Source organism: Pseudomonas sp. 51_B, assembly GCF_017491595.1.
Lineage (GTDB): Bacteria > Pseudomonadota > Gammaproteobacteria > Pseudomonadales > Pseudomonadaceae > Aquipseudomonas > Aquipseudomonas promysalinigenes.
The window spans coordinates 1-113,739 of the sequence record NZ_JAFGYW010000009.1; the positions used below are offsets into that span (position 1 = coordinate 1).

Annotated in this window: 105 protein-coding genes and 1 rRNA gene; 55 read left to right on the forward strand and 51 right to left on the reverse strand. The window is 61.8% G+C overall.

The annotated features are described in order from the left end of the window. From rrf to J5M56_RS12360, 7 genes are all read left to right on the forward strand, one after another. A 5S ribosomal RNA gene (rrf, locus tag J5M56_RS12330) occupies positions 1-101 on the forward strand; the annotation flags it as partial. Between the two features lie 130 nt (positions 102-231). After that, positions 232-3,696, forward strand: a complete 3,465-nt coding sequence (gene recC, locus J5M56_RS12335) for an exodeoxyribonuclease V subunit gamma (RefSeq protein WP_186477389.1) — start codon at positions 232-234, stop codon at positions 3,694-3,696. After that, positions 3,693-7,367 (forward strand): exodeoxyribonuclease V subunit beta, encoded by a 3,675-nt coding sequence (gene recB / locus J5M56_RS12340; protein WP_207937007.1) that lies wholly within the window; start codon positions 3,693-3,695, stop codon positions 7,365-7,367. Before recC ends, recB begins: the two co-directional genes overlap by 4 nt. Continuing rightward, positions 7,364-9,439, forward strand: a complete 2,076-nt coding sequence (gene recD, locus J5M56_RS12345; protein ID WP_186477391.1) for an exodeoxyribonuclease V subunit alpha — start codon at positions 7,364-7,366, stop codon at positions 9,437-9,439. Before recB ends, recD begins: the two co-directional genes overlap by 4 nt. Before the next feature lie 96 nt (positions 9,440-9,535). Then, positions 9,536-10,102, forward strand: a complete 567-nt coding sequence (locus J5M56_RS12350) for a YfiR family protein (RefSeq protein ID WP_207937009.1) — start codon at positions 9,536-9,538, stop codon at positions 10,100-10,102. Positions 10,103-10,113: 11 nt separating this feature from the next. Next, complete coding sequence (locus tag J5M56_RS12355; RefSeq protein WP_207937092.1) at positions 10,114-11,385, forward strand: diguanylate cyclase; 1,272 nt, start codon at positions 10,114-10,116, stop codon at positions 11,383-11,385. Positions 11,386-11,388: 3 nt separating this feature from the next. Continuing rightward, entirely contained in the window at positions 11,389-11,880 is a 492-nt protein-coding gene (locus J5M56_RS12360; protein WP_060478487.1) for an OmpA family protein, read from the forward strand. 30 nt (positions 11,881-11,910) lie between these two features. On the opposite strand, the gene J5M56_RS12365 is transcribed toward J5M56_RS12360, so the two are convergent. Beyond that, on the reverse strand, positions 11,911-12,855 hold the full coding sequence (locus J5M56_RS12365) for a LysR family transcriptional regulator (protein WP_186477393.1): 945 nt from the start codon (positions 12,853-12,855) through the stop codon (positions 11,911-11,913). Positions 12,856-12,987: 132 nt separating this feature from the next. Between J5M56_RS12365 and J5M56_RS12370 the strand changes: the two genes are divergently transcribed. Next, positions 12,988-14,514, forward strand: a complete 1,527-nt coding sequence (locus J5M56_RS12370; protein WP_207937011.1) for a CoA-acylating methylmalonate-semialdehyde dehydrogenase — start codon at positions 12,988-12,990, stop codon at positions 14,512-14,514. A 10-nt stretch (positions 14,515-14,524) separates the two neighbouring features. Continuing rightward, positions 14,525-15,415, forward strand: a complete 891-nt coding sequence (mmsB, locus tag J5M56_RS12375) for a 3-hydroxyisobutyrate dehydrogenase (protein ID WP_207937012.1) — start codon at positions 14,525-14,527, stop codon at positions 15,413-15,415. A 480-nt stretch (positions 15,416-15,895) separates the two neighbouring features. Here mmsB and J5M56_RS12380 read toward each other — a convergent pair whose 3' ends face one another. The 4 genes from J5M56_RS12380 to J5M56_RS12395 all read right to left on the reverse strand — a co-directional run bounded on the left by J5M56_RS12380 (position 15,896) and on the right by J5M56_RS12395 (position 19,050). After that, positions 15,896-16,873 (reverse strand): hypothetical protein, encoded by a 978-nt coding sequence (locus tag J5M56_RS12380; RefSeq protein ID WP_207937013.1) that lies wholly within the window; start codon positions 16,871-16,873, stop codon positions 15,896-15,898. Between the two features lie 10 nt (positions 16,874-16,883). Next, entirely contained in the window at positions 16,884-17,378 is a 495-nt protein-coding gene (locus J5M56_RS12385) for a type VI secretion system tube protein Hcp (RefSeq protein WP_256250630.1), read from the reverse strand. 284 nt (positions 17,379-17,662) lie between these two features. Continuing rightward, positions 17,663-18,007, reverse strand: coding sequence for a cupin domain-containing protein (locus J5M56_RS12390; RefSeq protein WP_186477398.1), 345 nt, complete (start codon positions 18,005-18,007; stop codon positions 17,663-17,665). Positions 18,008-18,165: 158 nt separating this feature from the next. Then, a complete protein-coding gene (locus J5M56_RS12395; RefSeq protein WP_186477399.1) occupies positions 18,166-19,050 on the reverse strand; it encodes a LysR substrate-binding domain-containing protein in 885 nt (294 codons plus the stop codon). A 78-nt stretch (positions 19,051-19,128) separates the two neighbouring features. Between J5M56_RS12395 and J5M56_RS12400 the strand changes: the two genes are divergently transcribed. Then, positions 19,129-19,893, forward strand: a complete 765-nt coding sequence (locus J5M56_RS12400) for a sulfite exporter TauE/SafE family protein (RefSeq protein ID WP_207937014.1) — start codon at positions 19,129-19,131, stop codon at positions 19,891-19,893. Here J5M56_RS12400 and J5M56_RS12405 read toward each other — a convergent pair. Next, entirely contained in the window at positions 19,883-20,197 is a 315-nt protein-coding gene (locus J5M56_RS12405) for a putative quinol monooxygenase (RefSeq protein ID WP_207937015.1), read from the reverse strand. The two genes, J5M56_RS12400 and J5M56_RS12405, sit on opposite strands and share 11 nt — an antisense overlap. Positions 20,198-20,355: 158 nt before the next feature. Between J5M56_RS12405 and J5M56_RS12410 the strand changes: the two genes are divergently transcribed. The 3 genes from J5M56_RS12410 (at position 20,356) to ggt (ending at position 23,658) form a co-directional block, all read left to right on the forward strand. Beyond that, the gene (locus J5M56_RS12410) at positions 20,356-20,946 is read left to right on the forward strand and encodes an NAD(P)H-dependent oxidoreductase (protein WP_186477402.1); all 591 of its coding nucleotides are present in this window, start codon (positions 20,356-20,358) and stop codon (positions 20,944-20,946) included. Positions 20,947-20,976: 30 nt separating this feature from the next. Next, positions 20,977-21,873, forward strand: a complete 897-nt coding sequence (locus J5M56_RS12415; protein ID WP_207937016.1) for a LysR family transcriptional regulator — start codon at positions 20,977-20,979, stop codon at positions 21,871-21,873. Between the two features lie 117 nt (positions 21,874-21,990). Next, positions 21,991-23,658 (forward strand): gamma-glutamyltransferase, encoded by a 1,668-nt coding sequence (gene ggt, locus J5M56_RS12420; protein WP_060478498.1) that lies wholly within the window; start codon positions 21,991-21,993, stop codon positions 23,656-23,658. A gap of 57 nt (positions 23,659-23,715) precedes the next feature. On the opposite strand, the gene J5M56_RS12425 is transcribed toward ggt, so the two are convergent. Together J5M56_RS12425 and J5M56_RS12430 are read right to left on the reverse strand one after the other, a co-directional pair. Continuing rightward, positions 23,716-25,635, reverse strand: coding sequence for a methyl-accepting chemotaxis protein (locus J5M56_RS12425; protein ID WP_207937017.1), 1,920 nt, complete (start codon positions 25,633-25,635; stop codon positions 23,716-23,718). Positions 25,636-25,800: 165 nt separating this feature from the next. Further along, complete coding sequence (locus J5M56_RS12430; RefSeq protein ID WP_207937019.1) at positions 25,801-26,694, reverse strand: neutral zinc metallopeptidase; 894 nt, start codon at positions 26,692-26,694, stop codon at positions 25,801-25,803. Positions 26,695-26,882: 188 nt separating this feature from the next. Here J5M56_RS12430 and pcaH point away from each other — a divergent pair, with 188 nt between their 5' ends. Then, on the forward strand, positions 26,883-27,602 hold the full coding sequence (gene pcaH / locus J5M56_RS12435; protein ID WP_060478501.1) for a protocatechuate 3,4-dioxygenase subunit beta: 720 nt from the start codon (positions 26,883-26,885) through the stop codon (positions 27,600-27,602). 10 nt (positions 27,603-27,612) lie between these two features. Next, positions 27,613-28,218, forward strand: coding sequence for a protocatechuate 3,4-dioxygenase subunit alpha (pcaG, locus tag J5M56_RS12440; protein WP_186477405.1), 606 nt, complete (start codon positions 27,613-27,615; stop codon positions 28,216-28,218). Between the two features lie 42 nt (positions 28,219-28,260). On the opposite strand, the gene trmA is transcribed toward pcaG, so the two are convergent. The 3 genes from trmA to J5M56_RS12455 all read right to left on the reverse strand — a co-directional run bounded on the left by trmA (position 28,261) and on the right by J5M56_RS12455 (position 32,031). Next, positions 28,261-29,346: a tRNA (uridine(54)-C5)-methyltransferase TrmA gene (trmA, locus tag J5M56_RS12445; RefSeq protein WP_207937021.1), complete on the reverse strand. Its 1,086-nt coding sequence runs from the start codon at positions 29,344-29,346 to the stop codon at positions 28,261-28,263. Next, entirely contained in the window at positions 29,343-30,638 is a 1,296-nt protein-coding gene (locus J5M56_RS12450) for an NCS2 family permease (RefSeq protein ID WP_060478504.1), read from the reverse strand. The genes trmA and J5M56_RS12450 overlap by 4 nt, the downstream gene beginning before the upstream one ends. A gap of 172 nt (positions 30,639-30,810) precedes the next feature. Beyond that, entirely contained in the window at positions 30,811-32,031 is a 1,221-nt protein-coding gene (locus J5M56_RS12455) for an MFS transporter (protein ID WP_207937023.1), read from the reverse strand. A 343-nt stretch (positions 32,032-32,374) separates the two neighbouring features. On the opposite strand from J5M56_RS12455, the gene J5M56_RS12460 reads away from it, so the two are divergent. From J5M56_RS12460 to J5M56_RS12470, 3 genes are read left to right on the forward strand one after another with little or no spacing between them, the layout of a single operon-like run. Then, positions 32,375-33,811: a cytochrome ubiquinol oxidase subunit I gene (locus J5M56_RS12460; RefSeq protein ID WP_186477408.1), complete on the forward strand. Its 1,437-nt coding sequence runs from the start codon at positions 32,375-32,377 to the stop codon at positions 33,809-33,811. Positions 33,812-33,814: 3 nt separating this feature from the next. Next, positions 33,815-34,822 (forward strand): cytochrome d ubiquinol oxidase subunit II, encoded by a 1,008-nt coding sequence (gene cydB, locus J5M56_RS12465; RefSeq protein ID WP_060478507.1) that lies wholly within the window; start codon positions 33,815-33,817, stop codon positions 34,820-34,822. 9 nt (positions 34,823-34,831) lie between these two features. Next, on the forward strand, positions 34,832-34,987 hold the full coding sequence (locus J5M56_RS12470; protein WP_186477409.1) for a DUF2474 domain-containing protein: 156 nt from the start codon (positions 34,832-34,834) through the stop codon (positions 34,985-34,987). Positions 34,988-35,053: 66 nt separating this feature from the next. Here J5M56_RS12470 and J5M56_RS12475 read toward each other — a convergent pair whose 3' ends face one another. Together J5M56_RS12475 and J5M56_RS12480 are read right to left on the reverse strand one after the other, a co-directional pair. Further along, positions 35,054-36,178 carry a methyltransferase gene (locus tag J5M56_RS12475; protein ID WP_207937025.1) on the reverse strand — a complete coding sequence of 375 codons (1,125 nt, stop codon included), beginning with the start codon at positions 36,176-36,178 and terminating at the stop codon, positions 35,054-35,056. Between the two features lie 93 nt (positions 36,179-36,271). Then, a complete protein-coding gene (locus J5M56_RS12480; RefSeq protein WP_207937093.1) occupies positions 36,272-36,982 on the reverse strand; it encodes an autoinducer binding domain-containing protein in 711 nt (236 codons plus the stop codon). A gap of 207 nt (positions 36,983-37,189) precedes the next feature. Between J5M56_RS12480 and J5M56_RS12485 the strand changes: the two genes are divergently transcribed. After that, positions 37,190-37,966: a ferredoxin--NADP reductase gene (locus tag J5M56_RS12485; protein ID WP_207937027.1), complete on the forward strand. Its 777-nt coding sequence runs from the start codon at positions 37,190-37,192 to the stop codon at positions 37,964-37,966. Between the two features lie 33 nt (positions 37,967-37,999). Here the strand turns inward: J5M56_RS12485 and mscL are convergent, their stop codons facing one another. After that, the gene (mscL, locus tag J5M56_RS12490; protein ID WP_060478511.1) at positions 38,000-38,419 is read right to left on the reverse strand and encodes a large-conductance mechanosensitive channel protein MscL; all 420 of its coding nucleotides are present in this window, start codon (positions 38,417-38,419) and stop codon (positions 38,000-38,002) included. A gap of 177 nt (positions 38,420-38,596) precedes the next feature. Between mscL and radA the strand changes: the two genes are divergently transcribed. Beyond that, entirely contained in the window at positions 38,597-39,964 is a 1,368-nt protein-coding gene (gene radA, locus J5M56_RS12495) for a DNA repair protein RadA (protein ID WP_054887132.1), read from the forward strand. 56 nt (positions 39,965-40,020) lie between these two features. Here radA and J5M56_RS12500 read toward each other — a convergent pair whose 3' ends face one another. Both J5M56_RS12500 and J5M56_RS12505 read right to left on the reverse strand, forming a co-directional pair. Further along, on the reverse strand, positions 40,021-41,538 hold the full coding sequence (locus J5M56_RS12500; protein WP_186477412.1) for a nucleobase:cation symporter-2 family protein: 1,518 nt from the start codon (positions 41,536-41,538) through the stop codon (positions 40,021-40,023). 263 nt (positions 41,539-41,801) lie between these two features. Next, positions 41,802-42,164: a PilZ domain-containing protein gene (locus tag J5M56_RS12505; protein ID WP_060478513.1), complete on the reverse strand. Its 363-nt coding sequence runs from the start codon at positions 42,162-42,164 to the stop codon at positions 41,802-41,804. 165 nt (positions 42,165-42,329) lie between these two features. On the opposite strand from J5M56_RS12505, the gene J5M56_RS12510 reads away from it, so the two are divergent. The 3 genes from J5M56_RS12510 (at position 42,330) to yjiA (ending at position 45,663) form a co-directional block, all read left to right on the forward strand. Then, complete coding sequence (locus tag J5M56_RS12510; protein ID WP_186477413.1) at positions 42,330-44,396, forward strand: carbon starvation CstA family protein; 2,067 nt, start codon at positions 42,330-42,332, stop codon at positions 44,394-44,396. Between the two features lie 13 nt (positions 44,397-44,409). Then, the gene (locus J5M56_RS12515) at positions 44,410-44,607 is read left to right on the forward strand and encodes a YbdD/YjiX family protein (protein ID WP_027918412.1); all 198 of its coding nucleotides are present in this window, start codon (positions 44,410-44,412) and stop codon (positions 44,605-44,607) included. Positions 44,608-44,685: 78 nt separating this feature from the next. Beyond that, positions 44,686-45,663, forward strand: a complete 978-nt coding sequence (gene yjiA, locus J5M56_RS12520) for a GTPase (protein ID WP_186477414.1) — start codon at positions 44,686-44,688, stop codon at positions 45,661-45,663. Here the strand turns inward: yjiA and J5M56_RS12525 are convergent. Next, positions 45,623-47,110, reverse strand: a complete 1,488-nt coding sequence (locus J5M56_RS12525; protein WP_207937029.1) for a methylenetetrahydrofolate reductase C-terminal domain-containing protein — start codon at positions 47,108-47,110, stop codon at positions 45,623-45,625. The genes yjiA and J5M56_RS12525 overlap by 41 nt on opposite strands. A 215-nt stretch (positions 47,111-47,325) precedes the next feature. Here J5M56_RS12525 and J5M56_RS12530 point away from each other — a divergent pair, with 215 nt between their 5' ends. Beyond that, complete coding sequence (locus J5M56_RS12530) at positions 47,326-48,177, forward strand: 5-methyltetrahydropteroyltriglutamate--homocysteine methyltransferase (protein ID WP_207937031.1); 852 nt, start codon at positions 47,326-47,328, stop codon at positions 48,175-48,177. Here J5M56_RS12530 and J5M56_RS12535 read toward each other — a convergent pair whose 3' ends face one another. The 5 genes from J5M56_RS12535 to J5M56_RS12555 form a co-directional block, all read right to left on the reverse strand. Then, a complete protein-coding gene (locus tag J5M56_RS12535; RefSeq protein ID WP_207937033.1) occupies positions 48,178-49,356 on the reverse strand; it encodes an acetyl-CoA C-acetyltransferase in 1,179 nt (392 codons plus the stop codon). It lies immediately after the preceding gene. 228 nt (positions 49,357-49,584) lie between these two features. Further along, a complete protein-coding gene (locus J5M56_RS12540) occupies positions 49,585-50,691 on the reverse strand; it encodes an agmatine deiminase family protein (protein WP_207937034.1) in 1,107 nt (368 codons plus the stop codon). 3 nt (positions 50,692-50,694) lie between these two features. Then, on the reverse strand, positions 50,695-51,780 hold the full coding sequence (locus J5M56_RS12545) for an extracellular solute-binding protein (RefSeq protein ID WP_186477419.1): 1,086 nt from the start codon (positions 51,778-51,780) through the stop codon (positions 50,695-50,697). Positions 51,781-51,782: 2 nt separating this feature from the next. Next, positions 51,783-52,679, reverse strand: coding sequence for an N-carbamoylputrescine amidase (gene aguB / locus J5M56_RS12550; RefSeq protein WP_207937035.1), 897 nt, complete (start codon positions 52,677-52,679; stop codon positions 51,783-51,785). Beyond that, complete coding sequence (locus J5M56_RS12555; RefSeq protein WP_207937036.1) at positions 52,676-53,716, reverse strand: agmatine deiminase family protein; 1,041 nt, start codon at positions 53,714-53,716, stop codon at positions 52,676-52,678. Before J5M56_RS12555 ends, aguB begins: the two co-directional genes overlap by 4 nt. Before the next feature lie 136 nt (positions 53,717-53,852). On the opposite strand from J5M56_RS12555, the gene J5M56_RS12560 reads away from it, so the two are divergent. From J5M56_RS12560 to J5M56_RS12570, 3 genes are all read left to right on the forward strand, one after another. Next, the gene (locus tag J5M56_RS12560) at positions 53,853-54,710 is read left to right on the forward strand and encodes a LysR substrate-binding domain-containing protein (RefSeq protein WP_207937037.1); all 858 of its coding nucleotides are present in this window, start codon (positions 53,853-53,855) and stop codon (positions 54,708-54,710) included. Between the two features lie 130 nt (positions 54,711-54,840). Further along, positions 54,841-56,052, forward strand: coding sequence for an enoyl-ACP reductase FabV (fabV, locus tag J5M56_RS12565; RefSeq protein WP_060478523.1), 1,212 nt, complete (start codon positions 54,841-54,843; stop codon positions 56,050-56,052). Positions 56,053-56,255: 203 nt separating this feature from the next. Further along, the gene (locus J5M56_RS12570; protein WP_186477423.1) at positions 56,256-57,164 is read left to right on the forward strand and encodes an alpha/beta fold hydrolase; all 909 of its coding nucleotides are present in this window, start codon (positions 56,256-56,258) and stop codon (positions 57,162-57,164) included. A 24-nt stretch (positions 57,165-57,188) separates the two neighbouring features. Here the strand turns inward: J5M56_RS12570 and J5M56_RS12575 are convergent, their stop codons facing one another. The 5 genes from J5M56_RS12575 to J5M56_RS12595 all read right to left on the reverse strand — a co-directional run bounded on the left by J5M56_RS12575 (position 57,189) and on the right by J5M56_RS12595 (position 59,940). Next, on the reverse strand, positions 57,189-57,530 hold the full coding sequence (locus J5M56_RS12575) for a HopJ type III effector protein (RefSeq protein ID WP_207937038.1): 342 nt from the start codon (positions 57,528-57,530) through the stop codon (positions 57,189-57,191). Next, positions 57,527-57,820, reverse strand: a complete 294-nt coding sequence (locus tag J5M56_RS12580) for a DUF1244 domain-containing protein (RefSeq protein ID WP_060478526.1) — start codon at positions 57,818-57,820, stop codon at positions 57,527-57,529. The genes J5M56_RS12575 and J5M56_RS12580 overlap by 4 nt, the downstream gene beginning before the upstream one ends. Before the next feature lie 9 nt (positions 57,821-57,829). Beyond that, positions 57,830-58,522 (reverse strand): dihydromonapterin reductase, encoded by a 693-nt coding sequence (gene folM, locus J5M56_RS12585; protein WP_060478527.1) that lies wholly within the window; start codon positions 58,520-58,522, stop codon positions 57,830-57,832. Positions 58,523-58,597: 75 nt separating this feature from the next. After that, the gene (locus J5M56_RS12590; protein ID WP_060478528.1) at positions 58,598-59,158 is read right to left on the reverse strand and encodes a hypothetical protein; all 561 of its coding nucleotides are present in this window, start codon (positions 59,156-59,158) and stop codon (positions 58,598-58,600) included. A gap of 161 nt (positions 59,159-59,319) precedes the next feature. After that, positions 59,320-59,940, reverse strand: coding sequence for a hypothetical protein (locus tag J5M56_RS12595; RefSeq protein WP_207937039.1), 621 nt, complete (start codon positions 59,938-59,940; stop codon positions 59,320-59,322). Between the two features lie 164 nt (positions 59,941-60,104). Here J5M56_RS12595 and J5M56_RS12600 point away from each other — a divergent pair, with 164 nt between their 5' ends. Next, a complete protein-coding gene (locus J5M56_RS12600; protein WP_207937040.1) occupies positions 60,105-60,560 on the forward strand; it encodes a flavodoxin in 456 nt (151 codons plus the stop codon). On the opposite strand, the gene J5M56_RS12605 is transcribed toward J5M56_RS12600, so the two are convergent. Beyond that, positions 60,542-61,438 (reverse strand): LysR family transcriptional regulator, encoded by an 897-nt coding sequence (locus J5M56_RS12605; protein WP_207937042.1) that lies wholly within the window; start codon positions 61,436-61,438, stop codon positions 60,542-60,544. The two genes, J5M56_RS12600 and J5M56_RS12605, sit on opposite strands and share 19 nt — an antisense overlap. Before the next feature lie 97 nt (positions 61,439-61,535). Between J5M56_RS12605 and J5M56_RS12610 the strand changes: the two genes are divergently transcribed. The 4 genes from J5M56_RS12610 (at position 61,536) to J5M56_RS12625 (ending at position 64,697) form a co-directional block, all read left to right on the forward strand. Further along, a complete protein-coding gene (locus tag J5M56_RS12610; RefSeq protein WP_060478532.1) occupies positions 61,536-61,922 on the forward strand; it encodes a CidA/LrgA family protein in 387 nt (128 codons plus the stop codon). Beyond that, the gene (locus J5M56_RS12615) at positions 61,912-62,598 is read left to right on the forward strand and encodes an LrgB family protein (RefSeq protein WP_186477430.1); all 687 of its coding nucleotides are present in this window, start codon (positions 61,912-61,914) and stop codon (positions 62,596-62,598) included. Before J5M56_RS12610 ends, J5M56_RS12615 begins: the two co-directional genes overlap by 11 nt. A 175-nt stretch (positions 62,599-62,773) precedes the next feature. After that, the gene (locus J5M56_RS12620; protein ID WP_207937044.1) at positions 62,774-63,679 is read left to right on the forward strand and encodes an alpha/beta hydrolase; all 906 of its coding nucleotides are present in this window, start codon (positions 62,774-62,776) and stop codon (positions 63,677-63,679) included. Between the two features lie 115 nt (positions 63,680-63,794). Beyond that, the gene (locus J5M56_RS12625; protein WP_186477432.1) at positions 63,795-64,697 is read left to right on the forward strand and encodes an SDR family oxidoreductase; all 903 of its coding nucleotides are present in this window, start codon (positions 63,795-63,797) and stop codon (positions 64,695-64,697) included. Positions 64,698-64,907: 210 nt separating this feature from the next. Here J5M56_RS12625 and J5M56_RS12630 read toward each other — a convergent pair whose 3' ends face one another. Next, on the reverse strand, positions 64,908-65,690 hold the full coding sequence (locus J5M56_RS12630) for an IclR family transcriptional regulator (RefSeq protein ID WP_186477433.1): 783 nt from the start codon (positions 65,688-65,690) through the stop codon (positions 64,908-64,910). A gap of 114 nt (positions 65,691-65,804) precedes the next feature. On the opposite strand from J5M56_RS12630, the gene hmgA reads away from it, so the two are divergent. Genes hmgA through maiA form a run of 3 tightly spaced genes read left to right on the forward strand, consistent with a single transcriptional unit; the run spans position 65,805 to position 69,046 of the window. Next, entirely contained in the window at positions 65,805-67,106 is a 1,302-nt protein-coding gene (hmgA, locus tag J5M56_RS12635; protein WP_207937046.1) for a homogentisate 1,2-dioxygenase, read from the forward strand. A gap of 3 nt (positions 67,107-67,109) precedes the next feature. After that, a complete protein-coding gene (fahA, locus tag J5M56_RS12640; protein WP_207937048.1) occupies positions 67,110-68,402 on the forward strand; it encodes a fumarylacetoacetase in 1,293 nt (430 codons plus the stop codon). 11 nt (positions 68,403-68,413) lie between these two features. Next, positions 68,414-69,046 (forward strand): maleylacetoacetate isomerase, encoded by a 633-nt coding sequence (gene maiA / locus J5M56_RS12645; protein WP_207937049.1) that lies wholly within the window; start codon positions 68,414-68,416, stop codon positions 69,044-69,046. Here the strand turns inward: maiA and J5M56_RS12650 are convergent. Further along, positions 69,040-69,846: a tetratricopeptide repeat protein gene (locus J5M56_RS12650; protein ID WP_060478540.1), complete on the reverse strand. Its 807-nt coding sequence runs from the start codon at positions 69,844-69,846 to the stop codon at positions 69,040-69,042. The two genes, maiA and J5M56_RS12650, sit on opposite strands and share 7 nt — an antisense overlap. Positions 69,847-69,969: 123 nt before the next feature. Here J5M56_RS12650 and J5M56_RS12655 point away from each other — a divergent pair, with 123 nt between their 5' ends. Further along, positions 69,970-70,989 carry a Glu/Leu/Phe/Val dehydrogenase gene (locus J5M56_RS12655; RefSeq protein ID WP_186477436.1) on the forward strand — a complete coding sequence of 340 codons (1,020 nt, stop codon included), beginning with the start codon at positions 69,970-69,972 and terminating at the stop codon, positions 70,987-70,989. 6 nt (positions 70,990-70,995) lie between these two features. On the opposite strand, the gene J5M56_RS12660 is transcribed toward J5M56_RS12655, so the two are convergent. Continuing rightward, positions 70,996-71,262 carry a YebG family protein gene (locus J5M56_RS12660; RefSeq protein WP_060478542.1) on the reverse strand — a complete coding sequence of 89 codons (267 nt, stop codon included), beginning with the start codon at positions 71,260-71,262 and terminating at the stop codon, positions 70,996-70,998. Positions 71,263-71,560: 298 nt separating this feature from the next. Between J5M56_RS12660 and J5M56_RS12665 the strand changes: the two genes are divergently transcribed. Both J5M56_RS12665 and J5M56_RS12670 read left to right on the forward strand, forming a co-directional pair. Next, on the forward strand, positions 71,561-72,031 hold the full coding sequence (locus tag J5M56_RS12665) for a phosphate-starvation-inducible PsiE family protein (RefSeq protein WP_060478549.1): 471 nt from the start codon (positions 71,561-71,563) through the stop codon (positions 72,029-72,031). 113 nt (positions 72,032-72,144) lie between these two features. Further along, a complete protein-coding gene (locus tag J5M56_RS12670) occupies positions 72,145-72,438 on the forward strand; it encodes a hypothetical protein (protein WP_207937050.1) in 294 nt (97 codons plus the stop codon). A 3-nt stretch (positions 72,439-72,441) separates the two neighbouring features. Here J5M56_RS12670 and J5M56_RS12675 read toward each other — a convergent pair whose 3' ends face one another. Together J5M56_RS12675 and J5M56_RS12680 are read right to left on the reverse strand one after the other, a co-directional pair. Further along, the gene (locus J5M56_RS12675) at positions 72,442-72,744 is read right to left on the reverse strand and encodes a DUF3509 domain-containing protein (RefSeq protein WP_186477437.1); all 303 of its coding nucleotides are present in this window, start codon (positions 72,742-72,744) and stop codon (positions 72,442-72,444) included. Positions 72,745-72,869: 125 nt separating this feature from the next. Further along, the gene (locus tag J5M56_RS12680; RefSeq protein WP_060478948.1) at positions 72,870-73,217 is read right to left on the reverse strand and encodes an HPF/RaiA family ribosome-associated protein; all 348 of its coding nucleotides are present in this window, start codon (positions 73,215-73,217) and stop codon (positions 72,870-72,872) included. Between the two features lie 232 nt (positions 73,218-73,449). Here J5M56_RS12680 and J5M56_RS12685 point away from each other — a divergent pair, with 232 nt between their 5' ends. From J5M56_RS12685 to J5M56_RS12710, 6 genes are all read left to right on the forward strand, one after another. Continuing rightward, positions 73,450-73,752, forward strand: coding sequence for a DUF3649 domain-containing protein (locus J5M56_RS12685; protein ID WP_186477438.1), 303 nt, complete (start codon positions 73,450-73,452; stop codon positions 73,750-73,752). Further along, positions 73,749-75,320 (forward strand): PepSY-associated TM helix domain-containing protein, encoded by a 1,572-nt coding sequence (locus J5M56_RS12690; protein WP_207937051.1) that lies wholly within the window; start codon positions 73,749-73,751, stop codon positions 75,318-75,320. The genes J5M56_RS12685 and J5M56_RS12690 overlap by 4 nt, the downstream gene beginning before the upstream one ends. After that, positions 75,320-75,646, forward strand: a complete 327-nt coding sequence (locus J5M56_RS12695) for a DUF3325 domain-containing protein (protein ID WP_207937052.1) — start codon at positions 75,320-75,322, stop codon at positions 75,644-75,646. The genes J5M56_RS12690 and J5M56_RS12695 overlap by 1 nt, the downstream gene beginning before the upstream one ends. A gap of 4 nt (positions 75,647-75,650) precedes the next feature. Further along, positions 75,651-76,202: an RNA polymerase sigma factor gene (locus J5M56_RS12700; protein ID WP_207937053.1), complete on the forward strand. Its 552-nt coding sequence runs from the start codon at positions 75,651-75,653 to the stop codon at positions 76,200-76,202. Beyond that, positions 76,199-77,179: a FecR domain-containing protein gene (locus J5M56_RS12705; protein ID WP_186477442.1), complete on the forward strand. Its 981-nt coding sequence runs from the start codon at positions 76,199-76,201 to the stop codon at positions 77,177-77,179. Before J5M56_RS12700 ends, J5M56_RS12705 begins: the two co-directional genes overlap by 4 nt. A gap of 102 nt (positions 77,180-77,281) precedes the next feature. Next, the gene (locus J5M56_RS12710; protein ID WP_207937055.1) at positions 77,282-79,672 is read left to right on the forward strand and encodes a TonB-dependent receptor; all 2,391 of its coding nucleotides are present in this window, start codon (positions 77,282-77,284) and stop codon (positions 79,670-79,672) included. A 34-nt stretch (positions 79,673-79,706) separates the two neighbouring features. Here the strand turns inward: J5M56_RS12710 and J5M56_RS12715 are convergent, their stop codons facing one another. Next, a complete protein-coding gene (locus J5M56_RS12715) occupies positions 79,707-80,582 on the reverse strand; it encodes an AraC family transcriptional regulator (protein ID WP_060478955.1) in 876 nt (291 codons plus the stop codon). Positions 80,583-80,765: 183 nt separating this feature from the next. Here J5M56_RS12715 and J5M56_RS12720 point away from each other — a divergent pair, with 183 nt between their 5' ends. Beyond that, the gene (locus J5M56_RS12720) at positions 80,766-81,683 is read left to right on the forward strand and encodes a DMT family transporter (RefSeq protein ID WP_207937057.1); all 918 of its coding nucleotides are present in this window, start codon (positions 80,766-80,768) and stop codon (positions 81,681-81,683) included. A gap of 50 nt (positions 81,684-81,733) precedes the next feature. Here the strand turns inward: J5M56_RS12720 and J5M56_RS12725 are convergent, their stop codons facing one another. Beyond that, positions 81,734-82,708, reverse strand: a complete 975-nt coding sequence (locus J5M56_RS12725; protein ID WP_207937059.1) for a D-glycerate dehydrogenase — start codon at positions 82,706-82,708, stop codon at positions 81,734-81,736. A 79-nt stretch (positions 82,709-82,787) separates the two neighbouring features. Next, on the reverse strand, positions 82,788-83,735 hold the full coding sequence (locus J5M56_RS12730) for a LysR family transcriptional regulator (protein WP_060478959.1): 948 nt from the start codon (positions 83,733-83,735) through the stop codon (positions 82,788-82,790). 180 nt (positions 83,736-83,915) lie between these two features. Here J5M56_RS12730 and J5M56_RS12735 point away from each other — a divergent pair, with 180 nt between their 5' ends. From J5M56_RS12735 to J5M56_RS12750, 4 genes are read left to right on the forward strand one after another with little or no spacing between them, the layout of a single operon-like run. Continuing rightward, the gene (locus J5M56_RS12735) at positions 83,916-85,445 is read left to right on the forward strand and encodes an efflux transporter outer membrane subunit (RefSeq protein WP_207937061.1); all 1,530 of its coding nucleotides are present in this window, start codon (positions 83,916-83,918) and stop codon (positions 85,443-85,445) included. After that, entirely contained in the window at positions 85,442-87,619 is a 2,178-nt protein-coding gene (locus tag J5M56_RS12740; protein ID WP_207937062.1) for an FUSC family protein, read from the forward strand. Before J5M56_RS12735 ends, J5M56_RS12740 begins: the two co-directional genes overlap by 4 nt. Then, positions 87,609-87,809 carry a DUF1656 domain-containing protein gene (locus tag J5M56_RS12745; RefSeq protein WP_060478962.1) on the forward strand — a complete coding sequence of 67 codons (201 nt, stop codon included), beginning with the start codon at positions 87,609-87,611 and terminating at the stop codon, positions 87,807-87,809. Before J5M56_RS12740 ends, J5M56_RS12745 begins: the two co-directional genes overlap by 11 nt. Before the next feature lie 10 nt (positions 87,810-87,819). Beyond that, entirely contained in the window at positions 87,820-88,680 is an 861-nt protein-coding gene (locus J5M56_RS12750) for an HlyD family secretion protein (RefSeq protein WP_207937063.1), read from the forward strand. Positions 88,681-88,751: 71 nt separating this feature from the next. On the opposite strand, the gene J5M56_RS12755 is transcribed toward J5M56_RS12750, so the two are convergent. Next, positions 88,752-89,204 (reverse strand): universal stress protein, encoded by a 453-nt coding sequence (locus J5M56_RS12755; RefSeq protein WP_207937064.1) that lies wholly within the window; start codon positions 89,202-89,204, stop codon positions 88,752-88,754. 195 nt (positions 89,205-89,399) lie between these two features. Between J5M56_RS12755 and J5M56_RS12760 the strand changes: the two genes are divergently transcribed. The 5 genes from J5M56_RS12760 (at position 89,400) to J5M56_RS12780 (ending at position 95,291) form a co-directional block, all read left to right on the forward strand. Beyond that, positions 89,400-90,308: a LysR family transcriptional regulator gene (locus J5M56_RS12760; RefSeq protein WP_060478965.1), complete on the forward strand. Its 909-nt coding sequence runs from the start codon at positions 89,400-89,402 to the stop codon at positions 90,306-90,308. Positions 90,309-90,417: 109 nt separating this feature from the next. Beyond that, entirely contained in the window at positions 90,418-91,944 is a 1,527-nt protein-coding gene (locus J5M56_RS12765; RefSeq protein WP_207937065.1) for an MFS transporter, read from the forward strand. A gap of 27 nt (positions 91,945-91,971) precedes the next feature. After that, positions 91,972-93,033 carry an HlyD family secretion protein gene (locus J5M56_RS12770; protein WP_186477451.1) on the forward strand — a complete coding sequence of 354 codons (1,062 nt, stop codon included), beginning with the start codon at positions 91,972-91,974 and terminating at the stop codon, positions 93,031-93,033. Further along, positions 93,030-94,484, forward strand: coding sequence for an efflux transporter outer membrane subunit (locus J5M56_RS12775; protein WP_207937066.1), 1,455 nt, complete (start codon positions 93,030-93,032; stop codon positions 94,482-94,484). The genes J5M56_RS12770 and J5M56_RS12775 overlap by 4 nt, the downstream gene beginning before the upstream one ends. A gap of 12 nt (positions 94,485-94,496) precedes the next feature. After that, a complete protein-coding gene (locus J5M56_RS12780; protein WP_207937067.1) occupies positions 94,497-95,291 on the forward strand; it encodes an SDR family oxidoreductase in 795 nt (264 codons plus the stop codon). 27 nt (positions 95,292-95,318) lie between these two features. Here J5M56_RS12780 and J5M56_RS12785 read toward each other — a convergent pair whose 3' ends face one another. After that, positions 95,319-96,143: an SDR family oxidoreductase gene (locus tag J5M56_RS12785; protein ID WP_207937068.1), complete on the reverse strand. Its 825-nt coding sequence runs from the start codon at positions 96,141-96,143 to the stop codon at positions 95,319-95,321. Between the two features lie 15 nt (positions 96,144-96,158). Beyond that, the gene (locus J5M56_RS12790) at positions 96,159-96,623 is read right to left on the reverse strand and encodes a multidrug transporter (RefSeq protein WP_207937094.1); all 465 of its coding nucleotides are present in this window, start codon (positions 96,621-96,623) and stop codon (positions 96,159-96,161) included. Positions 96,624-96,903: 280 nt separating this feature from the next. On the opposite strand from J5M56_RS12790, the gene J5M56_RS12795 reads away from it, so the two are divergent. Continuing rightward, entirely contained in the window at positions 96,904-97,287 is a 384-nt protein-coding gene (locus J5M56_RS12795) for a hypothetical protein (RefSeq protein ID WP_207937069.1), read from the forward strand. Between the two features lie 58 nt (positions 97,288-97,345). On the opposite strand, the gene J5M56_RS12800 is transcribed toward J5M56_RS12795, so the two are convergent. The 12 genes from J5M56_RS12800 to J5M56_RS12855 form a co-directional block, all read right to left on the reverse strand. Next, positions 97,346-98,800 (reverse strand): mannose-1-phosphate guanylyltransferase/mannose-6-phosphate isomerase, encoded by a 1,455-nt coding sequence (locus J5M56_RS12800; RefSeq protein ID WP_207937070.1) that lies wholly within the window; start codon positions 98,798-98,800, stop codon positions 97,346-97,348. A gap of 35 nt (positions 98,801-98,835) precedes the next feature. Beyond that, positions 98,836-99,483: an alginate O-acetyltransferase AlgF gene (locus J5M56_RS12805; RefSeq protein ID WP_060478974.1), complete on the reverse strand. Its 648-nt coding sequence runs from the start codon at positions 99,481-99,483 to the stop codon at positions 98,836-98,838. A 20-nt stretch (positions 99,484-99,503) separates the two neighbouring features. After that, entirely contained in the window at positions 99,504-100,661 is a 1,158-nt protein-coding gene (locus tag J5M56_RS12810) for an alginate O-acetyltransferase (protein ID WP_186477457.1), read from the reverse strand. A 10-nt stretch (positions 100,662-100,671) separates the two neighbouring features. Then, positions 100,672-102,132: an MBOAT family protein gene (locus J5M56_RS12815; protein WP_186477458.1), complete on the reverse strand. Its 1,461-nt coding sequence runs from the start codon at positions 102,130-102,132 to the stop codon at positions 100,672-100,674. A gap of 121 nt (positions 102,133-102,253) precedes the next feature. After that, positions 102,254-103,357 (reverse strand): mannuronate-specific alginate lyase, encoded by a 1,104-nt coding sequence (locus J5M56_RS12820; protein ID WP_207937071.1) that lies wholly within the window; start codon positions 103,355-103,357, stop codon positions 102,254-102,256. A 7-nt stretch (positions 103,358-103,364) separates the two neighbouring features. Further along, positions 103,365-104,804 carry an alginate O-acetyltransferase gene (locus J5M56_RS12825; protein WP_207937072.1) on the reverse strand — a complete coding sequence of 480 codons (1,440 nt, stop codon included), beginning with the start codon at positions 104,802-104,804 and terminating at the stop codon, positions 103,365-103,367. 13 nt (positions 104,805-104,817) lie between these two features. Beyond that, positions 104,818-106,377, reverse strand: coding sequence for a mannuronan 5-epimerase AlgG (algG, locus tag J5M56_RS12830; RefSeq protein WP_207937073.1), 1,560 nt, complete (start codon positions 106,375-106,377; stop codon positions 104,818-104,820). 16 nt (positions 106,378-106,393) lie between these two features. Continuing rightward, on the reverse strand, positions 106,394-107,872 hold the full coding sequence (locus J5M56_RS12835; protein WP_207937074.1) for an alginate export family protein: 1,479 nt from the start codon (positions 107,870-107,872) through the stop codon (positions 106,394-106,396). Further along, positions 107,869-109,305: an alginate biosynthesis TPR repeat lipoprotein AlgK gene (gene algK, locus J5M56_RS12840; RefSeq protein WP_207937075.1), complete on the reverse strand. Its 1,437-nt coding sequence runs from the start codon at positions 109,303-109,305 to the stop codon at positions 107,869-107,871. The genes J5M56_RS12835 and algK overlap by 4 nt, the downstream gene beginning before the upstream one ends. A 12-nt stretch (positions 109,306-109,317) precedes the next feature. After that, complete coding sequence (locus J5M56_RS12845; protein WP_207937076.1) at positions 109,318-110,484, reverse strand: alginate biosynthesis protein Alg44; 1,167 nt, start codon at positions 110,482-110,484, stop codon at positions 109,318-109,320. 37 nt (positions 110,485-110,521) lie between these two features. Continuing rightward, entirely contained in the window at positions 110,522-112,003 is a 1,482-nt protein-coding gene (locus J5M56_RS12850; RefSeq protein WP_081016667.1) for a glycosyltransferase family 2 protein, read from the reverse strand. A 73-nt stretch (positions 112,004-112,076) separates the two neighbouring features. Then, entirely contained in the window at positions 112,077-113,393 is a 1,317-nt protein-coding gene (locus J5M56_RS12855; protein ID WP_060478984.1) for a UDP-glucose/GDP-mannose dehydrogenase family protein, read from the reverse strand. Between the last annotated feature and the right edge of the window lie 346 nt (positions 113,394-113,739).

The window sequence follows — 113,739 nt, forward strand, 5'->3', positions numbered from 1 at the left end:
GCATTGGAACCACCTGATCCCATCCCGAACTCAGTAGTGAAACGATGCATCGCCGATGGTAGTGTGGGGTTTCCCCATGTGAGAGTAGGTCATCGTCAAGATTCATTTCGCAAAACCCCTATCTGCGCATGCAGGTAGGGGTTTTGTCTTTTCTGGCCTTCATCTGGGCCCGTGCCTGCACCTGCACTCAGCCGTGATATCGTTGCCCCTTCTCTGCTCAGGGACTTTTCCATGCCCACCACTACCTCACTGCAACCTGGTTTCATGGTCGTCCATGGCAACCGCCTGGATGACTTGCGTAGCCTGGTGGTGAGTTGGATGCGACGCTACCCGTTAGCTCCGCTGGAAAACGAAATCGCCTTGGTCCAGAGCAATGGTATTGCCCAATGGCTCAAACTCGCCCTGGCTGAAGATTCCCGGGACGATGATCTTGGAGGCTGTGGGATTGCCGCCGCCATCGATGTGCAACTGCCAGGCAGTTTCATGTGGCAGCTGTATCGCAAAGTACTTGGCCGTGAAGAAATCCCTGAAGTGTCGCTGCTGGACAAGGCGCCGCTTACCTGGCGTCTGATGCGTCTGTTACCTGCCCTGATCGAGCGTCCACATTTCGAACCACTGCGCCGCTTTCTCACCGATGACAGTGACTTGCGCAAGCGCTATCAGTTAGCAGAGCGTCTGGCTGATTTGTTCGACCAGTACCAGGTATACCGTGCCGACTGGCTCAAGGACTGGGCAGCCGGCGAGCACACGCTCAACAGCGCCCGCGGTGAACGTAAACCCCTTGCACCGGGCAACCGCTGGCAAGCTGAGCTCTGGCGGGCGCTGCTTGAGGATGTGGGTGAGCAGAGCATGGCGCAAAGCCGGGCAGGGGTGCATCAGCGCTTCCTTGAACGTATCGAAAAACTGCAGAGTGCACCGCCTGGATTGCCCTCGAGGGTCATCGTATTCGGTATTTCCTCCCTGCCCGCCCAGGCATTGGAGGCACTAGCCGGGCTGTCTCGGTTCAGTCAGGTGTTGCTGTGTGTTCACAATCCTTGTCGCCACCATTGGGCCGATATCGTTGCCGACAAAGATCTCCTGCGTCATCAGTACAAGCGCCAACAGCGTAAGCCAGGCATGCCGGTGCAGTTGGACGATGAGTCACTGCATCAACACGCCCACCCGCTCTTGGCAGCGTGGGGCAAGCAGGGCCGTGACTACATCAACTTGTTGGACAGCTACGATGACCCCGGCAGCTACCAAGGCGTATTCAGCGATGGGCGCATCGATCTGTTCAGCGAAGGCCAGCCCACCACACTGCTGAGTCAGCTGCAGGACGATATCCTTGAACTGCGACCACTTGCAGAAACGCGAGACTGCTGGCCTGCGGTCGACCCGAGCAAAGACCGCTCGGTGCGTTTTCACGTGGCACACAGCCCTCAGCGCGAAGTAGAAATTCTGCACGATCAGTTACTGGCACGCTTCAGCGCCGACCCTACGCTGCGTCCACGCGATGTGATCGTGATGGTCCCAGCCATCGACACCTATGCGCCACACATCCGCGCAGTTTTCGGCCAATTGCAGCGCAACGACCCGCGTTACATTCCTTTCACCCTCACCGATCAGGGCCAACGTGGCCGCGACCCGCTGTTGATTGCCCTGGAGCATCTGCTCAAGCTGCCGGACAGCCGATTTGCCGTCAGTGAGGTCCTTGACCTGCTCGATGTCCCGGCTCTGCGCGCACGCTTCGGCATTCGTGAAAGCGACTTGCCAACCCTGCACCGTTGGATCCAAGGCGCGGGCATTCGCTGGGGGCTGAACGCTGAACAGCGCGCCTCCCTAGGGTTGCCCCACGGTCTTGAGCAGAACAGCTGGCGTTTCGGGCTGCGGCGGATGCTGCTGGGTTACGCCGTCGGGATGGGCGAAGGTTGCGACGGTATCGAACCGTACGATGAAATCGGCGGCCTGGACGCAGCATTGATTGGCCCGCTGGTGGCGCTGCTCGATGCGCTAGAGGTGGCCAACCAGGCTTTGTCCCAGCCAGCCACGGCCAGTGAGTGGGGGGATCGACTGGGCGCCCTGTTGCAAGTGTTCTTCCTGGCTGAAGAGGAGCACGACGAGTTTCTTCTGCTGCAACTGCTGGCCCTTCGTGACAACTGGCTGGAGGTCTGCGAAACCGTCAGCCTGCAAGACCCGTTGCCGCTCACGGTGATCCGCGAGGCTTGGCTTTCGGGGTTGGACGAAGGCAAGTTGTCCCAGCGCTTTCTCGCCGGCTCGGTGAACTTCTGCACCTTGATGCCCATGCGCGCCATCCCCTTCCGGGTGGTGTGCCTGCTAGGCATGAACGATGGTGACTACCCGAGGGCACAGCCGCCCCTGGATTTCGACCTGATGGCCAGTGACTATCGCCCAGGCGACCGGTCGCGACGTGAGGATGACCGCTATCTGCTGCTCGAAGCGTTGCTGTCGGCACGTGACCAGCTTTACATCAGTTGGGTGGGCCGCAGCATCCGTGACAACAGTGAACGGCCCGCCTCGGTATTGATCGGCCAACTGCGCGACCACCTGGTTGCCGGTTGGCGCCTCAAGGGAAGTTCTGACGGCCAGGCACTGCTGCATGCGCTGACCCAGGAGCACCCACTGCAGCCATTCAGTGCACGCTATTTCGACAAGGGCACTGGGTTGTTCAGCTTCGCCCATGAATGGCAATTGTTGCATCGCCAGAACAGCGACGAGCAGTCGCCTGAACTAGCACTCGCGCCGTACGTCAGTGATGAGCCGCTGACGCTGACCCAGTTGCAGGACTTTGTTCGTCACCCCGTACGGCATTTCTTCAGTCAGCGCCTGAAGGTATTCTTCGAAGCCCTGCAGGCGCCTACGCCAGACGAAGAGCCCTTCGTACTCGATGCCTTGCAGCGCTATAGCGCCAGCGAAAGCTTGCTGGTCGCCGCGCTGAGCGACCCTGAAAACGCCGAATATGCCCTGCAAGCCCAGGCCCGCCGGCTGCAAGCCTGCGGATTGCTGCCTTTGGCAGGCTTCGGTGAAATGTTGCAGACCGAACTGATCCAGCCATTGCCCGATCTGCTGCAACGCCATGGTCAACTACTGCGGCGCTGGCCTACGGTGGTGGAGGGAGCACTGCCCATTCAGTTCGAGCATGCCAACCAGCGTCTGGAGGGCTGGCTGGGCCGGGTTTATCAAGCTGACGACCACAGCCTCTTGAGTATTACCACCGTGCCCAACACCATCGGCGCGGGGCGCAACAACCTCAAGTGGCATCGGCTGATCGCCAGTTGGGTGATGCACCTGGCCGCCTGCGCTGTGGGTTATCCCCTGCACAGTGCTCTGTTGGCCAGTGACATCACCCTGCTGCTCGGGCCTTTGCCACAGGCGCAGGCGCGCGAACGCTTGGGGGAATTGCTGATCGCCCGCCAGGCGGGGATGAACGCGCCACTGCCAGTTGCCGCCAAGACCGCCTTCGCCTGGCTGGGGCAGCAAGACCCAGACAAAGCCCTGGCGGCCGCTACGCGTGCCTACGAGGGCGATGGCCGCAGCAGTTTCGGCGAGCGCAGCGAAAGTGTTGCCCTGGCCCGGCAGTTTTCCGACTTCGCTGCACTGAGCGCCGACGAGACCTTCGAAGGCTGGTGCGAAACCTTGTACCGCCCTCTGTTCAGCGCAGCCTGGCAGGCCCAGGGCAACCCGGAGCGTGAAGCATGACCCAGGCTCGTCCTTTGGCACTGAGTTTTCCTCTGCATGGCAGCCAGCTCATCGAGGCGAGCGCCGGTACGGGCAAGACGTTCACCATTTCCGCACTGTACTTGCGCCTGATCCTTGGCCACGGTGGAACACACGGCTTCGGTCGTGAGCTGCTACCGCCGCAGATTCTTGTGGTGACCTTCACCGATGCCGCGACCAAAGAGCTGCGCGAGCGTATCCGCGCCCGTCTGGCCGAGGCCGCACGCTACTTCCGCGGCGAACTGGAGCACGCTGACCCATTGCTGCAACAACTGCGCAGCGACTATGCCCAAGCGCAATGGCCGCGCTGCGCCAACCGCCTGGAAGTGGCGGTGCAGTGGATGGATGAAGCCGCGGTCTCGACCATCCATGGCTGGTGCCAGCGCATGCTCCGCGAGCATGCCTTCGATAGCGGTAGCCTGTTCACCCAAAGCCTTGAAACAGACCACAGCGAGCTGCTTGGCCAGGTCATGCGCGATTACTGGCGGCGCTATTGCTACGGCATGCGCGGGGAAGCGCTCGAGTGGGTACGCGGGCACTGGGGTAGCCCGGATTCGCTGTTGCCGCGCATCCGCCCCCTGTTTGGCCGCGTGCGTGCGTTGCCCGACGACATTGCGCCGCAAGCATTGATCGATCAAGCGCTGCAGCAGCGCGGCGAGCAGTTGCGGCAACTCAAGGGGCCATGGGCGAAGTGGGCGGATGAGCTGCAGCAAATCTGCCACGACGCAGTGGCGGCCAAACAGGTCGATGGACGCAAGCTGCAAGCGCGCTACTTCGAGCCGTGGTTCGACAAGCTGCGTGGCTGGGCCAGTGACGCGCATGTGGTGGAACTGGACCTGGGCACCGGGTTCAGTCGCCTGACCCCGGAAGGGCTGGCCGAAATCTGGAAAGCGGGCCAACCGCCGGAGCATCCAGCCCTGCATGCCATGCTCAACCTGCAACAGCAGTTACAGGCTCTGCCAAGCCCCGATGCGCCCCTGCTGGAGCATGCCGCGGCCTGGGTAGCCGCGCGCTTCGAGGTGGAAAAACGCCGCCGAGCCGAAATGGGTTTCGACGACATGCTGCTGCGGCTTCAGCATGCCCTAGGCATGGAGTCGGGCGAACGTCTGGCGGCGCTGATCCGCGAGCAGTTTCCGGTGGCCTTGATCGACGAGTTCCAAGACACCGACCCGGTGCAGTACGGCATTTTCGAAAGCATTTACCGTATCGGTGAGAACAACCCGGAAACTGGCCTGTTCATGATTGGTGACCCCAAGCAGGCGATCTACGCCTTCCGCGGTGCCGACATCTACACCTACCTGTCGGCCCGCCGTGCCACCGCCGGCCGCCTGCACAGCCTGGACACCAACTATCGCTCCAGCCAGGGCATGGTCGCGGCAGTCAATCAAGTGTTTCTGCAAGCTGAGGCTCGCTCCCAAGGCAAGGGTGCCTTCCTGTTTCGCGAAGCTGACGACAATCCGCTGCCATTCGTCGAAGTTCGTGCCAAGGGGCGCAGCGAGCAGCTGTTGCTCGATGGCCAGGCCTGCGCTGCGCTGCAATGCTGGCAACTGCAGAGCGACGAGCCGGTTTCCAGCACGTTCTACCGCCAGCAACTGGCTGCCAGCTGCGCCAGCCATATCGTGGCCGTATTGAACGGTGGGCAGCGCGGTGTCTCTGGCTTCAGCGACGAAAACGGCGAGCTGCGCCCGTGTCAGCCCTCGGATATCGCCATCTTGGTGCGCGATGGCCATGAAGCGCAATTGGTGCGCCGCGAACTTGCCGCCCGCGACGTGCGCAGCGTGTACCTTTCCGATAAGGATTCGGTGTTCGCCGCCCAAGAGGCCCATGATTTGCTGGCCTGGCTCAAGGCCTGTGCCGAGCCGGACTCCGAGCGTCTGCTCAAGGCTGCACTGGCCAGCCTGACCCTGGGCCTTTCGCTGGCTGAACTCGACCAGCTCAACCAGGATGAGCGTGTCTGGGAAGGCTGGGTCATGCGTTTTCGTCGCTACCGCGAGCTCTGGCAGCGCCAGGGCGTGCTGCCGATGTTGCGCCACTTGCTGCACGAATTCGAACTGCCTCGCACCCTGATTGGCCGCACGGACGGTGAACGTGTATTGACCAACTTGCTGCATCTGGCTGAGCTGTTGCAACAAGCGGCGGCCGAGCTCGATGGTGAACAGGCGCTGATTCGCCATCTGGCAGAACACCTGGCCAACTCCGGCCAAGCCGGGGAAGAACAGATTCTGCGCCTGGAAAGCGACGAGCAGTTGGTCAAGGTGGTAACCATCCACAAGTCCAAAGGCTTGGAATACCCGTTGGTGTACCTGCCGTTCATCTGCACCAGCAAACCGGTGGACGGCAGCCGTCTGCCGCTGGCCTGGCACGATAACCAAGGCCATGTGCAACTGACATTGACACCCGATGCAGCGCAGATCGCGCTGGCCGACGAGGAGCGTCTGGCCGAAGATCTGCGTCTGCTCTATGTGGCCCTGACGCGCGCTCAGCACGCCTGCTGGCTGGGCGTGGCCGACCTCAAGCGTGGCAACCAGAAGAGCTCGCAGCTGCACCGCTCGGCGCTTGGCTATTTGCTTGGCGGGGGCCAGGCACTGCCTGGCTCGCAACTGCTGGGTACGTGGCTTCAGAGCCTGCAGGCAGATTGCCTGGAGATTGCCTGCCCGGCCTTGCCGCAAGCCACTGATGAGCGGTATCAGGCCTCGCAGATCGAGCGGGAACTGCTACCTGCTCGAAAGCCCCGCCGAGCCGCTGCCGAGCATTGGTGGATCGCCTCCTACAGCGCCCTGCGCCTGGGGGAGCAGACCCTTGGCGCGGATAGCTCGCAAGCCCAGCAACTGCTCGATGACGAGGTGCCTGATAGCCAGCAGATCGTTCGCGAGGTGCCTGCCGACGGTGGTGACATCCATCGCTTCCCCCGTGGCCCCAACCCCGGTACGTTTCTCCATGGGTTGCTGGAGTGGGCAGGCCGTGAAGGCTTCAGTGACGTCGCAAATGATCCGCAGCTCATCGAGCGTACCGTCGGCCAACGCTGCAACCGGCGAGACTGGACCGGGTGGATCCCCACCCTCAGCCAATGGTTGCACCAGTTACTCAACGAGCCGTTGCCAGCTGGCGCCGCGCCGATGACCCTGGCGCGCTTGCAGCAGTATCAGATCGAGATGGAGTTCTGGTTCGCCAGCCACAACGTCAATGCCGAGCAACTCGACCGCCTGGTAGCCCGGTATACCCATACAGGCTGTGCACGCCCCGCAGCGCAACCGACTTTGCTCAATGGCATGTTCAAGGGTTTTATCGACTTGGCGTATGAACTCGACGGGCGCTACTTCGTCGCGGACTACAAGTCCAACTGGCTGGGGCCGGACATCGCAGCCTACGACAGCCAGGCCATGGAGAAAGCCATTCTCGAACACCGCTACGACCTGCAGTACGTGCTTTATTTGCTGGCCCTGCATCGCCAATTGCGCGCACGCTTGCCAGATTACGACTACGACCGCCATGTGGGCGGTGCCTTGTTCATCTTCCTGCGCGGAGCCAGCAGTAGTGGCCATGGCGTGTACTTCGCCAGGCCGCCACGGGAGCTGATCGAGGCCCTCGACGCGCTGTTCCGTGGCGTCCACGCGCCCGAACAGCAGGACCTGTTTGCCGGAGCCGCGCCATGAGCCGTACCCTCGACGATCTCTTGCCTACGCCGCTGCGCGCCGAGCATCTGCTGGCGCTGGCGCCCCAGCGTAACAGTACCGACTTGTTGCAGCTGCTTGATCGCTGGGTAGAGCGTGGCTGGTTGCGGGCGCTCGATCGAGCGTTCGTCAGCTTTCTCGAAGAGCGCGCGCCTGGCAGTGACCCGCTGCTGCTGCTGGCGGCCGCGTTGGCCAGCCACCAGCTAGGCCATGGGCACGTCTGCCTCGACTTGCAACAGACCCTCGCCGAGCCTGATTTCGCGCTGTCACTGCCGCCTGAAGGCGATGCCCTGACCGGCCCGTTGCTGCTGCCCTCGCAGCTATTGGCCGACCTGGACTTGCGTACTTGGCTGCAGCGCATCGCCGCCAGCACCCTGGTGGCTGATGGTGACGCCCCAGGTCAGCAGGCGCGGCCACTGGTGCTCAGCGGGCAGCGCCTGTACCTGCGCCGCTACTGGAGCTACGAGCGGCAGATTGACCAGACCTTGCGCCTACGCTTGAGCCAGAGCGAAGCGGCCCCAGCCGACTTGCCTGCACGCTTGGCTCAGCTGTTCGACGATGGCGCTCTGCCGGGGCAGGTGGACTGGCAGAAACTGGCCTGCGCCTTGGCCACCCGCGCAGGTTTCAGCATCATCACCGGCGGCCCTGGGACCGGCAAAACCACCACCGTCGTGCGCCTGCTGGCGCTGTTGCAGGCACCTGCGGTGGAGCAGGGCAGGCCGCTGCGCATTCGCCTGGCCGCCCCAACCGGTAAGGCGGCCGCACGCCTGACCGAGTCGATCGGCCAGCAGGTCGAGCGTTTGCAGGTCACTGCCCAGGTGCGTGGGCATATCCCAACCGACGTCAGCACTGTGCATCGCTTGCTCGGCAGCCGCCCAGGTTCGCGGCATTTCCGCCATCACGCGGGTAATCCGCTGCCGTTGGATGTGTTGGTGGTCGACGAAGCGTCGATGATCGATCTGGAAATGATGGCCAACTTGCTACAAGCGCTGCCACCCAAAGCGCGTTTGATTCTGCTGGGCGACAAAGACCAGTTAGCCTCGGTCGAAGCCGGCGCCGTGCTGGGTGACCTGTGCCGTGACGCCGAAGAGGGCCGCTATTCGCCTGCCACCCAAGCCTGGCTGGAGCTAATCGGTGGCCAGTCACTGGCCGCCAGCGGCCTTGAACAGGGTGATGCACAGCGCAACCCGCTGGCCCAGCAAGTGGTGATGCTGCGGTTCTCGCGGCGCTTTGGTGAGGGCAGCGGTATTGGCCAATTGGCCCGCCTGGTCAACCGTCAACAGGCTCAGGCGGCGCGGGATGTGTTGAGCATGCCGCCTGCGGATGTGTTTGGGCTGGCGCTGCGCAACGAGCAGGACAAGGCCTTGGACCGCTTGATCCTGGACGGCCTTGACCGCGGCAGCGAGGGGCCTCAAGGCTACCGGAGCTACCTGCGCACCATTGGCCGCCATCGGCCCGCACCTGGTACGGCTTTCGACGATCCACGCTGGGAGCAGTGGGCCGCCAACGTGCTGCATAGCTTCGAAGATTTCCAGCTGCTGTGCGCTGTGCGCAAGGGCCCCTGGGGTGTCGAAGGCCTCAATGAGCGTGTGGCGCGGGTGCTGCACAATGCCGGGCTGATCGATAACCAGCAGTTGTGGTACGAGGGCCGACCGGTGCTGGTGACCCGTAATGATTACGGCCTGGGGCTGATGAACGGTGATATCGGCATCGCACTGCGCTTGCCGGATGAACAAGGCCAAGCGCTTTTGCGGGTGGCTTTCCCACGCAATGACGGCGGTACGGGGGTACGCTTCGTGCTGCCTAGCCGGCTGAACGAGGTCGAAACCGTATACGCCATGACCGTGCACAAGTCCCAGGGCTCAGAGTTCAGCCATACCGCGCTGGTGTTGCCGGACGCACTGAACCCGGTGCTGACCAAGGAGCTGGTGTATACCGGCATCACCCGTGCCAAGCACTGCTTCAGCTTGGTCGAGCCACGGCAGGGTGTTTTCGAGGAGGCCGTGCTACGTAAGGTTCGGCGTATTTCCGGGCTGATGCTCGAACAGGTGTAGCCTGGGCCTGAAGGCGGCACACGGCCGCTCCTCCAGATAGCCAGCGTTGTGCTATCGTTGCGCCGATATCAAACACGATTTTGAGAGATCTCTCACATGACAGGCGCCAGGGAGTGGTTGATGGGCTGTGCGCTTACGCTGCATCTGCTCGCCTTGTCGCTTATGGCTAGCCCCGCCCAGGCGGAGCAAGCGGCCACCTCAGTGCAGGCTCTACATCGTGCCAAGGCGGTGACGCAGGTGGTGCTGGGCATTCTCAGCTACGCTCGTTGGCCTTCAGCACCTGTGCCTCTGCGCCTGTGCCTGGTCGGGCCCACCGAATATGCCGACGATTTGATCAAAGGCAATCTGCAAAACAACGGTCAGCCGTTGCAAGTAAGGCGCCTACTGGCCAACGATCCACAGCTGGCCCAAGCCTGTGACGCCGTTTACATCGGCAAGCTCGACGATACCGATCGTAATCGCCTGTTCCACGTGCTCAGCGGCCGCCCGGTGGTTAGCATCAGCGAGGCCGACGACCCTTGCACCGTGGGTAGCCTGTTCTGCCTGCGGGTCAGCGATCAGCAGGTGGCATTCGAGGTCAACCTGGACTCCGTGGCTCGCTCTGGCGTACGCATCCACCCCAGTGTGTTGCAGCTTTCACGGCGCCGTGGGGTAGTGCCATGAAGCCTGCAGCCATGAAGGCCGGCAACCGGCAGGCCGTTCGCCCGACCCTGCGCTCGGTGCTTGGCCGTGGGCACCTGAGCGTTGCCCTGCTGGCGGTGGGCTTGGCCGGTATCTCGCTGACGCTGTTGGGGGTGCTCGCCCTGCGCGTGTATGCCAACCACAACCTGCACCTGATAGCCCGCTCGATCAACTACACCGTCGAAGCCGCCGTGGTATTCGATGACAGCGTGGCAGCCAACGAAGCGTTGGAGCTGATTGCCAAAACCGAAGAAGTGGCCGATGCCAAGGTGTTCAACAAAGACGGTGAGCAACTGGCGCATTGGCAGCGCAGTGATGAAGGGGTGCTTGGGCATCTGGAAGTGCGTGTGGCAACGGCTTTGTTGGGTGAGCCGATCAGCCTGCCGATCATGCATCAGCAGCAGCGGATCGGGCATACCGAAATCACTGGCCAGGGCCGCAGCCTGTTGCTGTTCCTGCTCAGCGGTCTGGGCGGGATCTTGTTCTGCACGATCCTCAGTGCTTTCGTCGCCTTGCACTTCTCGCGGCGCCTGCTCGGCGACATCGTTCGCCCGCTGCGCGGGCTTGCCAGCGTAGCCCATGCCGCTCGTCGAGAGCGTAGTTTCGACCGACGAGTGCCGGAAGCCCCCATTGCCGAGCTCAACGAATTGGGGGCTGACTTCAATGCCCTGCTCGATGAGCTGGAGATATGGCACAGCCATCTGCAGAACGAGAATGCCACCCTGGCGCACCAGGCCAGCCACGACAGCCTGACGGGCCTGCCCAATCGCGCGTTCTTCGAGGGCCGCCTGAGTCGTAGCCTGCGTAACGCTGTACGCCAGCAGGATCATCTGGCCTTGCTGTTTCTCGACAGTGACCACTTCAAGCAGATCAACGACACCCTCGGGCATGCCGCAGGTGATGAAGTACTGATCAATATTGCCGACCGAGTGCGTGCACAATTGCGCGAGCATGACCTGGTAGCACGCCTGGGTGGGGACGAGTTCGCCGTATTGTTGGCCCCGCTTCATACTCGCGAGGACGCCGAGCGTATCGCCGACAAGATCATCGCCAGCATGCAGTTGCCGATGCAGCTTGAGGGTGGACAACGCCTCACGACCTCGCTAAGTGTGGGCGTCGCGTTTTACCCGGACGATGGCAGCGACGCTGCCTCTCTGTTCAATGCCGCAGACGCGGCGATGTACCAGGCCAAGCGCAAGCGCCGTGGCCAGTGGCAAGCGGCTCGGAAGGAACAGCCCGCCGTCGATTTCAGAAACAGGAGTTGAACCGTGATTCAGTGTTTTCGTTTTCCCTTCATCATGCTGGTGCTGGCCTTGCTGGCGCTCACTGGTTGCCAGAGCGCACCGCCCAAAGGATTGAGCGCCGAGCAGATCGCCGTCCTGCAGCGCGAAGGCTTTACGCCGACCGAAGAGGGCTGGGCGTTCGATCTGTCGGGCAAGGTGCTGTTCGGCAGTGATCTGGACAGCCTCAACGCTGCGAGTCAGGCCATTGTCGAGCGCATCGGCAAAGCGTTGCTGAGTGTGGGCATTCAAGGCGTGCGGATAGACGGCCATGCCGATGCTTCGGGCAAGGCTGCGTACAACCAGCAGCTATCCGAACGGCGTGCGCAGAGTGTGGCCCAAGCATTGGTCGGTGTGGGCATGCCGGCCCAGAATATCCAGACCCGCGGCCTGGGCAGCACGCAGCCGGTAGCCGACAACCGGACCCGCGCCGGACGTACGGAGAACCGGCGGGTATCGATCGTGGTGGCATCATACTAGCCCCAAGGGCTGCCAAGCAGCCCATCAAACCTAGGCAAACTGCATGTCTCGGGTTTCACCCATCAACAAACGTGCATTCGCTTCGGTCACACCGCGGATGTAGTCCCATAGCAGAGTTATGCGCTTCAACTTGCGCAAATCCTCGCGGCAGTACATCCAGAACTGCCGCGTCACTTCGATCTGCTCTGGTAACACCGCCACCAGCCGCTCATCCTGGGCCGCCAAAAAGCAGGGTAGGATCGCCAACCCTCGGCCCTGCAGCGCCGCCGTGTACTGGGCAATGACGCTGGTGCTGCGCAAATGGGCATTGGCGCTGGGGATCAGGTTGGCCAAGTAGAGCAACTGCGAGCTGAAGGCCAGGTCGTCCACGTAGCTAATGAACGGGTGGTCGATTAGGTCGCCCATCTGGCGGATGGGCGCATGGTTGTTCAGGTAGTCCTGGGTCGCATACAGCCGCAGCCGGTAATCGCATAACTTGCAGCATACATAGGGGCCATGCTCGGGCCGCTCCAGGGCGATGACGATGTCCGCCTCGCGCTTGGACAGGCTGATGAAGTGCGGCAGCGGTAGAATATCCACCGAAATTGCCGGGTACGCATCGACGAAATGGCTCAGTTGTGGGGTCACGAAAAAGCTGCCAAAACCTTCGGTGCAGCCCATCCGTACATGCCCCGACAGTGCCACCCCCGAGCCTGAAACCTGCTCGCAGGCCATATGTAACGTGCTTTCGATCGATTCGGCGTAGCCCAACAGCCGTTGCCCCTCGGCGGTCAGGACGAAACCGCTGGTGCGGGACTTTTCGAACAATAGCGTGCCCAACGCCCCCTCCAGCGACGTGATGCGCCGGGACACCGTGGTGTAGTCGACAGCCAGGCGTTTGGCGGCAGCGCTGGCTTTGCGAGTGCGTGCCACTTCGAGGAAGAACTTGAGGTCGTCCCAGTTCAGCGAACCAAGGGATGTCAGGTCTTTTTGCATGTTGATCCGGTTTTTTTGTGCGTTCTTGTTGGATGTTTGCACATCTATACTCGAAAAAAGCCCTGCGGCGCCATCCCGTGTTTGCGTGGCGCTGGCAATCGCGTCCTGACAATAATTCCAAGGAGAACGCAGATGAACGCACCGCAATCCCCCGACAAGACCAAGGTCGAGCAGGTCAAGCTGTTGATCGACGGCCAGTGGGTCGAGTCGAAGACCAGCGAATGGCGGGATATCGTCAACCCCGCCACCCAAGAGGTGCTGGCGCGGGTACCGTTTGCCACCGTCGAAGAAGTGGATGCCGCCGTGGCTGCAGGCCAGCGTGCCTTCAAGGCGTGGCGTGACACGCCGATTGGTGCGCGTATGCGCATTATGCTCAAGTTGCAGGCGTTGATCCGCGAACACACCAAACGTATCGCCCAGGTGCTTAGCTCCGAGCAGGGCAAGACCTTGGCTGACGCCGAGGGCGATATTTTCCGTGGCCTTGAGGTTGTCGAGCATGCGGCTTCCATCGGCACTTTGCAGATGGGCGAATTCGCCGAGAACGTAGCCGGTGGCGTGGACACCTACACCCTGCGTCAGCCGATCGGCGTATGCGCAGGCATCACCCCGTTCAACTTCCCGGCGATGATCCCGTTGTGGATGTTCCCGATGGCTATCGTGTGCGGGAACACCTTCGTCCTCAAACCTTCCGAACAAGACCCGCTTTCGACCATGCTGCTGGTCGAGCTGGCGCTGGAAGCCGGTGTGCCGGCTGGCGTGCTCAATGTGGTACATGGCGGCAAGCAAGTAGTCGATGCGATCTGCACGCACCAAGACATCAAGGCGATCTCTTTCGTGGGTTCAACCGAAGTTGGTACCCATGTGTACAACCTGGCCAGCCAGCACGGCAAACGTGTGCAGTCGATGATGGGCGCCAAGAACCACGCCGTGGTGCTGCCTGATGCCAACCGCACACAAACCGTCAACGCCTTGGTCGGCGCCGCGTTCGGTGCTGCCGGGCAGCGCTGCATGGCCACCTCGGTGGCGGTGCTGGTCGGTAAGGCGCGTGAATGGCTGCCCGATATCAAGGAAGCGGCGAGCAAACTCAAAGTCAACGCCGGTTGTGAGCCAGGCACCGACGTGGGCCCGGTGGTCTCCAAGCGCGCCAAGGAGCGTGTACTGGGCTTGATCGAGAGCGGTATCCAGGAGGGCGCCAAACTCGAACTCGACGGCCGTGGCGTAAAGGTGCCGGGTTACGAGAACGGCAACTTCGTCGGCCCAACCTTGTTCTCTGGGGTGAAGACCGACATGCAGGTGTACACCCAGGAAATTTTCGGCCCAGTACTGGTCACCTTGGAAGTCGACACACTCGATGAGGCCATCGCCCTGGTCAACGCCAACCCCTTCGGCAATGGAACGGGCCTGTTCACCCAAAGCGGCGCGGCGGCGCGCAAGTTCCAGAGCGAGATCGACATTGGCCAGGTCGGCATCAACATCCCGATCCCGGTACCGGTGCCGTTCTTTAGCTTCACAGGCTCCCGCGGCTCCAAGCTCGGCGACCTCGGCCCGTACGGCAAGCAAGTGGTGCAGTTCTACACTCAGACCAAGACCGTCACCGCCCGCTGGTTCGATGACGACAGCGTCAACGACGGTGTGAACACCACCATCAGCCTGCGCTAAGGAGAACGCCATGCATATCGCATTCATCGGCCTGGGCAACATGGGCGCGCCCATGGCCCGCAATTTGATCAAGGCGGGGCACCAACTGCATCTGTTCGACCTGAACAAAGCTGTGTTGGCCGAACTTGCCGAGCTGGGCGCGCAGGTCAGCGCCTCGCCACGGGATGCGGCGGCCGGCAGTGAGATGGTGATCACCATGCTGCCAGCCGCCGCCCATGTGCGCAGTGTCTATCTGGACGAGGAGACTGGCATTTTGGCCGGTATCCGCCCTGGTACTGCGACCGTGGACTGCAGCACCATCGACCCGCAGACTGCCCGCGAGGTGTCCAAGGCCGCTGCGGCCAAAGGTGTAGACCTGGGCGATGCACCCGTTTCCGGTGGTACCGGCGGCGCGGCGGCGGGCACGCTGACCTTCATGGTCGGTGCCAGCAACGAACTCTTCGCCACCCTCGAGCCGGTGCTCAAGCAGATGGGCCGAAACATCGTGCACTGCGGTGAAGTGGGTACCGGGCAGATCGCCAAGATCTGCAACAACCTGCTGCTGGGCATCTCGATGGTCGGCGTGTCCGAGGCCATGGCCCTGGGCAATGCGCTGGGTATCGATACCAAGGTGCTGGCGGGGATCATCAACAGCTCGACCGGGCGCTGCTGGAGTTCCGACACCTACAACCCGTGGCCGGGCATCATCGAAACTGCCCCCGCCTCACGTGGCTACACTGGTGGGTTTGGCGCCGAACTGATGCTCAAGGACTTGGGGCTGGCCACCGAGGCCGCGCGTCAGGCGCACCAGCCGGTGATTTTGGGTGCCGTGGCCCAGCAGCTGTATCAGGCGATGAGCCTGCGCGGTGAAGGCGGCAAGGACTTCTCGGCGATCGTCGAGGGGTACCGCAAGAAGGATTGACGGGCGAGGACTTTATCGCGGGCCGGGCGGTCTTCCCTCTGTAACTGCGCACCAGAGGGGAAGGCGCCCGTACCGCGATGTTTTTTGAGCATTATTTAGGTAAGGGGGGTAAGTAATGCATGAAAACTCCCAAACCAAAAAAAGCGATAGACAATATCAAAAGCGAGGCGCCTATGAAGATTAGTAGGCTCTTGACTCTTGAAGGAAGATTGTTTATTTCATTGATGTCAATGAGTTTTTTTCGTGCATAAATTTTAGGAGTGAGCAGAATGAATGATATATGCGTTAGTCGAAAGATTTTTCCCATCAAGCCAGCATGTAGCCAGAGCTTTTTTTCGCCGGTTATTGCGTTACAATTTAATAGAAATCCTTCAATGTAATCAATTTTGCGATGAGCAATATAGATTGTTAGCGCCAGGTTCAAGAAAAGTAAAGTTGTAACTGTCATGCTGTAGACTAAAAAAATCCAGTGCATGATTGTCATTTTTCTACTGCCTCGTATAGAAGTTCCCCAGCCCAGGCGCCTGCTTCATTCCCAAGTTTTCCGCCTGCCATTCCCCCCACGGTACCCCCGAATATCCCACAAGCGAGTGCTCCGGTTCCACCTGTCGCTACGCCAAACACCACGCTGCAAGCAGCACCAAGAAGAAGCTTGCCACTGGATGCCCCAGCGGCAGTACCAACCAAGCCCAAGGTTAATGAACTAACCTCGACATACTGCGCCTTTTTGCATTCGTCCTTGCGTCCGAGCGTACAGGCTTTATGTATCTCCAGTCCGGTAGCAGCGACATCTAACGCAATTCCGACATACGTTCCTTTCTTTATCAAGTTAGCAGCTGTCGCCACCCCTGATACTTTGTTGGCATATCCGGCAATCTCGCCTGTATGTAAATAACTCTTTGTGGATATCCCTAGCGTTCTTTTGATCGAGCTTTTGTTCCTTAGACCGGAACCGTACGCAGCCAGCTTGTTCAACTGCTGATCCAACTTCATGAACAACGCCGAACGCTTTGCATAGAACTGATCGCGAGCCGCCATCGTTCCTGACCCGAGATGCCGTTGATGCAACTTCTCGATTTCCATCAAGGTGGCTTCGATGGCTTTCAGGTGCTTGCTCCACCCTTCACTGACCACTCCAGCGCCCACGGACGCATGCGCGATCAGGCTTTTCAAAGTCTCGAAATTATCGAGGAAAAAGTTATCCACACCTTGGCCATTGCGCATCAGCCCAATGTGCACGATTGTCGCCTGCCTCATCATCCAGGCCTCCTGGCTGGTGCAGGAGGCCGTGGTGGGGTCGCCGATGATGATAAGTTCACCGCTACGGACCACGGTATTGGCGATGTGTGAATTCAGCACGTCGAACTTTTCCAGGGAATGACCGGTCAGTGCCAGGTCGGATTTCAGCCTGTGATAATTTTGCAGCTTGAGGTTGAGGTACGCGCGAGCTTCAGACATGGCAGCACCCTCACGCGTATTTTCTGTTGCCGATACGGTCCCAGCCCCCGGCGATACTACCGCCGCCACTGCCGTCGTGGCGGCGCTGCTGGGTATAAGTGGTCTTGATCCGGCCGTAATTGAGCTGCACCACTTCTACTGGTACCCCCGTGTCCACGCTCTGCGAATACTCTGCGATGATCACTTCTTCAAGGATGATCTCGAAGTACCTGAGCTTGTCACCACCAGCACGGCAAAGGGCGAGCTTCACTTCTTTCAGATGCTGGCCTGTGCAACTGGCTTCCATCAGTTTGCAACTGGCACTGTCGAGGTACTTGGTGAAAGTGAAGTTGGTGACGGAGGTCCTGCCCGATGTTGCGCCACCTGCGGAACTGGCTGTGGCAGATGTACTTTGGCTGACACCAAAGTCGTAGCCCAGCACTTCAATCCATTTACTGTATTTTTCGTCCAGCGCTTCTCCTGGAATACTGTCGATCTGAATATAGGCGTCGAATGCCATGCTTATCTCTCCTTGACATTGTTTTGAACAGGGAATATTGCCCGCTGACTTGGGCGATCAGTGCAGGCTAGGTCTGGGAGCGTGCGAGGGCAATACGCTAAGGGGCGGTGTGGAGCAATTCAGAAAGGGACTACAAGTAGAGGGATTTAAGCTGAAGGTATATGTCAGAAGCTGTTGCTGAGGTTCAATGGATTCATGGTTGATTTGCTATTTATGCGATGTTCAACTCAGTGATGGCCCTGTAGGAAGTTTCGTGTTATCCACAGGGCCTGCATTACTCTGGCAAAAAATCAGGCAAAGACGAAGTACTTGCGCACGGTCTCGACCACTTCCCAGGTGCCTTTCATCCCCGGTTCGATCACGAACACATCACCCGCTCTCAGGTGCTTGGGCTCTTCGCCTTCCGGGGTGATGATGCAGTAGCCATCGAGGAAGTGGCAGAACTCCCACTTCTCGTAGTTGACCTCGAATTTGCCCGGGGTGCAGATCCAGGTACCCATGATCTTGCTGCCGTCAGCCGACAGGTAGGCGTTGAGGTTGACGGTGTGTGGGTCGCCGCCGATGCGCTTCCACTTGGTGGCGTCCACGACCGGCGTCGGGCAGGTTTCGCGCAGGACGGTGATGAAATCGGACATGGCACAACTCCTGGTGACTGGCTGAATGACCGGTCACCATAGGCCCTATGGCCGACCCGCAGTTGCCTGGGCTCGACGCCCAGCTGCCTGCCCGCGCTATGCAGCGCAAACCCTGTAGCTACATCCGCCAGTGCGCCAGTGCAGGCACCGATGCACGATCAGGCCTGCATCAATCGCTCGACCAACCCTGCCGTATAACCTGGTAACCCGGCGAAATCTCGCGCGCATAACAGTAACCGCCGCTTGGCCCAGTCCTCTCGCAGCGCTACCCAGTTCATCGGCAGTACCCCCTGCCAGCGCTTTACCGATGCCAGCGGCACCACGCCAATGCCGGCGCCACCTGCGACCATGCGAATTACCCCGTCAAACCCTTCGGCCCGCACCCGTACCTGCATGCGCCGGCCTTCGCGCAGCGCCTGTTCTTCCAAATACAACGCCAAGGCACTGTTGGCCCCCAGCCCAACATGACCATGGGCAAGGGAGTCGACGAAGCTCGGTGCAGGCGCTTCGCTGAGGGGGTGGCCCGGCGGTGTCACCAACACCAGCGGATCATCACGAAATGGCAAGGTCTGCAGATGCGCGCTGGGGGCTGCGGTAGAAATGACGCCCAGATCAGCCATGCCCTGGGTGATCGACTGCACGATACGCAGGCTCGGCAGCTCTTGCACGTCGATGCCGAGCCCTGGGTTGTCGGCAAGGTAGCTGGCCAGCAGCTCTGGCAGGTACTCGGTCAAGGCAGCGGTGTTGCACAGCAGCCGCACCTGGCCTTGCTGGCCCCCGGCATATTGGGCCAGGTCGAACTGCAGGCGCTCGACCTGTTGGGCGATCTGCCGTGCATGTTGCAACAGCGCCTGCCCGGCGGACGTGGGCTGAACGCCACGGCGGTTGCGCTCAAGCAAAGCGGTGCCGAGAGAGGCTTCCATGGCACGGATGCGGGCACTGGCCGCTGGCAGCGACAGATGGCTGCGGCAGGCGCCGGCGGTGATGTTGCCGCACTCGACGGTATGCTGGAAAAGCCGAAGGTCGATCAGGTCGAAATGCATCTGCCTCTGTCCTGGCGAGAGTCTGGCTGAGTATATGGCAGATTTTCAGTTCCACCGCTGCGCTTCATCATGGCGGCCATGGAGACTTTGCTTGCTTTCTACCAGCACATAGGCCCGGCGTTGACGCTGCTGGTGGTCAGCACCTTCCTGCTGGCCGGTGCCGTCAAAGGTGTGATTGGCCTGGGCCTGCCGACCATCGCCATGGGCCTGCTAGGGCTGGCTATGTCACCGGCGCAGGCTGCAGCGCTGTTGATCGTTCCATCTACGCTCACCAACCTCTGGCAGCTCGCTACCGGCGGCCATCTGCGAGTGCTGTTGCGCAGGCTAGGGCCGATGCTGGTGATGATTTTCGTCGGTACATTGCTCGGCAGTGCCTGGGTGGGTATCAACAGCGGGCCATGGGCGGTGCATGCGCTGGGCGCGGCGCTGGTGATTTATGCACTGCACGGGTTGGCAGGCCCGGCCTTGCGCGTGGCGCCGGAGCGGGAAGGGTGGCTGGGCCCGATTTGCGGGCTAGTGACAGGCCTAGTCACTGCGGCCACTGGCGTATTCGTGATGCCGGCGGTGCCTTACTTGCAGAGCCTGGGCCTGAGCCGCGACGAGATGATTCAGGCGTTGGGCCTGTCATTCACGGTTTCGACCCTCGCTCTGGCCGCTGGCCTGGCCGGGCAGGATGCCTTGGGTGGGCAAGCGCTGGGGGCTTCGCTGCTGATGCTGGCGCCGGCGCTGCTAGGCATGTTTGCCGGGCAGTGGCTGCGCCAACGCATCAGTGCGGCGCTGTTCAAGTATTGCTTCTTCATCGGCCTGGCCGCGCTGGGCGGCCATTTGCTGCTCAACGGTTAGCGGACGAGGGGCTGAGCATCACGATCGGCTGGATGTCGAAATCGCGCTCAAGGTAGTCCATGCGCTTGTCGAAGAACTCGACCATGTGCGGCAGGGCCGAGTGCACGTCCAGCGCCGCCTTGTCGGCCCACACCTCATAGAACACGAACAGGCTAGGGTCTTGCTGGTCGCGCAGCATGTGGTATTCGATGCAGCCAGGCTCCTGGCGGCTTGGCTCGACGTAGGCGCGGAACAGGGTTTCGAAGGCTTCGGCCATTTCCGGGCGGGTCTTGGCCTTGAGGATGAACGCGTGCTGCTCGCTCATGGATCGGTGCTCCCAAGTAATTGATGTATCCATTCTACGGCAACAATACCCATTGCATTGTTGACTTGAGATCAATTGTATTTTGCCGCGCGCCTGCTGTATCCCGCGCTCGCGGGCCATTAATGTGCCGGTCATTCCTTTATGACCCGAGGCCCAGCATGAAAAATATCTTACTGCTCAACGGCGGCAAACAGTTCGCGCACTCCGACGGCCGTCTCAATCAGACCCTGCACGACGCCGCGCTGGCCCACCTGGACAGTGCCGGTTTCGATGTACAGCAGACGTTCATCGACGGTGGCTATGACGTCCAGGCCGAAGTGCAAAAATTCCTCTGGGCCGATGTGATCATCTACCAGATGCCGGGCTGGTGGATGGGCGCGCCGTGGATCGTGAAAAAGTACATCGACGAAGTTTTCACCGCCGGCCACGGTAGCCTTTATGCCAACGACGGTCGTACCCGTTCCGACCACTCGCAAAAGTACGGTAGCGGTGGTTTGCTGCAGGGCAAGCAGTACATGCTGTCGCTGACCTGGAATGCGCCGCAGCAGGCATTCGACGACCCTAGCGATTTCTTCGAAGGCAAAGGTGTGGATGCGGTGTACTTCCCGTTCCACAAGGCCAACCAGTTCCTGGGCATGACCGGCCTTGCGACCTTCCTGGCGGTGGATGTGATGAAGCGCCCGGATGTACCGGCAGCGTTGGCGGCGTATGAAGCGCATCTGGACAACGTGTTCGGCAAGGCTATCTAATCCCTGCATGGTTCACCTACAGGCGCTCAAGTGAAGACCCGCTCAGAAGAACTTCAGGTATTCGTCGCTGTGATCGACTGCGGTTCGATCTCCGCTGCTGCCGAGCAGATGGGCCAGACCCCGTCTGCCGTCAGCCGCACGTTATCGCGCCTTGAGGCCAAGCTCGGCACCACCCTGGTCAACCGCACCACACGGCGGATGGACCTCACCGAAGAGGGCCGCTTCTTCCTCGAGCGTTCGCGCCGGGTACTGGAGCAGATGGACGAGATGGAAGAGCGCCTGTCGATGCATCACCAGACTCCCTCAGGGCGGCTGCGCATCAACGCCGCTGCACCGTTCATGCTGCATGCCATCCTGCCCTGGATCGGTGAGTTTCGTCGCCAGTACCCCGGCATCGAACTGGAACTGAACACCGACGACCTGATCATCGACCTGCTGGAGCAGCGTACCGACGTGGCCATCCGTATCGGTGAACTGGCTGACTCCAGCCTGCATGCGCGCTCGCTTGGCTGCAGCCCTGTGCAGGTATTGGCAAGCCCTGACTACTTGCAGCGGCATGGCACCCCAAAGACCGTCGAGGATCTGAGCAACCATTGCCTGCTGGGCTTCAGCCAACCAGAGACGCTCAACCAGTGGCCCTTGCGTCATGCCCAAGGTGATCGGTGGAGCATCCGCCCGGTCTTGCTCGCCTCCAGCGGCGAAACCTTGCGCCAGCTTGCACTGGACGGGCAAGGGATCGTCGCCTTGTCGCACTTCATGACCCATGAAGACATCCGCACTGGCCGCCTCAAGGTACTGCTCAGCGAGGCCAGCAATGGCTATCGCCAACCGATCCACGCGGTGTATTACCGCAATACGCAGTTGGCCCTGCGTATCCAGTGCTTCCTGGACTTCATTCAGCGCAAGTTGGCGATGTACGCCTGCTGAGTTGCCTGAACGCGACATATCCTGCCCGAAGGCGGCGAAACTTCCTGCGCCCGATTGCACAGTTCGAGCGCTTCGGCCTTACTGAGTGCTCGACAAAAACAACACCAAGGAAGTGTCATGCGTATTGTCCCGTTTCAGTACCTGGCTCTGGCAGCCGCGATCCTGAGCTGTTCCTCTACTTATGCCGCTACCCTGGAAGGCGGTGCGGTTGCTGCGCCCGATCAATATGGCGCACAGGTAGCCGCCGACATTCTCAAGAAAGGTGGCAACGCGGTGGATGCAGCCGTGGCCACTGCCTTCACGCTGGCGGTGACCTACCCCGAAGCAGGTAACATCGGTGGTGGCGGTTTCATGACCCTGTTCGTCGACGGCAAACCTTACTTCCTCGACTACCGCGAAGTGGCGCCCAAGGCAGCCACGCGCAATATGTACCTGGACGACAAAGGCGAGGTGATCGAGAACCTGAGCCTGGTGGGCGCGCGCGCAGCGGGTGTGCCCGGTACGGTGATGGGGCTGTGGGAGGCTCACCACAAGTTCGGCAAGTTGCCTTGGAGCGAGCTGCTGACGCCGGCCATCGGCTATGCGAAGAATGGTTTCAAGGTTGCAGAAAAGCAGTACCAGTACCGCAACGATGCCCAAGGCATGTTCAAGACGGCGACCAACTTCAACGATTATTTCGGCAACATGAAAGTTGGGGAGTTGTTCAAGCAGCCGGAGATGGCCCAGACCTTGGAACGCATCGCCGATAAAGGCGTGAGTGAGTTCTACCAAGGCAAGACCGCTGACCTGCTGGTGGCGCAGATGCAGGCTGACAAAGGCCTGATCACCAAACAAGACCTCATGGACTACAAGGCCGTATGGCGCGACCCGATCGCCATCAGCTGGCGCGGCAATGTGGTGTACACAGCCCCTCCGCCCAGCTCGGGCGGGGTAGCGTTGGCACAGTTGCTGGGCATCAAGGAAGACCGAGCGGCAGACTTCAAAGGCGTGGCGCACAACTCTGCGCAGTACATTCACCTGCTAGCGGAGATCGAGAAGCGGGTATTCGCCGACCGTGCCGACTATCTCGGCGACCCGGCCTTCAGTAAAGTCCCAGTGAACCAACTGGTGGCTAAGGACTATCTGGCCAAGCGCGCTGCACAGGTCAACCCCAAAGCCATCTCTGCGACTGACGAGGTCAAGCCCGGTTTGGAGCCGCACCAAACCACGCATTTCTCGATCGTCGACAAGCAGGGCAACGCTGTCAGCAATACCTATACCCTCAACCTCGATTACGGCAGTGGCGTAGTGGTCAAAGGCGCGGGCTTCCTGCTCAACGACGAAATGGACGACTTCAGCGCCAAGCCTGGGGCTGCCAACGCTTTTGGCGTCGTGGGCGGTGACGCCAACGCCATTGCGCCGGGCAAACGCATGCTCTCGTCGATGAGCCCAAGCCTGATGACCCGTGACGGCAAGGTTGAGCTGGTGATCGGTACCCCAGGGGGCTCACGCATCTTCACCTCTATCTTCCAGGTCATGAACAACCTGTACGACTATGGCATGCCGCTGCAAAAGGCCGTGGCGGCGCAGCGTGTGCACCATCAATTGCTGCCCAAGGACACCATCTATTTCGACAGCTATGCACCGCTGACCGGCGCAGTAGCTGATGAGCTGAAGAAGATGGGTTATGTCCTGGAGGATCAGGGCTGGGAGATGGGGGACATCCAGGCCATTCGGGTCAACGGGGCGCAGCTTGAAACGGCCTCGGACCCGCGTGGGCGTGGGGTGGGGATGATCGTCAAGTAACGCTGGGTGGGCTGTTTTGATGCTTTCGCGGGTAACCCCGCGAAAGCGATCTGAAGGTCAGACGCGGAACTGGCTGACCAGCGTCTGCAAGTGACCACCCAGGCGCGCCAGCTCGACGCTGGACGCTGCTGTCTCATCACTGGCCGCCGCAGTCTGTTCCGACACATCCCGCACATTGAGGATGCTGCGGCTGATTTCCTCGGCCACGGCGCTCTGCTGCTCGGCCGCCGCGGCAATCTGCTGGTTCATCGACTGGATGCTCGACACCGTGCTGGTGATGTTCTCCAGCGATGCCCCAGCTTTGCGCGCCAGTTCCACGCTGCTGTCGGTCAGTGTCCGGCTGCCCTGCATGGCATTGGCCACTTGCTGGGTACCATGCTGCAGGCCAGCGACCAACTCTTCGATCTCTTCGGTGGACTTTTGCGTGCGCTGGGCCAGGCCGCGCACTTCGTCGGCCACTACTGCGAACCCGCGGCCGGCCTCACCGGCACGAGCGGCTTCGATCGCTGCGTTGAGCGCCAGCAGGTTGGTCTGCTCGGCGACCGACTTGATCACATCCATCACGCTGCCGATCTTCTGGCTTTCCTGCTGCAGCAGGTTCATGGCCTCGGTGGAACGGTGCACTTCCTCAGCCAAGCGTTCGATCTGGCTGATGGCCTCACCGACCACACGGTCACCAGCACGGGCCTCGCCATCGGCACCGGTGGCCGCCTGCGAGGCTTGCTCTGCGTTGCGCGCCACTTCCTGAACAGTGGCGGCCATTTCATGCATGGCGGTGGCGACCTGGTCGGTTTCGACCTTCTGGCTGTTGGCGCCGGCGCTGGTCTGTTCGGTCACCGCCGACAGCTCTTCGGCGGCACTGGCGATCTGAGTGACGCCGTCGCGGATGCCACTGATCAGCTCGCGCAGGGTTGTTCCCATGCGCGCGATGCCTTGTTGCAGGGCTCCCAGCTCGTCACGGCGAGTGACTCGCAGTTCATGGGTCAGGTCGCCACCGGCAATGCGCTCCACAGCTTGCAGGGTATCGCGCAACGGGCGGGTGATCTGCCGGGTGATGACCACTGCAGCAATTACCCCCGCCAACAATGCCAGCAGCGTGGCGATGATCTGCAGGCTGCGTGCCTGTGCGCTTTCGGCGTCGCGGCGCTCAAGCTGGATTTGGTACAGCGCGTCACTGCGCTTGACGATGTCGGCGCCCTGAACCGTCATTTCCGCACGGGCCACCGTGATCGCTGCGACCGCATCACGGAACTGGCGCACGGCATCGCGGTACGCCAACACGGCCTGTTCGAACTGCTGCACACGAGCCCCTTCGGCGGGCAGCTGAAGCTTGAGCGTCTCGATGTTGGCCAGCGAGCCTTCCAACTGCCGCAGGGCGGCTTGCTCGTTGCTGGCCGTGTTCTCGGCGATGTAGCCACGCACATCGATGCGCACCTGCAGCAATTGCTGGCGCGCCTTGCTGATCAGCTGATACTGAGCCAGGCGTACGCTGTCCGCTTCGGGGCGCGACATCACCTCTTGGCTCAGGGCATCCATGGCCTCATCGGCCCGGGTTGCCGACACATCCATGGCCTTGCGGGCCGCCAGCGAGCTGTCGTAGCCGGCGCGCATCTTGCTCAGCGATACCTTGTACTCGCTGATGGTCTGCCCCAGCGCCTTGAGGAGTTCGACGTTGGCTGGGCTTGTGAAGGTGGTTGCCAGGTAGGCCTGCTGTTTGCTGAACACATCCAGTTTGGCTTGGGTGTTGGCAGCAGCAGCATCATCGCCGTTGGCGATCATGTATTGCAGGCGCGCTACGCGCAGGTCGGTCAGGTCCTTGTTGAGCTGGCCGATGTCGCCCATCCAGTTGCTGCGGTCGATCAGGCTGCCCAGGCTGGTCCAGCCGGTCAAGGCCAGTAGGCCGGTAAGAACCAGCACCAGGCCAAAGCCTAGGCCGAGTTTAAGGTTGACGCTGATATTGGCAAACCAGCTATTCATGCACGCTCTCCAGAAAATTCATACGCTCACTTGATCTTCGATCGCAGGGCGTTGTTGTTCTGGGGCCTGCTGAATCGTGCAGGGGTTATCGGCACGCGGAGGGTAAAGCTGAATCGCTTTTTCAGTTGATTTCGAGTCGGGGCCGACAGGCGGCGGCCCCACCTCTTAGAGGCTGCGTGCGCTGAAAGTATCGCAGCTGTTGACATCGCCCTGGGCGAACCCGGTTTTGAACCAACGCACGCGCTGCGCCGAGGTGCCATGGGTGAACGAGTCGGGCACCACGCGGCCCTGGCCCTGCTGTTGCAGCCGGTCATCGCCAATGGCATTGGCGGCGTTGAGGGCCTCGTCGACATCCCCGGGTTCGAGCCAGTTCAGCCGCTTCTGGGCCTGGTACGCCCACACCCCAGCCAGGCAGTCTGCCTGCAATTCCTGGCGCACCAGCAGGCCGTTGTCACCCTCCATGCGTTGGCCGCTGCGCCGCGCAGCATCGACTTTGGCCGAGACGCCCAAGAGGGTTTGCACATGGTGGCCGATCTCGTGTGCGATGACGTAGGCCTGAGCAAAATCACCGGCTGCCGCGAAGCGAGTCTCCATTTCACGGAAGAACGACATGTCCAGGTATACCCGTTGGTCCGCTGGACAGTAGAACGGCCCGACGGCTGCTGAAGCAAAGCCGCAGGCAGAATTGACCTGCCCGCTGAACAGAACCAGCTTAGGGTCGCGGTATTGTTTGCCGGCCTGAGCGAACAAGGCTTTCCAAGTGTCCTCGGTGTCACCCAGGATCGAGGCGACGAATTGCGCCTGCTCGTCATTGGCAGGCGGCGCTTTGCCACCGGCCCCGCTAGGTGCGGCCTGGTGCTGCTGTTGCTCCATTTGCCCTGTGAGCTGGCCAAGAATCTGCAGCGGGTCCTGGCCGGTCAGCCAGCCGATGCCGACGATCAACAGTATCGCCCCCAGCCCCAACCCTTTGCCGCCGCCAAAGCGCATACCGCCGCCGCCACCGCCTTCGCCCCGAGCATCGACCACATTGTCGCTGCGCCGGCCTTTTCGCCATTCCATTAAGTGCTCTCCAGAGCTTGAAACATGGGGACAAAGAATAGATCAGTTGGAGCCAAGTCTCTAATGCATAACCATTTGGTTATGTATGGGGCGGCTGATTTCAATATTCATCTGGGCTCACCTATCAGAAACTGCAAGTCCGCCTGCCGTGTACAGGCGTTTTCATAATTCCAAGAGAGGAATCCGGCATGCCCGCCCAGGACAACAGCCGCTTCGTGATCCGTGATCGCAATTGGCACCCAAAGGCACTGACGCCCGACTACAAGACGTCCATCGCCCGCTCGCCGCGCCAGGCACTGGTTAGCATTCCACAGTCGATCAGCGAAACCACCGGCCCGGACTTTTCCCATCTGGGCTTCGGTGCCCACGACCACGACCTGCTGCTGAACTTCAATAATGGCGGCCTGCCGATCGGTGAGCGCATCATCGTCGCCGGCCGTGTGGTCGACCAATACGGCAAGCCGGTTGCCAACACGCTGGTAGAAATGTGGCAAGCCAACGCCGGCGGCCGCTATCGTCACAAGAACGACCGTTACCTGGCCCCATTGGACCCCAACTTTGGTGGCGTCGGTCGCTGCCTGACCGACCGTGACGGCTACTACAGCTTCCGTACCATCAAGCCGGGCCCATACCCATGGCGCAATGGCCCGAACGATTGGCGCCCGGCGCACATTCACTTCGCCATCAGCGGCCCATCGATCGCCACCAAGCTGATCACTCAGTTGTACTTCGAGGGCGATCCGCTGATCCCGATGTGCCCGATCGTCAAGTCGATCGCCAACCCCCAAGCCGTACAGCAGTTGATCGCCAAACTCGACATGAGCAGCGCCAACCCGATGGACTGCCTGGCGTACCGCTTCGACATCGTGCTGCGCGGCCAGCGCAAGACCCACTTCGAAAACTGCTGAGGACCCCGTCATGCCTATCGAACTGCTGCCGGAAACCCCCTCGCAAACCGCCGGCCCTTACGTGCACATCGGTCTAGCCCTGGAAGCGGCTGGCAACCCGACCCGTGACCAGGAAATCTGGAACCAGATGGCCAAGCCCGATGCCGCGGGTGAGCACATTCTGCTGATTGGCCATGTCTACGACGGCAATGGTCACCTGGTGCGCGATTCGTTCCTGGAACTGTGGCAAGCCGACGCCAGCGGCCAATACCAGGATGCCTACAACCTGGAAAACGCCTTCAACAGCTTCGGCCGCACCGCCACCACCTTCGATGCCGGTGAGTGGACCGTGCAGACGGTCAAGCCGGGTGTGGTGAACAATGCCGCAGGCGTGCCGATGGCACCGCACATCAACATCAGCCTGTTCGCTCGCGGGATCAACATACACTTGCACACGCGCTTGTACTTCGACGATGAGGCCGAGGCCAACGCCAAGTGCCCAGTGCTCAACCTGATCGAGCAGCCCCAGCGCCGTGAGACGCTGGTGGCCAAGCGTTGCGAGGTAGATGGCAAGACGGCGTATCGCTTCGATATCCGTATTCAGGGAGAAGGGGAGACCGTCTTCTTCGACTTCTGAATGATGGTTGGGGGCCCTGAGGGGCCCTCAACGTTTCATTGGTCAGCGCCGCACCAGCAGCACACCGCTTTCCATGTGGTGGGTATACGGGAACTGGTCGAACAACGCACACCGCTCGATGCGGTGGGTGTCCTGCAACTGCGCGATGTTTGCCGCCAGGGTTTCAGGGTTGCACGAAATGTACAGGATCCTTTCGAAGCGCCGGGTCAGCTCACAGGTATCTGGGTCCATGCCTGCCCGTGGCGGGTCGACGAACACGGTGCCGAAGTCGTAGCTTGCAAGGTCGATCCCTTCCAGGCGGCGGAACGGGCGCACACCATTGAGCGCTTGGGTCAGCTCTTCTGCCGACAGGCGCACCAGCTTCACGTTATCCACAGCGTTTTCGTCAAGGTTGCTCAGTGCGGCATTGACCGACGTCTTGCTGATTTCGGTGGCCAGTACCTGGCGAACGCGAGTGGCCAGCGGCAGAGTGAAGTTGCCGTTGCCGCAATACAGCTCCAGCAGATCATCATCACGCTCGCCCATGGCCTCGAAGGCCCAGCTCAGCATCTTCTGGTTCACCGCGCCGTTGGGCTGGGTGAACGCGCCTTCCGGTTGGCGGTAACTGAACACGCGCCCGGCGACCTCAAGCTGTTCCACCGCATAGTCGCGGCCTATGACCAGGCGCTTGCCCTTGGAGCGGCCGATCAGGCTCACCCCTAGCTCATCGGCCAGCTGGCGAGCGGCTACTTCCCAGGCTTCGTCCAGTGGGCGGTGGTAGCACAGGGTGACCATGGCATCGCCGGCCAGGGTAGTGAGGAACTCGACCTGGAACAGGCGGTTACTCAGCGTCTCGCTGGCTTGCCAGGCAGCCTTGAGCCTTGGCATCAGTGCGTTGATGCGCTGGCTGGCGATGGGGAAGTCGTCAATCAGGATTGCCTTGTGCTTTTCCCCTGGTGCGAACATCGCGTAGTGACGCTGGCCGTCCTCGCGCCACAGGCGAAATTCTGCGCGCAGGCGGTAATGCTCGCGGGGCGAGTCGAAAACGGCCGGCTCCGGTGCGCCAAACGGCGCCAGCAACTCACGCAGTCGGGCGACTTTGCCCTGGAGCTGGGTGTCGTAGACGGTGGGATCGAAGGCAGCACTCATGCGTTGAACCAGCCCAGCTTGATAACGAACAGGATGGAGAGGATCACCAGGGCTGGGTTCAGGTCGCGGTGGCGGCCAGAGATCAGCTTCACGGCAGTCCAGGCGATGAAGCCGAAAGCGATGCCGTTGGCGATCGAATAGGTCAGCGGCATGGCCAGGGCGGTCACTACCACCGGGGCGGCCTCGGTGACGTCGTCCCAGTTGATCTCCGCCAGGCCCGAGGCCATCAGCACGGCAACGAACAGCAGCGCTGGGGCCGTGGCGAAGGCCGGTACGCTACCGGCCAGCGGGGCGAAGAACAGCGCCAGCAGGAACAGAATGGCGACCACGATGGCGGTAAGGCCAGTGCGGCCCCCAGCGCTCACGCCAGCAGCGGATTCGATGTAGCTGGTGGTGGTCGAGGTGCCCAGCAGGGACCCGGCCATGGCGGCGGTGCTGTCGGCGATCAGGGCACGGCCCATCTTCGGCATGTGGCCGTCCTTGCCCATCAGGCCGGCACGCTTGGCCACGCCGATCAAGGTTCCGGAGTTGTCGAACAGGTCGACGAACAAGAAGGCAAAGATCACGCTCACCAGGCCCACGTCCAGGGCGCCCTTGATGTCCAGCTGCAGGAAGGTCGGCGCCAGTGAGGGCGGCATCGAAACCACGCCGCCGAACGGCGTTACACCCATCAAGATCGCGGCGATGGTCACGGCCAGAATGCCGATCAACACCGCACCACGCACTTTCAGCGACTCAAGGCCGACGATCAGGAAAAAGCCCAGAGTCGCCAGAATGGGTGCCGGCTGCTTGAGGTCGCCCAGGCCAACCAGGGTTGCCGGGTTATCGACGACGATGCCCGCATTGTGCAGGGCAATGAGCGCCAGAAACAGCCCGATACCTGCGGCGATCGCTGAGCGCAGGGGCAGTGGAATGCTGTTAACGATCCACTCGCGTATGCGAAAAATCGACAACAGGAAGAACATCACCGCCGAGAGAAACACCGCCCCCAGTGCCACCTGCCAGGTGTGGCCCATGTGCAGCACCACGGTGTAGGTGAAGAATGCGTTCAGGCCCATGCCCGGCGCCAGAGCGATCGGGTAGTTGGCGATCAGCCCCATGGTGGTCGAGCCGATGGCGGCCGCCAGGCACGTGGCGACGAAGATCGCGCCTTTGTCCATGCCGGTCTCGCCGAGGATGCTCGGGTTGACGAACAGGATGTAGGCCATGGCCAGGAAGGTGGTGACGCCCGCAAGAATCTCGGTGCGCACGTTGGTGTTGTGTGCTCTTAGTTGAAACAGCCTTTCCAGCATGCCCGCTCCCAGGGCGCCCTAGCGCCGTGAATGTATCGACCCCATCAGCAAAGCACAGACCGTAGCCGATGCCGTGGTTTTGTGTGGGGCGCAAAAAAGCCGCGCATCATACCAGCATGCTCGGCAAGGGCCTATGGCCGTTGGGGAATGGATCATCTGTAGCCGGGCACGCTCAATCGCTGTGCAAGCGATCGCGGTTGGCCAGGGTCGGGAACAACTTTATCCACACCCCGGTCACCACCAAGGTGCCCACGCCCCCCAGTACCACTGCTGGCACGGTGCCGAACCAGTGCGCCGTTACCCCGGACTCGAACTCACCCAACTGGTTGGATGCACCGATAAACAGGCCATTGACTGCGCTTACCCGCCCGCGCATCTCGTCCGGCGTCTCCAACTGCACGAAAGCGCCACGGATGACCATGCTGATCATGTCTGCAGCGCCCAGAACCACCAGCACCGCCAGCGAGAACCAGAACGAGGTCGATAGGCCAAAGGCGATGGTTGCTACGCCGAATACCCCAACGGCGGTAAACATGGTGCGGCCCACCTTGCGCTCCACTGGAAAGCGCGCCAGCCACAGCGACATCAGCAGTGCCCCCACCGCTGGCGCCGAGCGCAGCAGGCCCAGGCCCCACGGGCCAGTCAGCAGGATGTCCTTGGCGAATACTGGCAGCAGTGCGGTGGCGCCACCGAGCAGCACGGCGAACAGATCCAGCGAAATGGCGCCGAGGATGTCAGGCCGGCTGCGGATGAAACGGATGCCCGCCAGGAGTGACTCAATGCTGGCGCGCCCACGCTGAGGCACCTGCTGGCGCGAATTCAGGGTCAACATCAACAGGCAGGCAACGGCGTACAGGGCAACGGTAGGGCCATATACCCAGATGCTGCCGAATGCATACAAAAAGCCGCCCACGGCCGGGGCGACGATGGTCGCTGCCTGGGTCGCCGAGGCCGAGGCAGCCACTGCCCGTGGAAACAACCCTGGCGGCACGACATTGGGCAGCAATGCCTGGGTTGCCGGCATCTCGAACGAGCGGGTGGCACCGAGCAGGAACGCCAGGGCGAAAATCAGTTCACGGCTGACGTTGTCTGTAGCACTGCCCACGGCCAATGCCAGGGCGATCAGCCCCTGCAAACTCTGGCACAGCGCCGCGACCCTACGTCGGTCGTATCGATCGGCTACGTGCCCGGTATGCAGCATGAACAGCACTCGTGGCGCGAACTCCACCAGGCCGACGAGCCCAAGGTCGAGCACATTGCCAGTGAGCTGGTAGAGGTGCCAGCCGATGGCCACCGTGAGCATTTGAAAGCCACTAGCCGTGAACACGCGAGCCAGCCAGAAGGCGATGAAAGGGCGGTGATGACGCAACAACTGCGGCGCTGAATCGGGCATCGGCAACCTGTCGGGCTCGGCGTAGTGGGGGGAGCGCAGCGTATCATCTGATTGTAACAAGCAGTTACTGTTTGCCGTGATCGGCATGTTTCCAGGCTTTGAGGAAGAGGGTGAGGCAACCGGCCACGCGGCAAACCACCGCACCGCCATGCGCGCTATTGAGGGCTATGCTTTGTAACGAAGGTTGACCTGGATCAATCGTTCCAGATGCAACCAAAGGCCTTCGGGCCGCAATCCCTACGATCGAACCGAACAAATTCAACTTACCGCACTCGACAACCGTAGGGGCAGTGGGCGATAGGGCCACGAGCCTGCACGCCGGATCACCTGAAGAGGAAGCACCATGTTCGGAATAGAGGCGTTAGAACTCGCCCGAATGCAGTTTGCCTTTACCGTGTCGTTCCACATTCTGTTCCCGGCCATCACCATCGGCCTTGCCAGCTACCTGGCGGTTCTCGAAGGCTTGTGGTTGAGGACCAACAACCAGGTCTACCGAGACCTCTATCATTTCTGGTCGAAGATCTTCGCCGTCAACTTTGGCATGGGCGTGGTATCCGGCCTGGTGATGGCTTATCAGTTCGGCACCAACTGGAGCCGCTTCTCCGACTTTGCCGGTGCTGTCACCGGCCCACTGCTGACCTACGAAGTGCTGACCGCTTTCTTCCTGGAGGCGGGCTTCCTTGGTGTGATGCTGTTCGGCTGGAACCGCGTCGGCCGGGGCCTGCACTTCTTTTCCACGGTCATGGTGGCGCTGGGTACGCTGGTATCGACCTTCTGGATCCTGGCCTCCAACAGCTGGATGCAGACGCCGCAAGGCCACGAGATCATCGATGGCCGGGTGGTGCCAGTGGACTGGCTCGCAGTGGTATTCAACCCATCATTCCCTTATCGGCTGATGCATATGGCCACCGCTGCGTTCGTTTCCACCGCCTTCTTCGTCGGTGCTTCAGCGGCATGGCACCTGTTACGTGGGCGGGACAACCCGGCGCTGCGCAAGATGCTGTCGATGGCCATGTGGATGGCCTTGGTGGTTGCACCCATCCAGGCAGTGATCGGTGACTTCCATGGCCTGAACACCCTCAAGCACCAGCCGGTGAAGATCGCCGCCATCGAAGGCCATTGGGAGAATGTGCCTGGTGAGCCGACCCCACTGATCTTGTTCGGCATCCCGGACATGAAAGCCGAAACCACTCACTTCAAGCTTGAAATACCGGCGTTGGGCAGCTTGATTCTGACCCACAGCCTGGACAAGCAAGTACCGGCGATGAAGGAGTTCGCGCCTGAAGATCGGCCCAATTCGACCATCGTGTTCTGGTCGTTCCGGGTGATGGTAGGCCTTGGCTTGCTGATGATCGTCGTCGGCCTGTGGAGCCTGTGGCTGCGCAAGCGCGGCACGCTCTATACCTCCCGGCCGTTCCTGTACGTGGCACTGTGGATGGGGCCATCTGGGTTGATTGCGTTGCTGGCAGGCTGGTTCACCACCGAGATCGGTCGCCAACCGTGGGTGGTCTATGGGCTGCTGCGTACCGCCGATGGGGTTTCGAACCACAGTTATGCACAGCTTGGCTTCACTTTGATTGCCTTCGTGGTGGTGTATTTCGCGCTCTTCGGTACAGGCCTGGGCTATATGATGCGCCTGGTGCGTAAAGGCCCGCGCACTGGCGAAGGTGACGAGCAGAACCCCGGTGGCCCTGGCACCAAACGCACGCCGGCACGGCCTTTGTCTGCCGCCGATGATGGCCACGAGGCCAATACTGCCAGCCTGAGCAAGGGGAACTGAGCCATGGGTATCGACCTTCCGCTGATCTGGGCCGTGATCATCATCTTCGGGGTGATGATGTACGTGGTGATGGACGGCTTCGACCTGGGTATCGGCATGCTCTTTCCCTTCGTCAAGGGCGAGCAGGACCGCGATGTAATGATGAATACCGTCGCCCCCGTCTGGGACGGCAACGAAACCTGGTTGGTGCTGGGCGGCGCCGGGTTGTTCGGCGCCTTCCCGATGGCCTACGCGGTGGTGCTCGAAGCGCTGTACCTGCCGTTGATACTGATGCTGATCGGGTTGATTTTCCGCGGCGTGGCCTTCGAGTTCCGGTTCAAGGCCACCGACGAAAAACGTCATATCTGGGACAAGGCGTTCATCGGCGGGTCCCTGGTAGCCACCTTCTTCCAGGGCGTGGCACTGGGGGCCTTTCTCGAAGGGTTCAAGGTGGTCGACCGGCATTTTGCCGGGGGGACGCTGGACTGGCTAACGCCGTTCAGCCTGTTCTGTGGCCTTGGCCTGATCGTCGCCTACACGCTGCTGGGCTGCACCTGGCTGATCATGAAGACCGAGGGTGATCTGCACCTGCGCATGACCTACCTGGCCCGACCACTGGCACTGGTGCTGCTGGCGGTGATCGGTATCGTCAGCCTGTGGACGCCAATGGCTTATCCGCAGATCGCCGATCGCTGGTTCAGCATGCCCAACCTGCTGTGGTTCATGCCGGTGCCATTGCTGGTGCTGGTGACGTTCTACGGCCTGCTCAAGGCGGTGGCGCGCAAAGCTCATTACACGCCGTTCCTGCTGACTCTGGTACTGATTTTCCTCGGCTACAGTGGCCTAGGTATCAGCTTGTGGCCGCACATCATCCCGCCTTCGATCAGTATCTGGGATGCTGCCGCACCGCCGCAGAGTCAGAGCTTCATGCTGGTAGGTACCTTGTTCATCCTGCCGTTCATTCTGATGTACACCTTCTGGAGTTATTACGTGTTCCGCGGCAAGGTGTCACACGCAGACGGCTACCACTAGAGGGGGCCCATGATGAGCGGTAAACATGGCTTGCAAGAGAAAAAGCCGTTGTGGCAGCGGTTGGGTTGGCTGGTACTGATCTGGGCGCTGAGCGTGGCCGCGTTAGGCCTGGCAGCCTGGGTGATGCGGTTGTTCATGGCCGCAGCCGGGCTTACCACGCATTGACAGCCCAAGTGCGCGTGGCGCCCTTGTCGCGGCACGAGGCCGCTAGCTCAGCGAGCCTCGGCTGCGTTATTTGCGGGCTTTGAGAATCACGAATTTCGGGGTGGCTGCAACCTGTTCCACACCTCGGAACAGCCGCGCCAGCTTGCTGTGATAGCCCAAGTGGCGGTTGCCGACGATGTACAACGCACCGCCCACCACCAGCGCCTCGCGCGCCTGCTGGAACATGCGCCAGGCCAGGAAGTCGCCCACCACCTGTTGTTGATGGAATGGTGGATTGCACAGCACAACATCCAGCGACTGCTTTTCCACCCCGGCCAGGCCGTCTGCCGGCAACACCGTGACCGGTCGTTGACCCAACGCCGCTTGCCAGTTCTCCTGCGCCGATTGCACCGCCATGTACGACTCGTCCACTAAGGTGAACTGCGCGTCCGGGTTGGCCAAGGCGCAGGAGATGGCCAGCACACCATTACCGCAGCCCAGGTCAGCCACGCGGGCATTACCAAGGTTACGCGGCAAGTGCGGCAGGAAAGCGCGGGTGCCGATGTCCAGGCCCTCGCGGCAGAACACGTTGGCATGGTTGAGCAGTTCCAGTGCCGGCGCGTCGAGCAGATAGCGAGTTGGGTAGGGTGATTTGGCCACTGGGCGGTCAGCGACCGTGGCGGTCAACAGGCGGGCCTTTTTCTGCGCCAGCGACGCTTGTACCGGCCCGATGTACTTTTCCATCAGGTCACCAGCGGCGCGCGGCAGGTGCTTGATCATCGCGCCAGCCATTACCTGGGCATCAGGGGCCAGATGGCCCTGCAAACGGATCAATTGTTCTTCGAGCAGCGCCAGGGTCTTGGGCACCCGCACCAGCACTCTATCGAACGGGCCTTGCCATTGTGCGCTGGCTGGCACGAACGGCACGCTGTCGAAAGCCTTGCCATTATTGGCAAGGTTCTTCTCCAGCGCCATGCGGGCCAGGTGCGAGTCGCCACTGCTGACCACTGTCAGTTGCCCGGCCAGGCTAACTGCCAGTGCGCCGAAGCTGTCGTTGAGTACCAGCACCCGGCTGCTAGCCTGCAGGTTCTGTGCATGCAGCTGCTCGAGCAGGTACTGATCGGCGGCATCGAAGGCCTGCAACGGGTCATTGGCTTGGTCCGGCTGGCGGATCAGGTCGAGTTCGGCATAGGGGGTGGTGAACAGGGGCATGGCGTCTGGCTCAGGTACGAATCTGCCCAGGGCGGTTCGCCATGAGCTTTGCTGCGCGATTCTACAGAGGTTTGACTGCGGCCGCAGGCCCGGCTATTGATCGATCAGGCCGCGCATCATGGCGATGGCGATTGCGCCGGCCTTGTTGGCTGCGTTGGTCTTGGTGATAACGCTGCGAATGTGAAAATTCACTGTGCTTTGCGATAGGGAAAGGATACAGGCTACATCGGCGGCAGTTTTGCCGGCTGCCGACCACTTCAGCACCTCGATTTCGCGCTCGCTCATCTTCAGCGGCGCACTGAGCTTGGCCAGGTGGTACTCGCTGATGATGGCATGCAGGGTATGGCATAACCACTGCACCTTGCCCGCCTTGTCGTACAGCTCGCTGATGCTGACTTCACCCAGCGGCCGGCAGACGCTCAGCTGGCTTTCATTGTGCTGTGGGTCGTGCACCGACTGTGTCCAACCGTGTCGCAGTCCATAAGCACAGGCGAGCTCTCGAAAATGGGGCACCTCGCGGTAGAGGTCGTCGGTCCAGATGACCGGCATGGTCGAGCTATGGCTCTGGGTTGCAGCGGCGTCCTGTTTGTAGAAGTCGTCGCGCTGACAGCATTCGATCCAGTCCGCAGGGTAATTGCTATAGAGGTAGATCCGGGGGGATTGTGCAGCGAGTTGAATACGAACCCTAAGGCCTATGAACTCCATGCCCATGTCCTGAGTCAGGTGCACCGCAAGGTCAAACACCTTGTGAGGGGTACTTTCGCTGACCAGCCTGTGTAAATGTTCATGGTTCCATTGAAGCATCATTGCTTCTCCCTTGGATCCTGTCCCGGTGTTGACACATGAAAAGATTGTAGGAAAAGACTCAGCAGCGCGTTAGGCTTTTTTCTATACTCACGGGCTGGTTTCATGAAAAAACCGACGAATGCCAATCGGTAGCCCTACACTCCAGCGGTTTTTATTGGCGCCGCTTTGCGCGACACTGGGCGCATGCTATCGATGGAGCCCGCAATGACCGCCAGTGCCGACAAGTTTACCCACCAGACCCTGCTGAACGTTCAGCCGCTGACGCCGAACCTGTTCAGCCTGCGGGTAACGCGTGATCCAGGGTTTCGCTTTCGCGCCGGCCAGTTCGCCCGCCTCGGGGTGACCAAAGCCGATGGCAGCGTGGTCTGGCGTGCCTATTCGATGGTCAGTGCCCCCCATGACGAATACCTGGACTTCTTCTCCATCGTGGTGCCGGGCGGGGAGTTCACCAGCGAACTGAGCCGCCTGGGCGAGGGCGACACGCTGATGATCGACCGTCAGGCGTTCGGCTACCTGACGCTCGACCGCTTTGTCGGCGGTCGCGACCTGTGGCTGCTGGCAACCGGTACCGGTATTGCGCCGTTCATGTCCATCCTGCAGGACTTCGAGGCCTGGGAGCGCTTCGACAACATCAAGCTGGTGTACTCGGTGCGCGAAGCCAATGAGCTGGCATACGTTGAAGCAATTGCCGGGCTCGAGCAGCGTGATTACCTGGCGGAATTCGCTGGCAAACTGCAGTTCATTCCGGTGGTCACCCGCGAGCAGCACCCTGGCGCGTTGAATGCGCGCATCACTACGCTGATCGAGAGCGGTGAGTTGGAAAAGGCAGCGGGGCTCGCGTTTTCTCCAGAGCATTCGCGCATCATGCTGTGCGGCAACCCCGAGATGATCGACGAGACGCGCAAGGTGCTCAAGGCGCGTGACCTGCAACTGAGCTTGAGCCGGCGGCCAGGGCAGGTGGCGGTGGAAAACTACTGGTGAGATTCAGGGGCCGCAGCGCGGCCCCCGCTGTTTTCAGGGCAGGCGGTTCTGGTTCTGCGCCTTGAGCAAGTCGCGGATTTCGCTCAGCAGGGTTTCCTGCGGCGTGGGCGCCGGCGGTGCGCTGGGGGCTACGGCTTCTTCGCGCTTGAGACGGTTGATCACCTTCACGCCCATGAAGATCGCAAAGGCGACGATCAGGAAGTCGATCACGGTCTGGATGAACTTACCGTAGGCCAGCACCACAGCTGGCACGTCACCTTCGGCGGCCTTGAGGGTAATCGCCAGGTCGCTGAAATCGACGCCGCCGATCAGCAGCCCCAGTGGCGGCATGATCACATCCCCAACGAACGAGGAGACGATCTTGCCGAAGGCCGCGCCGATGATGATACCGACCGCCATGTCGACGACATTTCCTTTGACCGCGAAGGCCTTGAACTCACTGAGCATGCCCATGTTTGATTCCTTGTAACAAATGGTGAGGTTAACGCAGTGTAAGCCACTTGATGCCTTCATGCGTTGGCTTCAGGGGTAGTGACTGCGGTTAGAACGAATAGTTTTGTCGCATCCGCAGCCGTTCGAGACACATCACCGTCGGCTATGATGGCGGTTTTTTCCAGGAGACCCTGCCCAATGGCCAAGGCCAAGCGTTTGTATGGCTGCACCGAGTGCGGCGCGACCTTCCCCAAGTGGGCCGGCCAGTGCGCCGACTGCGGGGCCTGGAATACCCTGGTCGAGACCATGATCGAAAGTGGCGGCGCTGCGGCCCCAAGTGGCCGTGCCGGCTGGACCGGGCAACAAGCCCAGATCAAGACCTTGGCTGAAGTCAGCGTCGAAGAAATTCCGCGCTTCACCACCAGCAGCACCGAACTGGACCGCGTACTCGGCGGCGGCCTGGTCGATGGTTCGGTGGTGCTGATTGGCGGTGACCCGGGCATTGGTAAATCGACCATCTTGCTGCAGACGTTATGCAACATTGCGGTGGGCATGCCGGCGTTGTACGTCACCGGTGAAGAGTCGCAGCAGCAGGTGGCCATGCGCTCACGGCGCTTGGGCTTGCCCCAGGACCAGCTCAAGGTGATGACCGAGACCTGCATCGAAACCATCATCGCCACCGCTCGGGTAGAAAAGCCCAGGGTCATGGTGATCGACTCCATCCAGACCATTTTCACCGAGCAGTTGCAGTCTGCCCCCGGCGGAGTGGCTCAGGTGCGTGAAAGCACGGCGCTGCTGGTGCGTTATGCCAAGCAGAGCGGTACGGCGATCTTCCTCGTTGGCCATGTCACCAAGGAAGGTTCGCTGGCCGGGCCGCGGGTGCTCGAGCATATGGTCGATACCGTGCTGTATTTCGAAGGCGAGTCCGACGGCCGCCTGCGCCTGCTGCGGGCGGTCAAGAACCGCTTCGGCGCAGTCAACGAGCTGGGCGTATTCGGCATGACCGACCGCGGCCTGAAAGAGGTGTCGAACCCTTCGGCGATTTTCCTCAATCGCACCCAGGAAGAGGTACCCGGCAGTGTGGTGATGGCCACTTGGGAAGGGACTCGGCCGATGCTGGTAGAGGTGCAGGCCCTGGTCGATGACAGTCACTTGGCCAACCCGCGGCGGGTCACCCTTGGCCTTGACCAGAACAGGTTGGCCATGTTGCTGGCTGTCTTGCATCGCCACGGGGGTATACCCACCCATGACCAGGACGTGTTTCTCAATGTGGTTGGTGGGGTGAAAGTGCTGGAGACGGCTTCGGACCTGGCGTTGCTCGCGGCGGTGATGTCCAGCCTGCGTAACCGGCCTTTGGCCCACGGCCTGCTGGTATTCGGCGAGATTGGCTTGTCTGGGGAGGTCCGGCCTGTGCCCAGTGGCCAGGAGCGCCTGAAAGAAGCGGCCAAGCACGGCTTCAAACGTGCCATCGTGCCCAAGGGCAATGCGCCCAAGGAGCCGCCTGCAGGTTTGCAGGTAATCGCCGTGACCCGGCTGGAACAGGCCCTGGATGCCTTGTTCGAATAAATGAAAAAGGGGCCGACGATGCGCATCGGCCCCCCACCTCAACGCTCAGTCAGCGCTCAATGTTCGGCAACCGCCGTGCGCCTGGGCGCCTGGTTACCGTGCTCGTCCAGCTCCATTACCGGCACTTCGTTGCCATCGGCATCGAACAACTTGCCATCCTTGAAGAAGTCACCATCGCGCAGGCACGAGATGTCCGAGTACTGGATGGTGCGTTCGTAGGCAGCGGCGAATACCGACTGATTCTCCGAATTGCCCGTCTTGAAGTGGTTGAACAGCAGGTTCAGCAGGATCGCCATGATTGCCGCCGAGCTGATGCCCGAGTGGAAGATGGTCTCGAACCAGTTGGGGAACTGGTGATAGAAGGTGGGTGCAGCGATCGGGATCATGCCAAAGCCCAGGGAGGCGGCGACGATGATCAGGTTGACGTTGTTCTTGTAGTTGACCTTGGACAGGGTGCGGATACCACTGGCTGCCACGGTGCCGAACAGGACGATGCCCGCGCCACCCAGTACCGGGGTCGGTACCGCCGCGATCACCCGGCCCATCACCGGCAGCAGGCCCAGCACTACCAGGATCACGCCACCGGTGGCGACCACGTAGCGGCTCTTGACGCCGGTCACTGCCACCAGGCCGACGTTCTGGGCGAAGGCGCTTTGGGTGAACGACCCGAAGATCGGCGCCAGAATGCTCGACGCCATGTCGGCACGCAGGCCGTTGCCCAGGCGTTTGGAATCGACCTTGGTGTCGATGATTTCACCCACCGCGAGAATGTCGGCCGAGGTTTCCACCAAGGTCACCATGATCACGATGCACATCGACAGGATCGCCGCGATGTGGAACTCCGGCATGCCGAAGTGGAATGGCGTAGGGAAGGCGAACATCGGGCCTTCGCTGACCTTGCTGAAATCGGTCATGCCCAAGGCCCAGGCGATCAATGTGCCGACTACCATCGCTAGCAGGATCGACAGGCGCGAGATGGTTGCACTGCCCAGCTTGCTCAACACCAGCACGATGGCGAAGGTAAGGCCGGCCAGGCTGATGTTCGCCACGCTGCCGAACTCTGGTGAGGCGCTGTTACCGCCCATCACCCAGCGTGCCGCGACCGGCATCAGGGTCAGGCCGATGGTGGTGATGACGATGCCGGTCACCAGCGGCGGGAAGAACTTGGTAATGCGCGAGAACACTGGGGTGATCAGCAAGCCGATCAGCGATGCCGCCATGACGGCGCCCAGCACGCCTGGCAGCCCACCGCCGCCCTCGCTGCTGAGGATAGCCCCCATTGTGGCCACGCCAGCGAACGATACGCCCTGAACCAGCGGTAACTGGCAGCCGAAGAACGGAATGCCCAGCGTCTGCAGCAGCGTCGCAAGGCCCCCAGCGAACAGCGAGGCGGCGATCAGCATGCCAATTTCCGCACCGTTCAGGCCAGCGGCCTGGCCCAGGATCAGGGGTACCGCAACGATCCCGCCATACATGGTCAGCACATGCTGCAGACCATAGGCCATATTGGCGCCAAGCCCGAGGTATTCATCCTCAGGGCGCTTGGCGGGAGACGTGCTAGGGGACGTAGTCATGGAGCAGGCTCTCTGTTTTTTTGTTGTGGCGCTACTGTAGACAGTTCCCGCAAATCATTGCTACATAAATTGTATACAATATTTTGATCGGAGAGCGAACAGCGGCCCGGCAATGTGTGCAAGAAAGCAATGCAGGTCGCGTACCAACTTAGTAAAAGCGGGGCTAGAGGGGTGTGTACAAAAAGCTTGTACCCAGGCAGAAAGCTGTCTGGGTAGACAAGAAACACTGGGTGGGTAGGCTGTTAGCTAGCTAAGAGATTTCATTATTCGATAAGTTCGCGCAGCTCACGCATCATTTCGGTGCTGTCGGCCAGGTTCAGTTCCACAAGACGGTGCAAGTGAGTCATGGATTCGACGTCGATGTACAAACACACGAAGCCTAACCGCCGAGGCTCTTCGTGGCGCAGTTCCACCTGCATCTGTACTCGGTTGTGGGGGTCGAGGTGAATGATGGCGTCGAAGTCCTGAGTGAGGTCGGCATCCCAAGGTTGCGGGCATTCGACCAGCAAGCCTTTGAGCGACAGATCGATCAGTTTCACCGGCCAACGGCGGTCGCCCTGGCGCAGTTCGGTCGGTGCGTCGAAGTCGATGCGCAGAAAACGGCGTCGTTCGTCGTGATGCTGCATGGGCAAGCCCTCCGAGGTGCATGCTGACTATAGGGATCATGTACACAAATCAGGTATCACAATCTGGCCGCAGAGGCTCTAGACCAAAGCAAGTGTGGCAATGCGCGATGACACGCCCTAGACTCGCTAGGCGGTCTTTTCCAATCCACCAGCTGGAAGCAAACCATGAACAACAATAATAGCCTGCTACGCCACATCCCGTGGCTGGCGCTGGCAGTCATAGGAGCCTGCGCGCTGGGTGTGGTTGCCCTGCGCCGCGGCGAGGCGATCAATGCCTTGTGGATCGTGGTCGCTGCTGTGGCCATCTACCTGGTCGCCTACCGGTACTACAGCCTGTTCATCGCCACCAAGGTGATGCAACTGGACCCTCGTCGAGCGACCCCTGCGGTACTCAACAACGATGGTCTTGACTACGTTCCAACCAACAAGCACATCCTTTTCGGTCACCACTTCGCTGCCATCGCTGGCGCCGGTCCACTGGTCGGCCCGGTACTCGCTGCGCAGATGGGCTATCTGCCCGGTACGCTGTGGCTGATCGCTGGTGTGGTACTGGCCGGTGCGGTGCAGGACTTCATGGTCTTGTTCCTCTCTACCCGCCGCAATGGCCGCTCGCTGGGCGACATGGTGCGCGAGGAAATGGGCCGTATCCCAGGGACCATTGCGCTGTTCGGCTGCTTCCTGATCATGATCATCATCCTGGCGGTGCTGGCGCTGATCGTGGTCAAGGCCCTGGCCGAGAGCCCATGGGGCATGTTCACGGTGATGGCGACCATCCCGATCGCGATGTTCATGGGCGTCTACATGCGCTATATCCGCCCAGGCCGCATTGGCGAAATCTCGATAGTCGGGGTAGTGCTGCTGTTGGCTTCCATCTGGCTGGGTGGGCAGATCGCCGCCGACCCAGTATGGGGCCCGGCGTTCACCTTCACCGGCGTGCAGATCACCTGGATGCTGGTGGGCTACGGCTTCGTCGCTGCCGTGCTGCCGGTTTGGCTGGTGCTGGCACCGCGTGACTATCTGTCGACCTTCCTCAAGATCGGCACCATCATCGCTTTGGCCATCGGCATTCTGGTCACCATGCCCGAGCTGAAGATGCCGGCTCTGACCCAGTTCACCGACGGCACTGGCCCGGTATGGAAGGGCACGCTGTTCCCGTTCCTGTTCATCACCATCGCGTGTGGCGCGGTATCGGGCTTCCATGCCCTGATCTCCTCGGGCACCACGCCCAAGCTGCTGGATAACGAAGCCAACGCCCGCTACATCGGTTACGGCGGCATGCTGATGGAGTCTTTCGTCGCCATCATGGCCATGGTTGCCGCTTCGGTGATCGAGCCGGGTGTGTACTTCGCCATGAACAGCCCAGCCGCCGTGGTGGGCGCCGACGTCGCTTCGGTGGCGCAAACGGTCAGCAGTTGGGGCTTCATGATCACCCCTGACCAGCTGGAAGCCGTGGCCCGTGATATTGGCGAGCACACCATCCTGGCCCGTGCCGGTGGTGCGCCGACGCTGGCTGTCGGTATCGCGCAGATCTTGCATCAGGTGTTGCCGGGTGAGAACACCATGGCCTTCTGGTACCACTTCGCGATTCTCTTCGAAGCGCTGTTCATCCTCACTGCGGTGGACGCAGGGACCCGTGCCGGGCGCTTCATGCTGCAGGACCTGCTGGGCAGCTTCGTGCCGGCCCTCAAGCGCACCGAATCGTGGGCTGCCAACCTGATCGGCACCGCCGGTTGCGTGGCGTTGTGGGGTTACCTGTTGTACCAGGGCGTGATCGACCCACTGGGCGGTATCAATACCCTGTGGCCGCTGTTCGGTATCTCCAACCAGATGCTGGCCGGTATTGCCCTGATGCTCGGCACCGTCGTGCTGATCAAGATGAAGCGCGAGCGCTACATCTGGGTGACCCTGCTACCGGCAGCCTGGCTGCTGATCTGCACCACCGCCGCGGGCCTGATCAAGCTGTTCGATCCGAACCCGGCTGTGGGCTTCCTGGCCCTGGCCAAGAAGTACAGCACTGCACTGGATGCCGGCCAAGTCTTGGCTCCGGCCAAGGACATCAACCAGATGCAGCATGTGATCTTCAACGCCTACACCAACGCCGGGCTGACCATTCTGTTCCTGGTAGTGGTATTCAGCGTGCTGTTCTTCGCCATCAAAGTCGGCTACGCCGCCCTTGGTCGCAAAGAGCGCACCGACAAAGAAACCCCGTTCCAGGCTCTGCCTGACGCGTAAGAGGGCTGCAGCGATGTTCAACGACCTGGGCCGACTGGGTAAATACCTGGGGCAGGCAGCCCGCCTGATGGTCGGCATGCCCGACTACGACAATTACGTCGAGCATATGCAGGCCAAACACCCGGACAAGCCGGTAATGAGCTACGAGGCGTTCTTCCGCGAGCGCCAGGAAGCCCGTTACGGTGGCAAGTCCGGGCCCAAGTGCTGTTGAACCTGCAACCTGCGTGAACCTGTGGGAGGTCGGGCAACCGGCCTCCCACAATCATTTTCAGCTTCAGGAGATTTTCGCGTGCACACGCCCATTCCCGTCACAGTGCTCACCGGTTTTCTCGGTGCTGGCAAGACCACCCTGCTCAAGCACATGCTAAAGGCCGAGCACGGGCTGAAACTGGCCGTGATCGAAAACGAGTTCAGCGAGGCTGGCATCGATAGCCAGCTGCTAGGCGACGAACCGGTGCAGGTCATGACCCTGGCCAATGGCTGCGTGTGCTGCAGCATCCATGGCGACCTCACCCGCGCCTTGTACCTGCTACTCGAACGCCTGGACACCGGCGAGATCGCCTTCGACCGGCTGGTGATCGAATGCACAGGCCTGGCTGACCCGGCGCCGGTTGCCCAGACCTTTTTCGTCGATGAAGAACTGCGTGAACGTTACCTGCTGGACGGCATCATCACCCTGGTCGATGCTGCCCATGCCGATGTGCACCTGACCCAGAGCATTGCCCAGGCCCAGGTTGGTTTTGCCGACCGTTTGCTGCTGAGCAAGACCGACCTGGTCGAGCCGGCAGCGGTGCAGGCGCTGCAGGAGCGCCTGGCGCGGATCAATGGTCGGGCAGCCATTGAGCTGGTCGAACATGGCCGTATCGACTTGGCCAAACTGCTGGATGTGCGCGGTTTCAACCTCAACCCAGACCTGGGCGCCAACCTCAAGCCGAGCCTGCGACCCGTGCTCAAACCCGCCACGCCTGACCGCATCAGTACCCTGGTACTGCGCACTGAAACGGCGCTGGACATCGACCGCCTCAGTGATTTCATGAACCAGCTGTTGGAGGAGCACGGCAAGCAGTTGCTGCGCTACAAGGGCGTGCTGAACATTGCTGGCGAGGACCGCCGACTGGTGTTCCAGGGTGTGCTCAAACTCTATGGCTTCGACTGGGATGCCGAGTGGGGAGCCTGCGAAACCCGCGAGAGCGTGATGGTGTTCATCGCCGATGAGTTGCCCGAAGCTAAGATTCGGGCTGGCTTCCAGGCGTTGGTTGCCGACTGAGCTGGCGCAATTGAGGTGCCTCGAACCACTGCGGCCAGGAGCTGCGGTGGCGGGTCTGCACCTCGACGCACGGGATCAGTCGCTCAGCCAGTACGCCAGTCTGCCCCACGGCCTTGGCGGTGCGGTATTTCACGCTGTGGATGCATTCACGGTCGCCAAACTCGCAGCGGTTCAGTGACGTCCCCCCGCAAGGCCCATTGGCCAGGCCTTTGGGGCAGGTTTCCGGGCAGATGTACAGCGTATCTTCCAGGCGGCAGCGGCCACAGGTGTCGCAGCCTACCAGCGGGCGTTTGGCTGCCCGCTCCAGGCGATGCAGCACCCTGGCTCCTCCCTGGGTCGCCCAGACAGGCTGACGCACCGCCCAGCCGAACGCCTTGCTCAGCCAACTGCTGCGGCTGAACAGCAGCGAATGGGTGCTGTGCAGCAGGTGATAGCGAAAGGTTTCTTTTGCAGAAGCACGCGCAGTCGATTCGCCCGGGCGCCAGTTCCCCGCAGGTGGATGAAAGGTCACGCTGGGCAGGCCCGGCATCTGCCAACTGTCCTCCCAGGCAGGCGCCCACTGGGCCATCGAGTGGATGTGGCCCTGCCAGTAGTGCAAGCGCTCCTCCAGTAGCAACAGCTGCTCGAGGTCATGAACGCCGGACAGGTGCACGCCCGCGTATCCCATCAGCTTCACACCGATGATCTGCAGCGCCAGGCGGTCGACACTGCGGGCCATGGCAAAGGCCTTGGACACTTGGCTTTCGGCTTCGAGCAGGCTGCGCATCGACGGCGATACGGTAACGCCGGCCACGTGTTCGAGCATCGCTGCACGGCCAGCAGTCAGGCTCATCAAACAGGCCAGCATCGGTTTAGGCGAACCCTGACGCTGCATCCAGTGCATGGCTTGCTGGTGCTTACTGGCATCGAAGCCCAGTTGCAAGGTGAGAAAATCGGCGCCGGCAGCGAGCTTTTTCTCGGCCTTCAGATACTGCGCCCCGCCTTCCTCCTCGTGGTACTTGAAAGGGTTCAGTGCGGCTCCGAGCAACCAGTGTGGGCAGGCCTGGCGCGCGATCAGCAGGGCCGCTACCGACTCCAGGTAGCGCACAGGGCGTTCCCCAGGCTGATGACCCGGCAGGCGGTCGCCGCTAAGCAGCAGCAACTGATCGAGGCCGGCTGCCTGCATACGCTGCAATTGCGCCAGAAGATGATGGGCCTCGCGGTCCTTGCCCGAAAAGTGGGGCAGGGCAGGCACTGGGGTATCGAACGTGTCGAGGGCGTCGAGAGGGGACATGTCCAGCGGGCTGCCTACGCGGTCACCGATGGCGACGGTCATGGGCCAGCCGCACAGCTGCTTGCGCGCCATGATCGCCGCCATCGCCGCGAAGCGCTGGGCTGAGGCCTTGGGCACGAATTCCATGACGCAGACGAACTGTTTATCGCGCAGCGCGGCTTTGAGCGGGCTCATGTTTGGCGGGTACCTGATGTCTTCAGCGTGGCATTGTGCGGCAGATGCTGGCCTGGGGTCATGTCTGAAGGCGCACGCGGTTGCTCTGAACAAGACATGGAGCAGCGGCATCATGAGAAATTCTTGAGTTCATCTCAAATTTAATGAGTTTGTCTCAGCCGAACACGGGCCGGACAATGCTGCCCATTCATTCTGGGATTATCGAGGGGCGCGACATGGCACTGGCACACATTCTGGGGTTCCCCCACATCAGCGGCGACCATGCGCTGCGTGCCCGCCAATGGCAAGTGCAGAAAGATGCCGGCATCGACCTGTTGCCGGTCGGCGACGTTGCCTGGTATGCCCAACAGCCAGCGTGCTTGCTCAGCGTCGATGAGCAGCGTCTGGCGCAGAAGTGGGAGCAATTGTTCGAAGAAGTCAAAGCGGCGAAAGCCTTGGGCCATGCAGTCAAGCCGGTGGTGATCGGCCCATTGAGCTATCTCTGGCTGGCTAGCCAAAGCGCCAGCGAGCTGGATGAGGTGCAGTTATTCGAGCGCCTGTTGCCGCAGTATGACCGGGCCCTCAACCGCCTGGCTGCTCTGGGCGCCGATTGGGTACAGATCGATGAGCCGATCCTGGCCAGGGAATTGCCCCAGGAATGGAAAAACGCTTACGAGCGGGTTTACAACATCCTCCAGCGTGCGCCGCTGAAGAAGTTGATCGCCATCAGCACCGGTGGCCTCGAGGGCAACCTGGGCGTGGCCGTCAGCCTTCCGGTCGATGGCCTGCATGTCGATCTGGTTCAGGCCCCGGAGCAGTATGCGGCCGTACTCGATCGCCTGCCGGGCTACAAGGTGCTGTCGCTCGGCCTGATCGACGGTAACAGTGCCTCACCTGGCGATCTGGAAACGACATTGGACTTGCTGCGCGATGCCCACGAGCGCCTTGGCGATCGCCTGTGGGTGGCAACATCCTGCGCGTTGCTGCACGGCCCGGTACACCTGGCCGTGCAGAAGTGTCAGGAAGTCGCGCAACTGGCCAGGGCGGTCAACGACGCGCAAGCCAGCGAGCTGCGGGTCAGCGCCTGATCACCGTTCGATGGCCAGGGCGACCCCCTGGCCGCCTCCGATGCACAGGGTGGCCAGGCCTTTTTTGGCGTCGCGTTTGATCATTTCATGCAGCAAGGTGACCAGCACCCGGCAACCGGAAGCGCCAATCGGATGCCCCAGGGCGATTGCACCGCCATTGACGTTGACCTTGCTGGCATCCCACTGCAGTGCCTTACCCACCGCCAGGGCTTGAGCGGCGAACGCTTCGTTGGCTTCGATCAAGTCCAGGTCAGCCAATTGCCAGCCCGCTTTGTCCAGGCAGCGTTGGGTTGCAGACACAGGGCCGATGCCCATGATCGCTGGGTCCACCCCTGCACTGGCATAGCCGGCAATCTTTGCCAGTGCCGGCAGCCCGAGGGCCTGGGCTCTGCTGGCGCTCATCAGCAATACGGCGGCGGCGCCATCGTTCAGGCTTGAGGCATTGCCAGCGGTAACGCTGCCATCTTTCTTGAACGCTGGGCGTAGCTTGGCCAGCGATTGGGCAGTGGTGCCGGGGCGAGGCTGTTCATCGCGGTCGAAGACCAAGGGCTCGCCTTTTTTCTGCGGCATCACAATTGGCGTGATCTCGTCCTTGAAGCGCCCGGCATCGATGGCCTCTACGGCCTTGCGCTGCGAGTCGGCGGCGAACGCGTCCTGCTGCTCCCGGCTCAGTTCATAGTTGTCCGCCAGGTTTTCCGCAGTGATGCCCATGTGATAGTCGTTGAAGGCATCCCACAGGCCATCGCTGATCATGCTGTCGATCAGTTGGCCATGGCCCATGCGTTGGCCGGTGCGCGCCGAAGGCATCACGTACGGGGCCAGGCTCATGTTCTCCTGGCCTCCGGCGATCACCACCTCGGCGTCGCCGCAGCGTATTGCCTGGGCCGCCAGGTGCAGAGCCTTCAGGCCAGAGCCACAGACTTTGTTCAGGGTCAGGGCCGGTACGCTGTAAGGCAGGCCAGCCTTGATCGCGGCCTGGCGCGCAGGGTTCTGCCCAGCGCCCGCGGTCAGCACCTGGCCGAGAATGACTTCGTCGACCTGAGCCGGGTCCAGCCCGGTCTGCGCCAGCAGCTGCTTGATCACTGCCGCACCCAGATCGACCGCGGGCACTGTGGCCAGGGCGCCCTGGAAGCTGCCGATGGCGGTACGGGTAGCGGCGACGATGACCACGTCGTTCATGTTGTTGTTCTCCGGGCAATGGGCGTAGTGCTGCCAGCATCGGCGGGATGGGCTGATTTGTTAAGTTTGTTTTTCTTTGTGATTGATGTGAAAAGCCAATGAATGAGCGCTTAGGCCGTGGCGGCCACTGGGCAGCGTGCTGGTCGAGGCCAGCGCAGCCCATGGGGTTGCGCGCCTGGGGCGGTCGACCTCACGACCGATTGACCGCTGCAGGCATGCCCCAGGCGACTATGCCGGGCACTGGTGCGTCACGCAGTGGATACCGCCGCCACCGGCAGCAATGGCATCGATGTCCAGCTGTACGATTTCGCGCCCTGGGTACAGCACTGCCAAGAGCGCCCTGGCTTTCTCATCGGCCTGTGCATCGCCGAACTGCGGTGCGATGACTGCGCCATTGATCACGAAGTAGTTGATGTACCCCGCCGCGAAATCATCGTTGCCCCGGTTGAATTTGTTGCGCCGCCCGTGCATTGGGGGTGATACGACGTGTATTTGCAAACGCCTGCCTTGGGCATCGGTGGCTTGCTTGAGAATCTCCAAATGCTTGTGGGTCACTTCGTAGTCATAGGAGTCCGGATCATTGTCCAGGTTGGCGATGACCACCCCCGGACGAACGAAGCGCGCATAGAAATCCACGTGCCCATCCGTGATGTCCTTGCCTGCGATACCCGGCAGCCAGATGACTTTATCCAACCCCAGACGCGCTTTGAGCTCAGCCTCGACCTCGGCCTTGCTCCATTGCCGGTTGCGGTTGGCATTGACCCAGCTGCTCTGCGTCATGATGCCAGTGCCATGGCCGTCCACCTCGATGGCACCGCCTTCGCCGACCAGTTCGCTGCGCTGGTAACGCGCGTTGGCCAGGCTGGCAACGCGCCTGGCCAGTAGCGCGTCGTTGCGATGGCGTTGTTTGTTGCCCCAACCGTTGAAGTTGAAGTCTACGGCTGCCAGAGCGCCCTCATCGTCGAGCACGAAATTGGCGCTGATGTCGCGCATCCATATATCGTCCAGGTCGCACTCGACAAACGTTGTGTTGCCGCTGGCGCAGTGCTGTTCGGCAAGCTCGCGTTCGTCGGGGCGACAAAAGACGGTGACCGGTTGATAGCGCGCAATGGCCTGGGCGATTCGGCCGAGGGCTACCTGTACATCGGCGGTGAAGTCTTCCCAGATTGCCTGCTGCGCACCGAATGCGATGAACGCGCGTTGCTGGGGCTCGCCCTCGTCCGGCATGAACCAGCGCCCAGGCTCCTCGGCACGGGCAAGGCCCAACGGCAGCCCCAGCCCGGCACCCAGGCCTGCGGCTAGCGACAGTTGCAGAAAGGTTCGACGGTTTGGCATGGCTCAGTCCTGTGCGGTCTTGAAGCGAGTCCACACGCGCATGCGTGCTCGCATGTCGGCTTGTGGAATATCGCGGCCCGGGATCAGCCGGGCATAGGTGGCGGGGGCCAGGTAGATATCGGGGTTGTCGCGCATCCGTGCGTCCACCGCTGGGCGGGCTTTGGCACTGGCGGTCGGGTAGCCTGTGAAGTTGCTGATGGCAGCCATGTTTGCCGGGCGCATCACGAAGTTGATGAAACGATAGGCGTATTCCGGGTGCTTGGCATCGACGGGGATGGCCATGGTGTCCATCCACACCGTTGTGCCCTGGCGGGGCACTCGGTACTGGAAATCCAGCTGCTTGCCGGCCGCTTCGGCCGTGCGTTGGGCTTGGATCACGTCGCCGCTGTAGCCCAGTGATAGGCACAGGTTTTCGTTCACCAGCTCGGTCACCGGTTGCGACTGGAATTTGCGGATGTAGGGGCGTACCGCCTTGAGCAACTCGCTGGCGGCGGCCAGGTCTTCGCGCTTGGCGCTGCGCGGCTCACGCCCCAGATAGTTGAGCACCACGGCCAGTACTTCGTCAGGAGAGTCGATGATCGAGATGCCGCAATCGGCGAACTTGGCGGCCAGTTCCGGTTTGAACAACAGATCAAGGTTGTCCAAAAGCGCACCGGGCATGCGCTGGCGAATTTTCTCGGCATTGCCGGTCAGGCCGATGGTGCCCCAGGTGTAGGGGACGGTGGCTTTGCTGGCGTTGGGGTATTGCGCGTGCAGCGCGCGCAGCCCTGGCTCGATATCCCCGAGTGCCTCCAGGCGGCTCTGGTCGAGCGGTTGCAGGCTGCCGGCACGCATCAGCCGTTCGGCCACGGTGTCACCAGGGAACACCAGGTCGTAGCCACTGCGCCCGGACATCAACTTGGCCTCCAATACCTCGCTGCCGTCCATCACGTCGTAGATCACCTGGATACCGGTTTCTGCGGTGAACCGCTTGAGTGTGTCTTCAGCGAAGTAGTCGGCCCAGTTGTACAGGCGCAGCGTAGGTTGGTCGGCATGGGCCTGGCTTGTGCAGATGGCCAGGCCCAGTGCGGCGAAAAGATGGCGTACCATGTTCAGGCCCTCGGGTTGAGTGAGTGCTGACCATCCAGCGTCAGTAGGGGCGCATACATCTGCGGCCGGCGGTCGCGGTAGATACCCCAGCTCAGGCGGTCCTCGCGCATGCCCGCCAAGTCCAGATCGTGCAGCCAGATGCCGCTGCTGGCGCGGTCGGCCTCGGTGAGCATGGCGCCCTTGTGGTCGCAGATGAACGATGAGCCGTAGAACACCATGCTCAGTGATTCATCGCTGCCAGCCACTTCCCTGCCGACGCGGTTGGCCGCCACCACGGGCACCAGGTTAGCGGCGGCATGGCCGCGCATCGCCACCTGCCAGTGGTCGCGCGAGTCCAGCTCCATGCAGCCGGGCTCCGAACCGATGGCGGTCGGGAACAACAGCACTTCAGCGCCCATCAGTGCCAGGCAGCGGGCCGTTTCCGGAAACCACTGGTCCCAGCAGATGCCGATGCCCAGCCGGCCGAAGGCGGTGTCCCAGACTTTGAAACCGGTATCGCCAGGGCTGAAGTATTCCTTCTCTTGGTAGCCGATGGCGTTGGGGATATGGGTCTTGCGGTAGACGCCCAGCAGCCGGCCATCGGCATCGGCCACCGTCAATGAATTGAAGAAAGCGTTGCCGGCCCGCTCATACCAACTCAACGGCAGCACCACGCCGAGTTCGCCGGCCAGGGCTGCGAAGCGTTGCAAGATCGGGCTGCTGGGGTAGGGTTGGGCCAGTGCCTGGTGTTTGTGGTCCTGCTCGATGCAGAAGTAGGGTGTGGCGAACAGCTCTTGCAGCAGGATCACCTGTGCGCCTTGGGCGGCGGCCTGGCGCACCAGTTGCTCGGCGCGCTCGAGGTTGCCTGGCAGGTCCCAACTGCAGGGCATCTGGGTGGTGGCCACGCGCAGCAGGCTCATGGCTGCACCTGGGGTTGCTGCTGGGTGATGCAATGGATGCCGCCGCCGCCGTGCGCAATGGCATCGATGCGCACCGGTACGATTTCACGGCCCGGGAATGCCTGGGCGAGCTGCTCGGCGGCGTTCTGGTCAGCGGCAATGCCGTAAGCCGGCATGATGATCGCGCCGTTGGCGATGTAGAAGTTGGTATAGGACGCGCAGAACACCTCAGCATGCTGATCCACCGCAGCGCTGGCTTCGTATAGGTCCAGCAGTTCGAAATGCCGGCCATGGGCGTCGGTCGCCAGTTCCAGGGCGCGGCGGTTTTCCCGGACCACTTCGGCGTAGACCGAGCCGTGCTCATGGGTGGCATCGACCAGCAAAACACCAGGGCGGGCAAATGCGCAGACACCGTCGACATGGCCGTCGGTCATGTCGCCTGTGACGTATTCTGGGTCTCCCGGCAGCCAGATGGTTTTGCTGATGCCCAGGTAGCGGGCAAAGCAAGCTTCGAAGGTCGCCTTGTCGATACCTGGATTGCGGTTTGGGTTGAGCAGCACCGACTCTGTGGTGATCAGCGTACCCTGGCCATCCACATGAATGGCGCCCCCTTCGTTGCACAATGCGGTACTGAAGCCGTCCACACCCAGATGGTCGAGGATGCGGCGCCCAAGGCTGCGGTCTAGATCGTACTGCGATTTACCGCCCCAGGCGTTGAAGCGCCAGCTCAGGCCGGCCAGGCCGTACTGCGGGTGGCAGATGAAGGTCGGGCCGCTGTCCCGGCACCAACTGTCGTCAACGGCCAGTTCGATCAGTTCGATATTGGCACCGCACAGCGCACGGGCACTGGCCATGGCCGACGGGTCGACCACCATCCTGACGGGCTCGAAGCGTGCGATCGCGGCTGCTACTCGGGCAAAGTCGCGCTGTACGTCGGGCAGGCTGACTCGCCAGCCGCTCTCCCATTGGGCCTGGTTGCTAGGCCAGACCATCCAGGTTGCTGCGTGGCGGGCCCATTCGGCAGGCATACGCCAGCCGCTGTCGGCAGACAGGTGCATAGTGAACTCCGATTCTATTAAGGTTTTTTATCAACGAAGCCCGCCGTCGCGGGTGTTGATGGCCATGCTAGGGCTATGAAAGCGGGGTGACAAACGATAGATTTAGTAGAAAACTGATTAGCAGAGCTTATCGATCATGCTCAAGTACTGGCCCCCACTCAATGCCCTCAGGGGTTTCGAAGCCGCCGCACGGCTGGGCAGCTTTCATAAAGCCGCACAAGCCCTGAACCTCACCCAATCAGCCATCAGCCAGCAAATCCGCAGCCTGGAAACCTACCTGGAACAGCCCCTGTTTCATCGCAGTGGCCGCGCGGTGAGTCTGACCGATGCCGGCCAAGATCTGCTGAGCACCACCCAGTCTATGCTCCAGCACCTGGCAGTGGGCATCCGCCGCCTGGAGCAGTACCGCAAACCCAACCAGCTGGTGGTCAATACCAGCCCCGCTTTCGCTCGGCACTGGCTGCTGCCACGTTTGGCCGATTTCCATCAGCGCTGCCCGCAGGTGGACCTATGGCTGTTCACCAGCTTCGAGGTCCCCGATATGGCCAGCGAAACCATCGACCTGGCCATCCGTGACGACCTCAGCGCCCAAGCTGAGTGCAGCTTCACCGTGTTGCATCAGGACGCCCTCTACCCAGCCTGCCACCCAACATTGCTGCAAAGCCCTGCGCAAATGCGCACTACTTTGCACGGAGAGCGCGAAATGGACTGGAGCCATTGGCAACTGGAAGGCGGTGAGGATGTAGGGCAGCAGGCCAAGGGGCTGAATTTTTCAGACCCAGGGCTGTTGCTGGATGCGGCCAGCGAAGGCCTGGGGGTTGCCTTGGTGAGCCAGTTGCTGGCCCAACGCGTGGTGCAGGAGGGGCGCCTGCAGGCGCTGTCCGAGCAGCGGGTACGTGGGCCAGCCTGGGCTTGCCTGGTCCATCGTGACAGCCAGGACGATCCACTGGCCCGACAGTTCCTGGGGTGGTTGCGTGATCGATTGGAGACGTGACCGGCGTTTGAATCGCCTCAAACACCCCGTAATATGTGTCGGATAACCTGCGGGGGTAGTCTCACCCTCGATCAAACGGAATCGCCCCCGCTGGCGCTTCCTCCGGCATTAACCTGACGAGGTACAGACATTGGCCATCATTCATCCTAAGGTTCGCGGTTTCATCTGCACCACGACTCACCCGAAGGGCTGCGAGCTCAACGTCCGTGACCAGATCGAAGCCACCCGCAAGCTGGGCGTGCGCGAGGATGGCCCGAAGAAGGTCCTGGTCATCGGTGCTTCCAGCGGCTACGGTCTGGCGGCCCGCATTACCGCAGCCTTCGGCTTCAAGGCCGACACCCTGGGCGTGTTCTTCGAAAAGCCCGGTACCGAAACCAAGGCCGGTACTGCCGGCTGGTATAACGCTGCTGCCTTCGACAAGTTCGCCAAGGCCGAGGGCCTGTACAGCAAGTCGATCAACGGCGACGCCTTCTCCGACGAAGCCCGCGCCAAGGTCATCGAGCTGATCAAGAACGAAATGGGCGGCAAGGTCGACCTGGTCATCTATTCGCTGGCCTCGCCTGTGCGCAAGCTACCGACGACCGGCGAAGTGGTGCGCTCGGCGTTGAAGCCAATCGGCCAACCGTACAAGTCGACTGCGATCGACACCAACAAGGATACGATCATCGAGGCCAGCATCGAGCCGGCCACTGAGCAGGAAATTGCCGATACCGTCACCGTGATGGGTGGCCAGGACTGGCAGCTGTGGATCGACGCTCTGGCGGGCGCGGACGTACTGGCCGAAGGCGTGCGCACCGTAGCCTTCAGCTACATCGGCACCGAAATCACCTGGCCAATCTACTGGCACGGTGCCCTGGGCCGGGCCAAACAGGACTTGGACGAAACCGCACTGCGTCTGGACCAGAAGCTGGCCGCTGAAGTGAAAGGCGGCGCCAATGTGGCGGTGCTCAAATCGGTGGTCACCCAGGCCAGCTCGGCCATTCCGGTGATGCCGCTGTACCTGTCGATGGTGTTCAAGATCATGCAGGAAAAGGGTGTTCACGAAGGCACCCAGGACCAACTGGACCGCATGTTCCGTGACCGCCTGTATCGTGCTGACGGCGCACCGGCCGAGGTCGATGAAAAGGCCCGCCTGCGCCTGGACGACTGGGAGCTGCGTGACGACGTGCAGGACGCCTGCAAGGCGATGTGGCCGCAAGTGACCACCGAAAACCTGTTCGAGCTGACCGACTACGCCGGTTACAAGAAACAGTTCCTGAACCTGTTCGGCTTCGAGCGCGCTGACGTCAACTACGACGAAGATGTGGCTACCGATGTGAAGTTCGACTGCATCGAGCTGTAAGCTGCGAGGCTTCATTGGGCTAGCACAGGCGAGTGTTTGCCAGTCCAGCCCAAGGGGTTCGCTTCACCGCCGTTCGCGGGTTTAGCCGCGAACGGCCGTGCCCCGGCCCGGGTAGACCAGCATGAGGCCTCTGCTGGCTGGCATTAACCAGTAGGGGCCTTCATTTTTTGCTAGTTTTGGCGCATCACAACAGGATGCGCGACATGAGCAGCCTCACCCAACCTGCTACCGCATTTCGCCAGGCCGCAGCCGACGGCTACAGTCTCGGCGGCTTCTGCTGGCGACACGCCCAGCCCGACAGCCAGCGACCTCTGGTGATCATCAATGCGGCCACTTCGGTTCGCTGCCGCTATTACTCGCGCTTCGCCAGCTACCTGTTCGCTCACGGCTGCGATGTACTGACCTACGACTACCGCGGCATCGGCGAGTCTCGCCCGCACGCATTGCGCGGCTTCCAGGCTTCGTGGAGCGATTGGGGGCGGCTGGACTTCGAAGCCATGTTGGCCCACGCTGCCACGCAGTTTCCTGGCCAGCCAGTGAGTGTGGTGGGCCATAGCTTCGGAGGTTGCGCCGTGGGCCTGGCCCCGTCGGCAGGGCAGGTGCGGCGGGTGGTGATGGTAGGGGCGCAGTTTGCCTATTGGCGCGACTATGCACCTGAGCAACGCTGGCGGCTGCTCGGCAAATGGCATGTAGCGATGCCGTTACTCACCCGTCTGTTCGGTTACTTTCCTGGCAAGCGCCTGGGCTGGATGGAGGATACCCCCACTGGGGTGGTCAAGGACTGGACGGCCCGCACCGAGCGCTATGAGCATCGGCCCAGCGGCCGCTACCTGCCAGAAATGCCATTTGCTCAAGTACGCGCAGCGACATTGGCGATCAGCCTGACCGATGACCCGTTCGGCACCGTAGCGGCTACAGAGCGGCTGCTGAGTTACCTGCAGGGCGCCGAGCGTTGGCACCTGCGCATAGCCCCTGTGGATATCTCGGTCGAGCAGATCGGCCACTTCGCGTTTTTCCACGACAGGTTTCGCGCCAACTTGTGGCCGATTGCCCTGCAATGGGTCAAGTGCGGCAGTTTGCCTGCCAATGGGCCAGGGCAGTTGATCCGCTGATCACCCCGGCCTGGCCCGATGCCATCAAACGTTGCGCTTGAGCGGCTGAGCGGCGAACTTCACGCCCGCCAGCCCGTGTTTGATCAACGCCCGGATATTGCCATGGTCGCTGCCTTCAGGGGTGGCCAGCACATCGCGATAATGTTCGCCGAAGGCCAGCAGTGCCTGCTCGTCGCTCAGCCCTTCCAGCAGAGCCAGGCCCAAGGTCTTGCACGACCCTTCGTTCTGCCCTGCGGCATTTTCCACGTCACCGTTGTTGAATGCCTGGGGCTGGTAGCTGTAGTTGCTGGCGATGAACGCCAGGGTATCTGCGAAAAGGTGTTGGCCGCTGGCCAGGCTGCTGCGCAGGGTGTTCAGATCAGTCACGAGGTTTTTCCTTGTTCGAACGCCGCTTGCTGCTCGGCGCTGGCTTCTTTCTGGTATTGGGCTTTCCACTCGGCGTAGGGCATGCCGTACACCGCTTCGCGGGCGTCATCCAGGGTGATGTCGACCTGGCGCTCGTCGGCGGCGGCCTTGTACCACTTGGATAGGCAGTTGCGGCAGAAGCCAGAGAGGTTCATCAGGTCGATATTCTGCACATCAGTGCGTTTTTGCAGGTGTTCGACCAGGCGCCGGAATGCGGCGGCTTCGAGTTCGAGTTGCTGTTGTTCAGTCATGTCAGTCTCTCAGATCATGCGGTTCTTCAGGTGGCGGCCACCGTTGATGACCACTTGGCTACCCGTGCTGTACTGGCTGGCGAGCAGGTATTTGACCGTCTCGATCAACGGCCCGGCGCCGGGCTCGAATTCCAGCAGGGCCTTTTTCAGGGTCTGCTGCCGATAGGCCTCGTCACCACCTTCCTTCAGGATCAAAAGGCCCGGCAGGATACCGTTGACATGGACCTTGGGCGCGTACTTTTCAGCGAATGACAGCACCATGTTCTGCAGTGCAGCCTTGGTGGCGGCGTAGCCGATATGGCCCTTGCTGCCACGCGAAGAGGTTTCGTCGCAGATGTGAATGATATCGGCCTTTTCGACCTTGTTCAGCAACTCGCCCAAGGCCAGGTTCAGGTGATAGGGCGCCTCGACATGCAGGCGGTACATGGTCTGCAGGTTGTCCAGGTCATCGTCGAGCCAGAGCGAGGCATTGTGGATGATGGCACGCAGGCCGTCGTAGTTGCGCTGCAGGTGATCGATCAAGGCATCGCGGTCGGCCTTCAGGCACAGGTCTGCCTGGAATTGCACGATGTTCGGGTGCGCAGGCTGGGGCTGTACGCTGCGGCTGGCACTGACTACCGTATGGCCGGCCTGGGCCAGTTCGAGGGCCAGGGCCAGCCCGACGCGCTGGCTGGCTCCGGTAACGAGAATGGGGCTATTCATGTGCGGGCGGTCAACTTGTCTGTCCTGTCGTTACCGCCCAGCATACCCCAACTGATACGGCTTGTATGACCCGCCTCAGCGGCTGCGCAATGCCGAGCCGGTTGCTGGCGTGGCATGCAGCCAGTTGGCCAACAGGCGGGTGGACAAGGGTATGAAGCAATAGACCATCACCGGCGTCAGGGCCAGGGTGCTGAGCATGATTCTGGGCAGCAGATCGAACGCCGCCAGCCATTGCCCGAACAGCGCATTGAATAGCAACGAGACGGGGAAGAACGCCAACCAGATGGCCACCGCCTGCTTCCAGCGCGGCGGCTTTTGCACCGAGCTGGTGCCAAACCAGTCGTCCAGGCCTGTCACGCGCCTCTCCCTGGGGCGTTCGAACAAGCCATTGCCCCGCACCAGCCATGCTTTGCGCGAAGCCGAATGCTCCCAGGCGCACAATGTAGGCTCGTCACTGAAACGGAAAATAATCTGGAATTCATCGCTGTCGCGGGGCGGGGCGAGGATGCCTGAGCCAAGGTAGCCGGGGAAGTCCGTGGCAAGTTGCTCGCCTTCATGCAGCCAGGCCAGCAGGTCCTGGTAACGGCCATGGGCGGCGCGGCGTGAAACCATCAGCGTGACGGGTGGGGTAGACATCGTGTATCTCCTGGCGATGGAGCTGGCGGGTAGCCGGCCCCTGTCTGCGTGGCCCGGGGTGTTGGGCGACGTCAGCAGGCATGCAAGAAACGGGCGCAGCGAGGCATCTTACAGGGGGGCAGGTGAGGGGAGAAACACGTGAATCCACGCAAGGCTTGCAGTTAGACCGCTACCTGATCGTGCAGCTCGGGGTGTGCGAGGCGGTGGGCCTGGAGGATGTATTCGCGTAGCCGGTCGATTTCCCCTGCGCTGCTGCGGCTCAGGTCATAGGCGGCAAGGTCCGGGCCGATACGACGGCGTAGCCGCCCATGCAGGCCAATCGGGCTGACACCAGTGGGTGCGAAATGCAGATCGAACCGTGTAGGTGCTTTTGCCATGCCGCGCACTTCGAGCAGGACGCCTTTGAACGAGATATCCCTGACCAGCAGCCCGGAAGGCTTGCCCTGGGCGTCAAGCAGCGGGCATGGTTGTTCCATCGACAAGCGCCAAGGGCGCAGCATCGGGCCATCGTCTTCATAGATTTCCGGGGAGCCGATTTGCAGGTGCAGCGCATTGAATTCATCTTCGACCAGCTGGAGCGGGAAGCTGATTTGCTGGTTGTTGAACTGGGCCTGAAGGGTAACCTGCTCGTTGGCAACCAGGCGGGCCAGCAACGACTGAACGCGGCGGTCACCATTGACCTGCAGGCTCGACGTGGGGTCGGCCAGGTTCAACTGCGGGGAATGCTGCATGTCCTGGATGAAATCCAGTTCGTCCTGAGTCAGGAGCGCGTCGGGTTGCATGATCGAACTCGGTGGTAGCGATTTCTTCAACGGGAATTGACCGCGTTCAATGTGATTGGTTCAAGTGCATTGGTCGGGATTTAAGACGGGTTCAGAGCCGGCCTTTTGCCACCTACGGATGCTAGTATCCTACGTTTTCAGTCAGTTTCGGAATCCACATCCCGATGAAAGTCGCCATTATCTCAGGTTCGGTGTATGGCACCGCCGAAGAAGTCGCCCGACATGCCGAGGGCTTGCTCAAGGCTCAAGGCTTCGAAGCCTGGCACGCCGCCCGCGCCACTGCTCAGGACCTTGAAGGTTTTGCCCCTGCCGCATTGCTCGCGGTTACGTCCACCACCGGCATGGGCGAGTTGCCTGATAACCTGATGCCGCTTTACAGCAGCCTTCGCGATACCCTGCCAGCTGCCTTGCGCGGTTTGCCAGGCGCAGTCATTGGCTTGGGGGACTCAAGCTATGGCGATACCTACTGCGGCGGCGGCGAGCAGGTACGTGAACTGTTCGCCGAGCTGGGTGTGCGTGAAGTGCTGCCGATGCTCACCCTCGATGCCAGCGAAACCGTGACGCCCGAGGCGGATGCTGAACCGTGGTTGGCGCAGTTCGCTCAAGCGTTGAAGGCCTGAGGCGGCTGCTCGCGCAACAAGGCCAGCCAGGCCTGCGCGGCACGTGAGAGGTAGGCGCCACGCCGCCAGATGAAGGCGATGTCCCAGCGCAGCTGCGCTGGAGCCGTCAGCGCCAGGCGCACCACGCCGGGGCGTTCCAGCGTTTTTGCCACTACTCTGGGCAGCAGCACCACGCCTTGGCCAGCCGCTACCAGCGCTACCAGGAAGTCCGCCTGGCCGCTGCGGCCACCTTCTATCGGGGTGAAGCCCTGCTGCTGGCATGCCTTGAGCAACCGGTCATTGAGCACGAAACTGCGTTGGTACAGCAGGAAAGGGGTCTGTGCCAGCTGTTTCAGGCTGACCTGTTGCCGCCCGGCCAACTCATGACCCGCCGCAAGCATCGCGTCCAGCGGTTCATTGCAGAACGGTTGATACTCGAAGGCCGGGTCGCTTGGCGTCAGGCTGCCGCCCAGCTCCAGTTCGCCGTTTGCCACCGCCTGTTCGATGTTTCGGCTGCCACCTTCGAGCAGTTGGATGGTGATGTTGGGGTAACGCCTGCGGTATTCGGCGAACAATCCGGCGAACAATGTATCGCTGCCTAGCATCGGCAAACCCAGGCGAAGCTCGCCACGCCCCATCTGACCTAGATCGTCCAACTCGTTGAGCAGTGCCTGGCGCTGGCGCAGCAGCGCTTCGCCACGCTCCAGCACGATACGCCCGGCAGCCGTCAGATGCAGTTGAGAAGCCTGACGCTCAAGCAGCGGCTGGCCCACATCTTGCTCTAGCTGAGCGACCTGCTTGCTTACGGCTGACTGGCTGATATGCAAGGTTTTCGCGGCTTGGGTAAAACCCCCGCAATGAACCACCTCGATGAAGCTGCGCAGCTGTTTGAATTCCATTGTTGCGATTCCATTGTGGAATGGATGCAAGTCTAACAATTCGCTTTTGGCCTAGGCAGTCGAAATTTAAAATGAGGGCCTGTCGAGGAACTTGCCCATGAAACCCACACTGTTCAAAAAGCCCGTGCGCCTGCTTGCCGAAGTTGCGGTGCTGCTGGGCTTGTTTCTGTTCGGTGGCCAGTTGGCCGCCTGGCTGGGCTGGCCGATTCCGGGTGGCGTGATGGGGCTGGGCCTGCTGCTGCTATTGTTCGCCTGCGGTGTGCTCAAGCCCGCCACCTTGCAGCTTGGCGCTGGTTGGCTGATGGCCGAAATGCTGCTGTTCTTTATCCCGGCGCTAATGAGCCTGCTCGATTATGGCAGCCTGGTGCGCAGTGAGGGCTGGCGCATCCTGCTGGTCATTGCCGTGAGTACTTTGATGGTCATGGTGGTGACCGCTTTGACCGTGGAGCTGGTCTGCCGCTGGAGGCTGCGCCATGAGCCTTGAACCGATGCCGCTGTTCTGGCTGGCCTTGACCTTGGCGGCGTATCTGCTCAGCCGCTGGCTGTACCGGCGTACCGGGCGCTACCTGATGTCGCCGCTGATTCTGGTCCCGGCGTTGTTGCTGGCCGTTGCCGTGCCGCTGCACACGGCCTACGCCGAGTATTCGCGCAACACCCATTGGCTGATGAGCGTGCTGGGCCCGGTGACGGTCGCCTTCGCTGTACCGATCTGGCAGCAACGGGCGATGCTGGCACGGCACTGGCCTGCATTGCTGGTAGGGATGGTGGCGGGAAGTGCGGCATCGATCGCAAGCTCCTGGGGGCTGGCACACGCATTGGCATTGGATGACGCCATCAGTCTGTCGCTGGTGCCGCGCTCGATCACTACCCCTTTCGCCATGCCCCTGGCCCATGACCTGGGTGGCGTGCCGGAACTGACGGCAGTGTTCGTGATGTTCACCGGCGTACTGGGGGCCATGTTCGGTGGCGTTCTGCTGCGTTGGCTGCCGCTACGTACTCCTTTGGCGCGCGGTGCGCTATTCGGGGTGGGGGCGCACGGCGCCGGGGTCAGCCGCGCCAGGGAGGTGGGCGGCGAAGAAGGTTCTGTGGCCGGGCTGGTGATGGTGCTGACCGGGTTGCTCAATCTATTTGCCGCGCCATTGCTGGTGATGCTGCTATGACCATTCGTGCCACTGACTCGCTCGGTCATCAAGCTGGCTGGTAACGCAAGTTTCACCTGACGGGCCGCTGATACACTCAACCTCGAAATAGAGAGCACATGTAAGTGCCGAGGTGACATGCAATGACCGCAGCCTTGCTCGATACCATCAATTCCATTGCACCTGGACCGCTGTGATGCCTATCGCCGAGATTCCTCTGCGCGTATGGCGTACCCGCGGTCAGAGCTTTTCATTCCGTGGCCACAGCATTCGTTACTGGAGCGCAGGGCAAGGAGAACCCCTGCTGTTGTTACATGGTTTTCCCACCGCGAGTTGGGACTGGCATTACCTGTGGGCGCCGTTGGCGCAACGCTTTCGGGTAATTGCCTGCGACATGCTCGGTTTTGGCGATTCTGCAAAGCCGCACAAGCACCGCTACAGCCTGATGGAACAAGCGGACCTGCAACAGGCGCTGTTGGCGCATCTGCACGTCGATCAACCGGTGCACCTGTTGGCCCACGATTATGGTGGCAGCGTCGCCCAAGAATTACTTGCCCGGCATCTCGAACGGCGAGCGGAAATTGCCAGCTGTGTGTTTCTCAACAGCGGGCTGTTTCCGGAGAGTTGCCAGATTCTGCGCGTTCAAAAGCTACTGCTCAGCCGGCTCGGTTGGCTAGTCGGGCGATCGTTCGGCCGCGATGGCCTGGTGCGCACGCTCAGCCAGATCTACGGCCCACGCACCCATCCCAGCGAAAGTGCGCTGGATGACTACTGGAGCCTGATCACAGCCAACGCCGGCACGCGTATCCTGCACAGGCTCATCGCCTACGTGCCCGAGCGCAGGCTGCACCGTGAGCGCTGGGTTGGCGCGTTGCAGCATGGGGCCGTGCCGCTGCGTTTCATAAACGGCGTGGTTGACCCGGTTTCGGGGGCCCACATGCTCGAGCGCTATCAGCAAATGGTGCCGAACCCCGACACCGTGGAGTTGCAGGGTATTGGCCATTACCCACACACCGAGGCACCAGTGCAGGTACTGCGCCATTATCTGTCGTTTCGCGAACAGCCCTTGAGCTTCGTACCGCAGAAAGTTGCCTGGTCCTGAGCCGGCTATCATCGGCGCGCCTTATTGCCCGGCATTCAGCCAGGTTGAGCTTGATTGTCCGCCTCCAGGTGCTGGCGGAGACTCGATGCCTTCAACCTGATCTGGAGCCATGAGCATGAATGAGCCGGTGAGCCTGCAAGAGCGTGTAGTGATCGTGACCGGCGCCGGCGGTGGCCTGGGCCGTGCCCACGCCTTACTGTTTGCCGCGCGTGGCGCCCGGGTGGTGGTGAACGACCTGGGCGGCTCTGCCCAGGGGGAGGGCGCCAACGCTTCTGCCGCCGACCAGGTGGTGGCGCAAATCCGCGCAGCCGGCGGCACGGCGGTGGCCAATCATGATTCGGTAACCGAGGGTGCGCGTATCGTCGAGCAGGCGCTGGACTGTTTCGGCCGGGTCGATGTGCTGGTCAACAACGCAGGCATCCTGCGGGACAAAGCTTTTCACAAGATGGACGACAGTGATTGGGAGCAGGTGTACAAGGTCCACGTCGAAGGTGCCTACAAGATCACCCGGGCTGCCTGGCCGCACCTGCGCGAGCAGAACTGGGGGCGGGTGATCTTTACCGCATCGACTTCGGGGATCTACGGCAATTTCGGCCAGGCCAATTACGCTATGGCCAAGCTGGGGCTTTATGGGCTGACGCGCACCCTGGCCATCGAGGGGCACAAGCACGCAATACGGGTCAATGCCATTGCGCCGACTGGCGGCACTCGCATGACCGAGGGGTTGATACCCCCTGAGCTGTTCGAGCGCCTCAGGCCTGAATTGATCAGCCCTTTGGTGGTGTATCTGGGCAGCGAGCAGTGCCAGGACAGCGGGCAATTGTTCGAAGTGGGCGGCGGCTGGGTAGGTAAAGTGCGCTGGGAGCGTAGCCTGGGCGTCGGCTTTGACCCTGAGCAGGGTTTCACCCCAGAGCAGGTCGCGCAGCAGTGGGCGCAGATTGGTGATTTCACCGGCGCCGTGCACCCGCAAGACAACTTGCAGTCGTTGCAGCAGATGATGGCCAACCTGCAAAAATAAAAAAAGCCGCTGCACGTGCAGCGGCCAATCGAGACGTTAGATCAAGGAGCTTCAAAATCTACGTCGTGCAACCTCGCGGGCCTGAAAAGCGGGGGGATAAAACCCTTCAGGCCGGCCAGTGCGTCAAGAATAAGCGCTTGATCCGACGGGAAAAATAGCCGCTTGTGACATTCACCTTTACGTTTCGGGCAATAGTGCCTGGGGGTCGTTTCAAGGCGCTGGCGCGTAGCCCATGCGCCAGCTGGTGTCCCGTGCGGCAGCCAGTAGCCGCTGCGCTGCCGGGCCATTCTCATCGGCATGGAAAATTGAAGTCGGCCCGACCACGGTCATCACCGCAGCGATCTGCCCCATGGCGTTGAACACTGGCGCAGACAACGCATCCACACCAGGCATCAGCAGACCGTGCACATGGTGCAAGCCGCGTTCGCGGATGCCTGCCAGCAAGGGCTCATACACGCAGGCGCTCTGCTGCAGTGCCACCAGTTCGCGGTCGCGCAACTCCACGGTCTCACGCTCGGGTAGGTGGGCGGCGAACACCAGGCCAGTGGAAGAGCTGAGCAGCGGCAATACCGAGCCAATTTGAGTCACCACCGTGACCGCTCGTACGGCAGGCTCGATGCTAACCACAGTGGCGCCTTGGTTGCCCCATACCGCAAGAAAGCAACTTTCGTTGAGCGCGTCGCGCAATTGCGACAGCGGCAGCGCCGCTACCTTCAACACATCGATGCTGCCCAACGCTGCCAACCCCACACGCAAGGCTTCACGCCCCAGACCGTAGTGGTTGGTAGCGCCATCCTGCTCGGCGAAGCCGCTGGCGATCAGTGCTTGCAGATAGCGATGCACCTTGCTCGCCGGCATCTGCACGTGCTCTGCCAGGCGTGACAGCGAGGTGGACGGCGAGAGTTCGGCAAGGGCCTTGAGGATATCGGTGCCGACTTCCGCCGAGCGGACTTTCTGCTTGCCGTTGTCGGCGCTGGAGCTGGCTTTGGCCATGGGTATGAAGCTTCCGGATGTTTCGCGTCGCGCCTTTATAGCTTGACGCCTGGCAGGGAGCAAATTACGTTATTCGTAATCAAATTACGATAAAAACAAAATCCGGAGGCATCGATGAACCGCGACACGTCCGCCGACCTTCAGTACCTGAGCGGTTTCGGCAACGAATTTGCCAGCGAAGCACTGCCCGGCGCACTGCCGATCGGGCAGAACTCCCCGCAAAAGGCCCCCTATGGTTTGTATGCCGAGCTGCTGTCGGGCACGGCGTTCACCATGCCCCGCAGCGAGCTGCGCCGCACTTGGCTATACCGTATCCGCCCGTCGGCGCTGCACCCTCGTTTCGAACGCCTTGAGCGCCAGCCTCTGTCGGGGCCGCTGGGGGCGGTCACGCCCAACCGTCTGCGTTGGAACCCTCAGCCGATACCCACCGAGCCTACCGATTTCATCGAAGGCTGGTTGCCAATGGCCGCCAATTCGGTGGCCGAAAAGCCGGCGGGGGTCAGTATCTACCTCTACCGCGCCAACCGCTCCATGCAGCGGGTGTTCTTCAACGCGGACGGCGAGTTGCTGTTGGTACCAGAGCAAGGCCGCCTGCGCCTTGTTACCGAACTGGGGGTGATGGACATTGAGCCGCAGGAAATCGCCGTGATGCCTCGCGGGATGAAATTCCGTGTCGAGTTGCTCGATGGCCAGGCCCGCGGTTACATCGCCGAAAACCATGGCGCACCGCTGCGCCTGCCGGATCTGGGGCCGATTGGCAGCAACGGCCTGGCCAACCCCAGGGACTTTCTCACCCCGGTGGCGCGCTACGAAGAGGCCCCAGGGCCAGTGCAGCTGGTGCAGAAGTTTCTTGGTGAGCATTGGGGCTGCGAGCTGCAGCATTCGCCGCTGGACGTGGTCGCCTGGCACGGCAGCAACGTGCCGTATAAATACGACCTGCGCCGTTTCAATACCATTGGCACGGTGAGTTTCGATCACCCGGACCCGTCGATCTTCACCGTACTTACATCGCCGACCAGCGTACACGGCATGGCCAATATGGATTTCGTGATATTCCCGCCCCGCTGGATGGTGGCCGAAAACACGTTCCGCCCGCCATGGTTCCACCGAAACCTGATGAATGAGTTCATGGGCTTGATCAGCGGCGCCTACGATGCCAAGGCCGAAGGCTTCCTGCCCGGTGGCGCATCGCTGCATGGGGTGATGAGCGCCCATGGTCCGGACGCCGAAACCTGCGAAAAGGCCATTGCGGCGCAACTGGCACCGCACAAGATCGACAGCACCATGGCATTCATGTTCGAAACCAGCCAAGTGCTGCGCCCCAGCCTGCAGGCACTCGACAGCCCGCACCTGCAGGCAGATTACGACAGTTGCTGGGCTAGCTTGCCCAGCACCTTCAACCCGAACCGGAGATAACCGATGAACCAGACCGCCATTGCCCGTAGCTGGGTCGAGCACGCCAACGGGCACCGCGACTTCCCATTGCAGAACCTGCCACTGGGTATCTTCAGCCGGCCGGGTGAGGCGCTGCGTTGTGGCGTCGCCATTGGCGATGCCATCCTCGACCTGGAGGCCGTGCTGGCCACAGGCTTGCTTGCAGGCCAGGCCAAAGTTGCGGTGGAGGCGACCCGTGGTGGCGCGCTGAACGCTTTCTTCGCGCTTGGGCGCGCTGCACGGGTGGCACTGCGTGAGCGTCTATTGGAGCTGCTGGGCGAGCACTGCGAGCATCAACAATCGCTGAAAGCGGCGTTGTATCCGGCCAGCGAGTGTCAGCTTCACTTGCCGGCCAAGGTTGGCGACTACACCGATTTCTATGTGGGTATCCAGCACGCCACCAACGTCGGCAAGCTGTTCCGTCCGGACAACCCCTTGCTGCCCAACTACAAGTACGTACCGATTGGCTACCATGGCCGCGCCTCCACCTTGCGCCCCTCTGGCACCGACGTACGCCGCCCCAAAGGCCAGACCTTGCCGGCTGGCGAGACCGAACCGCGCTTCGGCCCCTGCGCGCGCCTGGACTACGAGTTGGAATTGGGCATCTGGATCGGCCAAGGCAATGACATTGGCCAGGCCATCCCAATAGCAGAGGCCGATCAGCACCTGGCTGGCCTGTGCCTGCTCAACGACTGGTCCGCCAGGGACATTCAGGCTTGGGAATACCAGCCCCTAGGCCCGTTCCTGTCCAAAAGCTTCATTACCACGCTTTCGCCGTGGGTAGTCACAGCCGAAGCGCTGGAGCCCTTCCGCTGCGCCCAGCCGGCCCGCCCGGACGGCGACCCGCAGCCACTACCTTATTTGCTCGACCCCAAGGACCAGGCGCGCGGGGCCTTCGACATCGAGCTGGAAGTGCTGCTGCTTACCGAGCGCATGCGCGAGCAGGGCTTGCCGGCCCACCGCCTGGCCTTGAGCAACACCTTGAACATGTACTGGACCGTGGCGCAGTTGATCGCCCACCACAGCGTCAACGGCTGCCAGTTGCAGCCTGGTGACCTGTTCGGCTCCGGCACGCTGTCCGGCGCCACGCCCGACGCTTATGGCAGCCTTCTGGAAACCACGCTCGGTGGAAAGCAACCAGTGGAGTTGGCCAGCGGTGAGAAGCGCACCTTCCTCGAAGACGGTGACGAAATCATCCTGCGTGCGCGCTGCTCGCGTGATGGTGTAGGCAGCATCGGCTTCGGCGAATGCCGCGGCAAGATCATCGCGGCCAACTGAGGGAGTGGGCCATGGAGCTGTATACCTATTACCGTTCCACTTCGTCCTACCGCGTGCGCATAGCCCTGGCATTGAAGGGCCTGGAGTTTCAGGCTTTGCCCGTCAATTTGCTCAAGGGCGAGCAGCATGCGGCAGGCTACCTTGCGGTTAACCCCCAAGGCCGGGTGCCGGCTTTGCGCACTGACGAGGGTGAGCTGCTGGTGCAATCGCCAGCGATCATCGAGTATCTGGAAGAGGCGTATCCACAGCCGGCACTGTTGCCGGCCGATGCCAACATGCGCGCCAAAGTACGTGGGGTGGCGGCGCTCATCGCCTGCGATGTGCACCCGCTGCACAATGTCAGCGTGCTCAATCAACTTCGGCAGTTGGGTCATGATGAAACGCAGGTCCATCAGTGGATCGCCCACTGGACCCGCCACGGTCTGGCCGCCGTCGAGCAGTTGATTGGCGAGCATGGCTATTGCTTCGGCAGCCAGCCGGGGCTGGCGGATGTCTATTTGATACCGCAGCTATATGCCGCCGAGCGCTTCAATATTGACCTGAGCCCGTACCCGCGCATAGCCCGGGTGGCCGGCCTTGCTAAAGAGCATCCGGCATTCGCCAAGGCGCATCCGGCCTGCCAGGTGGACACCCCGGCTCAGTGAATAGAGCGCTTGGCGCTCGGAAGCTTGGCGATCCGTTCAGACAGCTTCAGCCGCTGGACGGGGTCTTCGGTCAGCAGCAGGGCATGCTCCAGGTCGAAGCGTTCGGCGTGGGGGCAGTCCAGCCGCTGATAGAGCGTGGCACGGGTCATGTAATCGCTGACCTGCACTGGGCCCAGTTGCATCACCCGCTCAGCATCCACCAGCGCAGCCAAGTGGTTGTCGTTGCTGATATGCAACTGGCGAAGGTTGCGTGACAGTCGCTGCAGCATCTGCTTCGCACTGGCACTGCGCAGGTGCTCTGCTGTCAATGGCATCTGTGGGCCGAACTGGCGCGCCAGTAGCTCACGGCAATCGTTGGTGTAGAGGCGACGGCCGCCACAGGGGTCGAGCAGGTGGTCGGCGCCCGGCACCCGTAGCAGAAAGTGCCCCGGAAATGCCACACCCTCCAGGGGGATGGACAAGCGCTGAGCCAGTTCCAGGGTAATGATCGCCAGCGCCAGCGGTTGGCCGCGTCTGCGCTGCAATACTTTGTCCAGCAACGCCGCATGGGGGCGGATCGGGTGGTATTCGTCTTGTTGAAAGCCTAGCGCGTTGAGCTGGCGCAGCAGCGGTTGAGCGAGCTCCGATAGTGGCAGCATGGGCAGACTGGCGCTGATCTGCCCTTGGACATTGCGCAATGCAGCCAGGCATGCGGCAGGCTCGACCTGCCGATCATGCTCGGCAGCAATCCATAGGGCAGCTTCCAGCAGGGCGACCGGCTCGCGTTCCAGGCAGGCCAGGCAGGCTTGACGTGGGTTCATGGGGGTTCTCCACTCACGCTTGAGTATTAGCCGTGGCGCGTGCATTCGTCCAGTGGTCCGCTCGCAGTGCCCATTTCTGACGCGTGCCTATACTGCTATGAGCACCTCGTTGGGGAGCCGTAGATGTTCGCCCTGATGCAAAGCACCCGTACCCAGTCGCTGCACCTGTTCATCGACCCGCCCACCGGCCTCAAGGCCGTCGTGGCGATTCACAGCGAGAAATTGGGCCCTGCGCTGGGTGGCTGCCGCTATCTACCCTATGCCGATGACGAAAGCGCCATGGCCGACGCCGTTCGCCTGGCCCAGGGCATGAGCTACAAGGCGGCCCTGGCCGGGTTGTCGTTGGGTGGCGGCAAGGCGGTGGTCTTGCGCAACCCTCATGTGGAAAACCGCGCGGCGCTGTTCGAGGCCTTCGGCCGCTTCGTCGACACCTTGCAAGGGCGTTTCATCGTGGCCGTGGACAGTGGCACTTCCACACAAGACATGGACTGCATCGCCCAGAGCACCCCACACGTCACCAGCACCACAGCTTGCGGGGACCCTTCTGCGCAGGCGGCGCTCGGAGTGTTTGCCGGTATACGCGCCACGTCTCAGGCACGCCTTGGCAGCAGTAACCTCGAAGGACTGCGAGTGGCGGTTCAGGGGTTGGGCAACGTCGGTTATGCCCTGGCCGAGCAACTGCACGCGGCGGGGGCGGAATTGCTGGTCAGCGACCTGGACCCAGGCCGGGTGCGCCTTGCGGTGGAGCAGTTCGACGCGCACCCGGTAACCCACGACGCCTTGATCAGTACACCCTGCGATATTTTTGCGCCCTGCGGTGTGGGGCCGGTGCTCAATGGGCAAACGGTGATGCAGTTGCGCTGCGCTGCAGTGGCAGGTGCGGCGAACAACCAGCTGACCACGTTGCAAGTAGCTGATCAGCTGGAAACACGAGGCATCCTGTATGCCCCCGACTACGTGATAAATGCCGGAGGGCTGATTTATGTCGCCCTCAAGCATCAGGGAGAAGCCCTGAGCACCATCACTGCACATTTGGCGGGCATACCTGCGCGCCTGACCGAGATATTTGGCCATGCCCAGGCGCAAAAGCGCTCGCCCGCACGGGTTGCGCAGATGCTCGCTGAGCGCCTGCTTTATCCGTAGGGCTACTTACTCGTCGGTTTTGTCCGACCCATCCAGTTCAGCCAATGCCGAGGCGTTGTTCTTGAACGCAGCAGCGAATACTGCCCTGTTCTTGGCCATGAAGATGCTTGCCTCTTCGGCCATGTTTTCGTCCAGGCCTGGCACATGCTTGACCAGCACTTGAGTCAACACTTCGGCCAGTTCCAGCATCTGGTCATGGGCGTCTGCGAGTTTGCGGTCCAAGAACGTGGTCTCCAAATCGCGCGTGCTGCGGTAAAGAATCTCTACAGCCATACGAGGCCTCTCGGTCAGTGATCGCCAAAGGGGCGGGCATGTGCCCCGTGGCTTTGCGGTTCAGTGGCTATCCAGCGCAGTAGGCAGGCTGCCGTTACTGAATACTGTATCGATATACAGTAATGGCAAAGCAATCATTTCGCAACCGGAAATTGTAGCGCTGCCAAAATCGTGCGCCGCCCGTGCCTTGCGGCAATCGGTCGCCTTCCAAGCCTGGGGCCTGGCCCTTTAACTGCATGGCACAAGCGTCACAGAGCTGACGCATCATCCTTAAAGTCGTATCGGGGAATCGGACATCGTGGACATCAAATGGGCAGAGAAACTACGCAAGGGCCTGCATGGCTCGGCTGACTCGCTGGGCAACCTGTGTGTGGAGGCGTTCCACTACCTCGCACTGTTCGGCATCGGCGCCATCACCGCCTATGCTGCGGTGGTGACCTTTCTCGACATGCTCGGCAAGGGTGGGATCAGCGTCGATGACATTCTGCTGCTGTTCATCTACCTGGAGCTTGGAGCGATGGTTGGGATCTACTTCAAGACCAACCACATGCCGATCCGCTTTTTGCTTTACGTAGCGATTACAGCCCTGACGCGGCTGCTGATTGGCGATGTATCACACCACAAGGCGCCTGATGTGGGGTTGCTGTATGTCTGCGGTGGCATCCTGCTGTTGGCGTTTTCGATCTTGGTAGTGCGCTATGCGTCGTACCGCTACCCCTCGACCAAGGCTCTGGACGCCAACGGCAAGGATGTGGAGGAAAGCAAGTAGGGGCTAGTTATCTGTGGCCAGCGCTGGTCGCTGGCACGCTTGAATCTTCCTCGGCGTTTTTGCGGGATTCGTGACACGGGGTCGCGAACCAATCACGCCGAGCGGGGATTGTCATGAAACTGGATATCGAAGCTGTGCATGCTCACCTCAAGCAAGCCTTCGGGCTCGACCCCTATGCGGTGCATGTCACCGAAGTGGCGGATGTCATAGACCTGAAAGTGGTCAACAGTCGCTCGCTGGTCGAAGAGTCGTTGTACTGGCTCAAGCGAGGGGAGGAGCCGACCTATGATCAAGGGTTGTTCGGCCTGTTCCATCAGCCCGATACCTTCGACAGCGCTCACCGTGTCGCGACCTTACGCCTACGGGATCTGGAGAAGCAGATCGGCCAGTTGCTGCAGCAGGGGTAAGCGTCAGTTCGCCACGCCGATTCCGGTGAACGGACGCGCCTGCGGGTGGGGGTCACGGGTCAGGGCTGCGAGCACCTGTAACGGGTTCTGCCCCAGCTCGATCGCCAGCCCAAGGCGAATGCTGTCGATGACCCGTTGCAGGCGCACCGGGTCATTGCGCTGAGCTTGGCTGATCAGGCGCTTGGCAACCACGCCAGCGTCGTCGGAAAGGGTCAGCATGATGCTGCCGTCCAACCGCTCGATACTCAGGTTGACCCGGTACTGCGGGGCGAAGGCGGCGCTGATCTGTTCGAATGGGTTGTTCATGGTCGAGGCCCACAATGAATGACTGCAAAAATTGACCGGCCATTGCGCGAATTGGTTCAGGGCCTTTGATCGCTGCACATGAAAACGCCCGGCTCAGGCCGGGCGTTTTTCGTTACGGATGCCTGTCAGGCGTCAGGATCGTTCAGCTCCAGTACGCCACGTTTGCTGCGCAGTTTGCCGTAGAAGTGTTCCAGCGCATGGGTGAGCTTGCTGGCGGCACCGTCAACCGCCTGGTCGAGCGAGTTAGCGGTGTGGGTCACGCAGATGGGCTGATGGCCTTTTGGGCGAGCCTCCAATTGGCAGCGTTTGTCATGCGGGCCGGGCTTGGCGCCGTTCTCGTCGCGCAGGTGCACCTCAATCCGGGTGAGGTCGTCATCAAAGCGTTCGAGGCTGGCTTCCAGCGTACTGCGGACCCACTCGTTCAGACGGATGTTGCCTTCGATATGGTTGCTGCTGTTGACCTGGATTTGCATGATTCCAATCCTTATTCAGCTTGCTCGCAGGGAGGCGTGCCTAGGCCCTTGAGGGGCCTGGAAATTCTGCGCCTCTTGACTCTAAGGTCAGGCAACCGCGCGGCGATTACAACCCCTTATGGAAAATAAATTTTCTGTTGCAAATTGCCCTTCAGACAAGGGAAGGTTTCGATTCTTTGCTTATGAGAATTGAAATCATTATTATTGCAGTCCCAATTTCCGGACACTTTCCATGAAGCGCTCTGCCGGACTTCCTCTGAGCTATCGCCTGGCTGTGGTCTCACGCAGCCTGGCCGCGTTGCTGGGTGGCTACGTGCTGGCATCGTTGTTCAGTATCTGCCTTGCGCTGCTGCTGCCGTTGCCTCAGGTCGATGCCACGCTGACCGGTTTGATGCTCTCGTTCGTCATCTATGTATTGGCCTTCATCGGCTGTTTCGCCTGCCGCAGTGCCTGGCGTGCCTGGCTCGGTGTACTGCTGCCGAGCGTGCTGCTGGGCCTGCTCGGCGGCTTTGCCTATTGGATGCAACAGCCATGAAGGAAGGTTTGCGCCAGGCAATGGCCTGGCTTCACACCTGGACCGGGCTGATATTTGGCTGGCTGCTGTTTGCCATATTCCTCACTGGCACCTTGTCGTACTTCAAGGAAGAAGTCAGTCACTGGATGCAGCCGGAAGTACGCCGCCATGCCCTCGACGCGCAGGCCAGCCTGAGTCTGGCCCAGCAATACCTGGAGCACAATGGCGCGCATTCGAGCACTTGGATGATCCGCCTGCCCAGCGAGCGAGATGCGGGTTTGACCGTGGGTTGGCGTGACCCCGAGGGTGGGCGCCGAGGGTTTGTCAGGAAAACCCTCGACGCCCAGACCGGGCAGCCAGTACAGGCGCGCGACAGCCGTGGCGGCGAGTTCTTCTATCGTTTCCATTTCGAGCTGCAGATGCCCTATCCCTGGGGCCGCTGGCTGTCGACGTTGTGCGCCTTCATCATGCTGCTGGGGCTGGTGACCGGGATCATCACCCACAAGAAGATCTTCAAAGAGTTTTTCACGTTCCGCCCTGGCAAAGGGCAGCGCACGTGGCTGGACGGGCACAACGCCATCGGCGTGCTGGTGCTGCCGTTTCACCTGATGATCAGCTACAGCAGCCTGGTGCTGTTCATGTACCTGGTCATGCCCGCAAGCATCATGGCCAGTTATGGCAGTAGCAGCGGCTACTTCAATGACCTTTTCGGCCGCGACGACCCTCCCCAGGTAGTCAACGTCGCCACACCGCTGGTGCCGCTGGCAAGCCTGTATGCCAAGGTGCAGACGCAGGCGCCCGGTGCCCACATGGGGTTCATCCAGGTGCAGAACGCCGGGGATCGCAATGCCAGGGTAACGTTCACCCAGTCCTCGGCTGACAGCGTTCCCTACAGGCGCAGCGCCAACTGGACCTTCGACGGTGCCACCGGCGAGCTGCTGAGCCAGGGTGCGCCTGAAAGCGGTGCGATGATGACCGCATTCAGCTTCGCCGGTCTGCACATGGGTAACTACGCTGGGCCCTGGCTACGCTGGCTGTACTTTGCTTTCGGGCTTGCCGGCACAGCGGTGATTGGCACGGGCCTGGTGATGTGGCTGGGCAAGCGCCAGCTCAAGCATGCCAAGGCTCAACGCCTGCCGGGTGAGCTGCGCCTGGTCGAGGTGCTCAACATCGCCAGCATGAGTGGGCTGGTCGTGGCGGTGGCGGGATACTTCTGGGCCAATCGGCTGCTGCCGGTGACGCTGCCAGGGCGGGCAGACTGGGAGATCAATACCTTCTTCATGATCTGGCTGGCGGCGTTGGCGCATGCCGTGCTGCGGCCGGGCCGCAAGGCCTGGGGCGAGCAGTTGGCAGTGGGCGCAGCAGCCTTTGCGCTGTTGCCGGCGCTCAATGCCCTGAGTACTGGCCAAGGCCTCAACGCCTCGGTCCCGGCCGGTGACTGGGCCATGGCCGGGTTCGACCTCACCGCCCTGGCCTGCGGGGTATTCCTTGCCTGGGCTGCGAGCAGAATGCTGCGCCCTGCGAAGCCTGCTAGCCAACGCGCGGCGAAGGTGGCCAAAGTTTCGCCCGCGATGGTCGAGGTCAAGTGATGCTCAGTTTTGCCCTGATCGGTTTCGCCGGCTTCGCTGCCCTGTGCCTGGCGATGGAAAAACACTTCAGCGCGCTGCTGGTGCGTAAACCCTCGGCATTCAAGCTGCGCGTGTTGCGAATCGTCGGGTGGTCGTTGCTGACAGTATCGTTGGCGCTTGCCGTTCATGGGCGAGGCTGGGCCCATGGTCTGGTGGAATGGGTCGCTTGCCTGATGGCGGGAGTCACCGTGTGGGTGTTCGGTCTACCCTATCGACCGCGGTTGCTGCTCGGCCTGGCAGCTGTCAGCCTGGTGCTCGGGCCGCTGTTGGCGCTGTTGAACGGGTGATGCCGTGACCGATTCTGACAACGACGGCGCCCGTGCACGTTTCCTACAGGTGTTTCTGGCCCAGCGTGCGCGCATGGAAGCCATGGTCAACCGCCGGGTCGGTTGCCGTGCCACGGCGTCCGACCTGGTTCAGGAACTGTTCCTGCGCTTGTGGCGACGGCCCGAGGTCAAAGCCCAGGCGCTCGATACCTACTTGTTGCGTTGTGCCGGCAACCTGGCCATCGATCATTTGCGCAGTGAAGGTAGCCGCGAGCGTGTCGCCGAAGCCTCGCTAGCGGGGGATGAAGCTGCGCAGCCTCAGGCCCCGGAACACGCCCTGGAAGTCGATCATGATCTGCAGCGCATCGAAACCGCGCTGCGAGCCCTGCCTGAGCGTACTCGGCAAATATTTCTGCTCAACCGCATACACGGCTGCACCTACGGCGAAATCGCCAAGGCCATGCAGCTTTCCCAGAGCGCCGTGGAAAAGCATATGATGCGCGCCCTAGAGGCGTGCAAGGCTAGTATTGCCGAGCCCGCGACCTTTATTCGCAGGCCAGGGAGCGCCCGCCGATGAGCGACCCGCAGCAGACCACCGCCACCGTGTCCGAGGCGGCCTTGCAGTGGCTGATCCGCATCAACGAGCAGCCCGCAGTAGCTAGCAGTGCGCCTTTCAAGCGCTGGTTGCTGGCCAATCCCAGCCATCGGCAGGCCTATGCACAAGCCCAAACGTTGTGGCAACTGTGCGAGGCGCCGGCGGCCCGCTTGGCCGCGCTGGAGCAGGCAGACTTGCAGCACTATTTGCAGGCCATGGCCAAGCCCCGCGACAAAGGCCGTTGGCGCCGTGCCGGTGCAGCGCTGGCCGCCGCTTGCCTGGTGCTGGCCATTAGTGTGGCCGGCGGCTGGCGGCCGACTGACTGGTGGCTGAACCTGCAGGCGGACTACAGCAGCGATGATGCGCTGGCCCAGGTAACCCTGGCGGACCAGTCACAGGTGACCTTGGACGCCCATAGCGCCATCGCCGTCGACTTTGAACAAGGCGAACGCCGTGTGCGCCTGCTGCAGGGCGCAGCGTTCTTCCAGGTGACCCATACCGGGCAACCCTTCGTGGTGCAGGCCGCAGGCGGTGAGGTGCGGGTGTTGGGTACGCAGTTCGAGGTGCGCGAGCAAGGGCAGGGCGCCCAGGTTACGGTGCGCAACGGGCGGGTGGCGGTGGTTGCCAAGCCAGGCGAGGCGAGCAAGGTGCTCACGGCCAATCAACAGTTGGCTTACAGCAACGGGCTAAGCGGTGATATCGCGCGCGTTGACAGTGATAGCCGCCTGGCCTGGCGCCAGGGCTGGTTGAGCTACTACCAGGTGCCGCTGGCCCAGGTGGTGGCTGACCTGGGCCGCTATTACCCTGGCCGCATCGTTGTGCTGAACGCGGAGTTGGGGCAGCGCAGGGTCAGCGGCAGCTTCCCTGCCGATCAACCACTGGCCGCCCTCGACTCGCTGGCCAAACTGCTGGGCTTCGAGCGCAGGACGTTGCTTGGCCGGCTGACCGTGATCCGCTGAGAAAAATTTTCAAATACCGGTGAGGTAATCAGAGGCGGCATCCGTGTAATGAGTGAAAGTGCGATTGATTCGCAGTAATAGCCCTCTCACAGGTCAGCGTCCATGAACTTCACCCCTCGTTGCGTTCCCCTCTGGCTTGGCCTTGCAGCGTGCTCGGCCACCCTTGCTGCCCCTGGCCTGGCAGCTGCCGAACAACTCCAGCTGCATGGGTTCGCCCAGCCTAGCCAACCCCTGGCTCAAGCCTTGAATGCCTTCAGCCGTGCCACCGGGCAAAGCGTGGTCTACACCCTTGAGCTGCCCAATGTGCAGGCTCCGGCGCTCAACGGCTCGTTCAGTGCCGAGCAAGCTTTGCAACAGCTATTGGGCGGCAGCGGGCTGACCTGGCGCCGCCTCGACGCCCGCACCTTGACGCTCGAACCTGTGGCCAGCGCTGGCGCCCTCAACTTGCAAGCCACCACGGTGACTTCGCAGATGGACAGCTACAGCTATCAGCCGCCGGCCAGCCCATCGATCATGCGCGGCCAAGGGCCGTCCCAGGACATCCCCCAGGCGATCAACGTAGTGCCCGCGCAGGTCATTCGCGACCAGGCACCGCGCAATTTGGACGATGCGCTGGCCAACGTCAGCGGTATCACCCAGGGCAACAACTTCGGGGGCACTGCCGACACCGTGATGAAGCGCGGTTTCGGCGACAACCGTGATGGCTCGATCATGCGCGACGGCATGCCGGTGGTGCAGGGCCGCAGCCTCAATGCCAGCACCGAGCGGGTAGAAGTGCTCAAGGGCCCAGCTTCCTTGCTGTACGGCATACAAGACCCTGGCGGGGTCATCAACGTGGTCAGCAAACGCCCGCAACTGCAGCAATACAACGCGTTGAGCGTGCGTGGCTCGACCTACGGCAGCGGCAAGAATGGCAGCGGCGGTGGCCTGGACAGCACCGGTGCGCTAGGCGACAGCAACTTCGCCTATCGGCTGATCGTCGATCACGAGGACGAGGACTACTGGCGTAACTATGGCGTGCACCGCGAGTCGCTGGTGGCGCCGTCGCTGGCCTGGCTCGGTGAAGATACCCAAGTGGTGCTGGCTTACGAGCACCGCGAGTTCACCTCCCCGTTCGACCGCGGCACGGCATTCGGCAGCAACGGCCACCCCTTGAACATACCCGCTACCCGGCGGCTGGACGAGCCATTCAACGACATGCAAGGGAGGTCCGACCTCTATCGCTTGGAAGTCGACCATCAGCTGGCCGATGACTGGAAGCTACATTTCGGTTACAGCTTCAACCGCGAGACCTACGATGCCAGCCAGGTTCGCATTACTGGCATCAACGAAGCCAAGGGCACCCTGACCCGCAGTATCGATGGCACGCACAACGCCATGAGCCGCGACCAGTTCGCCACCCTGAGCCTCAATGGCACGGCCACCTTGGCCGGCCTGCAGAACGACCTGATGTTCGGCGTCGACCACGAGGACCGCAAAATCTTTCGCGGCGACCTGATCCGCCAGAGCGCCAGGTCCACGTTCAGCTACCTCAACCCGGTATATGGCCAGGAAGTGGAGGGCACCACGGTGCGTGCCAGCGATAGCGACCAGACCGACAAGCTGCGCACCGACGCCTTGTTCGTGCAGGACGCGCTGCACTTGGACGAGCACTGGATTCTGGTCGCCGGGGCGCGCTATCAGCAATACGACCAGTACGCCGGCCGCGGCCGCCCGTTCAAGGCGAACACCGACACCAATGGCCAGGCTTGGGTACCCCATGCCGGCATCGTCTACAAGGTCGACGACCAGCTGTCGTTCTATGGCAGCTACAGCGAGTCGTTCAAGCCCAACTCCAGCATCGCCCCGCTGACTGGCGGCGTGGTACTGGATTCGTCGGTGGCACCGGAAGAGGGCAAGTCCTGGGAGCTGGGTGCCAAGCTCGACATGCCCGGCAGCCTGACCGGCACATTGGCACTGTTCGATATCACCAAGCGCAACGTGCTGGTTTCCAACTTCGACAGTGCCAGCGGCGAGACGCTTTACAGCAACGCTGGCGAAGTCAACTCGCGGGGTGTCGAACTCGACCTCACCGGCCAGCTCAGCGAGCGCTGGAGCCTGATCGGCAGCTACGCGTACACCGACGCCAAGGTCACCAAGGACCCGGACATCGAAGGGAACCGCCTGCAGAACGTGGCCCGCCACAGCGGTTCGTTGTCGGCGGTGTATGACTTTGGCAGCCTGTTTGGTGGCGATCGCCTGCGTTTTGGGGCCGGGGCGCGGTATGTCGGTGAGCGGCCAGGCAACTCGACCAACACCTTCGACCTGCCCAGCTATACCGTGGCCGATGCGTTCGCCACTTACGAGACCAGGCTGGACGAACACAACGTTCGCCTGCAACTGAACGTGAAGAACCTTTTCGACAAGGTGTATTACAGCTCAGCGGTGAACCAGTACTTCGTCGCCCTCGGCGATGCGCGACAGGTGAGCGTGTCCAGCACCTTCGAATTCTGAAGGCTGGGCAGCCAGGTGGAGCCGATGCTCGCACTCAGCCACGGACGGCGCAGCGGTACTCGCCAGGGGAGGCGCCCATGGCCTGGCGGAAGCGGTTGCTGAAATGGCTGGCGCTGGCGAACCCGCACAACAGCGCCACCTGACCCAATGGCAAGTCGCCCAGGCGCAGTAGCTGGCAAGCGCGATGCAGTCGCCGCGCCAGCAGGTACTGATGCGGCGGCAGGCCGAAACTTGTGCGGAACATTCGCGCAAAGTGGTATTCGGACAAGTTACTGCGCAGGGCCAGTTCGCCCAGGGTGATCGGTTGCTCCAGGTGCGCCTCGATGTAGTCCACCAGTTGCCGACGCAGGCTAGGTGCCAACCCGCCTTTGAGCCGTAACCCGCGGCGCAGGCCAACCTGGCTGAGCACGGCATGATCGACGATGTCATGGGCCAGGCTGCTGGCTAGCAGACGCTCGGCCGGTTCATCCCAAGCCAGGGTGATCAAATGGCGAAAACGCAGCGATTGCTGGGGGTCATCGAGGAAGGTCGCCTCCTGCAGTTGCAGTTCCCGTGGTTCGCGGTCGAGCAGGCGCACGCAGCCCAAGGCGAACTGCGCCTCGCTGATATACAGGTGCGCCAGGCGGATGGCGCCGTTGACGACCCAGTTGGACTCGTGCCCGGCCGGCATGATGCACAGTTTGTCCGGCGCACCCTTGTCGGCAGGGCGCTGGCGACGGAAGGTGCCGGTGCCATCGGCGATGTAGCACGACAGGGTGTGATGGCTCGGTGCCTGATAGTCGCGTGCGTCGTCGCGGTTGCTCCACAACGCCGCCGCCAGCCCATCGCCCAGGTGCGCGCTCAGCTCCAGCCGGGCGTTGGGCGAGGCGTGCATGGCGTTGAACACTTGCAGTTGGCTCAGTGGTGTCATGGTCTGTCCTCTTGCGCTCATCCTACTGCGCCTGCGCTGCGGTGGCTGCTGTCTCAGGCGCAAAAGCGCAAGTTTGTGCAAGCGGGCAAACGTCGGTCGCAAGAATACTGAGGCTCCTGGTGAGAGCGGGGTTACCCGCGAAACGCTGGGCATCGATTTCCAAAGGACCAAGGAGCCGCCACCATGAACCTGTCCCTCTACCTGCTGACCGTGCTGATCTGGGGTACCACCTGGATCGCCTTGAAGCTGCAATTGGGCGTGGTCGCCATCCCGGTGTCGATCGTCTACCGCTTCGCCCTGGCCGGCGTGATCCTATTCGTCATCCTCCTGCTCACCCGCCGGCTGCAACCGATGGGCCGGCGCGGCCACGCTATCTGCCTCGCGCAGGGCGTGTGCCTGTTCTGCGTCAACTTCATGTGCTTTCTCACGGCCAGCCAGTGGGTTGCCAGTGGCTTGATCGCCGTGGTGTTCTCGACCGCCACCTTGTGGAATGCCCTGAATGCCCGGCTATTCTTCGGCCAGAAGATCGCCAGCAACGTGATCGGTGGTGGTGCGCTGGGTTTAGTGGGGTTGGGCCTGCTGTTCTGGCCCGAGCTTTCCCACCACCAGGCCAGCCGCGAAACCCTCTACGGGCTGGGCCTGGCCCTGCTGGGCACGCTGTGCTTCTCGGCCGGCAACATGCTTTCGAGCCTGCAGCAGAAGGCCGGGCTCAAACCCATGACCACCAACGCCTGGGGTATGGTGTACGGCGCCTCGCTGCTGGCGGTGTACTGCCTGGCCAGGGGCATCCCCTTCGCCATGCAATGGGATGCTCGCTATGTCGGCTCGCTGCTGTACCTGGTCATCCCCGGCTCGGTGATCGGCTTCACCGCCTACCTTACCTTGGTCGGGCGCATGGGACCGGAGCGGGCAGCCTATTGCACTGTGCTGTTCCCGCTGGTTGCACTGAACGTGTCGGCCTTCGCCGAGGGCTATCAGTGGACAACCCCAGCACTGTTTGGGCTGCTGGCGGTGATGGCCGGGAATGTGCTGGTGTTTCGCAAAGCCAGGGCTACTGTGCACATGCCCGCTCGGTGCCTCACAAGGGGAGCAGAACGTTGAAAAACGCCTCACCTTTGCGCTAAGTAGTCCGGTTCAGGCAGTAGATGGTGTCAGCCCTTCCACACCTGTGGGTTCACCAGATCCCGCGGCCGCTCACCGAGCAACGCCGCACGCAGGTTTTCCATCGCTCGGTTGGCCATGGCCTGTCGGGTTTCGGCTGTCGCCGAACCGATATGTGGCAAGGTCAGCGCATTGGGCAGCTTGAACAGCGGTGAGTCGCTGAGTGGTTCTTTTTCGTACACATCCAGGCCAGCGCCACGCAAGGTGCCGTTCTGCAGTGCCTCGATCAGCGCCGCCTCGTCGATTACCGGGCCTCGGGCGATGTTGATCAGAAATGCGCTCGGCTTCATCAGCTTCAGTTCGCGGGCGCCGATCAGCTTGCGTGTGGCATCGGACAGCGGTACCACCAGGCAGACGAAGTCGGCTTCGGCCAGCAACTGGTCGAGGCTGCGGTACTGGGCACCCAGCGCTTGCTCCAAGGCAGGTTTGCGGCTGTTGCCGGCATATAGGATCGGCATGTTGAAGCCGAAGTGGCCGCGGCGGGCGATGGCGGCGCCGATGTTGCCCAGGCCGACGATGCCCAAGGTCTTGCCATGCACATCGCTACCAAAGTGGGTCGGCGCAACCGTGGCCTGCCAATTGCCCGCCTTGGTCCAGGCATCGAGCTCGGCGGTGCGCCTGGCGCAGCCCATGATCAACGAGAAACCCAGGTCGGCGGTGCTCTCGGTGAGCACGTCGGGGGTGTTGGTCAAGGCGATGCCGCGCTCGTTGAAATAGTCGAGGTCATAATTGTCGTAGCCGACCGAGACACTGGACACCACCTCAAGCTTGCCCGCGCCTTCGAGCTGCGCGCGGCCAAGCTTGCGTCCGGCCCCGATCAGGCCGTGGGCTTCGGGCAGGGCTTCGTTGAACTGGGCGCTGATGTCACCGAGCTTGGGGTTGGGCACGATCACATTGAAGTCTTGCTGCAGGTGCTCGGCCATGGCCGGCGTGATGCGGCTGAAGGCCAGTACGGTCTTTTTCATCGGGCGACATCTCAGGGCGGTGATTGGGCTTGATTGGTTAGCAACCTACCATTGTCCACCGCCACTGCGCAGCAGCTTTTTAGTTGGCGATCAGCAGTTCATGGGTTTTCAGGTCAGCTTCATGGGCTGCGAGAATTTCTGGTAGCGAGTTGCGCAGGTATTCGACCCATGTCTTGATCTTGGCATCCAGGTACTGACGCGACGGGTAGATGGCATACAGGTTCAGCTCTTGCAAACGGTACTCAGGCATCACCCGCACCAGGCTGCCATCGCGCAGGCCGTCGATTGCCGAGTAGATCGGCAGCACGCCCATGCCCATGCCGCTGCGGATCGCGGTTTTCATCGCATCCGCCGAGTTGACCTGGAACGGCGAGCTGGTGATGTTCACCAGTTCCTGGCCTTCCGGGCCGTCGAACAGCCATTTCTCCAGCGGGATTACCGGGCTGACCATGCGCAGGCAGGCGTGCTTGAGCAGGTCGGCCGGCTTGTGCGCAAAGCCGTGCTTGGCCACGTAGTCGGGTGAGGCGCAGACGATGCTGTAAGTGATGCCCAGGCGCTGCGAAACGAAGCCTGAGTCCGGCAGTTCGGTGGCCAGCACGATCGACACGTCATAGCCCTCGTCGAGCAGATCGGGCACGCGGTTGGCCATGGTCAGGTCGAACGTCACGTCCGGGTGCGATTCACGGTAGCGGGCGATGGCATCGACCACGAAGTGCTGACCGACACCGGTCATCGAATGCACTTTCAGTTGCCCGGCAGGCCGGGCATGGGCGTCACTGGCTTCGGCTTCGGCTTCTTCGACGTAGGTAAGGATCTGTTCGCAGCGCATCAGGTATCGCTTGCCCGCCTCGGTCAGGGCGATGCGCCGCGTGGTGCGGTTAAGCAGACGGGTTTGCAGATGGGCTTCCAGGTTGGAGACCGCCCGCGACACGTTCGCGGTGGTCGTATCCAGTTGCGCCGCAGCAGCCGTGAAGCTGCCCAACTGGGCTACGCAACTGAAAGCACGCATGTTTTGCAGGGTGTCCATGGGTCACTCTCAAGATAGAGGGCAAAATTGTGTCACGAAGTAACGTAAATGTGCTTTCGACCAAAGCCGGATTATCGCTTTTTCGGTAACAAAGATTCGCAGGAATGTGCGCTTATCGCCAGTGCGGCCGGCCCCTAGAATTGCCCAGCCCCTTCACCTCTTCCTCGGGAAATCGCAGCAGTGCCGCGTCGCATCATCAGAACGCTCCACGTGTTCAGTGCCTGTGCCCTTAGCATTACCTTGAGCGGCTGTATCGGAACCTGGGGCATCGCCCCGCACAGCAAGCCTCTACAAGCCAATACCCTGACTACAGACGCCGCCATTGGCCAAGCTGCCAGTGATGCGCACTGGCCTGAGCAGCGCTGGTGGCAGGCTTACGCAGACCCGCAGCTGGATCGTTGGATCGACCTCGCCCTGGCCGGCAGCCCGAGCCTGGCCATGGCGGCGGCCCGTGTGCGTGAAGCCAAGGCCATGGCTGGGGTGGTGGAAGCGGCAGAAAAGCTTCAGGCCAATGGCCAGGCCACACTCAAGCGCCACAACTGGCCTGAAGATCAGTTCTACGGCCCAGGCGCGCTGTCGGGTGCCAACACCTGGGACAACAACGCCGCCATTGGGTTGAGCTATGCCCTGGACCTGTGGGGCCGTGAGCGCAATGCCAGCGAGCAGGCTTTGGACCAAGCCCACATGAGCGTGGCGCAGGCCCGCCAGGCCCAGCTCGAACTGCAGAACAACATCGTCAAGGCCTACATACAATTGAGCCTGCAGTTTGCCCGGCGCGATATCGTCAAGGCTGAACTCCAGCAACAGGAGCAGATTCTGGCCTTGGCCGAGCGGCGCCTGGACGGCGGCATTGGCACCCATTTCGAAGTCAGCCAGGCCCAAGCGCCGCTGCCCGAAACCCATCGCCAGCTCGATAGCCTGGACGAGGAGATCGCCCTGACCCGCAACCAGTTGGCGGCATTGGCCGGGAAAGGCCCAGGGGAGGGGGCGCAGTTGCAGCGGCCCACTTTGGCCCTCGCGGCACCGCTGAAACTGCCTTCTAAGCTGCCGGCCGAGTTGGTCGGTCAGCGCCCGGACGTAGTCGCCAGCCGCTGGCAGGTCGCGGCCCAGGCACGTGGCATCGATGTCGCCCACGCTGCTTTTTTCCCCAACGTCGACCTGGTGGGCAGCCTGGGCTTCATGGCCACAGGGGGTGGCCCGCTGGCATTTCTGACCGGCCGCAAATTCAATTACAGCGTCGGCCCTGCGATCAGCCTGCCGGTCTTCGATGGTGGCCGCTTGCGTTCGCAACTGGGCGTTGCCTCGGCGGGGTATGACGTGGCCGTGGCGCGCTACAACCAGACAGTGATCGGCGCACTGAAGAACATCTCTGACCAGCTGATCCGCCGGGAGTCGATGAAGCAGCAGGCCCATTTGGCCGCCGAGTCGGTGGCGGCTGCGCAAAAAACCTACGACATCGCCATGGTGGCCTTCCAGCGGGGCCTGACCGACTACCTCAATGTGCTCAATGCACAGACCTTGCTGTTGCGCCAACAGCAGGTGCAGCAGCAGGTGCAGGCCGCCCGCCTGATCGCCCATGCCGACCTGGTCACCGCCCTGGGCGGCGGTTTGCAGGCGGGCCAGGATGTGCCCACGCAAGAGCGCCAAATAGCGCCGAAAACCCCGGCCACCCTGGCGATTTTCGACCCGCAGGCGGACCACGCCGAATGAGCATGTTGAGTCTGCCAATGCGCTGGCTGCAGCGCCTGGAGTGGCGCCGGGGCTTTTTTGCCTGGGTGCGCACCGATGGGGTCACCTGGGTCTACATCTTCAAGGTGCTGGCGGCGGCTTTCATCACCTTGTGGCTGGCGATGCGCCTGGAGTTGCCGCAACCACGCACGGCAATGATCACCGTGTTCATCGTCATGCAGCCACAGAGTGGCCATGTGTTCGCCAAAAGCTTCTACCGGGTACTGGGGACTCTGGCCGGGTCAGTGATGATGGTCGCCTTGATCGCCCTGTTCCCGCAGAACACCGAGCTTTTCTTGCCGAGCCTGGCCGTGTGGGTGGGGTTGTGCTCCGCTGGCGCCATGCGCTACCGCACCTTTCGTGCCTATGGCTTCGTGCTCGCCGGCTACACCGCAGTGATGATCGGCCTGCCTGTGCTACAGCATCCGGACCAGGCGTTCATGGCGGCGGTTTGGCGAGCGTTGGAAATCGCCCTGGGCATCATGGTGTCGACCTTGGTTAGCGCTGCGATCTTGCCGCAATCGGCCAGCGCTGCCATGCGCAACGCGTTGTACCAGCGCTTTGGCGTGTTTGCCGCCGTCGTGGTGCAAGCCTTGCGCGGCGACAGCCAGCGTGAGTGGTTCGAAAGCAGCAACGTGCGCTTCGTCGCCGAAGCGGTGGGGCTGGAGAGCCTGCGCAATGTCACCGCCTTCGAAGATCCGCACATGCGTCGGCGCTCGGGCCGGTTGGTGCGTATGAACAGCGAGTTCATGGCCATCACCACGCGCTTCAACGCTTTACATCGCCTGTTGGAACGCTTGCGCGCCCGTGGGCCGCTGCAGATCGTCGGCGCCATCGAACCGGGCCTGGAAACCTTGGGGCAGTTGCTACAGCCGTATGTGGGCCGAGCCCTGACCGATGCCGATGCGCTACGCCTGACGCTGGAGCTGGCAGCCTACAAGGAAGGCCTGCAGGCACAGGTACGTAGCCTACGCGCCGATTACCTGGCAACCGGCCCCAGCGAAGCCGACCTGCTCGATTTCCACACGGCATTCGAGCTGCTTTATCGCTTTGTCGACGAGATGTATAGCTACGCCCAAACCCATGCCTCGCTGGCCGCGCACAGGCACGAGCGCGAGCAGTGGGACGAGCCCTATGTGGCGCAGACCAGTTGGCTGGTATCGCTGGCTGCCGGTGTGCGGGCCTCGGCGGTATTGTTGCTGCTGGGCAGCTACTGGCTGCTGAGCGACTGGCCCAGCGGCGCCATGATGACCCTGGTGGCCACCGTGACCGTGTGCCTGTCGGCGGCTTCGCCGAACCCCAAGCGCATGTCGTTCCAGATGGCCTGTGGTACGGCGGTCGGTGCCTTCGTCGGCTTTTTCGAAACGTTTTTCGTGTTCCCCTGGATCGACGGCTTCCCCCTGCTATGCATGGTGCTGGCGCCGGTTTTCGTATTGGGTGCGTTTCTCTCATCGCGGCCGGCGTATGCAGGTTACGGCATCGGCCTGCTGGTGTTCTTCTCCATAGGCTCTGTGCCGAACAACCTGACCGCTTTTGACCCCTACGGCTTCATCAATGACTACATAGGCATGGTCATCGGCATGTTCGTTTGCGCCGCGGCGGGTGCGATCATTCTGCCGCCCAACAGCCGCTGGTTGTGGAGTCGCCTGGAGCAGGCGTTGCGCGAGCAGGTGCTGTTCGCCATCAGCGGGCGCCTGCGCGGCATAGGCTCGGCCTTCGAGAGCCGCACCCGCGACCTGTTGCACCAGGCGTATGGCCTTGCGGCCGGCAAGCCGCAGGTGCAGAGCCAATTGATGGGCTGGATGTTCACGGTGCTCGAGATCGGCCATGCCATCATCGAACTGCGCAAGGAGCAGGCCCTCGCGCCGATCCACCCGGCCTACGCCGAGTCGCAGCCTTGGCGCCAGGCGATCCGTGTCATGGGCCGTGCCTTGGCGCGCTTGTTCTTGCAGCCCAACGCCAGCAACCACGAGCGGGCATTGGTCGCGGTGGACCACGCCATTGCGCGCGTGCAGGCCACCGACGAGCCGTTCGCCCGGCATTTCGACACCTCGGTGCTGCGCCGCGCGCAAAGCTACCTGCACTTCATCCGGTCCTCTTTGTTGGACCCACAGTCGCCATTGGCACCTGCCAAAGGAACACCTCATGCCCCGTGAAATCGCCTTCCATGGCGTTTATATGCCCACCATGACCCTGATATTCCTGTTCGCCCTGGGCCTGGCCTGGGGCCTGGACCGGTTCATCGCCAGCCATGATGGTTATCGCTTTTTCTGGCACCCGGCGCTGTTGCGCCTGAGCCTGTTCGTCTGCCTGTTCGGCGCCTTGGCGCTGTCGCTCTACTGGTGAGAAACCTTCGATGAAAAAGTTCTTCAGCCTGATCGCCACCTTGCTGGTACTGACCGCTGCCGTGGTGATCGGTCGCCAGTTGTGGCTGCATTACATGACCACGCCATGGACCCGTGACGGCCGTGTCCGGGCCGATATCATCAACGTCGCCGCCGATGTGCCTGGTTATGTAGTAGACGTGCCAGTCAAGGACAACCAGCGGGTGAAGAAGGGCGACCTGTTGATCCAGATCGACCCGGAGCACTACCAGTTGGCGGTCGACCAAGCCAAGGCGCTGGTCGCTTCGCGCAAGGCCACCTGGGAAATGCGCAAGGTCAACGCCAAACGCCGCGCCGACCTGGACAACCTGGTGATCTCCAAGGAAAACCGCGATGACGCCAGCAACATCGCCAATGCGGCTCAAGCCGATTACCAGCAGGCCCTGGCCGAACTGGCGGCAGCCGAATTGAACCTCAAACGCACCCATATCGTCGCCACGGTGGACGGTTACGTGACCAACCTGAACATCCACAACGGGGACTATGCCCGCACCGGTGAAGCGGTGATGGCGCTGGTCGATGAGCATTCGTTCTGGGTGTATGGCTTTTTCGAGGAGACCAAGCTGCCCCATGTGAAAGTCGGCGATCAGGCCGAGTTGCAAATGATGAGCGGCGAGCGCCTCAAGGGGCATGTGCAGAGCATCGCCCGCGGCATTTACGACCGCGACAACCCACAGAGCCGTGAGCTGATCGCCGATGTGAACCCGACCTTCAACTGGGTGCGCCTGGCGCAGCGGGTGCCGGTTCGCATTCACATCGATGAAGTGCCGGATGGGTTTTTGTTGGCGGCGGGGACGACCTGTACGGTGGTGGTGACGCCAAGTTCGCCTTGAGCGACGGATTGCCGGTGAGACCGAGCGCCGCCCGCGCGGCGCTCGATCTCACCGGCCATGAACCTCTCAAGTCAACCCTGCGCAGCCCCCACCAACACCGGCACCTCGACTCGGTCAATGACCTTCGCACTGATCGACGGATCCAGTAGCCGGCCCAGCCTGGAAAGGTGGCGATGGCCCATGATGATCAGTTCGCAGTTCAGCGCTTGTGCCTTGGCGACGATTGCCTCCACCGGCTGCCTTGCAACCAGGTAGCCCTGACTGCTGAAACCGGCCTGCTGAAGTTGCTGAACGGCTTCGGCCACAGCGCGTTCGCCATGGCGCTGTTCCTCGCACGCAGCGGGGTATTCTTCAAGCTCCTGGGCTGTGTAGGGGGCGGGTTTGTCGTGCACAGCGAAGGTCGTGTCGATGGCCAGCAGTACGTGCAACTCATGGTCACCGGGGCGGCAGTAGCGGCTGGCGAGGGTGAGCAGGGCCGCGCAGGCAGGGGAGGCGTCGATGGCGATCAGAACGGGGCTGGGCATACGGGCTCCTCTTGGAAACAGGTTTTAGGCAACGACTGCCCTCTCGCCGGTCTACCCGCGAAAAGGCCATACCCGATTCTTCGCTCATTTCACCTACTGAATAAACACTCTTTTACGCATTAGCGCATTGCATCTGGTGCAATCCACCAACCTGCTACCATCGCTTTCCACACAGTGCTAACGGAAAAAACGGCGATGCAACTCCCGGACATGAACCTGCTCGTGGCCCTCGATGCACTGCTCGATGAAGGCAGCGTAGTGGGCGCCGCACAGCGCATGAATCTCAGCCCGGCGGCAATGAGCCGTACCTTGGGGCGTATTCGCGATGCCTTGGGCGATCCGATTCTGGTCCGGGCCGGCCGTGGCCTTGTGCCAACGCCACGAGCGTTGGCCCTGCGCGAACAGGTGGCCGCATTGGTGGAGCAGGCCGGGGAAGTGTTCCGCAGCGCCGATGAAGTCGACCTGCGTCGTCTGGACCGGGCTTTCAACATTCGCACCAATGACCTGTTCATCGCCTTGTATGGCGCCCAACTGCTACGGCGCATGCATGAGCAGGCGCCGCGCACGGTACTGCGCTTCGTCCCGGAAAGCCCAGGTGGCGATGACGACAGCGTGCTGCGGGTTGGGCACACCGACCTGATCATCAGCTCGACCGTCGACCTTGGCCCCGAGATCAAGGTGCAGAGCCTGTTCCAGACTTATTACGTTGGCCTGGCTCGGCGCGATCACCCAATTTTCGACCAACCCATCACTGCGCAAAGCTTCGCCAGTTACCCACAGATCAGCGTCTCCCGCCGTGGCCGGGCCAACGGCCCGATCGACGTGGAGCTCGCCAATTTCAAAGTGCGTCGACGGGTTGCGCTGATTACCCCAAGCTTCCACTCAGCGTTGTTCTCGCTGCCAGATTCCGACCTGATTCTGCCCATGCCGGCAAACATCCTTAACAGCGTTCACAAGCTTGGGCTGCCGTTACGCTCGTTCGAGATCCCGGTGCCGTTGGAGCGGGTCACCGTTCTGCAAGCCTGGCATCCGCGCATGCACAATGACCCCGCCCATCGCTGGTTACGGCAAACATTGAAAGCCTGCTGCAGCGTCGACCCTTGAGCCCGATTGCGTCTGGCGCAATTTAAAACTGCCGAGAAGTCAGTTTTCGTCAGCATTCGAGCTTTTTAGACTTACTCCAGTCGCAATTATGTTGCTGGAGATTTCTACTGTGAATGCCTTGTCCGCCCCAGTTGCCCAAACCACTGCCGGCCCCGCGCCAGCAGTTTTTGGCCTGCGGGTAGTGGTTGGGTTGTTCGGTGTATTGCTCGCTGTTTTGTGTGCTGGGCTCAACGAGTCGGTGACCAAGATTTCGCTTGCCGATATCCGCGGGGGCATGGGTATCGGTGCAGACGAAGGTGCGTGGCTGCTGGCGGTGTACAGCGCTGCATCGGTTAGCGCCATGGCCTTCGCACCGTGGCTGGCCACCACCTTCTCCCTGCGCCGCTTTACCCTGAGCGCCATTGGGCTGTTCGCCGTGCTGGGCTTGCTGCAGCCGTTTGCGCCCAACCTGCACAGCCTTATGCTGTTACGCGTGCTGCAGGGGTTGGCTTCTGGCGCGTTGCCGCCGATGCTGATGAGTGTGGCCCTGCGCTTTCTGCCGCCAGGCATCAAGGTCTATGGCCTGGCGTGTTATGCCTTGACCGCGACCTTCGGGCCTAACCTGGGCACACCGCTGGCGGGCCTGTGGACCGAGTACGTCGGTTGGCAGTGGGCGTTCTGGCAGATCATTCTACCCTCGGCCTTGGCCATGTTCTGCGTCGGCTGGGGCTTACCGCAGGACCCTCTGCGCCTGGAGCGCTTCAGGCAGTTCGACTGGGGTGGGGTGCTGCTGGGCTTGCCGGCGATCAGTTGCATCGTACTCGGCCTGTCGTTGGGTGACCGCTGGGGCTGGTTCGATTCCACTCTGATCTGCTGGTTGCTGGGCGGTGGCGTGCTGTTGCTGGCGCTGTTTCTGTTCAATGAATGGTCGCAGCCGTTGCCATTCTTCCAACTGCGCATGCTGCAGCGGCGCAACCTCAGTTTTGCCCTGGTGACCCTGGCCGGGGTGTTGATCGTATTGTCCGGTGTGGGCAGCATCCCGTCGGCGTACCTGGCGCAGATCCAGGGGTACCGGCCGGCACAGACCAGCCCGCTGATGCTGCTGGTGGCCATGCCGCAGTTGCTGGCGCTGCCGTTGACCGCAGCGCTGTGCAACATCCGCGCAGTGGACTGCCGCTGGGTACTGGCCGTGGGCCTGGCCATGCTGGCGGCGTCCTGTGTGGGCAGCAGCCTGTTGACCAGTCAATGGGTTCGGGGCGACTTCTACCCGTTCTACGTGCTGCAGGTCTTCGGCCAACCGATGGCCGTGCTGCCCTTGCTGATGCTCTCCACCAACGGCATGAGCCCACAGGAGGGCCCGTTCGCCTCCAGTTGGTTCAACACGGTCAAAGGCTTGGCCGCTGTGATTGCCGGGGGCTTGCTTGATGCCTTGGGCACCCTGCGTCGGCACTTTCATTCCAACCACCTGGTGGACAGCCTGGGTAATGCCCCACTGCTCGACGACAACGCAGCCGGCCTTGCCAAGCGCGTGCATGAGCAGGCCCTGGTGCTCACATCGGCCGACCTTTACCTGGTCATGGCCGGCGTTGCCGTGGCGCTGATCTGCCTGATTCCTTTCGTGCCTACTCGGGTCTATCCGCCGCGCGCGGTGGCTTGAACCCTGGATGAATTCGAGACACTGAACATGACCAATCACCGCAAAACTCTCGTTATCGGCTCGGTGCTCGCTGTGGCCGTACTCGCCGCGCTGGTCGGCCCATGGCTGTTGGGCAGCGATCACCGCCAGCGGACCAACGATGCCTACGTGATCGCCGACTACACCGTGGTTGCGCCCAAGGTGTCGGGCTTTATCAAGCAGGTGCTGGTGGAGGACAACCAGCAGGTCAAGGCCGGTCAGTTGCTGGCGACCATCGATGCCCGTGACTATGAAGCTGCGCTGGATGCCGCTCAGGCTCAGTTGTTGGTAGCCAAGGCGCAGAGCGCCGATGCCCGCGCCACCCTCGAACGCCAGGGCGCATTGATTGCCCAGGCGCAGGCGGCGGTGACGGCGGCCCAGGCCGAAGCCTCGTTCGCTGACCACGAGGTGCACCGCTACAGCCGCTTGGCTGAACAGGGCGCGGGTACCGTGCAGAATGCTCAGCAGGCGCGCAGCAGGGTCGACCAGGCCCGTGCCCGGCTGGCCAACACCCAGGCGGCGCTGCTGGCCACCCGTAAGCAGGTGGACATCCTCACGGCCCAGGTGGCCAGCGCCGATGGCCAGCTCAAGCGCGCCGAGGCCGGGTTGGAGAAAGCCCAGCTGGATCTGTCTTACACCCGCATCACTGCACCGGTCGATGGCATGGTCGGGGAGCGCGCACTGCGCGTGGGGGCGTTCGTCAACCCGGGCGCACGCCTGCTGTCGGTGGTGCCGCTGCAGCAAGCCTATGTGGTAGGCAACTTCCAGGAAACCCAGTTGACCCACGTCCAGCCCGGCCAACCGGTGACCATCAGTGTGGATACGTTCTCCGGTGCCACCCTCAAGGGGCGCGTGCAGAGTATCGCCCCGGCCACCGGCGTGACCTTCGCTGCGGTCAAACCCGATAACGCAACCGGCAACTTCACCAAGGTAGTGCAACGCATACCGGTGAAGATCGTCTTCGATGATGGCCAGCCACTGCTTGAACGCCTGCGGGTGGGCATGTCGGTGGAGGCCACCATCGATACCGAAGGCGATAGCCTGGCGAGCCAAGAGGTCACCGCGCGATGAAGCCTGCCTTACGCTTGAGCCCGTTGTTTCTGGCTGCGGTGATGGCCGGCTGCACCCTCGGCCCGGACTTCCAGCGCCCCGACACCCCTGCGCCGCAGCACTGGGCAGCGTTGCAAGGTGAAGCCGCTGCGAGCCAGCCGCAAGCCGAACCGCTGCAACTGCGCTGGTGGGAGACCTTTAACGACCCACGCCTGAGCGCGCTGATCCAGCGTGTTGCCGATAACAACCTGGACTTGCAGATGGCCAGTGCGCGCTTGCTGCAAAGCCGCGCTCTGCGTAACACCGTGGCAGCGGATCAGACGCCATCGGTCGCTGCCAACGCCAGTTACAGCCGCGCCCGCAACAGTGCCGAAGGCCTCAGCGATCCCTCCGGGAATGCCGGTCACTCAGCTTTCAACCTTTGGCAGGGCGACCTGGTCGCTGGCTGGGAGCTGGACCTGTGGGGCCGGGTGCGGCGCCAGGTGGAGGCGGCCGACGCTACCGTGCAGGTGGCCGAGAACGATCGGCGTAGTGTGCTGCTGGCGCTGCTGGCCGAAACTGCCGGCAACTACATTCAGCTGCGCGCCGTCCAACACACCCTGGAAGTCACCCGCGACAACCTCAAGGTTGCTGAACATAGCCTCAAGCTCTCCCAGGACCGCCAGGCCGAAGGCGTCGCCACGCGCTTGGACGTGGCCCAGGCCAGCGCTCAGGTCGCGTCCATCCAGGCACGCCTGCCAAGCCTTGAGGCCAGGCGTGACGACCTGATCAATGCCCTGAGCCTGCTCGCCGCCCAGCCGCCGCGCAGCTTGCAGGCCGAGCTGCTGGCGTCTGCCCAGTTGCCTGCACCGCAGCAGAGCTTCGCCATTGGTCTGCCGTCCGAGCTGGCCGAGCGGCGCCCAGACATCCGCAAGGCCCAGGCGCGCCTTCATGCAGCCACCGCCAGTATTGGAGTGGCCAAGGCTGATTTCTACCCGAGCATTCGGCTGTCAGGCAATGTCGGTTTCCAGGCCATGCAACTTGCGGATTTCGGTGCCTGGGATTCGCGTCGCTTCGACTTCGGCCCCCAGTTGTCGCTGCCAATCTTCGAGGGTGGCCGGCTCAAGGGCACCTTGGAGCTGCGCGAGGCGCAGCAGCAGGAGGCGGCGTTGAACTATCGCAAGGTGGTGCTCAATGCCTGGCACGAAATCGACGATGTGCTACGCCTTTACAACGCCAGTCAATTACGCCGCGATCACTTGGCAGAGGCGGTACGACAGAACCGCATCGCCCTGGAAACCGCCCAGCGTCAGTACGTCGAAGGGGCGGTGGATTTTCTCAATGTGCTGAGCGTGCAGGGGGCCCTGCTGGCTAGCGAAGAGCAATGGATCGACAGTTCGGCCGCGGTGTCCCAGGCGCTGGTCGGCTTGTACAAAGCCCTGGGCGGCGGCTGGCAGGCGTTCGATGAACAAACCCAGCATTCTCATGGTTGAGGAGCAGCACACATGCATATTTCCTTGAACGGTAAGCGGGCCATCGTCAGTGGTTCCACAGCAGGCATCGGCCTGGCCATCGCCATGGGGCTGGCCGAAGCAGGCGCAGAGGTGGTGCTAAACGGGCGCACTCAAGCTCGTGTCGACGCAGCCCTCAAGGCGGTTCGCGAACGGGTGCCACACGCGCGCATCATCGGCATCGCCGCTGACCTTGGCACTGCGCAGGGTGCCCAGCAGCTGTTCGGCCAGGTGCCGCACACCGATATTCTGGTCAACAACCTTGGCATCTTCGAGCCCAAGCCATTCTTCGAGATCGATGATGCCGATTGGCAACGCTTCTTCGACGTCAATGTACTCAGCGCAGTGCGCTTGTCGCGCCATTACGCGCAAGGTATGGCCGAGCGCAAGTGGGGGCGAGTGATTTTCCTGTCCAGCGAGTCGGCACTGCAGATTCCCACTGAAATGGTCCACTACGGCATGACCAAGACCGCGCTGCTGGCGGTGTCCCGCGGGCTGGCCGAAACCTTGGCCGGCACGGGCGTCACGGTGAATTCGGTGCTGCCGGGGCCGACCCGCTCGGAGGGTGTGGGCGATTTCTTTGCCAAGCTTGCGCAAGAGCAGGGTGTGTCCACCGATGAGTTGGAAGCCAGTTTTCTGGCCGAGCACCGGCCGACTTCATTGCTCAAGCGGCTGGCGACAGTGGAGGAAGTGGCGAACATGGTGGTGTATCTGGCCTCCCTGCAGGCCAGTGCCACCACTGGAGCTGCCTTGCGAGTCGATGGCGGAGTCTTGCGTTCCATCGCCTGATTTGCTTCGAAGCAGCCGACGCCGATTTCAAAGCGGGCGCAGCAGGCCGAAGCGCTTGCGCAGGGCCCAATCCAGCAGCCGCCGTGGCAGCAGTCGGGCCATCAACGGCAACGCCGTGCTGCCGTTGCCCAAGCGCACCAACGGCGGCACAGGCGCTTTGCCGACGGCTGCCAGCACGCCCTTGGCAAATTCGGCCGCTGGCGTGGGTTTGTCCTGCGAGGCGCGTGCCCGGGCCTGCACATGCTCGCGCAGCGGCCACCATGCCGAGTCCGCCGCCAGCACCTGATCCGCCTGGCGCTGGGCATTGCTGGCAAATTGCGAGGCAATGGCTCCGGGCTGCACTTGCATCACTTGGATGCCGAACGGCGCAAGCTCAAGGCGCAGCGCATCGCTCAGGGCATGCACGGCAGCCTTGGACGCACAGTAGGCGCCTGCGAAAGGGGTGACCAGCACCCCGGAGACGCTACCGATATTGACCACCAGCCCTCGCGCACGACGCAGCAGTGGGAACAGTGCGCGGGTGACCCCGACGACCGCGAACACGTTGGTGTCGAATTGCTGGCGCAGGGCATCGACGCCGCCATCGAGCAGCGGGCCCATGGCACCGAAGCCGGCATTGTTGATCAAGACGTCCAGGCCACCAAGCTGTGTTTGCAGCTCATCGGCCAAGCGCGCGAGGGCTTCTTCGTCGTTGACGTCCAGCTGCCTTGCGGTGAAGCCGGCAGCGGACAGTTGTTCGACATCTTCAGGCTTGCGAGCCGTGGCCCACACATCATGGCCGGCATCGCGAAAGGCATCGGCCAGGGCGCGGCCGATGCCGCTGGAACAACCGGTGATCAAAACGCTGGGCATAGGGAGAGCCTTCGATTAATTGGCGAATGAGCCTTGCAGGTGTTCTGCGCGAAATTCCAGGGTTTGTGGCCGATACCCGCTGCGCAGCGGTGGCAAAGGCAGACAGTCAGTCCACTCGGCGCCTGGCTGCAGCTCGCCTGGTCCGCGGTAGCGCGGTGCGTTGTAGCTAGTCTCTGCAAGGTTAACGGTGTCGCCCGGCGCATACGCGGCCACCCGCCAATGCAGTTCGGTCAGTGGCACCTGATTGCCGTTTTTCATGTGTACCAGCAGGGCTCGGTCGGCAGGGCATTGTTGCGGCGCGTAGCTCAGGCGCAGGTCAAGGCGTGCCAGCTGCGCGGTTTCGCGATTGTCCTGCCAGGCCACCAGCAGTGCCACCAGCCCCAGCCCACAAACGGCCGCCAGGGAGATCGGCAGGGCCTTGGCGGGGTAGCGCAACAGCAGCACCAGCCAAGTGAGAACGAGCAGTGCGCCGATGATCATGGCCAAGAGGTCTCCTGATTGCCTTGAACACATGGTAGCGATAAAGCGAGTTGTTCTGGAAGCGCCGGCAGTTTAGCGGCTCAGAGTCGTCGAGTAGGGGGGCGGACCTGGCATTTTTGCCAGTTGTGACGTTCGGGAGGCTGTCATAGTGTGATTTCGTCTGACGTAGCCTGAAAGTTTTTTACGAACGTTAATCTTGTAGATGAGGAACTCATGATGGCTTCCAGCGAACAAGGGACCGGAATTGAACTTGAGCAGCAATTGAGCAAGCTCGGACTGAGTGCTGGAAAAAAAACTTAATCTACCGGGGCGAGCAGAGGGCACGTTTAAACCGGCCATTCTTTCGAGAGACACGTTCACAACCAATGAAATTCGCGTCACGCAAAAGACATTCCCGCTGTTCGTGGTAGCTGTACAGAACTTTACGGATGATAAGGGCTTTCAGGGTGAATTGGGCGTGGCTTTTTATATCACCGGTACTGCCGAGGCACCTACAGCCGTAAACGCGTTCATTGTGAAGGGCTCTATGGCGCATATCGATACAAGCCCGAACGTTAAAGCAGCTGTGAAAAATGGCGTGCTCACACTGGATTTCGAATTCGAGACCTGGCTCCTTAACGTTCAACATAAAGCGGAGGGTACGTTGGAAGTCGATCTGTCCTGACTCGCACCTTGACCCGTTCAAAGCAAGCAGGCACCGCAACGGTGCCTGCTCGTGTTGGTTATTGCGCAATCGTCTTGACGGACACCCCCCGCTCGACGGGTGTCGATGTGCGTCCATACACGTCTTCGAAACGTTCGATGTCGTCCTCGCCCAGGTAGCTGCCCGATTGCACCTCGATGATCTCCAGAGGGATCTTGCCTGGGTTGCGCAGGCGGTGCACCGAGGCGATCGGAATGTAGGTCGACTGGTTTTCGGTGAGCAGAAACACATTCTCGTCACAGGTCACCTCGGCCGTGCCGGAGACCACGATCCAGTGCTCGGCACGGTGGTGGTGCATCTGCAGCGACAAGCTGGCGCCGGGCTTGACGGTGATGTGCTTGACCTGGAAGCGCCCGCCCATGTCCACCGAGTCGTACGAGCCCCAAGGGCGATAGACTTCCAGGTGGTTCTGGGTTTCGCTCCGGCCCTGCTCGTCGAGTGTCTTGACCATCTGCTTGACGCCCTGGACCTTGTCCTTGTGGGCGATCATCATCGCGTCCTTGGTCTCGACCACCACGATGTTCTCAAGGCCGATCACCGACACCAGCTTGCCGTTGCCATGGATCATGCAGTTGCGGCTGTCCTGCACCACTACGTCGCCTTTGGTGACGTTGCCGTCGGCGTCCTTGTCGTGCACCTCCCATAGCGATGACCAGCAGCCCACATCGCTCCAGCCTGCCGACATCGGCACCACGCAGGCACGCTGGGTCTTCTCCATCACCGCGTAGTCGATCGAGTTGTCCGGGCAGCAGGCGAAGGTGGCCTCGTCGATGCTCAGCACCTCGTCATCTTCGCTGCTGCGCTCAAGGGCCAGTACGCAGGTGTCATAAATGTCCGGGTCGTGTTTTTTCAGCTCTTCGAGGAAGCGGCTGGCGCGGAACAGGAACATGCCGCTATTCCAGAAGTAGCCGCCCGCGGCGACGAACTCGGCAGCGCGCTTTTCATCGGGTTTTTCGACGAACTGGGCAACTCGGGCCACGCCTTCAGGCAGCAGCGCATCCTGGCTGGAGCGGATGTAGCCGTAGCCGGTTTCCGGCTTGGTGGCCGGCACGCCGAACAGCACCATTTCGCCGCGCTCGGCGGCCACGGTGGCCAAGGCCAAGGCGCGTTGCAGGGCCTTTTGGTCATCGATCACATGGTCGGCGGGCAGCACCAGCATCAGTTCGTCGCGGCCCTCGTTGACCAGTTTCATGGCTGCCAAAGCCACCGCTGGCGCAGTATTGCGGCCAAACGGCTCCATCAGGATGCCTTGGGTTTCCAGGTTCAGGGCAGCGAGCTGTTCCTGAACGATGAACTTGTGATCCTTGTTGCAGACCACGACCGGGCTGTCCATGCCCTCGAAGCGCAAGCGCTCGAGGGTTTGCTGGAACAGGGTGTTCTCCCCGGTCAGCGCCAGGAACTGTTTGGGGAACTGCTTGCGCGACAAAGGCCACAGACGCGAACCGCTACCACCAGAAAGAATTACCGGGATCATCGTGTTTCTCCAATAGTCGTTATGAGGCAGGGGGATCAGTTGCTAGCCACGGGGCGAGTTACCCACACCGGCGACAAGTTGCTGCCGGAACCCGTTACGTACAGCACGGCCGCTTCGCCACGCTCCAGGGCGACCGGTTTGAGGTCGCTGACTTTCTTGTTGCCCTCGAACAAGGCCAGGTTGACCTTGACCGGATTGATTTCCCGCTCGCCGCGGCCTTTGGTGGCCACCGATGGCACCACTTCGGTCTTGCCGTCGGCAGTTTTCAGGGTCAGGGCCTGGTCGCTGAGGTTCTGCACCCGCACCAACGCCTTTTGCTTGTTCTTGAACGGCGGCTCTTCGATCAGCTGCGGGTTGCCGCTGCTGCTGTTGACCAGGGTGTAGTACTTGTCGGCGGCCAGTTGCACCGGCACGCTCTTACCGCCAACCTGGGCGGTGTAGTCGCCACCGGGCAGGAAGCTGAAGTCGCTGCTGGCCTGGGCGCCAACCTGCTTGATCTGGGTGTTGCCCACGCTGGCTGCAGCCGGTGCGCTGGCCGCGTTATACAAACGCACGAAGCTCGAACCCTTGGGCGCGCTTGGGCCATACAGCGCGGCGTCGGCTCCGGCGAACGCCTGCATGGACGCCAGGGAAAGGCCGGCCGCGAGGGTGAGGGCTTTGGCAATGGAAGTTTTGGTAGTCATGTGCATTTCCTCTCTATCGATCAGTGATGCGTCCGGGTGGACGACATGGCCAGGTTTTCTTCGGATTTACGGTTGTGCTTGAGCTGCGCGATCCACTGCGGGTCGAAGCTGCTGAGGTCGCTGGTCATCGGCAGATAACGTTCGGGGAATTCCCACACCACAACCTGGGGCGGGGCGTTTTTGAAGGCATCGCTTTGCAGGTACTTGAGCATCGGCAGCAATGGGCCGTGGCCGTCTTCGGCGTAATTGGCGACATCGCTGTGCAGCGCCTGCTGCAACGCGCCGAGGAAGTTCCAGTGCGCATTGGCGCTGTAGCTGGTGCCCACCAGGGCCACCGGGATCTGGGTATCGGCGAACAGCGCGTCGCCGCCGGCAGCATCAGCTTCGGCCGGGCGAGTGGTGAGTTGTTGCAGATTGTCCGGAGCCGGCAGCAGGTCGCTGAACAGTGGGTCCAGCGGCAGGAAGTTGGTCAGGTCGCCCTTGTAGGGAGCGGTGCTGCCAGCGTCGGTGATGAACGCCTGAGGCTCGCCGTCGAGTAGGCGCTGACGGCTGACCGCATCTGCCAGCGTCTGGGCCGCGACTTGCGCGCCCATCGGCGTCCAATGGGTGTCGGTACGCAAGAACACTTGGCCGCGAGCTTTGGCCTGCTCCAGTGCGGGCATCAGGTCGGGGGCGAACACATTGGCCTGACGCGCCTGGGCATGGAAGCGGTTGTACAGCTGATCGTGCAGGCTGGCCGGTTGCTGTTTGCCGATGTATTCGGCATACACCCGCGCCTTGGCCGGGATGATCGCCAGCACCAAGTGGCTACCGTGCTTGCGCAGGGTGTCGCGCACGCCTTGGATCAATGCAAGGTTCTCCTGCATCTGCTGCTCGGCATTGGCAGTAGGCTTGAACTCTTCGTCAGTGAACAGCCACTGATCCCGGCCCAAGACCACACCAGGGCGGCCTTCGTTGAACAGTTTGAAGTCCAGGGCGGCCCAAAGGTTGGTACCCAGGCGCTTGATGGGGAACTGCTCGTCGTAGTGGGTTTCTGCGGCCTTGGCCAGCTTGCCGTTGAGCAGGGTCATCTGCTGGGTACGGTGAAAGCCTTCAAAACCGCCTGTGGACCACACGCCCATGCCTACCAGCAGACCAAGGAACGACAGGGAGTAAGTGATGCGTAATGTCCGGTTCATGGCATGCCCCTCAGAACTGGAAGTACAGGAACGGCGAGTAGCTCTGCGCCGAAAGCTTGAGGATCGAGGCTGCAAACAGCAGCAGGATCAGCGCGCGCGTCATCACCCGGGCCCAGTCCAGGCCGATCGAGCCATCGGCATTGACCTGCGCTGGGCTGCGCATGGCTGCCGCCGGCGTGGCGTGGCGGTAGAAATCGCGCAGGCCGAAGAACGCCAGGCTGAGGTAAGCGATCACCAGGGTCGCCACCTGCAGGCCGGTGAGCTGGGAGCGGTTGAGCTCTGACAGCTGCCACTGGCCGAAGCTGAACATGGCGCCATACATGCGGGCGGCGACGTCGAGGTTCTCGGCACGGAAGATCACCCAGCCGACCACCACCAGCAGGAAGGTGACGGCCCATTTCACCGGGTTGAAACGCTGTGGGTTGGTGTCGATACCCAGCGCCCGCTCGATCGCCAGCCACATGCCGTGCCAGGCACCCCAAATGATGTAGGTGAAGTTGGCACCGTGCCAAAGCCCACCGAGCAGCATGGTCAGGAACAGGTTGCGGTAGGTGTTGAAAGTGCCTTTGCGGTTGCCGCCCAGGGTGATGTACAGGTAATCGCGCAGCCAGGTGGACAGGCTGATGTGCCAGCGCCGCCAGAACTCGGTGATCGACTGGCTGATGTAGGGCTGTTTGAAGTTCTCCATGAAGCGAAAGCCCATCATCAGCCCCAGGCCGATGGCCATGTCGCTGTAGCCGCTGAAGTCGAAGTACAGCTGCGCGGTGTAGGCCAAGGCGCCAAGCCAGGCGTCACCGGTGGTGGGGTGCTGCAAGGCGAAGCAGTGGTCGGCTACCACGGCCAAGGTATCGGCGATGAACACTTTCTTGATGAAGCCCTGCATGAAGCGGGTGCAGCCTTCGGAGAACTTGTCCAGGGTATGGGTACGGTTGTTGAACTGGTCTACCAAATCCTTGAAGCGCAGCACAGGGCCTGCGATCAGGTGGGGGAAGATCGCCACGAACGCCGCGAAGTCGATCAGGTTGCGTGTGGCCGGGGTGTCACCGCGATACACATCGATGATGTAGCTGATCGACTCGAAGATATAGAACGAGATGCCGATAGGCAGCAGCACGTGGGTGAGGATGAACGGCTGCATACCGAACGAGGTGATGATCGCGTTGAGGCTCTCGACACCGAAGTTGGCATATTTGAAGTAGCCGAGGATCGCCAGGTCTACACCCACGCCCAGCAGCAGCCAGCGCTGGGCTGGCTTGGTGCGCACGCCGCACGCACCCACGCGCAGGCCGATCCAGTAGTTCCACAGGGTTACGCCAGCGAACAGGGCAAGGAAGTCGACCCGCCACCAGGCATAGAAGATGTAGCTTGCGACCAGCAGCAGCAGGTTGCGATAGCGTTGTCCGCTCAAGTAGTACAGGCCGAGGAAGACCGGCAAGAACAGGAACAGGAACACGTTGGACGAGAAGACCATCCCGGTTCTCCTAGTTGTTCACAGCATCCGGGGCACAGCGCCCCCCAAACCCCCCACGCAAACGGCGAGGGATACCAAGCCACCCGAGGAGCGGGTGAACCCGCCCACACAGGGGATTACGTTACTTTTTCGATTCTGCGTTCGGGTCGTAGAGCCGGGTCACATCACCGCCCAGCCTGAAGCTGTTGAACGGTTGCATGCCGTGCTTGCGCTCGAGGGTGTCGCCGACGCAGTGGTAAAGCGCGCACCAGGGCTCGAGCCAGGAATATTTGTTGTCGACCTTCAGGTCCTTCATGTCCTGCTTCTCACCGGCACGGGCGGCAAACAGACGTGGATCGCGAGCACCGGCCAGCACGCCTTCGCCCAGGCGTTGCAAGGCAAAGTTGTTTTCGCGGCGCAGGTCCACACCATTGGCCTGGGCGAAGCTGGCAATCATCGCCAGCGGCGGCAAGGCGTAGTTGTGATAGGCCAAGGCACGTTGCCGGCGTTTGATCTCGTTGGGCAAAAAGCCCTGCTCGTCGACCTGATTGGCGCCAATTTTGAATTCCTTCACGGCCCAGTCGAACAGGTCGCGGCGGTCGGTAGCCACGGCCGTGGCCATCACCGACCAGGCAGCCCAGTAGCTGTGGTTGTTGATTTTCTCAAGCGGCAGGTTGCTCCAGTCGCGAACGGTTTGTTCGGCAAGGCGGGCAAACCACTTCTCGATCTGTTCGGCCTGGGCCTGGTGCGCGGCAAGCGGGCGTGCGTTGGAGAACTTAAGCCGCAGCCAAGACCCGCTCATGCTGCCCAGCGCCCATTTGCGCATGGATTTGCCGGTATGGTTGTAATCGGTGGACATCAGCGCGTCGGCGCGCGCCCAGGTGCCGAGCCAGGTCAGGGTGCAGTCCAGCTGTGCGGGGCGGCCGTCACGCATGTATTGGCCAACCATCTTGCTCACGCCTTTTTCCAGCGTGGTGATGTCTTCGGTGGACTTGCGAAAGGCCTTTTCCGAAGCCAGGTTCAACGTCGCCCGGGCCTTGTCCGAGCCCTCGTATTTGCTGCGAAACTGCAGCGCGCCGGTATACGGCTTGGGTGCCGGTTCACAACGGAAATTACCGTCGCCAGTCTTGGGCTTCTCGATTCCCTCGTAATAGCCCTGCGGGGGTACCAGCGCGGCGTGCGCGGCGCCGCCGCACAGGGCCAGGGCGAGCAGGGCAGGGCGGAACAACTGCTTTAAATGGGTCATGGGCGCCTCACTGGCCGGCCTGCGCGGTCTGCGCGGGCCCGGCAAAGTTGTTGCGTTTGCAGAGTTTGGCCTGGACTTTCTGGGTGCCGCTTTGCGGCCCTTGGACTTCGAAGGCCAGCAGGCTCTGGTTGGCCCAGTCCTCGTCTTCGCGCATCTGGAAGACGAAACGGCCATCGGTGTCGGAGGTTTCCGGCTTCTCCAGCTTGATGTCCTCGTGACGGCCATTGAGATACCACAGGGTGGCCTGCAGCACCTTCACCGATGGGTCGTCGAACTTCACATCCATCTGCAGGTTGCGGTTGACCAGGTTCTTGATCACGCCGCCCTTGCCGTTGACCATCAGCTCATTCTTGCCGGGCTTGAGGGTGGTGCTGGCGCTCATCAGCGCTGGGCGGTCGTCGCAGCCGTCGTCGAGCAGGGCGAGGATCTGCCGCCAGATGGTTTCCTGGTCCAGGCGGTACAGCGGCGAGAATTCCCAGATAAGGATTTTTGGTGGGTTTTTCTGGAACTCTTCGCTGCCCAGGTACTGGATCATCGAGCCTTCCAAACCGCCACCGGGGAAGGCGACGTTGAGCACGTCGGCGCCGATGTATTGTTCGAGGAAGCCGGCGAAGTTGTAGTTCTTGCCGCTGTGGCTAGTGCCTACGAGGGTGATCTGGGCATTGCCGCCATCGCCGAACAGGTCGTCGCCGCCGCTGGAGCCTTTCGGCTCGGTGGCGAACTGGTCCATGTACTGCACCGCATAGCTGGTGCCGCACAGTTGGCCGGCGACATTGTGCAAGGTGCCGGTCTTGCCCATGCGCCCGGACTTGTGAGTTTCGAATTCCTTGCGTGGTATGCCTTCGAAGGCCGGCATCTGGTGCACCGTGTCGGCCACGATCTTGGCCGCGCGCTGGGCACCGTAGGGTGTCCAGTGCTGGTCACCGCGGAAGTAGAAATCCTTGCCCTGGTCGGCGGCGGCCAGCTGCTCGTTGGTCAGTGGCGACAGGTCTGGCACGTTGTAGCCCATGCTGGCGAAGCGCTTGAGCATCGCCTGGTAGTTGCCCAGCGCCTTCTGGTAATCAAAGGCGGCTTTCTCTTTGGGGTTGAGCATGTTGCGGTTCACCAGGCCCCGGGTCGGCTGGTAGACCACCACCAACTCAACGCCACGCTTCTTGAACGCGTCGTGTACCTGCTGCAAGCGTTTGTAGCCGGCCGGCGTGGTGTTGAACTCGGTACGCAGGTCTTCACGGGTACGGAACAACCAGTCGCCCTGCGCCTGCACCAGCGTGGTGAAGTTCTGCTGATAGCGGGTGGTGTAGCGGCTGGCGTCGTGTGCCTCGGGGCACAATTGGCAGCACGGCTCGGCGGTGAAGGTCGGGGCCTTTATCTGGTCGGAGCGCACGCCCTGGCTAACGGCCAAAAGCGCAGCGGACAGGCCCAGCAGTTTCATCAGGTGTGGAGTCATGGTCTGGGCTTCCTTAATCGATCATTTCGCTCTGGCGCTCGACCGGGTCGATCAGCACGGCCTTCTGCTGGCGCACCAGCAGGTCGAGGATTTCGTCCTGACGCTCGCCAAGCACGCCGTTGAGGCTGATGCCGCTAGCCTTGCGCGGGGCGAGCATGGACACCTTGTACAGCTCGACCGACAGCGGTGAGTCGATCGACAGCGGGCCGGAGCCATTGGCCGCCAGCTCGCCCCCGACCACGATCAGCGACACCTTGGTGTCGAAGGGGTCCAGGGCGATGTCGCGGTCGGTATCGGACAGGTCCTTGATGTGCCCGTACACGCCGACCAGCCCGTTGGCCATGGCGATGTTGTCGTACAGGCGAATGTTCACGCTGTTGCGCACCCGGATGCCGTGGCGACGGTTATTGATCAGCTTGTTGCCCCAGATCAGGTTGTCGCCGCTTTCGTACAGGGTGATGCCGTCGGTGTGGTTGCGATAGATCTCGTTGTAGGCCACCAGGTTGTTGATGCTGTTACGGTCGATCACCACGCCCGAGAGCTTGTTGTCGTAGCTCTTGTTATTGATGATCCAGCTGTCGTTGACCTCACGGGAAATGATGATCCCGTGCTTTTTCTTGGTGCCGTACACGGCGTTGCCGGCAATGATCAGGCGGTGCGAACGGTCGTGCGGGTCGATGCCATAGACGATGTTGTTGCGGTAGGTGTTGTCCTTGACCACGAAGTCCTGGGTTTCGTAGCAGTAGAAGCCATACCACATGTCGCTGAAGGTCGAGCCGATGATCCAGCCGGTAGGCTCGGCGCGGCCCATGCGCTTGGACATGTTGGGGGTGTATTGCGAAATGCTCACACCGTACGACTTGGATTTGGAATAGCCAAAGCTGGCCATCTGGGTGTTGACGATGTAGGTCTCGGTGCCCCCCCACGAGAGCAGGAACGGGCGGAATTCCTTGGGCGAGCGGAAGGTCGCGGGGCCGTTGTCCTTCTCGCGCCAGCCGGTCACCTGGGTGTCGGTGACGAACAGCTTGCCATCGTTGATCACAAACGCGCCGCCCTCCTGGGACAGGCGCAGCTGCTTGACCTTACGGTCGATCTCGAGGATGCCCTTATGCCCGACCACGATCGGCAGGCGCGCCAGGTACACGCCAGGTTCTACCTCGCGCAGGTACTGCTTGGGTACCTGCTTGCTCAGCTCCACCAGGTCGACATGGCCGTCATCGACGAAGATCGCTTGAGGAATCCCGTGCTGGCGCTGCACCCACTCGGCGGCTTTGTTGTCGCCGCCGATGAATTCCTTGAGGGTGTCCTCCTGGAACATGCGGCGCACGCTGACTTTGCCCTTGTGGCTGCGGTCGATTTTCTTCTGCACGGCTTGGGCGGTGTAGCCACTGAGGTCGGGCAGTTTTGGCGGGTCCATCTGCAGCGGCTCGATCGGTGCGCTGGCCACGGTATAAGTCTTGGCCTGCTGCAGGCCCTTGGCGAGCGTCTGTGGTTCTGCGGCGAAAGCCAGGCCACTGGTCAGCAGCAGGGCGCTGGCCAGAAGGCTGTGACGCAAGTGCGGGTGAAGGTTCATCAGGTTTCTCCCGGCTTCAGAAGCGCCAGATCACGTCGACGAAGGCGCGGTGCATGTACGAGTCCGCTTCCTTGCCGTAGGCGTCGCCCGGCTTGAACACACCAGCGCGCAGGCGCACCAGGGCAGAGGGCTCGTCGATTGCCTGGCTCATCGAAGCCGGCAGCAGGCCTTGCTTGAAGTATTTGGTGACGACCAGGTCCATTTCCTGGCCGAGGTCTTTTTCGCCATCGACCAGCTGGCGATTCACGCCGTTGTCGTTGACCACTGCATTGATGCCGCTGGAGCCGATGTTCTGGTTGCCGTCGACCCGCCAGAACTTGTGGTAGATCAGGCTGGCGTCGTAGTCATCGCGCAGTTGCCAGGAGGCGAACAGCGTAGCGGCCTGCAAGTTGCCCAGCTCGCCACGGAACGCCTCGCCGAAGCGGTGCACCCGCGAGCGGGTGCCGGTGTAGTTGGAGCGGTTACTTTCAAGTCCGGTCTGCTCAAAGTTGCCCGAGCCATCGTCGCCACCGCCGCCGCTGCCACGGGCATAGGCGGCGCCAACCTGCCATTGCGGGTCCAGGCGCAGACGGATGCCCAAATCGGTGGCCCACGCGTTGACGTTGCCGCTCTGCTTGCCGGTCGCGACGGTCTGGTCAGCGACAGTCTGGCTGCTGAGGGTGTCACGGTCGCCGGTCAGCCATGTGACGCTGCCCCAGTAGTTGACGGTGTGCTGGTTGCGCCAGTTGTAGGCGTCGCTGTTGGCCTCGAGGCCCAGCCAGGTCAGGTCGCCGGTGCGGGTCTTGTCCAGCGCATCGACGGTTTCGCCGGGGTTTTTCAGGCTGCCACTGTCGTGGGTGTGATGCGCGCGCAGGCCGACCCAGTGGCCCGGTGTCCACTGTGCGGCGACGTTGCCGTAAAGGTGGGTACGGTCCTTGTCTTGCGGGGCCAACTCGGTAAGGTCGGTACGGTACTCGCTAAAGCGCTGAGCCACGCCCAGGTCAGCCTTGAGCAGGGTGGTATCGAAGGTCCAGTTCAGCGCTTCGATGTTGGTGTCGCGCCACATACCATCGTCGCTGCGCAGGCGCTGGCGGCCCAGGCGCAGTTGCTCCCCTGGGTAGGCCGTAAGCCCGCTGTAGCCAACCCAGAACTCGCGCATGGCCAGGTAGCTCTTGTCCTGCTTGCGCCCGTCGGCGGCGGTGTCGGTGGTGGTACCGTCGTCGTTCTGGCGCAACGTGTCGGTTTCGATGGTGTCGGTGGCGGTGACCGCCTGGCCCATGGCGAAGGCGCTCCAGTTACCGCGCTCGCCGTACACCCAAGGGCGCAAGTCCAGGCCCAGGCCGTTGACGTCGCCACCTGAGCGAGTGCCAAGGTCACGGTCGTCTTCGGATTGGCCGGTGATTTTCACATCCAGGCCGAAGTTCTTTTCAGCGGTCATTTCCGCCAGGGTCGGGCAGGACCACAGCAAAGCGAAGCTCAGGCCGATGCCGGCTTTCACGAAAGGGTTGAGCGTCATAGCGAGTCCTCACCGTCTACTTCTTTGTCGTCGTCCTGCAGGGCTTCGAGTGCCAGGGTGCTGTTGGCACCCTGCGCCATGCTGCCGCGGGCTTGCTGTTCCTGGGCCAGCACGCGCTGGGCCTGGCTGCGCTGCTCGGGCGTGAGCTGTTGGTCGAGCTGTTGCAGCAGTTCGCTGGACTGCGGCGTCGGGTTGGCCTGGGCCAATTGCGCGAATACCCAAGCGTTGTCTGGTTGCGGGCGAATGCCATGGCCTTCGCTGAACAGTTGGGCGAGCGCATAGTCGGCGCTGTTCTGGCCGCCACGGGCCGCGGCGAGCAGGTTATCGACGGCCTTTTGCGGTTCGACGCTGCCCAGATAGCCGCGGCGGTACAGTTGGCCAAGGTAGTAATGGGCGCTGGTTTCCCCTGCGTCGGCGGCAGCTTTGAGGTGCTGCTCGGCTTTTGGCGCGTCCGCAGGCAGGCTTTTGCCTTCGTAGTACAGGCGGCCCAGCAGCAGTTCGGCGCGGGGCTGCTCGGCTTCTCGGCCTTTGTCGATGTAAGCCATCAGCTGGTCGGTATCGCCCAGTTCGGGGAAGTCGTACAGCAGCTGCGCCAGGCTGACCCAGGACGCTGGGTTGGCTGGGGCGACCTGTTCGAGCAGGTTTTTGGCGGTTTTCTCGTCGGTCTGGCCAAGGCTGCGGTCAGCCAGCACTCGGGCGACACTGTCGACCCGGCTGGCCGGTACGGCGCCACGGGCGTACGCGGACTTGAGCTGGCTGATCAACGCAGCCTGCTGATCGGCCTGGGCACGCTTCTGATAGACCGTGGCCAATTCCACATAGCAGATGTCGGTGGCGCTGAGCGCTGCCTTGCAGATGCGCTCGACTTCGGTCAGGTGCTGCTCGTAGGTGCCCTGGGTACGATACAGCAGTACTTGGGCAAGGTCCGCTTCCGGGTTGCCGGCGGCGCGCCACTGGTCGATCTGCTGTTGGGCGTTGACCTTCGGGAAGCTTTGCGGGTAACTCAGGTACAACATTGCCAGCGGGATCAGGGTATTGCCCTGACCTTGCTCGGCGGCGAGCATGAGCTGCGTTTCTGCTTCTTCACGTTCGCTTTGGGTGCTGTTTGGCTTGGCCACCAGCAGGCGGCCCAGGCGTGCTTGAGCTCGCGGCGATGTGGCAGCGGCAGCACGGTACGTCGCCTCGGCTTCCTGAATCTTGGCAGGGTCGCGCGTGGCGACCTTGATATCGGCAAGGCCCACCTGCGCGTCGCTGTAGCCAAGGTCTGCCAGGGCCTTGTAATTGCGTTCGGCAAGCGCCGTGTCACCGCGCTTGAGGGCTTCGTTGGCCAGGCGCTGGTCGGGCAGGCCGGCACAGCCGGCCAAACTGACCGCGGCGGCCAGGGCGCAAAGCCCAAGCCAGGGGCCACGGTGCTCGAGGAGTCTGCTGGTCATCGGCGTTCCCTCTTAGAGGCCGTGGGCCGAGGCTTTGTCGATCAGCCCGTTCAGCGATGGACCGCGGTCAGCGTTGACCGAGGCCGGGCGGCCGGCCAGTTCAGCCGGCATGGCGCTGTCGGGTTTGATCTGTACACGGATGTCAGAGGCCAAGTCGTCGCTGTTGAGGCTGGCGCTGCTGACGATCTGGCCGGTGCGCACTTCGTCTTCGCCAGCTACCTGGAAGTTGACTCGGGTGCCTGGCTTGACCTCGTCGAACTGGCGATAGCTGAAGCGCGCTTCGACCATCGGCTGGGTGGTGCGCGGTATCAGTTGGAAGATCGGCTGGCCCTTGGCGGCGTACTGGCCGTCGTCCACCAGTTGGCGGGCGACGACGCAATCGCATGGGCTGGTGAGCGTGCCGGAGAGCTGCTTGCCAAACAGTTCCTCGATTTTTGCAGGCTCCAGCTGCGAGTCGTCCAGGCTCCCTTTGAGCATGTCCAACATGCTGGTGGTGAAGCTGGCCAGCGGCGCACCCTTGGCGATTTGCCCGCCGATTTCGGCCAGGCTGTTGACGGTACCGTCACGCGGCATGGTTACGGTAGAAGTTGGGACGGCGACCACCCCGGCTTCGGCATGGCTGACGAAGTACATGCCGTAAAGCGATTTGGCGACGAAGCCGAAAGCGGCCACGCCTACCACGAACACCCCCAGGGTCAAGGTCACGGCCTTGAGGCGGCCGAAGGCCGACAGGCCTGAGCCACTGTCTTTTTGCTTGCGTGCCTTGGTGAAGTTGTCGCGCTGCAGGGTGCTCAGCACATCGCCTGCGGTGATCAGCTCACCGGAAAGGTGACTGGTGATGATATGGCGCAGGGTCGCGATATCGCGAGGTTCGAGGTTCTGGAACTGAGCGCCGGTGCGGCCGGTGGCGTTGTCATAAGCGCGCACCTGGAACTCGATGTCCATCGACAGGCCCAGGTTGTCTACCGTGAACTGCAGGCGACCGCGCAGCACTTCACCGACCGACAGCGGCTGCTTGCTGTGGAAACTCAGGCCGCCGGCAGACAGGTCATCGACCTTCACATCCTGAGCCTGGCGGTCTTTGTCCAGAAAGCGCAACTTGGCCGGGATGCGCACCCGGGCGTGTTGGCGCTGGGCTTCGGACTCATGCACGACGTTGACGTTCACGGCGGTATTCATCTTGGTTTGTTCCTGTTAATTCCGATCCGGGTTGGGCTCACACGACCATGAACAGCACAGCAACGAAAATGCTGGCAGCCGAGAAGGTCATGGTCCGCGAGGACCAGGTGTTGAACCATTGTTGAAAACTGGCGAGGTCACGCTTGAGGGCAGTCGGTTGGCGGGTCCAGGACTGCTTGTCGAGGCGGAAGAACACATAGATTTTCATCAACGCGCCGACGATCTGGTTGTAATAGAGAATCAGCGGGTAGGCCGGGCCCACGTTGTGCCCAGAGCACAGCAACATGATGGTGAGGATCAGGCGAGTGATGCCGATCCACAGCAGGTAGACCAGCAGGTACGCCATGCCGAATTTGAGGCTGGCGATCACCGCCACGGTCAGGCCGAGCAGGCTGGTCCACATCGACACCCGCTGGTCGAACAGCACGATGCTGGTGAACAGCCCCAGGCGGCGCAGGCCAAGGCCCAGCGCCCGGGAGTTCTGCCGCAGGTTGTTGCCATACCAGCGGTACATCAGCTTGCGGCTGGCCTTGAGGAAGCTCTTTTCTGGCGGGTGCTCGACCGTGTTGATCGCCGCATCTGGCACGTAGAAGGTGTCGTAGCCAAGGCGCATCAGGCTGAACCAGCTGGACTTGTCGTCACCGGTGAGGAACTTGAAGCGGCCCAGGCGCCAGTGCATCAGCGAGTCGCTTTCGACGTCGGCGATGAACTCGGGGTTGGTCACCACGCTGGCGCGGAACATCGACATGCGCCCGGTCATGGTCAGCACGCGCTTGGACAGGGCCATGGAGCACATGTTGATGTGGCGTTGGGCGAAGCGCAGCTTGTGCCATTCGCTCATGATGTAGCCGCCGCGCACCTCGCAGAACTCGTTGGTGGTCAGGCCGCCGACGTTGGGGTACAGCTTGAACCACGGCACGGTCTTGCGAACTACGCCTTCGCCGAGCACGGTGTCACCGTCGATGACTGCCACTACGGCGTTCTCGTCGGGCAACATCCGCGAAATCGCTCGAAAACCATAAGCCAGGCCATCGCGCTTGCCGGTGCCAGCGATGCGCACGATATCCAGGGTGACATGGGAAGGGGGGTTGTATTTGGCCCACAGGCTCTTGACCAGAAGCTCATCGGACATCTCCACCAGCGAACAGACCACGGTGGTGGGGTAGCCGCATTCGATGGCTTCGCGAATCACCGAGCTGTACACCTGAGCGGTGGTCAGTGCCTCGATACGAAAGCTGGTGACCATCAGGTAGACGTGCGATGGCGCAGCGGCATCGCCCATCTTCTGCACCTTGCGGCGCAGGTAGGGGTACACGCCGTACAGGAAGATCATGCCGCGGATGAAGTGAGTGGCGCCCATGGAATAGCGCCAGATGCCGACTGCGCCGACCAGGAAGATGAAGTGCTTGGACTGCGAGTCGAAGATTTCGGCTGGCAGGGCCAGGGCGATCAGCATGAGCAGGCTCATGTAGAGCAGCCACCCGGCGCACTGCAACAGCACTGTCTGGAGCCTTTGCATGTTCAGCATCCGTGGAAAATTCGGGAAAAGGTGGGCAGCGGTGGTGGGGAGGCCACCGTTGCCCGATCAGGCATTACCAGCAAATGCCTTCGGTACGGCTGGTGGAGCAGCTGGGCTTGCTCATGAAGCCGACCAGGTCGATCACCTGCTTGCCGGCCGGCGCTTGCTCGGCCAGGGCACGGAACTGCTCGTCACGGTTGCCCAGGACGATGATGTCGGCGTTGTCGATGACCTTCTGGAAGTCGGCGTTGAGCAACGACGACACGTGCGGAATCTTCGACTCGATGTACTCTTTGTTCGCCCCATGCACGCGGGCGTATTCGACGTTCTCGTCGTAGATGTCCAACTGGTAGCCTTTGCCGATCAGGCGCTCGGCCAGCTCTACCAGCGGGCTTTCCCGCAGGTCGTCGGTGCCGGCCTTGAAGCTCAGGCCCAGCAGGGCAACCCTGCGCTTGTCGTGGGCTTCGATGATTTCGAAGGCGTTCTGGACCTGCGACTCATTGCTGCGCATCAGCGAGTCCAGCAGAGGTGCCCGTACATCGAGGGAGGCGGCGCGGTAGGTGAGGGCACGCACATCCTTGGGCAGGCACGAGCCCCCGAAGGCAAAGCCTGGGCGCATGTAGTACTGGGACAGGTTCAGCACTTTGTCCTGGCAGACCACTTCCATCACGTCACGGCCATCGACGCCGACGGCTTTGGCGATGTTGCCGATTTCGTTGGCGAAAGTGACCTTGGTGGCGTGCCACACGTTGCAGGTGTACTTGATCATCTCGGCCACTTCGATCGGCTTGCGGATGACCGGGGCATCGAGTTCTTCGTACAGTGCCTGCAGCACGTCGCCGCTGGCGGTGTCCAATTCACCGATGACGGTCATCGGCGGGTGGTCGTAGTCCTTGATCGCGGTGCTTTCACGCAGGAACTCCGGGTTCACTGCTACGCCGAAATCCACGCCCGCTTTTTTGCCCGAGCAATCTTCCAGAATCGGAATCACCACATTCTTCACGGTGCCCGGCAGCACGGTGCTGCGCACTACGATGGTGTGGCGGCGCTGGCTGTCACGCAGTACGTAGCCGATTTCGCGGCACACCGACTCGATGTACTCAAGGCCCAGGTCGCCGTTCTTCTTGCTTGGCGTACCTACGCAAATCATCGAAACGTCGCTGGCGCGAATGGCCTCGGCGAAATCGGTGGTGCCGCGCAGTCGGCCATTGGCGATGCCTTGTTGCAGTAGTGCTTCCAGGCCAGGTTCGACGATGGGCGACTTGCCCTGGTTGATCAGGTCGATCTTGGTCTTGGACACATCCACACCAATCACGTCATGGCCCCGCGCCGTCAGGCAACCTGCACAGACTGCACCCACATAACCCAAACCAAAGATGCTGATACGCATCGCTATCACCTCATGTGTTTATCACGCCAGCTCCTGGAAGAAGAGCCGGACTGGGTTGATTAACAACAGTTTTCGGGCGCACGGTTACATGGCGAAATGCACACTTCGCCGAGCGCAGGCATGAATAAATCCGTCATGCACAATGTCGTGCACTAAAAGTTGGCAGTTATTCGCCGGTTATCTAAAGGCGTGCCCTGAAATGCAGCCGTCCTTTCTGCAAGGCGCAACTAGACGCTTTGCTGTGCTTGTTCTTTCAAATGGAAAAACCTATTGAAATCAACCACTAGGACGATTCTGTGGGCGCGTAATTCCTCTATTGAGGCGGGTTCTGAAAAGACCCGCTGCA

Coding starts and splice junctions, on each gene's coding strand:
- recC (WP_186477389.1), top strand. CDS start 232: ATGCCCACCACTACCTCACTGCAACCTGGTTTCATGGTCGTCCATGGC.
- recB (WP_207937007.1), top strand. CDS start 3,693: ATGACCCAGGCTCGTCCTTTGGCACTGAGTTTTCCTCTGCATGGCAGC.
- recD (WP_186477391.1), top strand. CDS start 7,364: ATGAGCCGTACCCTCGACGATCTCTTGCCTACGCCGCTGCGCGCCGAG.
- J5M56_RS12350 (WP_207937009.1), top strand. CDS start 9,536: ATGACAGGCGCCAGGGAGTGGTTGATGGGCTGTGCGCTTACGCTGCAT.
- J5M56_RS12355 (WP_207937092.1), top strand. CDS start 10,114: ATGAAGGCCGGCAACCGGCAGGCCGTTCGCCCGACCCTGCGCTCGGTG.
- J5M56_RS12365 (WP_186477393.1), bottom strand. CDS start 12,855: ATGCAAAAAGACCTGACATCCCTTGGTTCGCTGAACTGGGACGACCTC.
- J5M56_RS12370 (WP_207937011.1), top strand. CDS start 12,988: ATGAACGCACCGCAATCCCCCGACAAGACCAAGGTCGAGCAGGTCAAG.
- mmsB (WP_207937012.1), top strand. CDS start 14,525: ATGCATATCGCATTCATCGGCCTGGGCAACATGGGCGCGCCCATGGCC.
- J5M56_RS12380 (WP_207937013.1), bottom strand. CDS start 16,873: ATGTCTGAAGCTCGCGCGTACCTCAACCTCAAGCTGCAAAATTATCAC.
- J5M56_RS12390 (WP_186477398.1), bottom strand. CDS start 18,007: ATGTCCGATTTCATCACCGTCCTGCGCGAAACCTGCCCGACGCCGGTC.
- J5M56_RS12395 (WP_186477399.1), bottom strand. CDS start 19,050: ATGCATTTCGACCTGATCGACCTTCGGCTTTTCCAGCATACCGTCGAG.
- J5M56_RS12400 (WP_207937014.1), top strand. CDS start 19,129: ATGGAGACTTTGCTTGCTTTCTACCAGCACATAGGCCCGGCGTTGACG.
- J5M56_RS12405 (WP_207937015.1), bottom strand. CDS start 20,197: ATGAGCGAGCAGCACGCGTTCATCCTCAAGGCCAAGACCCGCCCGGAA.
- J5M56_RS12410 (WP_186477402.1), top strand. CDS start 20,356: ATGAAAAATATCTTACTGCTCAACGGCGGCAAACAGTTCGCGCACTCC.
- ggt (WP_060478498.1), top strand. CDS start 21,991: ATGCGTATTGTCCCGTTTCAGTACCTGGCTCTGGCAGCCGCGATCCTG.
- J5M56_RS12425 (WP_207937017.1), bottom strand. CDS start 25,635: ATGAATAGCTGGTTTGCCAATATCAGCGTCAACCTTAAACTCGGCCTA.
- J5M56_RS12430 (WP_207937019.1), bottom strand. CDS start 26,694: ATGGAATGGCGAAAAGGCCGGCGCAGCGACAATGTGGTCGATGCTCGG.
- pcaH (WP_060478501.1), top strand. CDS start 26,883: ATGCCCGCCCAGGACAACAGCCGCTTCGTGATCCGTGATCGCAATTGG.
- pcaG (WP_186477405.1), top strand. CDS start 27,613: ATGCCTATCGAACTGCTGCCGGAAACCCCCTCGCAAACCGCCGGCCCT.
- trmA (WP_207937021.1), bottom strand. CDS start 29,346: ATGAGTGCTGCCTTCGATCCCACCGTCTACGACACCCAGCTCCAGGGC.
- J5M56_RS12450 (WP_060478504.1), bottom strand. CDS start 30,638: ATGCTGGAAAGGCTGTTTCAACTAAGAGCACACAACACCAACGTGCGC.
- J5M56_RS12455 (WP_207937023.1), bottom strand. CDS start 32,031: ATGCCCGATTCAGCGCCGCAGTTGTTGCGTCATCACCGCCCTTTCATC.
- J5M56_RS12460 (WP_186477408.1), top strand. CDS start 32,375: ATGTTCGGAATAGAGGCGTTAGAACTCGCCCGAATGCAGTTTGCCTTT.
- cydB (WP_060478507.1), top strand. CDS start 33,815: ATGGGTATCGACCTTCCGCTGATCTGGGCCGTGATCATCATCTTCGGG.
- J5M56_RS12470 (WP_186477409.1), top strand. CDS start 34,832: ATGATGAGCGGTAAACATGGCTTGCAAGAGAAAAAGCCGTTGTGGCAG.
- J5M56_RS12475 (WP_207937025.1), bottom strand. CDS start 36,178: ATGCCCCTGTTCACCACCCCCTATGCCGAACTCGACCTGATCCGCCAG.
- J5M56_RS12480 (WP_207937093.1), bottom strand. CDS start 36,982: ATGCTTCAATGGAACCATGAACATTTACACAGGCTGGTCAGCGAAAGT.
- J5M56_RS12485 (WP_207937027.1), top strand. CDS start 37,190: ATGACCGCCAGTGCCGACAAGTTTACCCACCAGACCCTGCTGAACGTT.
- mscL (WP_060478511.1), bottom strand. CDS start 38,419: ATGGGCATGCTCAGTGAGTTCAAGGCCTTCGCGGTCAAAGGAAATGTC.
- radA (WP_054887132.1), top strand. CDS start 38,597: ATGGCCAAGGCCAAGCGTTTGTATGGCTGCACCGAGTGCGGCGCGACC.
- J5M56_RS12500 (WP_186477412.1), bottom strand. CDS start 41,538: ATGACTACGTCCCCTAGCACGTCTCCCGCCAAGCGCCCTGAGGATGAA.
- J5M56_RS12505 (WP_060478513.1), bottom strand. CDS start 42,164: ATGCAGCATCACGACGAACGACGCCGTTTTCTGCGCATCGACTTCGAC.
- J5M56_RS12510 (WP_186477413.1), top strand. CDS start 42,330: ATGAACAACAATAATAGCCTGCTACGCCACATCCCGTGGCTGGCGCTG.
- J5M56_RS12515 (WP_027918412.1), top strand. CDS start 44,410: ATGTTCAACGACCTGGGCCGACTGGGTAAATACCTGGGGCAGGCAGCC.
- J5M56_RS12525 (WP_207937029.1), bottom strand. CDS start 47,110: ATGAGCCCGCTCAAAGCCGCGCTGCGCGATAAACAGTTCGTCTGCGTC.
- J5M56_RS12530 (WP_207937031.1), top strand. CDS start 47,326: ATGGCACTGGCACACATTCTGGGGTTCCCCCACATCAGCGGCGACCAT.
- J5M56_RS12535 (WP_207937033.1), bottom strand. CDS start 49,356: ATGAACGACGTGGTCATCGTCGCCGCTACCCGTACCGCCATCGGCAGC.
- J5M56_RS12540 (WP_207937034.1), bottom strand. CDS start 50,691: ATGCCAAACCGTCGAACCTTTCTGCAACTGTCGCTAGCCGCAGGCCTG.
- J5M56_RS12545 (WP_186477419.1), bottom strand. CDS start 51,780: ATGGTACGCCATCTTTTCGCCGCACTGGGCCTGGCCATCTGCACAAGC.
- aguB (WP_207937035.1), bottom strand. CDS start 52,679: ATGAGCCTGCTGCGCGTGGCCACCACCCAGATGCCCTGCAGTTGGGAC.
- J5M56_RS12555 (WP_207937036.1), bottom strand. CDS start 53,716: ATGCACCTGTCTGCCGACAGCGGCTGGCGTATGCCTGCCGAATGGGCC.
- J5M56_RS12560 (WP_207937037.1), top strand. CDS start 53,853: ATGCTCAAGTACTGGCCCCCACTCAATGCCCTCAGGGGTTTCGAAGCC.
- J5M56_RS12570 (WP_186477423.1), top strand. CDS start 56,256: ATGAGCAGCCTCACCCAACCTGCTACCGCATTTCGCCAGGCCGCAGCC.
- J5M56_RS12580 (WP_060478526.1), bottom strand. CDS start 57,820: ATGACTGAACAACAGCAACTCGAACTCGAAGCCGCCGCATTCCGGCGC.
- folM (WP_060478527.1), bottom strand. CDS start 58,522: ATGAATAGCCCCATTCTCGTTACCGGAGCCAGCCAGCGCGTCGGGCTG.
- J5M56_RS12590 (WP_060478528.1), bottom strand. CDS start 59,158: ATGTCTACCCCACCCGTCACGCTGATGGTTTCACGCCGCGCCGCCCAT.
- J5M56_RS12595 (WP_207937039.1), bottom strand. CDS start 59,940: ATGCAACCCGACGCGCTCCTGACTCAGGACGAACTGGATTTCATCCAG.
- J5M56_RS12600 (WP_207937040.1), top strand. CDS start 60,105: ATGAAAGTCGCCATTATCTCAGGTTCGGTGTATGGCACCGCCGAAGAA.
- J5M56_RS12605 (WP_207937042.1), bottom strand. CDS start 61,438: ATGGAATTCAAACAGCTGCGCAGCTTCATCGAGGTGGTTCATTGCGGG.
- J5M56_RS12610 (WP_060478532.1), top strand. CDS start 61,536: ATGAAACCCACACTGTTCAAAAAGCCCGTGCGCCTGCTTGCCGAAGTT.
- J5M56_RS12615 (WP_186477430.1), top strand. CDS start 61,912: ATGAGCCTTGAACCGATGCCGCTGTTCTGGCTGGCCTTGACCTTGGCG.
- J5M56_RS12620 (WP_207937044.1), top strand. CDS start 62,774: ATGCCTATCGCCGAGATTCCTCTGCGCGTATGGCGTACCCGCGGTCAG.
- J5M56_RS12625 (WP_186477432.1), top strand. CDS start 63,795: ATGAATGAGCCGGTGAGCCTGCAAGAGCGTGTAGTGATCGTGACCGGC.
- J5M56_RS12630 (WP_186477433.1), bottom strand. CDS start 65,690: ATGGCCAAAGCCAGCTCCAGCGCCGACAACGGCAAGCAGAAAGTCCGC.
- hmgA (WP_207937046.1), top strand. CDS start 65,805: ATGAACCGCGACACGTCCGCCGACCTTCAGTACCTGAGCGGTTTCGGC.
- fahA (WP_207937048.1), top strand. CDS start 67,110: ATGAACCAGACCGCCATTGCCCGTAGCTGGGTCGAGCACGCCAACGGG.
- maiA (WP_207937049.1), top strand. CDS start 68,414: ATGGAGCTGTATACCTATTACCGTTCCACTTCGTCCTACCGCGTGCGC.
- J5M56_RS12650 (WP_060478540.1), bottom strand. CDS start 69,846: ATGAACCCACGTCAAGCCTGCCTGGCCTGCCTGGAACGCGAGCCGGTC.
- J5M56_RS12655 (WP_186477436.1), top strand. CDS start 69,970: ATGTTCGCCCTGATGCAAAGCACCCGTACCCAGTCGCTGCACCTGTTC.
- J5M56_RS12660 (WP_060478542.1), bottom strand. CDS start 71,262: ATGGCTGTAGAGATTCTTTACCGCAGCACGCGCGATTTGGAGACCACG.
- J5M56_RS12670 (WP_207937050.1), top strand. CDS start 72,145: ATGAAACTGGATATCGAAGCTGTGCATGCTCACCTCAAGCAAGCCTTC.
- J5M56_RS12675 (WP_186477437.1), bottom strand. CDS start 72,744: ATGAACAACCCATTCGAACAGATCAGCGCCGCCTTCGCCCCGCAGTAC.
- J5M56_RS12680 (WP_060478948.1), bottom strand. CDS start 73,217: ATGCAAATCCAGGTCAACAGCAGCAACCATATCGAAGGCAACATCCGT.
- J5M56_RS12685 (WP_186477438.1), top strand. CDS start 73,450: ATGAAGCGCTCTGCCGGACTTCCTCTGAGCTATCGCCTGGCTGTGGTC.
- J5M56_RS12690 (WP_207937051.1), top strand. CDS start 73,749: ATGAAGGAAGGTTTGCGCCAGGCAATGGCCTGGCTTCACACCTGGACC.
- J5M56_RS12695 (WP_207937052.1), top strand. CDS start 75,320: ATGCTCAGTTTTGCCCTGATCGGTTTCGCCGGCTTCGCTGCCCTGTGC.
- J5M56_RS12705 (WP_186477442.1), top strand. CDS start 76,199: ATGAGCGACCCGCAGCAGACCACCGCCACCGTGTCCGAGGCGGCCTTG.
- J5M56_RS12710 (WP_207937055.1), top strand. CDS start 77,282: ATGAACTTCACCCCTCGTTGCGTTCCCCTCTGGCTTGGCCTTGCAGCG.
- J5M56_RS12715 (WP_060478955.1), bottom strand. CDS start 80,582: ATGACACCACTGAGCCAACTGCAAGTGTTCAACGCCATGCACGCCTCG.
- J5M56_RS12720 (WP_207937057.1), top strand. CDS start 80,766: ATGAACCTGTCCCTCTACCTGCTGACCGTGCTGATCTGGGGTACCACC.
- J5M56_RS12725 (WP_207937059.1), bottom strand. CDS start 82,708: ATGAAAAAGACCGTACTGGCCTTCAGCCGCATCACGCCGGCCATGGCC.
- J5M56_RS12730 (WP_060478959.1), bottom strand. CDS start 83,735: ATGGACACCCTGCAAAACATGCGTGCTTTCAGTTGCGTAGCCCAGTTG.
- J5M56_RS12740 (WP_207937062.1), top strand. CDS start 85,442: ATGAGCATGTTGAGTCTGCCAATGCGCTGGCTGCAGCGCCTGGAGTGG.
- J5M56_RS12745 (WP_060478962.1), top strand. CDS start 87,609: ATGCCCCGTGAAATCGCCTTCCATGGCGTTTATATGCCCACCATGACC.
- J5M56_RS12750 (WP_207937063.1), top strand. CDS start 87,820: ATGAAAAAGTTCTTCAGCCTGATCGCCACCTTGCTGGTACTGACCGCT.
- J5M56_RS12755 (WP_207937064.1), bottom strand. CDS start 89,204: ATGCCCAGCCCCGTTCTGATCGCCATCGACGCCTCCCCTGCCTGCGCG.
- J5M56_RS12760 (WP_060478965.1), top strand. CDS start 89,400: ATGCAACTCCCGGACATGAACCTGCTCGTGGCCCTCGATGCACTGCTC.
- J5M56_RS12770 (WP_186477451.1), top strand. CDS start 91,972: ATGACCAATCACCGCAAAACTCTCGTTATCGGCTCGGTGCTCGCTGTG.
- J5M56_RS12775 (WP_207937066.1), top strand. CDS start 93,030: ATGAAGCCTGCCTTACGCTTGAGCCCGTTGTTTCTGGCTGCGGTGATG.
- J5M56_RS12780 (WP_207937067.1), top strand. CDS start 94,497: ATGCATATTTCCTTGAACGGTAAGCGGGCCATCGTCAGTGGTTCCACA.
- J5M56_RS12785 (WP_207937068.1), bottom strand. CDS start 96,143: ATGCCCAGCGTTTTGATCACCGGTTGTTCCAGCGGCATCGGCCGCGCC.
- J5M56_RS12790 (WP_207937094.1), bottom strand. CDS start 96,623: ATGATCATCGGCGCACTGCTCGTTCTCACTTGGCTGGTGCTGCTGTTG.
- J5M56_RS12800 (WP_207937070.1), bottom strand. CDS start 98,800: ATGATCCCGGTAATTCTTTCTGGTGGTAGCGGTTCGCGTCTGTGGCCT.
- J5M56_RS12805 (WP_060478974.1), bottom strand. CDS start 99,483: ATGACTACCAAAACTTCCATTGCCAAAGCCCTCACCCTCGCGGCCGGC.
- J5M56_RS12810 (WP_186477457.1), bottom strand. CDS start 100,661: ATGAACCGGACATTACGCATCACTTACTCCCTGTCGTTCCTTGGTCTG.
- J5M56_RS12815 (WP_186477458.1), bottom strand. CDS start 102,132: ATGGTCTTCTCGTCCAACGTGTTCCTGTTCCTGTTCTTGCCGGTCTTC.
- J5M56_RS12820 (WP_207937071.1), bottom strand. CDS start 103,357: ATGACCCATTTAAAGCAGTTGTTCCGCCCTGCCCTGCTCGCCCTGGCC.
- J5M56_RS12825 (WP_207937072.1), bottom strand. CDS start 104,804: ATGACTCCACACCTGATGAAACTGCTGGGCCTGTCCGCTGCGCTTTTG.
- algG (WP_207937073.1), bottom strand. CDS start 106,377: ATGAACCTTCACCCGCACTTGCGTCACAGCCTTCTGGCCAGCGCCCTG.
- J5M56_RS12835 (WP_207937074.1), bottom strand. CDS start 107,872: ATGACGCTCAACCCTTTCGTGAAAGCCGGCATCGGCCTGAGCTTCGCT.
- algK (WP_207937075.1), bottom strand. CDS start 109,305: ATGACCAGCAGACTCCTCGAGCACCGTGGCCCCTGGCTTGGGCTTTGC.
- J5M56_RS12845 (WP_207937076.1), bottom strand. CDS start 110,484: ATGAATACCGCCGTGAACGTCAACGTCGTGCATGAGTCCGAAGCCCAG.
- J5M56_RS12850 (WP_081016667.1), bottom strand. CDS start 112,003: ATGCAAAGGCTCCAGACAGTGCTGTTGCAGTGCGCCGGGTGGCTGCTC.
- J5M56_RS12855 (WP_060478984.1), bottom strand. CDS start 113,393: ATGCGTATCAGCATCTTTGGTTTGGGTTATGTGGGTGCAGTCTGTGCA.